The sequence below is a fragment of the Gluconobacter frateurii genome (genome assembly GCF_002723955.1).
GTDB classification, from domain to species: Bacteria; Pseudomonadota; Alphaproteobacteria; order Acetobacterales; family Acetobacteraceae; genus Gluconobacter; species Gluconobacter frateurii.
The window spans coordinates 230,686-344,546 of record NZ_BEWN01000001.1 but is presented as its reverse complement, the minus strand read 5'-3'; the positions used below and the strand labels follow the sequence as shown (position 1 = coordinate 344,546).

Sequence of the window (113,861 nt, the reverse complement as noted above, 5' to 3'; positions counted from 1 at the left end):
GACGCGTCGATGCCGCATGGGGCCGCTGGGTTCGACCGTGGGCGGTAGCAGCCTGGTGCTTCCTCACCTGCGGCATCGCTCTGGGCTCCTGGTGGTCCTACTATGTGCTGGGTTGGGGCGGTTACTGGTTCTGGGACCCGGTGGAAAACGCGTCTCTTATCCCATGGCTGACGGGTACGGCACTCGTGCACTCCGCCATCGTCGTGGAGAAGCGAGAAGGCCTCAAGATCTGGACCGTTCTCCTGGCGATTGCGACCTTCTCATTCTCGCTGTCCGGCACATTTCTTGTCCGTTCCGGTATTCTGAACTCGGTACATGCGTTTGCGAATGATCCAGCCCGGGGCGTGTTCATTCTGGCCCTCCTCGCACTGGTCATCGGCGGTTCGCTAGCGCTGTTCGCATGGCGCGCGCCGTCCCTGACATCCGGCGGACTGTTTTCGCCCGTGTCCCGCGAAGGCTCATTGGTGCTGAACAACATCCTGCTCTGCTCCATTTGCGCCGTTGTCGTGACTGGTACGATGTACCCGCCCTTCATGCAGCTTCTGGCAGGGCGCACCATTTCAGTCGGCAAACCGTTCTTTGATGCCGCAACTATTCCCCTGACGATCCCGCTGCTTCTGGCCATGGGCGTCGGCACAGCTCTGCCGTGGAAGCGCGCACAACTCGCGCGTACATTCTCGCATCTGTTCGTGGCGGCCATCATTGCTGCTGTCGGGTTGGTGCTGTGCTTCTGGAAATTCTCCGGTGCACTGCCAATTGCCTGTGGCGCACTCGCCATCTGGGTCATAGCTGCCTCGGTTACGGACATCCTGCGCCGCGTGGGGCTGGGCCATTCCAGCATGAGCGACATGGTTGCCCGCGCCCGGAACCTGCCACGGTCCAGTTGGGGCGCTGCTCTGGCTCATATTGGGGCGGGCATCACGGTTCTGGGCCTGTGCGGCATGTCCGGCGCCCAGCATGCGATTGTAGAAATCCATGTTGGCGAGACCCGCAGTCTTGCGGGCGATGACTGGACGCTTCTCAATGTGCACGATTATGCAGGCCCGAATTATCGCGCCATGCAGGCCGATATTGCCATCCGCCACAACGGCAAACTGATCACGACGCTGCATCCGGAAAAGCGTGATTTCACCACGCAGAACCAGACAACGACGGAAGTGGCCATTCATACAAACTTCATTACGGATCTGTATGGTGTGGTTGGTGACAGACACGGAACGGGCGCAAATGCGACCTATGTGCTACGTCTGCACCGCAACCCGCTGGCTCCGTGGATGTGGCTTGGCGGACTGGTCATGGCGATTGGCGGAGCCTTCTCGCTTTCGGACCGTCGCCTGCGGGTAGGAGCCCCGAAGCGGGCCGCCGCACGGAACATGGCCCAGGCCTGAGGAGAGACACGCATGAATTCAACACGACGTGGCCTGCTGACGGCCCTTCCGATTGTTGGTGCCGGCGTTCTGGGCGTCGGGTTCTGGAAAATGCTTCAGGGCATGGAAAGTGGTGGGTTTGATCCACGCGCGGTGAAAAATCCGAATGTTGGACGCCCCATTCCGCAGTTCGCCATGCCCGGCCTTCCGGGCCTGGGAGATGGCTTTACAGACAAGGAACTCAGGGCGGAGACACGCCCGGTTCTGGTCAATTTCTTTGCCTCCTGGTGCATTCCCTGTGTTCAGGAAATGCCCGGCCTGCGTTCCATTTCCCGGAATATGCCCATCTGGGGCATTGCCTATGAAGACAAGCCGGAAAATGCGAGCGCTTTCGTTCAGCGCGACGGAACGCCTTATGCCCGTGTAGCCGCTGACCGGCATGGGCGCGTTGCCATCGACTGGGGTGTGACAGGTGTTCCGGAGAGTTTTCTCGTCGCGCCGGGAGGACGAATTCTCTGGCACGGCAGTGCGGCTCTGGACCCGCAGATTTATGATGCGGAAATCCGCCCAAGACTGGCAGGCCTGTGATGAAACGTCTTTCTGCGCTCTTGCTGGCCACAACGCTGGTTGGGGGCGGAATTGCTTTTGCCGTCGATGATCCGACGGAAATGCTTCCCAATCCTGTACAGGAAAAGCGGGCCGAAGCGATCGGTGCCCATCTCCGCTGTCTTGTCTGCCAGAACGAGAGCATTGAAGACAGCAGCGCGCCGCTTGCCCGTGATTTGCGGAAAGTCGTGCGGGAACAGGTCGCAGCCGGGAAGTCCGATCAGCAGATCATGGACTGGATGTCGGAACGCTACGGCGAATTCATTCGGCTGGCCCCTCAGTTTTCATGGTCAACCGCCCTGCTCTGGCTGATGCCGGCACTGGCGCTGGTGGCCGGTCTTGTTATTGCCTGGCGTGCGACGAAACGCCGCGTTGTCACGCCTGCGCCGCTCACGGATGAAGAGCGCGCGCGTCTGGATGCCCTGTCGGGCCGGGAGTAAGTCTTGTTCTGGTTGGGAATCCTGATTGTTGCAGGCATCGCCCTGCTGCCGGCCCTCTATGGCCTACGCCGTCTCCGCCGCCGTGTGGATGCGCGTGATTCTGCCCTCACCCTTTATCGTGGCCAGCTTGCGGAACTGGACCGGGACCGGGATCTCGGCCTTGTCAGTGGCGATGAATATGGCGCCGCACGAATCGAAATCCAGCGCAGGCTGCTCGCCGCCGATGAGTCATCTGCCGCCCCGGACCTGAATGATGGAGCATCCCGCTCCAAGCGGTTCCTGCCTGTATTGGCTGTTGGTTTCGGGATCCCACTCGCTGCGTTCTGCCTTTATATCGTGAACGGACATCCGTCTCTTCCGCCCCAGCCTTTGAGTGAGCGTCAGGTCAAGCCGGATGCAAAGGCCATGGCGATGATCCAGAAGCTCCAGGCGCAGGTGGCCACAATTCCGAAGGATAGTCCGACCTACGAGACCGGCCATGTTCTACTCGGCCAGATTGAAGCCCGGGCTGGCCTGACGTCAGAAGCGATTGCAGACTGGAAGGCCGCGCTGGATATTCATTTCACGCCAGAGCTTGCAATCCAGCTCGCGGAACTCCAGACCCAGAAGGACGGGCACATTTCTACGAACAGCCTTGATCTGTATCGCCGTGCCCTGGCGGCCGCCCCGGCTGATGCGCAGTGGCGTATCGCAGTGGAAGCGCGGATCGCCGTGGGTGAACATGAGGAGAATCACGGCCAATGATGGAACCGCTATCCAGCGCCGTTACGATCTGTCCGGTCTGTCGGCAGAAAATCCGCTCGACAGCGGAACAGTGCCCGAACTGCGGAGCGGAGCGCCATTTCGGTCCGCGCCTGATTGAATCTGGCATCTGCGCTTTTGCAGGGATGGTGATTCTGGCTGCCATTTCTAGGCTGCTGATGCCCATGTCATTGTGGACAATCATTTTCGCGGTCGTCGGTCTCTGCGCGGGCTTCCTGTTTTCTCACAACCGCTTTGGCGGTGATCGCTGGCTGGGTCGATAAGAGATTGCCCTGCGCGTTTCAGACGTACAGGTCATGACTTTTCACAATAGCCGCATCTGAATATTCCGGGTTCGATCTGAGCAGGTTTTGCCGCTTCTTCTCTTGAGGTAGGGTTCGCGCACGCATGAACCCCCGTTTTGCAGGAAAGCGCCAGACCGCATGAGCCGTATTGAAACCGATGGCATGGGCCAGATCGAGGTTGCTGATGATGTTCTCTGGGGGGCACAGACGCAGCGCTCCCTGAAGTATTTCAGCATCGGACGCGAACTGATGCCGCGCGAAATGATCGAAGCCTATGCGATCATGAAGCACGCCAGCGCCACAGCCAATGCTGCTAGTGGTCGGCTTTCGCAAAAGCGGGCAGCCCTGATCCATACGGTCTGCGACGAAATTACGAGCGGCCAGCATGACCGCATGTTCCCGCTCCATGTCTGGATGACGGGCTCCGGCACGCAGTTCAACATGAACGTCAATGAAGTCATTGCGAACCGCGCCAGCCAGCTCACTGGAAACGCCCTCGGCAGCAAAATGCCGCTGCATCCGAACGATCATGTCAACATGGCGCAGTCCACCAACTGCAACTTCCCGACCGCCATGCATGTTGCGGCAGCTCTCGGCGTTGATCGCCGCCTGATCCCTGCCCTGACGAAACTGCGGGATGCCATCGCAGCCAAGGCAGAAGAATGGAAAGATCTGGTCAAGGTGGGCCGGACCCATCTTCAGGACGCTGTTCCCATCACGCTCGGTCAGGAATGGCATGGCTACGCCGGGATGCTGACGGACAATATTGCACGGCTTGAGACTGCCCGGGACGGTCTTTTCCCGCTGGCTCTGGGTGGCACGGCACTGGGCACCGGCGTTAATACGGACCCCGGATTCGACACCTGCGCCTGCAACGAAATCGCACGCCTGACCGGCCTTGGTTTTACGGCTGGTGACAACAAGTTCGCTTTGCAGGGCGCTCACGATGCGCTGGTGCATCTGTCCGGCTGTCTGCGGACAACGGCTGGCAGCCTGTTCAAGATCGCCAATGACATCCGCCTTCTCGCCTGTGGCCCGCGCGCGGGCTTCGGGGAACTGCTCCTGCCAGAAAACGAGCCTGGCTCCTCCATCATGCCGGGCAAGATCAACCCGACACAGGCGGAGGCCCTGTCGATGCTGGCGCTTCAGGTCATGAGCAACGATGTTGCTGTTGGGCTGGGTGGAGCATCCGGCATGATCGACATGAACGTGTACAAGCCACTGATGATTCACAACATCATGCAGGGCATTACGCTTCTTCATGACGGCTCGGAGAATTTCCGCCAGCATCTGGTGGAAGGCATTCGTGCCAATGAAGCGCGCCTGAAGCAGGCTCTGGATCAGTCCCTTGTGCTGGTCACGGCTCTTTCTCCCGCTATTGGCTATGACAAGGCTGCTCAAGTTGCCCATCATGCCATGGAGAAGGATCTCAGCCCCAAGGAAGCTGCGCTGGAACTCGGTTTTATGACAGCGGAAGACTATGACCGTGTGGCTGATCCGCGCCTCATGCTTTCGCCCAACATCAAGCCAGCGCGCTCCTGACGCCTAATCTGATCCTGCATGACGAAAACTTCATGCAGGATCGGTAGCGGGGGACGAGCGGGACTGGTAGCGACAGTCTGATCCTGTAATCCTTCTTCCGGAGATGACAGACAGATGATGTCCCGTCGTGCGCTGCTGCTCGCCCTGTCCCTGCTTTCGCCAGTTTCTGCCCTGCCCGCCATGGCGGACGATGCCCCGAAGGCCCCTGCGGATAAGACAGACACAGCCAAGTCCACTGACAGCTTTACCGGTGAAGCCGCGCTGCTGCCGACCGATTCCGTTACGAAGCATCATCTGAATGGCCTTGCCTATACTGCCCATGCTGGCACGCTGACGCTTCGCGGCCCGGACGGCAAACCGACCGCCCGCATGTTTTATGTGGCGTACACGAAAGACGGTGCACCAGACGCCAAGCGTCCGGTGTCCTATTTCTTCAACGGTGGCCCGGGTGCAGCGACGGCTTATCTGAACCTGGGGGCTGCTGGCCCGATGGCCCTGACCATGCCTGCCAAAGATGCGACAGACGGTACCCATGCAACGCTGGATGACAATCCGGATAGCTGGCTTCCGTTCACGGATATGGTCTTTTTTGACGCAGTGGGCACCGGCTATTCCCGCCCGCTCGATACAGCCAAAGCTGGCGATCAGTTCTATGGTGTGAAGCAGGACGCCAGCACTTTCGCGAAAGCCATTCAGCTCTGGACGGCCAAGAACAATCGTCAGGCCGCTCCGCATTATCTGGTGGGCGAGAGCTATGGCGGGATCCGGTCCATTCAGGTCGCCAATGCGCTTCAGATGGAACAGGGCATCTTGCTGAACGGTGTCGTCATGCTGTCCCCAGCCATCGAGATGCCTCTGCTGGACACGGACGAAAATCCGCTCTCGGCAGCGCTGATGATCCCGAGCCTGATCGCTGCGCATGAAAGCCCAAACGTTACCCCGCAATCTGCGGATGCAGCATATGAATGGGCCATGGGAACCTATCTGAGCAAGGTTGCCGGCAAGCTGCCAAGCGGTGATGAGGGTAAGGCTTTCTATGCTGAAATCTCCCGCCGAACCGGCCTTCCGGAAGATGTCGTAGCACGCCAGCACGGTGTTCCGGCGATCGGATCCCATGACGTCATGTCCCGCGATGGCAAGCTGCATGGCCTTTACGACTACACGCAGACCATTGCTGATCCATCCGCTGATGGGCTGGATGAAAGCCCGGATCCCACGCTGTTTGGTTTCGGTCGCGCTTATGGCAATGCCTTCTCCGGCTATGCCGCCAATGACCTCGGATTCCAGACGCCGCTGACCTATGATCTGCTATCCTTCAAGGTGAATTCCAGCTGGAAGTGGAGCAATGGCGGCCCGGCTCCGATCCACCAGATCCCGGTTCTGAACCGTCTGCTGGCACTTGATCCCGGTCTGCGGATTTTTGTCGCCAACGGTTACTATGACCTCGCCTGCCCATTCGGGACGGCCCGCTGGATGAAGGACCATCTGACGGTTGGCGCGGATCGCGTGTCCCTGCATCTGTATCAGGGTGGTCACATGCTTTACACGCGCCCGGCCAGCCGCCACGCGCTGTCTCTGGATGTCGCGTCGTGGATGCAGCAGGACGCAATCCAGCACTGAGTCAAATTGACAACCGGTCGGAGAAAACCCTAAGGTTCACGGTATATTCCTTCCAGTTTCCTCAGCCTGGAAGCCGGATCGTGTCCTTTGCCTTCTCCTGCCGATCATCACGGGTGGGCTGCCCATCGGGGCGATTGTTGCATCTCCGCTGAGAGGGCTGTTCAGACTTTGACTTCGTCTTCGAAAAATTCTCAGCTGGGGCAGCCTCTTTCGGAAGCTTTGCTGACTGCCTGCGACCGCGAACCAATTCATCGTCCGGACGCCATTCAGCCTTACGGGCTTCTTCTTATTGCAGATGCCAATACCTTGAGGGTTCTCGGCGGCGCAGGTGATCTTGAAACCCGTCTGGCAACGGAGTGGCTAGGCCGTGCCCTGCCTGACCTGATGGGTCTGCCTGCTGAACGCTTCCATGATTTTACGCCCGCCTCTTTCAGCGATGCCCGGATCTCCGGACTACAGGGCGAGACCTTTAGCATTCTGGTGCACTCGTCAGACGGGAAGCTCCTGGTCGAGCTTGAGCCGATCCAGGAAGCGCGCCTTCTGACATGGGAAATCTTTGGCAGGATTGACGCGACGGCAGACCGTTTCGAGCGATGCCCGGATGTGGCGGAAGTCTGTCGCCACGGTGCGAAAGTTTTCAGCAGACTGACCGGCTTTGACCGGGTGATGGTGTACCGTTTTCAGGAAGATGGTGCTGGATGCGTTGTCGGGGAGCATCGTAACGAGGTCTTCCCCTCTCTCATGAACCATCATTTCCCGGCGAGCGACATTCCCCGTCAGGCCCGGGCTCTCTATCTGCGCAACCGTATCCGCGTCATTCCGACCATTCATTATGAAGCCGCCGTCATCCGACCGACTGAAGCCGGTCTCTCGGGTATCGATCTGAGCGATGTGCAGCTTCGGAGCATTTCGCCCGTTCATCTGCAATACATGGCCAATATGGGCGTGGCTGCCTCGGCGTCCATTTCACTGGTTGTAGATGGCGTATTGTGGGGCATGATTACCTGCCATAATGCAACGCCCCGCATTCTTTCCGAAGACATCCGTGCGGCCTGCCGGACGTTGGCGGGCGTCATGTCCAGGCAGTTACGGAACAAGGAAGAACTGATCACGTATCAGGAACGCCTGCGCCTCCGGAACGCCACTGAGTTCGCAACATCTCACTTTGATGCTGCAGCGTCGGTCGAGACCAATCTGCGCAATTTTGCCTCTGAACTCCGGAGCCTGTTCCCCTGCGATGGGTTTGCGGTCATCGGTACGCAGGATGTAACCGCGTGTGGGCTAACACCCGCCACGTCTGACCTGATTGCCATCCGGGACTGGCTCAGACTGGGTAGCAATGGTGGTATTTTCTGTAGCTCTTCTCTGGGAAAAGACTATCCTCCGGCAGAGAACTGGCCAGAACTCTCTGCTGGTATCATTGCCATCACGCTACCCTTCCGCTCTCCGCTGACATTGATCTGGAGCCGGGTGGAAATCGTGCAGGTCATCGAATGGGCAGGCAATCCTCATAAGGGCATTCCTGATCAGGATGGCATCCTGCATCCCCGCAAATCCTTTGCATCCTGGCAACAGACTGTCCGCGGTCATTCTCATCGCTGGAATGCCGAGCAAAAACAGGCTGCCCGTCGTCTGCGCCGGATCCTGATTGCCGATTATCAGACCCATCAACTTCGGGAACTGAATGCCACATTGACGGCGACGGTTCAGGAGCGCGAAAGCCTTCTGCAACAGAAGGATTTCCTGATCCGTGAAGTAAATCACCGCGTTCAGAACTCCCTTCAGATGGTCGCTTCCTTTCTGAAGCTACAAGCCCGCACTTCGACAAACGAGGAAACCACTCAGGCGCTTTCCGAGGCGCAGCACCGGATCGCAGCTATCGGTCTGGTTCACAGAAGACTGTATCGGGGCGACCATGTGGGTGTGGTTGATCTCAGCCGTTATCTTGAAGAACTGATGAAGGAGCTTTGCTCATCCCTGGGTGAAGCATGGGAACAGCAGCTCCGCATGTTCCTGGTTCCCGTTACGCTGTCTGCTGATCGCGCCATCAACGTAGGCCTTGTACTGACCGAACTGGTAATCAATGCCAGTAAATATGCCTATCACGGGGCAGCAGGGCCGCTACACATCACACTGTCAGAAACCGGAGACCGACTGACCCTGACAGTCTCAGACCAAGGACGCCACGACATCGACCTGAATGGCAGCGGCTTCGGCACACGCATGATGAAGGCCGTTGTCAGCAGTCTTTCAGGAACCTTGACCTACACCCCACTCCATCCAGGTCTGGAAGCAGTGATGTCTGTACCGCTTGATACTCATCCATCGGGGAACCACGATCAGGCCCCGGACGGATTATACTCGTGAGGCGCCCGTTCCCGTGAGGATGAAGACAGAACATGCGGCCTGAACGGATGCCGCTCTCCGTATCATGAGAGCCGACCCTACAACGCTGCTCGGATACAGTACGGTTCTGTTTCTCATCTTTGGTCTCTATTTCACCATTTCCGAGATTACTCACGGCAAGCACAGGAAAGCACTCTGGTATTCCGGCCCTTTTCTGGCAGCCTCAGTCTCCGGTTTTTTCTTTACCAACCCTGTCATCATTCCTGGCCTGTGGGGTCTGCGCATCGGCGCAGTGTTCATGACTCTGGCCTATGGTCTTGGCTGGCAGGCCGTACGCATCATGCTTGGTCGCCGGACCTGCCTGACAGCAGTCCTGGTTCTTTGTCTGCTATCGTTAGCAGTTTCCGCCAGTGCCACGTCAACGGGAACACGGCACATCGCCAGTTCTGTTTTACGCATGCTCATCATCACGGGATTCCATTTTCAGGCTGCACGGGATCTCTTTTGCTCTGATGAAAAACAGACTTCGGCTGAGCAGCTTTTACGCAGAATCATCGTTGCCTATACGAGCATCTATGGGGCTCTGGCGCTTTTGACGGACACCCTTCCCGAGCCTCTTGGTAGTAATCCAGCGACAGTCTGGGCCATTATCCTGTATAACTTTCTGGTCATCATTGAAGGCATCTTCATCGCCCTCGCAATGATCGCCATTCCGCGTGAACAGCTGGCCGCGAAGCATCATCTCCTGACACTTCAGGACCCGCTGACACATGCGGGCAACCGGCGGGCCATGGATGTCTGGATGGAGCAGAATGCAGCATCTCCAATCCCTTACGTAATGCTCCTTCTGGATATCGATCACTTCAAAGCCATCAATGATGGTCATGGTCATGCGACCGGGGATCAGGTCATTATTACCGCAGCGCGATCCAGTCAGAAGGTTCTTCCTCACAACGCCAGCTTCTTCAGAATTGGTGGAGAAGAGTTCGCCGTCCTTCTTCCCTTCCTCAATATCTGTCAGGCCCTGAATATTGCGCACAGTTTGAGAGCGGCCTTTGCACAGGATGTCAGGCAGATTGGCGATGGAACTCTTGCCGCCACTCTCAGCATCGGCGCAGACGTCCGGCATTCGCCTGACACTTCCTGGCATGATGTCTGGGAAAAAGCAGATGCTGCACTTTACGTCGCGAAAGGCACAGGGCGAGACGCGGTTGTCATGGGAGCCGAGGATAACACTGCGTGAAGGCTCTCAAAAAAGCCAGAAACGAAAAAAGCGCCACCCTACAAAGGGTAGGCGCTTTTTTTTGTGTGTAGCAGCAAAGAGGGCCGATCAGGACACCAGATTGCCTTCCTTGTCCACCAGTGTGATTGGATAGTCCCCTGTGAAACAGGCATCGCAATAGCGCCCAGCCCCATCTGCCCGGCTTTCATGCCCTAACGCACGGTACAACCCGTCAAAAGTAATGAAGGCCAGGCTGTCCACACCAATCGCCGCAGCCATTTCTTCCATTGTGTGGGTTGCTGCCATGAGCTTGCTCTCTTCGGGCGTATCAATGCCGTAGAAGCAGGCATGACGCGTCGGCGGAGACGTAATGCGCATATGCACTTCCGTCGCACCAGCCGCGCGAACCATATCCACAATCTTGCGGGACGTGGTGCCACGGACGATCGAATCATCCACCAGAATAACGCGACGGCCTGCCAGAACGGGTCGATTGGCGGAGTGCTTCATCTTCACACCGAGGTTCCGGATCTGATCCGTCGGTTCGATGAAAGTCCGGCCTACATAGTGGTTTCGAATGATGCCCAGCTCAAACGGAATACCACTCTCGGCGGCATAACCAATGGCAGACGGAACGCCAGAGTCCGGCACCGGAACGACAACATCTGCCTCAACAGCCGTCTCACGCGCCAGCTCAGCACCAATGCGCTTGCGGGCTTCGTAAACCGGCTGACCTTCCAGAACAGAATCCGGGCGGGCAAAGTAGATGTATTCAAAGACACAGAAGCGGCCACCCTGATCCCCGAAAGGCCTCAGAGACCGAAGACCATCCGAGTTGATGACCACGATTTCGCCTGGCTCAATATCCCGGACGTAATCTGCTCCGATAATATCGAGAGCACAGGTCTCACTGGACAGCACCCAGCCGCCGTTTCCACCCTCATGACCGGGAATGCGCCCCAGTACCAGTGGGCGCACACCCAACGGGTCACGCATGCCGATCAGACCGTCGTCCGGCGTCAGGGTAATGAGGGAATAAGCCCCCTTCACCTGCTTGACGGCATCGATGAAGCGGTCGAGCACGGTGGAATACAGAGAGATGGCAATCAGGTGGATGAAGACTTCCGTATCCGTCAGGGAATGAAAGATACATCCGCGTTTAACGAGCGCCTGCTTGAGCGTCGCGGAGTTCGTGAGATTGCCGTTATGGGCGACCGCCAGACCACCGAACTCGTAATCCGCATAAAGTGGCTGCACATTCCGCACATGCGTTCCACCCGTCGTGGCGTAACGGTTGTGCCCAATTGCAACGCTTCCCGGGAGAGTCGCCATGACGCGGCTGTCACCAAACACATCCCCAACAAGACCAAGGCCTTTATGCTGGTGGAACCGTTCGCTATCGAAACTGACGATACCGGCAGCTTCCTGCCCACGGTGCTGAAGAGCGTGGAGGCCAAGTGCCGTCAGGGCAGACGCATCAGGAACGCCCCAGACGCCGAAAACGCCACATTCCTCGTAAGGACGGTTAAGTGTATCGGAGGCGGTCATGGCGTTCGGCCTTTCCGGACTGGGTTCACAACGACGCGTCATGGCCGCTTGTGAGCGGCGATGCAAGATGTGGTTGCAAGGAATGTGGCAGATAACCTGCCATCCGTGCGGCTCCGGCCACAATATAAGGTCCGGTGACGCTTCCCTGCATCAGATAAGACGTCCAGGAACCAAAAAAAGACCCCGCCAGCAGATAAAGTGCGATGAGCATTACATATCCGCGGAGAATGCCGAAAATAGCGCCCAGTATGCGATCTATGCCCCCAAAAAGAGTGCCCCTTACCGCTGCTCCCACTCGCCCGGCCACTGTCGTCAGGACCAAAAGGATGACGATAAACAGAACGGCCGCGCTCACGCTTTCTGCCAGCCAGCTCTCATGCAGATAGATGGAAATCCAGGGCACCAGAGCGGCATGGAAACGATATGTGAGAATGACGGCTGAGGCCCAGGCAATGAGACCTGAAAGTTCTGTCGTAAAGCCGCGCGTCAGCCCCCAGAGCGCCGACAGACCAATAATGATCAGCACTCCGATGTCCAGCCGACTCAAATCGTCCGGAGAAATATGAGACAGATCTGGAAGGGAAGGCATAACTCAGGGCAGTTTGGTGGAACGGTATTGGCCGCCTTTACGGGGCCGAATGCCATTAGCACGAAGTTCATCCGCAAGGCGGATTCTTTCGCTCAATTCTGCCCAGACCTGATCGCTGTCCAAACCCCGCACTTTCCAGAGCTTTTCAAGTTGAACAAGAAATACGGCACTTTCCCGCACCAGCCCCGCACGGTCGTTGACCATGACATGCAAAACACAGTTTGCTGCCGAATTACCCAGCCTCGTTGCCAGCTTCGTGACTTTGCGGGTTTTCCGGAATGGGGCAAGGTCTTCCTTGGACGGCATCAGAACATGATGAGGGGGATGACCTGCAGACGCAAGGCCATCCCCCCGAATCATTTCGAAGTTCCTGTTATTCCGAAATCGTTTCTACTTCTTTTTGCGGCAGATAAAGCTTTCCGCCGTGCTCATGAAATGTCTCACTCATCTGCGCCATACCGTCCTGGCGTTCCGCCTCACGGCGGATATCATGGCTGATCTTCATGGAGCAGAATTTCGGACCGCACATGGAACAGAAATGTGCCGTCTTGTGCGCTTCCTTGGGCAACGTCTCATCATGGAAACTCCGGGCCGTGTCCGGATCAAGCGCCAGATTGAACTGGTCTTCCCACCGGAACTCGAACCGCGCCCGTGACAGGGCATCGTCCCGCAATTGCGCGGCTGGATGCCCCTTGGCCAGATCGGCAGCGTGCGCGGCAATACGGTACGTAATCACACCCGTTTTGACGTCAGAACGGTCTGGCAGACCCAGATGCTCTTTGGGCGTAACGTAGCAGAGCATCGCCGTGCCAAACCAACCAATCATCGCCGCGCCAATACCGGACGTGATGTGATCGTAGCCCGGCGCAATATCGGTTGTTAGCGGGCCAAGCGTATAAAACGGCGCTTCTCCACATTCCCGAAGCTGCTTGGTCATGTTGACCTTGATCTTGTGCATCGGCACATGACCCGGCCCTTCAATCATGACCTGACAGCCCTTTGCCCAGGCGATCTTCGTCAATTCCCCCAGCGTTTCCAGCTCGGCAAACTGCGCTGCATCGTTGGCGTCGGCTATTGACCCAGGACGCAGACCATCCCCCAGCGAGAAGGTGATGTCATAGCGGCGCATGATGTCGCAGATGTCTTCGAAATGCTCATACAGAAAGCTCTCGCGATGATGCGCCAGACACCAGGACGCCATGATGGAGCCACCACGCGAGACAATGCCTGTCGTACGTTTTGCGGTCAGCGGAATATGCTGAAGGCGGACACCGGCATGGATCGTGAAATAATCCACGCCCTGCTCGGCCTGCTCGATCAGCGTGTCCCGGAAAATCTCCCAGGTCAGCTTCTCGGGAACGCCATTCACCTTCTCCAGCGCCTGATAAAGCGGCACCGTCCCGATCGGGACCGGAGAATTGCGCATGATCCAGTCACGGATGTTGTGGATGTTCCGGCCCGTAGAAAGGTCCATCACTGTGTCTGCACCCCAGCGAATGGACCAGACCAGCTTCTCGACTTCTTCCGCGGCGGACGACGTCACAGCCGAATTGCCGATATTGGCGTTCACCTTCACGAGGAAGTTGCGGCCAATGATGACAGGCTCAAGCTCCGGGTGATTGATGTTCGCAGGGATCACGGCCCGTCCACGCGCAACTTCCTCACGCACGAATTCCGGCGTGATGAACGCTGGAATATCTGCCCCGAAATCCTCGCCATCCGCACGGCGCTCTTCGGCTCCGGCAGCCATTTCAGCACGGCAGACGTTTTCGCGATGGGCAATGTAAATCATCTCTTCCGTGATGATCCCCGCCTTTGCATATTCATACTGCGTGACGTGCTTTGCACCCTCACCAGAATAGACGTCATGAGGTGCAGGACAGGCCGGAACTGCCTGTGCCTCGCTGGCAAAACCGTTGTCTTCCGGCTTGACGATACGAGCGTCGACTTTCTGAAACCCCCGCTGTGCCAGCCATGCTGCACGCGGCGTCGAAAGACCTTTTTCCACATCGATGCTGACGGACGTATCCGTGTAAGGGCCAGACGTATCATAGACACGCACAGGCTCTTCATTCGCTGAAGGATGCAGGGCAATTTCGCGATACGGCACAAGAATGTCCGGGCGTCCCGGCGCTTCGGACCACTTCTTGCAAGAACCCTGGATCGGACCTGTCGTCACATGACCAACAGCCGGACCTTTATTCAGATTGTTTGGAATATCACCCATGGTCGCCCCCTTTTTCGCAGCGGGGGCAAAAGCATGGCATACCGGCAGCGCCGGTTGTGCTGTGTTTCATCACCATTCCCTCCGCCGGTTCTAACCGGATCAGGTTTCCCGAGCGCAGGATGCGCCCGGCAGGGTCGTCACACCGCAGACTTCTCAGTCCTTCAGTGACCTCTCAGCTTCTTGTGGCGAAGCTCCCCCTGGTGAGGGCAACACTCATCGCATTGGCGTCATGCTGTCAATGCGTTTCCCCGTGAGCATCACTTTTCGCGATCCGCAGAAGTGTGCCGTTGTGATCTTCAGACACCAGAAGACTGCCATCTGCCATTTCCGCAACGGAGACCGGAGCCCCCGCCGGAGAAAGCGGAGTACGCCCTTCCCAGCCCCAGACCAGCGGTTCGGGCACACCAATCGGCTCTCCACCGGCGCTGATTTTCAGGGTCATGATCCGATGACCGGTCTTCCGATAGCCATGATATGGCAGCACAAGTTGTCCTTGCAGGTCTGAAAGCGCGTCTCCTTGATAAGCCAGCAACCCAAGCGGCGCGGCATGAGCCGGAAGCAGCAAAGCAGGCTTTCCCATGCCTGCACAGGCATAATGCGGGTATTCCGGACTGGGCAGATTGTCATCAAAGCAGTAAGGCCAGCCATAGTTCGTGCCCGGACGGATCACGTCATAAGTGTCGTGAGGCAATGCCGTATCAGATAGATTGGGATCGGCCTTATTGATGGCGTCCCGTGCGTTAACAGCCGCAACCAGCGTTCCATTCGGCAGCACTGCCAGTCCCATGCTGTTGCGCAGACCCGTCGCGACCAGTTTCGCATCTTTCCAGACAATGGGCTTTGAGCCGGGATGGACGCTCACAATGCTGGCCCGTGGCGGATTTTGTGCCGTTTCAGGGCAGGCTTTTTGCGCGTTGGGCGCATCGTCGTCAGGCGTCTCGCAATGATCGGTGGCCGATCCGATATTGATGTAAAGCTGACCATCCGGTGCAAAGGCCAGCGCCGTCAGAGGATGCCTCCCCGTCTCGGGCAACCCTGTAACGACATCCCGCATTTCGGGTTTCGCCCCGGACAGATCCACGCGCACGATCCGTCCGGCCACGCCCATATAGAGTGCACCATCTGCTCCGGCGACCAGCGCACTGGGTTTATCGAGTCCTGACAGCAGGACTTCCGCAGGGGCGTGGCCATCCTGCTTTAGTCGCAGCAGCCTGCCCTGGCCTTTTCGCCAGCCTCCCATATCCAGCACGAACACATCATGCCCGATGGTCGCCACCCCGCGAGCAAATCCCAGATGACTGGCCATCAGCCCCACACACAGGCCGGCCCGCGTCTTCAAAAAGACTTTCGGGAAGCCGTCACAACTGTCCTGCGTTTGATAATCCCGCGCAGACGCAGTTCCCAAAGGAACAAGGACAGCAAGAAGGGCGGCAACTCTAAGCACGGACACCATGGGAAAGATCCTTTTCAAAGCTCTGACCGACTGACTTCATCTCTACGGCACAAAGCTGATATGACGTTTTGGAACCAAGGAGACACTCTTTTGAAGCTGTATGTGTTCTATCTGGGCGGAAACGCCCCCGGTGCGAATATCGAAGTTCATGACGTTCAGTTCGCCGTCGCTGAAAAACCGGAAGACGCATATCCATCCCTTGGAGAGCGCTGGTTTGGCATCCGGAACTCCCTGCATGTCGACGCTTATGGTGAAGTATCCTGGGCAGACGGCTATGCCGTAACACTCAGCACAACCAAGCCTACCTCAGACAAAACCCTCTATTTCATCAATATGGGCGGTTATGCGCCGGATGAACTGAAGGAAGAACACGCCTTCACATTTCTGGTTGCCAGTTCCGAAGCGGAAGCAAAGGCCAAAGCCAAGACCTGCCTACTGGTTGGATACGATCATCAGCATCGGGACAATTTCATGGAAGTCGATGACTGCCTCCCGCTGCAACAACTTGATGGCCTCTACATCACCCTGACTCCACAGGAAAACGGCCAGCCCGTCACGGCACTCTGGCAGGGCTACAAGCGCATCTGATCCCTGATGACTGGAACCTCATCATGACTGAACCCGCCTCTGTTCTCCTGTTCTCCTACGGCACACTTCAGCAGGACGAGGTGCAGCTTTCCTCATTCGGCCGCCTGCTGGACGGAGAAGTGGACGCCATGACCGGCCATATAACCTCCATGGTAGAAATCACGGACCCTAACGTCCTGCGTGCAAGTGGAAAGCGTTTTCACCCTGTGGTCATTCCCAGCAAGAACCCATCGGATGAGGTTCCCGGAAAAGTCTTCCGCATTACAGAAGCAGAACTACGGGCCGCGGATGCCTATGAAGTGTCAGACTACAAACGGGTCGAAGTCACATTGCGCTCTGGCCGGACAGCCTGGGTTTACGTTCAGGCCTGACCCCGACACCACGCACAAAAAAAGGCAGCCGATTTGGCTGCCTTTTTCCTTTTCGGCTGAACCGCCCGCTTACGCAGCGACAGAGCGCTTAAGCTGACGCTCACGCCACAGCGTGGAGACGGCTTCGACCAGTTCATCAATGGCTTCATTGGTGTGAAGCGGCGTCGGCGTCAGGCGCAGACGCTCTGTTCCGCGCGGAACAGTCGGGAAGTTGATGGGCTGAATGTAGTGACCAAACCGGTTCAGCAGCTCATCAGACAGATCGCGGCAAAGCTCAGCCTCGCCCACCATAATCGGCACGATATGGCTCGGATTGCCAACATGCGGGATGCCAGCCTTGTCCAGCGCCGCACGCAGATAGGCAACAGCACGCTGCTGCCCCTCACGCTCGGCACTGCTGCGCTTGAGATAACGCACACTCGCCAGAGCACCCGCCGCAATCATCGGCGGCAGAGCCGTGGAGAAAATGAAGCCTGAACCGAAGGAGCGCACGAAATCGCAAAGTGGCGCGGAGGCTGCAATATAGCCGCCCACAACGCCATACCCTTTGCCAAGCGTCCCTTCGATAACCGTCAGACGATGGGACAGGCCCATCTTCTCAGCCACGCCCGCCCCATGATCGCCATACATGCCAACGGCATGAACCTCATCAAGATAGGTCATGGCGCCGTACTTGTCGGCCAGATCACAGAAGGCTTCGATCGGAGCGATGTCGCCATCCATGGAATAGACGGACTCGAACGCGATGATCTTCGGAACATCCGCCGGGAGTTCTTTCAGGCGACGTTCCAGATCTTCAACGTCATTGTGACGGAAAATCTGCTTTTCAGCGCGGGAATGACGGATGCCTTCAATCATGGAGGCATGGTTCAGTTCATCCGACAGAACCACACAGTTCCGCAGACGGCCTGCAATCGTTCCCAGCGTGACCCAGTTGGACAGGTAGCCCGAGTTGAACAGCAGCGCGCTTTCCTTGCCGTGCAGGGACGCCAGCTCTTTTTCTAGCTCCACATGATAGTGGTTGGTGCCGGAAATATTGCGCGTTCCGCCGGCGCCTGCACCCGTCTCATCCAGGGCATCATGCATCGCCTTGAGAACTTCCGGGTGCTGTCCCATGCCGAGATAATCGTTGGAACACCACACTGTGACGTCACGACCGAGCCCATGATGATAGGCTTTCGGAAAATTGCCGGACCGGCGCTCGAGTTCCGCAAAGTAACGGTAGCTGCCATCAGCACGCAGACCGTCCAGGGCGGACTGGAACATCGCATCATAATTCATCGCGTTTTCTCCTGCGCGGCACTGTAATCCTGTGAAATCTTTCCGCCAAGGGCCCGCTCCAGATAGGCCAGCAGAACGCGCAGCCGTGCGGGCATCTGCTGGCGGGTGGCACCGCAGCCAACGACCATGAACCAGACAGACAGAACGTTTCCCTGCCATCCAGGCAGAGCCTCAACCAGGCGGCCTGATTCCAGATCTTTCCGCAGCATGAAATCCGGCAAAAGTGCCAGTCCTGTGCCGTTTCTGAGCGCAGGGAGCAGCATGTCACCACTGTTGACCGTCATTCGCCCATGCAATCGCACAGACGCCTGTTCACCATTCTGGTGCTTAAGCCTCAACAGATCCGGAAGGTCGGCATTCGCATAGAGCAGTCCAGCCTTACCTGACAGATCGTCAGGAGTCTCTGGAGCCCCGAGTCTCGCTTTCAACTCTGGCGAACAGACCAACCTCATCATGGACCGGCACAAAAGATGCGCCCCTCCACTAGAGACCGGAGGCAATTCGCCCGGCGTAATACGCACTGCCGCTTCAAAGCGGCCACCCAACAAATCCACAGTCCGATCATCCAGATCAATATCCATGGAAATTTCCGGATAACGCTCCAAAAATGCGGGGAGAACCGGCCCCAGCATATCCAGACCGAACCCCATAGGCGCCGCAAGCCGGATTGTCCCACGAGGGTTGGCTGCCCCTTCCCGCAGTTCCGCTTCCAGCCATTCCCCGTCTGCCAGCATGCGTCGCGCGCGTTCCAGGCAGGAAATACCGGCTGACGTGAGAGAAAGATGGCGAGCGCTGCGCTGAAAGAGCGTTGCTTTCAACCGGTGTTCCAGTCGGGCAATGACTTTGGACACAGTCGGTGCGGAAAGCCCGAGTGACCGGGCTGCGGAAGCAAACGAACCGCTTTCCGCAACGCGGGCGAAGACGGCCCAGCCTTCGAGATCAGGAAGCATAAGAGCTCTTTTTCATGACGTTTTTGGAAACTTTATATTTCCATCAGTTCCATTTTCTTTACCTTGTCCTAGCCCCATGTTGGAAGTCAGAACCAACCAACAGGAGCACACCATGCTCGACATCAGACCCTTTTCTTCGCTTGGGCACGCCAATCACGGCTGGCTGGACGCCCGGCATCACTTTTCTTTTGCTGGCTACATGGACCGTCACCGCATGCACTGGGGACGCCTACGTGTCTGGAACGATGACAGGATCGAGGGCGGAACCGGTTTCGGCGCGCATCCACACAAGGACATGGAAATCATCACCTATGTGCGCACCGGTGCCATTTCCCATGAGGACAGTCTGGGAAACAAAGGGCGCACAGAAGCTGGCGATGTTCAGGTCATGTCCGCGGGCAGCGGTATCACCCATGCGGAATTCAACAAGGAAACCCAAGACACAACACTGTTCCAGATCTGGATCATTCCCAATGAAACAGGGGGCACGCCTGGCTGGGGAACACGGCCTTTCCCGAAAAACGACCGCAACGGACGCTTTGTAACCCTCGCATCCGGTTTCAAGGGTGACGACGCTTTGCCGATCCGCGCTGAAGCCCGCGTTCTGGGAGTGACTTTAAAAGCTGGTGAAACGGTGACGTTTGAAACACGCCGGGAGAATTTTTCCTACCTCGTGCCGGCAACAGGCAGCCTTGAAATCGAAGGCCAGACCGTCGCAACACGAGACGGAGCAGCCCTGACGGACGTGGAACGCATTGTTATGACTGCGAAAGAAGATGCGGAGATTGTTCTGGTTGAAAGCGGCCCGCTCGACTAATCAAAATGGGGCGAAACATCACGCAAAGGTGTGTTCCGCCCCATGCTACGAAACCGCACTTCATGCGTTGTCAATGCAGGGCCAAGTCCCTCCGGATGCGGCCAGTCCCTCCCTTGTTGAGGAGTACAGGTCATGACAACCACCACCGAAACCAAAGGCCAGAAAGAAACATCCCTGTTCGTCCGTTTTGGCGACTGGCTCAGCAATGCCAGCATGGACAGATCAGGGTTGACTGAAGTCACCATCCGACTGATGCGTGAAGACTGTCATCTGGCAACGCGCGTGAGTGAAATTCGCAACTCTGAATCAGACCCTCTCACGCCAGAGGAAGTTGAGACCCTGATGGGTGAGAAGCATCTCAATTACATTGCCGATCAGACCGGCCAGTCACTTGAGGCCATTGAGAATGCCCTGACGGGGGTTTTGCCCATGCTGGCCAATCTCCTGCGCGTCGATCCTGAACGCCTGTTTCAGTACCAGTGTAAAATCTGATCCGCGCGCATGACAGCAGGCCAAAGTACAGCCTGCTGTCATTCTTCATAGTCCTTCTGCCGTTCGACTCAGCCTGCGGCGGCGCCCCCTGCCCTCCATGCCCACAAAACGCTCGGTAATCTGTGCTGTGGTTTCTGCAGGCGATAACGCCATGCCGGAGGCTTCCACGCATCCGGCTTTCTGCACGAAATCCAACTGAGCCTGCGTATCGACTCCTGTCGCCCGAATATGCAGACCAAGTGCCTTGACCGCATCCAGAGCAGCCCGGAAAAAGGACACCGCTCCTTCGTCCAATTCCGGCACCGTCCCCGTCGACGACCAGGAGAGGCTGGACGCTGACAGAATAGATGCATCAAACTGAACCCCATCCAGCAGACCGCTGATGGCACGTTCGCGTAGAAGCGTGAGACTGGACGTTGCTGCCCCGAAGCCATTCGTAAAGATCTGCACTCCCCGGTCCCGCAGCGAGGCGAGCGTGTAGCAGACTTCCCGTTCGGTCTGGCCAATGCCGCTTTCCTGAAAAACCAGATCCAGACGGGAAACAGGAAAACCCGTCTGTTCCAGAACGTCATTCAGCCGCTTGTTGAAAGCCACATCCGGCGCCTGATCATCTTCCAGAGAGACCATCAGTCGCATGTCGTCTGGCCATGTTGCGGCTTGGGCACATGCTGCCTGAAGGAGTTCAAGGTCAAACTCCCGCTGCTGCTGGTCCAGTGATTTCCGACGGCTTCGACGGACGGTGCGTCTTGGAATGGCCAGCCAGAGCTGGCTCATATCAACCTGCGCCCCAATCAGCTTCTCCATACCGCCGCGGCTTCCCGTCATGCGTGGCAGCCACCTTAAGGGCGGCAGAGCACTTTTCTGGCGGGCACGGCGACTGCGCAGGGTTGTGGCAAACATGCCAGCGCTGGGTGGAGAAACAGGGGCCACAGACCGGCTGCTTTCCAGCCGGTTCTTTTTGGTCTCTCCTGCCATCTCCAGGCCACGAGGCGTTGCCGTCCCGTAACTGACCTCCTGTCCTACATCATCCAATTCGGACATCTCCTGTTCTATCCAGACAGGAAAATGACGCCACACCCCTAATTTTCCCTTAACAGCCCGCGTTTTCTGCTCACTTTACCGTGTGATTCCAGTGAATCCTGCCGGAACTCTCAAGGCTCATTCTTCGTTCGCCCAATCAGGACAAATCTGTTACCGATTTATCCTTGCGGATTTTCCGTGCCACTTCCTTCAAGCGCGCAGGTTCAATCTGCCTGTCAGGACATTGTTGATGACGGATGCTTCTTATCGCTCCGCCCCGAACACGTCTTCCCGCAGTTCTCTCAAGGCTCTCCTCCCCTACTGGCAGGTCACATTTGCCTCTTTTCTGGGATGGTTTCTCGACGCCTTTGATCAGACGTCCCTGATGTTCACGCTGCCAGATATTGCCCATGAATTCGGATGCACCATCGGTGCCCTGGGCATGATTCTGACAGCACAGTCCATTGGCCGTGCCATCGGCAATACAAGCTGGGGCTGGCTAGCAGACCGTTATGGGCGTCGTCTGGCGTTCATGGTGGGAGTTGTCTGGTTCGGCGTATTTTCCGCCATGACGGGTCTGTCTCATGGATTGTTGATGCTTGGCATCGTACAGTTCCTGTTCGGGATCGGCTTTGGCGGCGAATGGACCGCCTCGGCAGCCCTTTTGATGGAAAGCGTTCCCGCCTGGACACGCCCAATGGCGTCTGCCCTCATGATGTCCGGCTATGAGGTCGGTTATTTTGCAGCGGCCGGGGCGCAGGCTCTGATCCTGCCGCATTATGGCTGGCGAATGCTGTTCTTCATCGGGTTGGCTCCGGCACTTCTGGCCATTTTCATCCGGCTCGGCGTGAAAGAGAGTCCGGTCTGGCTCCGCAGTCGCGCGGAGCGTGCGGCAGGACAGGCCCGAACGCCGACACAGCCACTTCCAAAGGTCCGGTTTCGACTGGATGCAGGCGCGATTCAGGCCATCGCCTTCATGGGCTTTCTGGAATTCCAGAAAGCGGCCATTTACACGTTTTACCCCACGATCCTCCGCGGCTCCCATCACCTGACGCCGCAGGATGTTTTCATTCCAATTACGCTTTACTGCATCGGGTCTTTCAGCGGGAAAATCCTTTGTGGCTGGCTGGCAGAACGCTTCGGTGATCTGAAAGTCATGCTGGGCGCGATCGCCATCGTCGTGCTGACGATCTGGCCGTTCCTGAGTGCTCCATCATGGAACATGCTGCTGACGGCCGCTTTCATCATGGGTGCTGCCGCTTCCGGGATTTTCGCACTTGTTCCGCATTATCTGGCCAAGTGCTTCCCGTCCGAAACACGCAGCTTTGGAATGGGATTGGGTTACGCTCTTGGCTCCATCGGGCAGGGTATCGCCGGATGGCTCATTCCGGGCATCGGACGGACACCAATTACCCTGCCTCTGACAGCCGAAGCTTTCGTGGTGGGATCAAGTGCCGTGACGGCGGGTATCGCCCTGCTTCAACCGAAAAACCTTCCGGGCGAGACCATGGAAGGTGATGAAGAAGCAGCGTCTTAAAGAGACGCTGCCAGCCATTCCGCTGTGCGGATGCCATCAATCCCGGCGGACAGGATGCCGCCAGCATAACCCGCACCCTCGCCAGCCGGGAACAGACCACGCAGGGTCGGGCTTTGTCCGTCCCTGTCGCGCTGAAGACGGATCGGGGATGATGTGCGCGTTTCAACACCCGTCATCACTGCATCCTCCATCGAGAAGCCCTTCAGCTTACGCTCGAAACGCGGCAGGGCTTCACGAATGGCTTCAGACACAAAGTCCGGCAGACACAGCGTCAGATCGGTCGGAGTGACGCCTGGCTGATAGGACGGGACAACATCGCCCAGGGTCGTGGACGGGCGACCAGCCAGAAAGTCACCAACCCGCTGGGCAGGAGCGCGATAATCGCTGCCTCCCACTACAAATGCCGCCTTTTCCCATTTCCGCTGGAATGCAACGCCCCCCAGAACGTCATCCGGGAAGTCTTTTTCCGGTGTGACTTCCACGACAATGCCGCTGTTCGCATTCCGCTCCGCGCGGGAATACTGGCTCATGCCATTGGTCACGACCTGTCCGATTTCAGACGTTGCTGCCACGACCTGTCCACCCGGACACATGCAGAATGAATAAACCGAACGCCCATTGGAGGCGTGATGCACCAGCTTGTAATCCGCGGCGCCAAGGATTTCATTCCCCGCATCGGAACCGAAACGGGCGGTATCAATGACGGACTGTGGATGCTCGATCCGCACACCGATCGAGAACGGCTTGGCGTCCATGGCAACATCAGACTGACGCAGCATTTCGAACGTATCGCGCGCTGAATGCCCGACGGCGAGAATGACGCGCTCGGCTGGCAGGGTTTCACCTGTTGAAAGATGAAGCCCCCGCAAGCGGCGCTCCGTTCCCTCACCTTCCATTTCGAAACCCTCAACACGGGTTTCGAACCGGTATTCCCCGCCCAGACGTTCGATTTCTTCACGAATGAACATGACCATCGAGACGAGACGAAACGTACCGATATGGGGCTTGGAAACGTATAGGATCTCTTCTGGCGCACCGGCCCGAACGAACTCTTCGATAACGCGTCGCCCAAGGTTTCGCGGATCGGAGACACCAGAGTAGAGCTTGCCGTCCGAGAACGTGCCTGCTCCCCCTTCACCGAACTGCACGTTGCTTTCGGGCGTCAGAACAGATTTGCGCCACAGGGCAAACGTGTCCACCGTCCGGGCACGGACATCCTTGCCGCGTTCGATGATGATCGGCTTGAGACCCGCCTGTGCCAAGGTCAGAGCTGCCATGATTCCGCATGGGCCAGCCCCAACGACAACGGGGCGGGGCATGCCTTCTGGCAACGTCGCCCTGGGAAGATGATAGGTCGTGTCAGGTGTTGGACGAACGTGCTGATCGCCGTCATGGGCCGCCAGAACAGCCGCTTCATCCGCAACGTCACAATCGACGCTGTACACGAGAACAATATGACCACGCTTTCGCGCATCATAGCCGCGACGGGCGATCCTGAAATCTTTAAGAGCGTCAGACGGAATGTTCAGGCGCGTCAGGACTGCCTCCCGGAGCGCACCTTCCGGGTGCTCCAGCGGCAGGCGCAGTTCTGTCAGGCGGATCATGCGTCGTGCTTTTCTTTATTCTGGGCGGTCTCTGGCTGCGGGTCAGCGTGATGCGTATCCGGAGAACCTTCCATGATGCGATCCATGACCGCCATCAGAACACCGGAAACAACAAAGGCCAGATGAATTCCAACGCTCCATTCCAGAGCGCGTGTGGAGGTGTCATCTACACGAATGAAATCAGCCAGAACATGGATGGCAGACATGGCGACAATGGACGCCATAAGCTTGATCTTGATATCCCCGAACGTCACATGACCGATCCAGGCCGGATAATCTTCATGATGACGGATATCGAGGCGGGAGACGAAGTTCTCGTATCCCGAGAACATGACGATCAGCAGCAGGTTCGCCAGCAGGACCAGATCAATCAGATCCAGCACGCCTACAAAAACGTCATCAAAGTCTAGCCCTGTGGCTTTCAAAACAAGGCCCAGAAGCTGCTGGAAGAATTTGAAGGCCACCAGCAGCAGCCCAATGGTCAGGCCGAAATAAAGCGGTGCTGCAATCCAGCGCGTCGCGAAGAAAGCACGTTCCATGGCTTTTTCAGCACGGCCAAAGCTGCCTGAGTGACCAGTGGGGCGCGGGTCCTGCGGAGAAGAAGGAGTCGTCATGCCCCTTCTCTACGATTTTGCACCCCGGTCCGCCAATGCCTCTTTACTGCGACGCCCCGGCTTATCCCACCTTTCGCAACGGAACGGGCTGAACAGCCACAGACCCCGAAGCAGATTGAGGTCGCCGCTCCCGGTCCAGATAGCGCAGGCAACTGACCCGCAGGAAAGACGCCATATTGGGAAGCTCGCCCCGAAGCTCCAGAATTTCATCCGAAAGATTCGTGATGAGCTGGTTGACGGTCATGCCATCGGCTGCGGCAATTTCCGTCAATACATCCCAGAACATGTTCTCCAGCCGGATCGTGGTGACAACACCATGGATCCGCAAAGACCGCGTACGGCTTTCGTAAAAGATCGGGTCGGCACGGACATAGAGTTCACACATGGCGGGTCTTTCCCTGCGGATAAATCAGGCTTCGATCTTCGTGCCCACAACCTTCAGGAACTGGCTGATCCATGCTGGATGTGCCGGCCACGCTGGTGCTGTCACGAGCTTACCGTCCGTCACAGCGCCATCAATCGCGATTGCCTGATAGTCTGCGCCTGCCAGAATCATTTCGGCACGACAGGCGGGATAGGCAGAAACCTTGCGACCGGAAATAACATTCGCAGCGGCGAGAAGCTGCGGGCCATGGCAGACGGCAGCAATCGGCTTGTCAGCCGTCACGAATGCCCGGATCAGATCCAGCACGCTCTCATCGGTGCTGAGCTGTTCAGGCGCACGACCACCCGGAATGACCAGCGCATCGTAATCATCCGCTTTCGTGCCCGCATAGGTGGCGTTGAGCGTGAAATTGTGGCCACGCTTTTCGGTGTAGGTCTGATGGCCTTCGAAATCGTGGATGGCCGTCGCCACCTGCTCGCCAGCCTTCTTGCCCGGAGACACCACATCCACCTTGTGTCCAACCATCAGCAGCATCTGGAATGGCACCATGATTTCGTAATCTTCAACGAAATCACCTGCGAGCATGAGAATACGTTTACCAGCCATGAGATCATCCTGACGATCGAGGTTCAAAAGACGGACTCCTTCTTACCGTATGCAGAAGGACTGTGGGTAATAGGTGGTAACGACACGCAGTCCTGTCACCCACTTGCCGGAGAGGCAAAGCTGCCGCAGAACTGTTGGCGATATTGCCTGTCAGGGACCGCGTTCATCCATGAAGACTGCCGCCGCGATCGAGGTCCGTGACCTCCGCAAGACGTATCAGGTCCGCGATGGCGGAAGCTGGCGTGGAAAGACGCGTGAAATCACGGCGCTGGACGGCATTTCCTTTACTGTTCCGGCTGGTGAAATTGCCGGGTTCATCGGCCCGAACGGAGCGGGAAAATCCACGGCCATCAAGATCCTGTCCGGTATTCTGCGCCCGACATCCGGCACGGTACGCGTTGGGGATCTGGTTCCATGGGAGAACCGGATCGCCCATGTAGCCCGCATTGGCGTGGTGTTCGGTCAGCGGACACAGTTGTGGTGGGATCTGTCCGTTGCGGAAGGGCTGGCACTTCTGCGCGATATTTACAGCGTGGAGCCAGAGCGGTTCAGACGGAACCGGGACCGTCTGGCGGAGGCGTTGGATCTGAACGGCATCATGGACCAGTCCGTCCGGCAGTTATCGCTGGGGCAGCGGATGCGGGCTGAGATCGCAGCGGCCCTGATCCATGATCCGGAGGTGGTCATTCTCGATGAACCAACGATCGGACTGGATGCGCCATCCAAGCTGGCGGTACGGGCTTTCGTGAGGGATCTGCGTCGGGAACGCGGCACGACGGTTCTTCTGACAACCCATGACATGCATGACATTGAAGCTCTGGCAGACCGGGTTATCGTCATCGGACATGGTCGTATTCTGGCAGACAGTCCGTTTGAGGCGCTTCAGGCTACAACACTCTCCGAGCGTATTCTGGAAGCGGATTTCACGGGACCTCCGCCGGCGCTGTTCCTTCCAGACGGCGCCGTGGAAACCGAGCGCGGAACACGCAGCGTGACCATCACGTTCGATCCGCAACGCCTTCCCGCTCCCGCCCTTGTTGCGCACCTGTCCACATTACCGGATCTGGGTGATCTACGGATCGGCCGCCCGGCGATTGAAGAGATCATTACCCGCTTCTACGCGGATCATGCCTCGTGACGATCCGCCCGTATGTGACGTCTTTCGTCCTGCAATGGAAAATTGGTCTGCGGTATCGCCTTGCCGTTCTGGCAGGGTTGGTCGCGCAGATGTGGTTCGGGGCGATCTCGCTGATGGCCTATGCCGCCGTGTATCACCATGCGCCCGACGTGAACGCGCCGATGACGCTGCGTCAGGCCATGACCTACACCTGGATTCAGCAGTCGTTTTTCACGTTGCTCCCGCTTGGCTGCCTCCCCGCGATTGGCGAAGCCGCAAAGAGTGGGGCGATTGTCTATGATTTGCTTCGGCCAGTAGATCTGTGGAACTGGTGGCTCTCCGCCTCCCTCGCCCGTCTCTTGGGTAATGCGGTTCCCCGCGCCCTTCTTCTGGCTCTCGTCGCAGGTCCTCTGGCCGCACTCGTTGGCCTGAACGGGTGGAGCCTCGCACCGCCTGCGTCTTTTGAGGCCGCCCTTCTGGCGCTGGTATCCTTTATTCTGGGGGCCTTCATTTCAGCCAGCATCGTGATGTGGTGGAACATCGTCGCCGCTCGCACACTGTCGCCCCTCGGCACCTATGCCGTGGGGACGCCTCTGGCGGTTCTGCTGTCTGGCATGCTGTTGCCGCTTCCGCTTTATCCGGACTGGGCGCGGGACCTGTTACTCCTCCAGCCCTTTGCGGGCATTTCGGATATTCCGATCCGGCTTTACATGGGGATGCCCATTCCAGGTGGTGTTGTGACAGCTCTGGGAATCCAGTGTTTCTGGCTGCTGGCCCTGACCATGATCGGGCGTTTCTGGATGAATCGTACCATATCGAGGATGGAGCTTCAGGGCGCATGAATGCCTTTACGCTCTATCGTCGGATGGCTGGCGCCTCGATCAAGGCACAGCTTCGCTATCCCGGAACCTTCGCTCTTCAGCTTGTCGGCAATTTCGTCACCACGCTGCTGAGTTTCTTCGGCATCTGGAGCCTGTTCCACAGGTTTGGCAGCATTGCGGGCTGGGATATTGGAGCGGTCGCCGTTCTGTATGGGCTGGTGAACGTCTCTTTTTCAGTAGCTGAAACGCTTGGCCGTGGCTTTGATGTTTTCGGCAGCGAATACGTCAAGACCGGCTCGTTTGACCGGCTCCTGCTGCGTCCCCGCTCAACGCTGGTTCTTCTACTGGGACATGAACTGCGCCTCCGGCCGATCGGTCGTTTTCTTCAGGGCGCATTTGTTTTGGGGGCAGGTTTCTGGCTGTCCCCTCATGTGTCGTGGAATACGGTCTGGCTCCTGCCCTGGGCGGTCACGGGCGGAGCGGTGATGTTTCTCGGCATCCTGATTGGTCAGGCTGCTCTGTGTTTCATCACGGTGGAGGGGCTGGAGGTCGTGAACGTCTTAACTTACGGCGGCGTGGAAGCGGGACAGTACCCGCTGACCATGTTCGCTCGATGGCTGCGGCGTTTCCTGACATGGGCCCTTCCGCTCTCCGCCGTCTGCTACTACCCGGCCCTCGCCATGCTGAACCATCCGGACCCATTGGGGATGCCGCTCTGGTTCGGGCTGCTGTCCCCCGCCATGGGCTTCGTCTTTCTGGCCCTGATGGTGCTGTGGTGGCGACGGGGCGTGGCGGGATATGTGTCCAGCGGGAGTTGAGGGTCCTTATTGACCTGAAAGAGACACAAACGTGTCTTTCGGCGGTCAGCCGGTAGCCTCTCTGCTCTTTGCCAGATCATTGCTTGGGTTGAGGAACGGACATGCAGTATGCTCTCTCCATCAGCCACAGACCTGTCCGGACATGACCTCAGAATCCCATCACGCCTGCACGCATGACCACGCAGACCATTCCCCCGATCACGCACAAGGGCATGACCACGCCCATGACGGGCACGATCACAGCCACGATCATGATCACGATTCCTGTGACGGGCATAGCCATGGTTTCGGGTTCGGTCACCAGCACGTTCATGCGCCTGCCAGCTTCGGTCGGGCGTTCGCTATCGGGATTGTACTGAATACGGCTTATGTCATCGCCGAAGCACTCTGGGGCGTCTGGGCGCATTCGCTGTCCCTGCTGGCAGATGCGGGTCACAATCTTTCGGACATTCTCGGTCTGGGCGCGGCATGGCTGGCGGAAAGCCTGGCCCGGCGCGCGCCAACCACGCGTTTCACCTACGGTCTGCGCCGCTCCACCATTCTGGCAGCCTTCGTGAATGCAACCGTTCTGCTGCTGGTCACGGGTGGCATCATCTGGGAATCCATCGTCCGGCTTTTTGTCCACACACCTGTTGAAGGCATGGCCGTCAGCTGGGTGGCGCTTGTCGGTATTGCGGTCAATGCTGTCACGGCACTCCTCTTCATGAAGGGTGCCTCCAACGACCTCAATATCCGCGGCGCGTTCCTGCACATGGCCTCTGACGCCATGATGTCCTTTGCCGTGGTCATCGCGGGGCTTTTGATCGCATGGACAGGCTTTCAGATCATTGATCCGATTGTCAGCCTCATTGTGTCGGCGTCCATTATCGTGGCGACATGGTCTCTTCTTAAAGGTTCGGTTTCCCTGTCTCTGGATGGTGTTCCGGCAGGAATTGCGCCAGAGGATGTGCAAACGGCACTTCTGGCCGTGCCGGGCGTCGGAGGGCTGCACCATCTGCATATCTGGCCCATGAGCACGACGGAAACTGCACTGACCGTTCACCTTGTGCGTGAAGAAACGTCCCATCAGACGTCTGAACAGATCATTACACAGGCCAGCGTGATTCTGCGGGAGAAGTTTGGTATCTCCCACCCCACGTTCCAGATCGAGAGTACCCCGGCCTCCTGCGATCTTCATCAGGCCTGCTGCTAAGGACCTTCATGCCTTCGACCCGTATCAAGATTGCCCGCGCTTCCATCGGGGTGAGCGTGGTGGTTCTGGTCATCAAATATGCGGCGTTCTGGGTCTCGGGCTCTGACGCGCTGCTGTCGGATGCCATTGAGACGATTCTGAACGTCATTGCTGCTGTCGGAACGCTATGGGCGCTTTCCATCGCAGCATTGCCTGCTGACGATAATCATCCCTACGGCCACGGCAAAGCGGAATACCTGTCTGCGGTCATTGAAGGCGTTCTGGTTGTTCTGACAGCCCTCGGCATTCTGGTCGTCGCTGTGCATGACTGGATCCATCCGATACCGGTTCATGCGCCTTTCCAAGGCGTGGCCCTGAACGCGCTGGCGGGTGTAGTCAATCTCGTCTGGGCCCGTGTCCTGATCGGCTTTGGCCGGAAGAACTCTTCTCAGGCACTGTTGGCTGCGGGCGAGCACGTACAGTCTGATGTCTGGACGACCGTTGCGCTGATCATTGGCGTCTCCCTGATCCCCTTGGTGAAGTGGGATCGTCTGGATGCTGTTCTCTCAGCGCTGGTGGCCCTGAACGTGCTGCGTGCCGGTTTTTCCATGATGAGCATCTCCATGTCCGGCCTGATGGATGAGACGCCGGGTGCTGACACGGTTGAGACCGTCAAAGGCATCATCTCCAGCAGCGGAACGGGAGCGCTGGAAGCGCATGACCTGCGGATGCGCAAGGTTGGCGTCCTGCATTTCGTGGAGTTTCACCTCGTGGTGCCCAGCGAAATGAGTGTGCACGACGCCCACGAAATCTGCGACAGCATCGAGGCCGCGCTGCGCGAGGAACTGGGACGTGCTTCCATTCACATTCACGTCGAGCCTGCCGACAAGGCCAAACATTCAGGCGTTCTGGTTCTTTCCTGACGGCCGGAGCCTTTTGCCATGATCAGTCTTTTCGACCTGTTCCGTATCGGGCTCGGCCCCTCCTCGTCCCATACGGTTGGTCCCATGCGGGCCGGACTGACATTTGTGCAAAACCTGCCAGCAGAAAACCCAATCGGACGCATTCAGGTCACGCTTTATGGGTCCCTCGCCTAGACGCGCAGGGAATGTGATGGACTGCGGGGCTTTAAGGCCGGCTTCCCGATAACATCCGCCGCGTTACACACGCCACGTCATCGAGATGATCCCTTTCAATCCGCCGCCAGATGTAAGGAAACCTCACTGAGTAATCTGGCACTCAGCTTTCCCTGCGGCTGAGGCAGGTTTTCCAGTTATTCCAATGATTTTCTACTTGATCGGTTCAGACTGCTTGACCCGGCGCGACGAAGACTGGCAGGACCGGAACTGTAACGCGCGGGTCTGAACCGGGCGTATCTTCCCTTGCCCGACACTCCTTCCCGGACGTCTTCCATTGGCCGATACTTCGCCCCAGCTTCCTGACTCCGCTCCCAAACCGATTCCCCCCGGGCATCTGTCCTCCAAACACGCATTGCGCCGTAAAGACCGCATCCATCATCTGCGCCGTTCCGCGCGGGCCACAACAACGCAGTGGCGCCGTACAGTCATTTACTGGATCGGCGCTGTTCTTGTTGGCATCATTGCTGTCCTTTTTGCGCGTATGGGCGATGGTGCAGCGGATCTGCGGTCCAGAATTATCGCCTGGCATCCCTGGGCCATGCTGTTCGTGGCGCCAGCCGGTCTGGCCTTCATCACGTGGATGACCCGCACGCTCTTCAAGGGCGCTCAGGGTTCAGGTATTCCGCAAACAATTGCGACCCTCCACATCGACAATTACACGGTGGTGGATCGGGTTCTGTCGCTCAAGATTTCAGTGGGCAAGATCCTGCTGACCTGCCTGGGACTGATCTGCGGCGCGTCCATTGGCCGCGAAGGCCCGAGTGTTCAGGTCGGTGCTTCCGTCATGCATGGTTTTTCCCGCCTGCTCGGACAATCCAATATCGCGGCCAAACGCAGCATGATCCTTGCAGGGGGCGCGGCTGGTATGGCTGCTGCGTTCAATACACCTCTGGCAGGAATCGTCTTCGCGATTGAAGAACTGTCCCACTCCTTCGAGCAGCGCACGTCCGGCCGCACACTCACGGTTGTTGTAGTTTCCGGTGTCACGGCCATCGCCCTGCTGGGCAACTACACCTATTTCGGCCACGCAGACGTTGATATTCCGGTTGGCACGGCATGGATTGCGGTGCTGACCTGCGGCATCCTCGGTGGTCTGGCTGGTGGCACCTTTGCGGCTCTCGTCATCAAAGCGTCGCGGGGCCTTCCTGGCCCGGTCGGACGCTTTGCCGGACAACGGCCAATTGCTTTTGCTGCTGCCTGCGGGCTGGTTCTGGCCATCATCGGCCTGATTTCCAAAGGTACAACTTACGGCACCGGCTACGCACAGGCCCGCGCCATTTTCGCAGGAACAGAGCATTATCCAGCTTCGTTCTTTCTGCTGAAATATCTGGCGATGCTGGTGTCTTACTGCTCAGGCATTCCGGGCGGCATGTTTGCGCCTTCGCTGGCCATTGGTGCGGCCATCGGTGGCTGGATCGAACAGTTCCTGCCGCATACGACGCCGGGCGCTGTCGTGCTTCTCGGGACGGTCGCCTATTTCTGTGGTGTGGCGCAGTCTCCGCTGACAGCGACCATCATCGTCATGGAAATGTGCGACAACCAGCAGGTCACGCTGGCTCTTCTGGCCACGTCTTTCCTGGCGTTCGGCGTCTCGCGCATGGTCTGCCCACGCCCGCTCTATACGTCTCTGGCGGACCGCTTCATGGAAGCCAATGAACGCGCCACCCGACCTAAACCAGTTGCCCCTGAGCCACCCGTCGCTCAGGTCAAGGATGCAGAAAAAGCATCCTGACCTAGTAGTACCCGGTAAAAAGCGCGTACGCCTTCTGCCGGTTTTTTATTTCTCCGAAAGGATGGAGTGCGCGGCGGCATCCGCCTCGATAGCGCATTCAGCGGCATCCGGAGCAGATGTCACGCCCTTCATGGCACGCAGTTCTTCACGGGCCGCAGCGAGATCATCCTGAAGTTCCGGGGCAGCAAGCAGCGTGTCCATTTCAGACATTGCGTTCAGGAATCCGGACTGAACGTCAGACTTCCAGTGCACACCACAAACGATCCGGCTTTCTCCAAAAACACGTCCGCGTTGCAGGATCATGGTGGCATGCTCCGGCATCAGGTGCGCCAGCAGGAGCGCCATGCCGTATCCCGCCGTCGTGTGACCGGACGGATAGGACGAATGAAGACCCAGCCCTTCGGGGGACGTACAGATGGGGAGGTTGGTTCCGACAAACGGGCGCGTCCGATGCCAGTAGTGCTTGGCTTCTGACGTCCGATGAACGATCGGGTTTTCCATCTGCTTCAGCACACTGACCAGATGAGGCGCTTTCGAAAGATCCAGCGTGTATCCGACCGCACAAGAGAAATCCCGGACGAGGTGCGGCACCTCCAGATCGGCATCCCGCTGAGCCAACGCCCAGCGCGGTGTGTCCTTCAAAGCGCGTGTTTCATGAAAAACCTGATCGTCATCTGCCTGTGCCGCGCTGCCTGGAGCCGGTGGCGACGGAAGTACCAGCCTTGCATCCGGAATAGCCGTTTCCGGCAAAACATGAGGGGACGACGCCGTGCAGGCCGCGAGAAGCGTTGTGCACATCAGAAGCGTGGCAGACAGACGAGCGGCAGTAATCATGCGGGAGAGGCTCTCACAGAGTTGAAAAGACAGTCCGCCTTCATAATGTTCCGTGAGGAAGATCGGAAAGTGTTTCTTTGTGAATGTTCCATGGCGCGCCTGTTGGCTGGCAGACGCTGCCCAGTGTGTCATGATGCCCGAAAATACCCATGCTCAGCAGGAGACCGTCATGTCCTCTACAGCACCGCGCGTTTCGATCCGCTACTGCACGCAGTGCAACTGGCTCCTGCGTTCCGGATGGATGGCACAGGAGTTGCTGTCCACTTTCGGACAGGCTCTCGGTGAAGTGGCGCTTATTCCCGATACAGGCGGCCGCTTCGAAATCCATGTTGATGATGTGCTGGTCTGGGAGCGCAAACGCGATGGCGGATTTCCGGGGCCCAAAGAGCTCAAGCAGCGCGTGCGGGACGTGATCGCCCCGGAGCAGGACCTTGGTCACACGGATCGCTGATCATGCGCTCCTGTCATAATGATTCCGCAGAAATACCGTCAGATCATTGGCTGGCCAGCTCTGCGGAATCTGCTTCAGCATGTCGCCGATGAAACCCCGGTGATAGGTCGCATGATTGATGACGTGGAGAATGATTTCCTCCCGGGTCATTATCCCGGTCTGCCCGTCAATAAACGCAAAGGAAATCTGCTCCTTCAGATCATCCACGTTCCAGCTAGCACATGTTTTCATATACCACTGGTGCAGTGCCTGTGTCGCATGCCACCACTCTTCAAGATCCAGTATCTGGTCGGCCTGCCGTGAGCGATAACCATGCTCCGTCCCCTGAAGATGGTGGCGGAACATGTCATCCACGACATGCACATGCCCGAGCGTCTGCAGGATATTACCAAACGTTGTCTGACGAGGCTTCACGATCTCCTCGCGGGGAAGCTTCAGAAGTGCCTCATATGTCAGCCTGTCGGCCCACACCCGGTACTGAAGAAACATGCCAGTTGTTCGCAGATGATCAGGGAGAGACAGCCCAGACATGAAGTTACCTCATGACATTTCTAACCTGACTATGAGATAATTTCGGAAAAGGAACAACACTCCGCCATCTACCGGAGAGGCGGAACACCTCCCGCTACATACCCTCCCTAAATATCAGAACGGATCAACCGTCTTTATGATATATCCGAGAACGCTCCATCCATGAAATGATCTGTCAGCCCCTACTTTTCAGCCTGCGGAGATCCCGTCATGACCGCAACCTGCGCCAGCCTTTCTCCGACATCCGTCGATCTTCCGCGGAAGTGCACATTTGAGCCCGCAGACTGGCAGATCCTTGCCAAATCCTGGTATCCGGTGGCTCTGTCCCGCGATCTGGGAGACAGCCCGATGGGCGTGACGCTGCTGGATGCGCCGCTGGTAGTGTATCGGGCGGATGGGGATATCGTGATCGCGGATGATCTCTGCCCGCATCGCGGTGTTCCCCTGAGCATGGGCAACGGAAACGGTAAGACAATCGCCTGTGCCTATCACGGTTTCCGTTTCGGACAGGATGGCCGTTGCGTGCGGGTCCCAGCTCACCCGGACAGCAAAATTCCGCCGAAACTGCACCTGCGAACCTATCCGGTTGTCGAACGCTTCGGTCTGATCTGGACGTGTCTGCGCCCGACCGGGGAAACCAACCTGCCCCCCATGCCGCACTGGGATGATCCGGCGTTCCAGCAGATCACGTGCCCCTGGATCGACATCAAGGGCTTTGCGGGGCGGCAGGTTGAAGGCTTCATTGACGTTGCACATTTCGCCTTCGTCCATACCGAAACATTTGCCGACCCTGAAAACCCGATCGTTCCGTCCTATTCGCCGAAGCTGACCGAAACGGGTTTCGAGGCCGAATACCGCAGCAATGTCTCCAACTTTCCACACGGACTTCTGGGCGTTGAAGAGTTTGCAGACTTCGAATGGCTGAGGCATTTCCGTGTTTTCCTGCCATTCACCGCAACGCTGGAAATCCATTTTCCGAACGACGGCAGGCTCGTCATCATGAATGCCGCCTCCCCGGTTTCTGCCCGTGTGACGCGGATGTTCGCGCCGATCTGCCGGAACTTTGATACAACTGGATCAGTGGAAGATGTTTACGAGTTCAATCGGCGCGTCTTTGAAGAAGATCGTCAGATTGTGGAAGCGCAGAAGCCGGAAAATCTGCCGCTCGATCCAAATCTTGAAGCCCATGTAATGGCGGATCGCAGCTCTATTGCCTACCGTCGCGGCCTGCGCGGGATGGGCCTGAGCCACTTCTTTACAGCCTGAACAAAAAAAGAGGCGTCCTCCAACCGGGACGCCTCTTCTTACAACCTCGCCCAAAAAACGAGATGGTCAGCTTTTTGCAGACAGGTCCACAACGCCAACTGTTCCATCTTCCGTACCGAAAATGATCGCGCCGCCCTGCGGTGTGAAGCTGATTCCGGTCACCTTGCCACGCGCACTTTTCTGCCCCGAGCAGAGAGGAAGGACACGCTGGTCTCCGCCACCGATTTCGGCGAGCAGAACGGTACCATCTTCATAGCCACCGGCAATGATGTCTTCCTTGGGGTTTGGGCAGACCGCACTGACGAACAGGCCCGGCAGACGCGCCAGTTCGGATGGCGCCTTGCCCATCGGGCCACCGCCAAAGAACGGCCATAGCACGATGGCATCCGCACCCGCCGTCGCCAGCCAGCGACCATTGCGCGTAAATGCCATGGACCGCACCTGCTTCGGATAGCCACTCATGCGCATGTTGTGCCCGTCGGCCAGACGCCAACCATGCAGATCGTTTTCCTGCATGGACGTGACCAGAGCTTCGCCACCCGGATGAATGGCAATCCCGATATGGCTGCCCTTCCATTCGAACGGGCGCACAGTGTCGATCTTCGCCTGCACGAACCAGACCGACGCCCCGTTGTAGTGCGAGGCTGCGATCCTCTTACCCTTGGCGTCGAACACAATGCCCGTCACGGATGACGGATGATCCAGCGTCTTGAGCGTCGTCTTGCCTTCAGCCGCACGGACTTCCAGTTCACGCCCTGTCGAGAAAGCAAGATGCGTAGTGGATGTAGCGATGCACTCAACCCAGCGTCGCCCTTCCCGCAGAACCTCAGTCCGACCATCAGCGTATGTCCGGACCAGTTTGCCATCCTCGCCACCCGTCAGAAACGCATCCGGCAGACAATCCTGCGACAGACAGAGTGCACCGTCATGAACCTGTAGAACGGTCCATGATCCCAGCGTGGTCATCTGATCGCGCGGGATGAGAATGAGCTCGCCATCCGCAGTCGCTGCTGCGAATGTCTTGCCATCCCGTGACGACGTGACACCCACGATCGGGCTTTCGAAACGGCGCTCGGCGCCGCGATCTTCAATGATTTCCCGTGTCATTCCGCGATGCAGCTTTCAAAGCCGCGACGCAGCTGCGGGCGGTTCAGGTTGCGACCGATGAAGACCAGACGGGAATCCCGACTTTCGCCTTCACGAAACGGACCGATGAAATCCCCATCCGCCATCATGTGCACGGCCTGAAAGGCAAAGCGCTGCTCTTCACCCTTGAAGTTCAGAATACCCTTGGAGCGCAGAATATCGCCACCCTGTTCCTGAAGAAGCGCACCTATCCAGGCCTGGAAACGACGCTGGTCAATCTCCTCCTTCACCGAGAGGGAGATGCTGACGATCCCCTCTTCGTGGGAGTGATGATCGTTTTCCAGAAAGTCCGGCATTGTGGAAAGCGCACGCTGAAGATCAAAACCGCCACGATCCAGAATATCTGTCAGGTTCACGCCGCCATGCTGGGCTTCATGGATCTCGGCAACAGCGTTGATCTGACGGATGCGGGCAACGATCTCCTTGCGGCGCTCTTCATCCGCAAGATCGATCTTGTTTAAAACAATCACATCCGCAAACGCGATCTGGCTGACAGCCTCAGGGCTTTCGTCCAGCGTCTGCATGACGTTGAAGGCATCTACAACCGTTACGACTGCATCCAGACGGGCCTTCTCGCGGATGTTTTCATCTACAAAGAATGTCTGTGCGACCGGGGCCGGATCGGCAAGGCCGGTCGTTTCGACGATGATCCCGTCAAAACGGCCACGACGACGCAGCAGACCGCCAAGAATGCGGATCAGATCGCCGCGCACGGTGCAGCAGATGCAGCCGTTGTTCATTTCGAACACTTCCTCGTCGGCATCCACCACGAGGTCATTGTCCACGCCAAGCTCGCCGAACTCATTGACGACCACAGCGTATTTACGGCCGTGTTCGGCAGTCAGAATATGGTTGAGCAGGGTGGTTTTTCCGGCTCCGAGAAAGCCTGTCAGAACGGTAACGGGAACGGTTCCGGTGCGTGCCGGGTCACTGGTGCTGGACATGAAGGGCCTCCGTAATCTGAGTTACGATATAGGCCCCTGCGGGCGGTCTTGAAAGCCGTTGCGGAACGCCAATCCAAGCCCCAGCAACAGGAAGCCCCACCCACCCAAAGGCAGGTTCAGGAAATCAGACGCTGAAGCAATGGGCCATTCCTGAATGACCACCGCCGCAAACAGACCGATGGCAACCGCAGATCCCTGCCGTCCGGGCCAAAGGGCCTTGAGCCAGCAGGCTACCATGAGAATGAATAGGATCAGGCCCGGAACACCCGCATTCACAAGAGCCTGAAGGTAATGATTGTGCGGATGCTGCACGCAGAGATCCGTCCAGCCCCCCGGCGGATGCTCCATGGAAAGCCACGGCACGCCGTGGAAGGTGGATGGGTCCGCACAATGATGACGATAGGCATCATAACCCTGTCCAAGCAGCGGATGAGCTTGCGCCATGACAACAGCGTGGGTGTAAATTTCGCCGTAGGGCGACTGGCTGAAATGCGTCAGTTGCTGGCGGGCCAGCACAACGAGATGCGAAAAGCTCCCCGGTGAGACCACGCTGGCGGCAAAGACCAGAAGCGGCATCATGGCGGCGGCCACGAGTGCGGCTGGGCGCATGGGACGGTAGAGCAGCGCACAGATCCCGATCCCGAACAGGGACAGCGCGAAAGGCATCCGCTGCCCTGCCAGAACCATGATCGTGACAGCCAGAACCGTTGCCGCGCACAGGCCCAGCGTGCGCGACAGGCGCGTCTTCCAACCTTCAATCAGTGTGCAGCCCAGCATCAGCATGGGCAGGATCAGGCGGGAGAGTGGAGCGGCAGCGCGCGGGTGCGTGTAAGGGCCGGTCAGGGTGCCGTCATGGAAGCGCGGGATGCCGAACAGATTGTAGCCAATCGTTGCCTGCAACAGCATCTGGAGGGCAATATAGAGCCCGCACCCACAGGTGACCCAGAGCGTTCGTTGGCGCCAGACCTTGTCACGCAGAACCCAGCATCCCAGAGCAGCCGCGGCCACGGGAAAGCGGATGGCCGCAAGGGATTGCCCCAGAGCGCCATGCCCCGGCGAAACCCAGAGCGTGCAGAGAACCTGCCAGATCCACCAGCAGAAGGTGGCGACAACCCATGGCTCCTTCGCCCAGGACCATTGCCTGTTTCGGGCGGAATGCACCAGCAGGAGAACGGCCAGACAGTCCATATCCGCTTCCGCCAACCCGCGAAGATGTGTGAGAGTCAGCGGCAGAATAATGGCAAGCCACTGGCCGATGCGGGTAAGGGTCAAGGAAGACTGGCGCATAGATATTCTGGATGGCGGGTTTCGACTTTCCATGCAACCTCCCCAGCCTGTATGCGCTGTTTTGAAACAGTCCATTTCCCATGGAGACAGACATGTCCACCGACACCATTCTCATTCCAGGCATTGATACGCCCGTTTCTCGCGTTGCCCTTGGCACCTGGGCTATCGGTGGCTGGATGTGGGGCGGCCCTGACGATGGAAACGGCGTCCGCACCATTCATGCCGCCCTTGATGATGGCATCAATCTGATTGATACCGCTCCGGTTTACGGCTTTGGACATTCCGAAGAAGTTGTGGGTCGCGCACTGGCTGAGAAGCCGCACAAGGCCTTTGTCGCCACAAAGCTGGGCCTGAACTGGACGGATGACAAGCCGGAAGACCGGAAGGTCTTTCGTGACTCCCGCCCCGCCCGTATCCGACAGGAAGTGGAAGACTCCCTGCGCCGCCTGCGCGTTGAGACGATCGACCTTGAGCAGATTCACTGGCCGGATGCCAAGACCCCGATCGACGAAAGCGCGCGCGAGCTTCAGAAGCTGCATCAGGAAGGCAAGATCCGCGCTCTGGGCGTCAGCAACTTCTCGCCCGAACAGATGGATATTTTCCGCGAAGTCGCGCCCCTCGCCACGATCCAGCCGCCGCTGAACCTGTTCGAGCGTACCTGTGAAAAGGACATCCTGCCGTACGCGAAGAAGAACGATGCGGTTGTTCTGGCCTATGGTTCGCTATGTCGCGGTCTGCTGTCCGGCAAAATGAGCAAGGACACGACGTTCCCGAAGGATGATCTGCGTTCGGGTGATCCGAAATTCCAGAAGCCGAAGTTCGAGAGCTATCTGGCCGCTGTCGAGGACTTCAAGAAGCTGGCTGCCAAGCGGAACAAGTCCGTTCTCGCCTTTGCTGTCCGCTGGGTACTGGATCAGGGACCGGTCATTGCTCTCTGGGGCGCTCGCAAGCCGGAGCAGGTCTCAGGCGTACGAGACGTTTTCGGCTGGTCTCTGACGGATGAAGAAAAGAAGGCCGTAGACGAAATTCTGGCGCATCATGTGCCGGAGGCCATCGACCCGACCTTTATGGGGCCGCCGAACCGCGACTAAACCTGACAGCCTGTTGGCGCAGCTCCAGAAGCTGCGCCCTTGCCTGCTCCAGACCGAACCGAGCCGCTCTTTCGCGGCCTTTCTGCGCCAGCTCGGATCGTAAAGCGGCCTGATCCATCAGGCGGCATAAAGCCTCCTCCAAAGCCCCCGGTTCATCGGGAGCGGCCAGAAGGGCAGTGTCTCCTACCACGTCGGGCAACGCCCCAACAGGAGAGACAATCACGGCCGCTCCACATGCCATGGCTTCCAGAGCCGTCATGCCAAAAGGTTCCGGCCATCGACTGGGAACAACAACAATAGCCGCCTCAGCCATTGCATCCAGAATGCAGGTATGTGGTTGATAGCCTGTCATTAATACGCCCGCCTGATGTGCTCTGGGGCGCAGCTGGGCAAGAAAGGGCGTTTCAGGAGAGTCTGGACCAAACCTGTCTGCTCCCATGATGGTTGCTGTCCATCCGGGGTAACGGGAACTGATCGCTCCCCAGGCACTGACGAAAGCATCCACGCCTTTATCGGCGACTACACGACCGGCAAAGAGAACGTTCTGCTGCCGGAGGCGCTCTTCGGGAACTTCCTCCAGATCCATACAATTTGGTTGAATAGCGACAGATACGGACCCGCACCCTTCCGAAAACCGCTGCGCCACCCAGTGTGAGACCCCACAGACCAGCACCCTGTCCGCCAGACGCTGCCGCTGTGCGGGTGTTTTCGCGCCGCGCATGGAACACGGGTCGTTATGCAGGATCAGACGCACCGGCGCGAAGCGGGACAGAAACAGTGCAAGATCCGGGCGATTATGAACTTCTATGAGATCGGGCTTGAAGTCCCGCGCAGCAGCCAGACAGGCAATGCCGTACTTCAGACGTTGAGGAAGTGGCCAGCTGGAAATTTCAAGGGGAACGAAATGTCCCCCGGGCAGAGGACGCCCTGTTATCGCCTTCCCGGTGATACGGTCTTCCGATTGAGCCAGCCGGCTGACGAGCAGGGCAATCGCGCCGGCGTGCCCATCGGCGTATGCTTCACGCGGCGGCAAAACCGTCAGTACACGCAATGACACTGCTTCACGCCTTTTCCCCGCACACCATCAACCATCAGGCCGAAACCGGGAAAAGGATTAACAGGGTCAGCAGGATAAACGAAAATCTTTGGCTCAGGACGAGCTCTGGCGATTCTGTTCTTCCTCAATCCGCTGACGACGCACGACTTTACGCGTCTCACGCAGAAGGCGATATTTTTCCAGTGCAGACATCCCGCTCCGGTCAGATCTCCGGGAAACAGGTGGACGAGCAGCGGCAGAGCTGGAAACTGTTTTTCCGGCGTTCATGAGAGAGGCCATTATCTTTCCCTAGCGTCTTAGAAAGAGAATCCAGACATAATATGTAATACAATGCGAACTACTGGTATCCGAAGAATATCAACAGGACAACCACCAAACGCAAGATACGTACCGGGGGTTTCTGCCCTTGAGTTCAGCGCATGTATCGCGCACATGCGGTAAACACCTTATTTCTGTTCCGTGCCCTGCCTGCCGGAGCCCTCCCAGGAGCATCCCATGAAGATCAACGGCACCTCTTATCGCAGTCTCTGGCGTCCTTCCGACGACGCCAGAAGCATCCGCATTTTCGATCAGACGCGTTTTCCCTGGGAAGTGGAAATTCTCGAACTTCGGGATATGGGCGCAGTCGCTCATGCGATCCGCAGCATGCAGGTTCGGGGAGCTCCGCTGATTGGCGCTGTTGCCGCTTATGGTCTCGTTTTCGCTCTTCAGGATGACGCCTCGGATACCGCTCTGGAAAAGGCTGCGGCTGACCTGATTGAGACACGCCCGACAGCCATCAATCTCCGCTGGGCCATCGAGCGTATGGTGACGCATCTTCGCACTCTCCCGCCAGAACGCCGCGTTGAGGCCGGGTATGTGGAAGCCGATGCGATCTGCGACGAAGACGTGCAGGTCAATGAAGCCATTGGACGTCATGGTCTCGAGCTGATCCGCGAAATCTGGGAACGCAAGGGGCGTCAGGGCCGCGTGAACCTGTTGACGCACTGCAACGCAGGCTGGATTGCGACCGTGGACTGGGGCACGGCTCTGGCCCCCATCTACATGGCTCATGACGAGGGAATCCCGGTGCATGTCTGGGTGGACGAAACCCGTCCCCGCAATCAGGGGAGCCTACTTACGGCCTGGGAACTGGGCAGCCATGGCGTGGCACATACGGTCATCGCTGATAATGCTGGCGGGCATTACATGCAGGCTGGCGACGTGGACATGGTCATCGTCGGCACGGACCGCGTGACGGCGCAGGGGGACGTCGCCAACAAGATCGGCACCTATCTCAAGGCGCTGGCCGCCAAGGACAACAACGTCCCGTTTTGGGTGGCACTCCCATCCTCGACGATCGACTGGCGCGTGCGCGACGGCGTGAAGGAAATCCCGATCGAAGAACGCAGCCAGAACGAGGTTCTGTTTATGACGGGCCTCACGGAGAGCGGTGATCCGGGACGTGTTCGCATCGCACCAGAAAACAGCCCAGCGGCCAATCCGGCTTTTGACGTAACGCCAGCACGTCTCGTCACGGGACTGATTACCGAGCGTGGCCGGTGTGACGCTTCTGAAGAAGGGCTGAAGGGTCTCTTTCCACAAAACTGATACCAGGACATTGTAACCATTCAAATCATTTGAATGGTTACTTTAACTCCCTGCTTTCATAGCCCGCCAAAGCCATGTGCTTATTTGGCCCCTTGGGTCGCTGGAGCCATGATTTCCGGCTGAGACTCATCGCGTACGCTGGTGTGAGTGCATGATTTCTCAGAATAGTTGCTGGCATTGCTGCTGGAGCCGAGAGAGGCCTGGAGGACGCAAATTGTAGTGCAGGGGCTTTTCCTGACATGGCGTGTCTTAACCTCTGTCTGCCTCGCTCCATTCATTTCAGGTGTTGCTCTCATTTTCTTCTTCTGTCCTTTTTGGCCAAACCAGATCAGGCCAGAAAATACCTGAGACGACTGTTCTTCTTCTATTTTTCGCGCCTCCGATCCTGTTTGTAGGCGCGGTGTGCTTCTTCCATTTTCTGGAATAACTGCGCGTCTTCCGTCGCTTAAGATGCCCGGCACTTGACGCTCCATCGCACTTGCCGTTCAAGATGATGCTTCATCGAGCCCGCATGAGGATGATTGTGTCAGACTCGCATATCTTCTGGCGAACAGCCGCTACGGCCGCACTGTTCGCACTGACTGGCTGCGCCAGCCAGAACAGTGTCCGCCCGTATCCGGCCCAGACGCCTAACGCGCAGTATGCGAACGGCACAACCGGAACCCTTGGTTACAACACTCATGTTCCGGACTTTGCCAGCCGGAATTTCGAGCCCTTCAATCGTCAGGATGTTGCAGCCATTGCCCTGCGGGAATGGCGGATGTTCGGTTCGCCGGTTTCGGATGACGATCCGGAAGATCGCCCGGAACCAACAGATCCTGCGCTCAAGCCGGAACGTATTCCCGGCCTCTGGCAGCGCATCGGCGAATACTGGTGGATCGGCCAGGACCCATACGAAACGGAAGTCGCCTGGACTGGCAAGACCGATGCCAACGGCACGCGCTTCGACGCGGCTCATGATGGCCATTATGCCTGGTCAGCCGCCTTCATTTCCTACGTGATGCGTGTTGCAGGTGCGAATGACCGCTTCCCGTATTCTCCCAATCACGCCACCTACATCAACGCGGCAGCCAGCGGGCAGTCCAGCGGTGTCAGCGCACATGATCCGGGAAGCTATACGCCGAAGATGGGCGATTTGATCTGCGTTGGGCGTGGACGAAGCAAGTCCGTGACGTTCTCGATGCTGCCGACATCCTACGGCTTCCCGGCACATTGCGGCATCGTTGCCGCAGTCAACCAGAATGCCCCGCCCTTCGGACATGAGCTGAGCATCGTAGGCGGCAATGTGGATGATGCCGTTTCCCTTACCCACGTTCCGACCGATGCAAACGGCCGGATCGCGGATGGGTCAGGCCACAGCTATGACAGCCGCTACCCGTGGTGTGCGGTTCTTGAAGTCCACTACGATGCGGATCAGGAACCTGACAGCGGCCTGTGAGTGAACGGCAGTCCCCCGGCGCGCCAGCCCGTGCCGGGGCCATGCTTGTCCTCAAAACCATCCACGATATTCGTCACATCTGCATAACCGGCATGTTCTGCCAGAAGCGCTGCATTGTGAGAGCGCATCCCTGAACGACACAGGAACAGCACGCGGCTGTTCTGATCCGGAACCGCATCCAGCAAACCTTCCAGAAAAATTTGCTCCAGACCAGGCTGCCAGGTCAGGCACACGACGGGGAGTGGCAAAGCCGCAGAGTCGGGCAGACCAACCTCCGCCCATTCCACCGGCGTCCGCACATCCACGAGGACGCTACCGGCCTCATTTGCAAGCACGTCCCATGCCTGCTTTGCTGTCAGTACCTTCATGGCCTTCCTCATCCTTATAAAACGCGGTCTAATTCCGTCAGCACAGGAGAAAACGTATGACTGACATCACCGACGCACACCAGTCCGTTTCAAAAGGCTGGCAGGCTCCGTCTGCTGGCATGACGGCCGCCATCGGTGGCACGCCGTTGATCCGCCTGAAACGTGCCTCGGAAGAAACCGGCTGCGAGATTTATGGCAAAGCCGAGTTCATGAATCCCGGCGGATCGGTGAAAGATCGTGCTGCCCTCGCCATCATTCAGGACGCATTCCGCACCGGTGCCCTCAAGCCTGGCGGGACAGTCGTCGAAGGAACGGCGGGTAATACAGGCATCGGGCTGACGCTGGTGGCGCAGGCCATGGGTTGCAAGGCCATCATCGTCGTGCCGGAAACGCAGAGCCGTGAAAAACTCGATTTTCTGCGTATGATTGGTGCTGATCTGCGCCTCGTTCCGGCCAAGCCATTCCGTGATCCGGGCAATTACGTCCATGTCTCGCGTCGACTGGCTGAGGAAACCGGTGGCTTCTGGGCCAACCAGTTTGACAATACCGCTAACCGCGAGGGCCACCGTACAACAACCGCCGTCGAAATCTGGAACCAGACAGGCGGAAAGATTGACGCCTTTACCTGCGCCTGCGGAACCGGCGGCACACTGGCTGGTATCGGGATTGGTCTGCGCGAACAGGCGGCTGCGGCTGGTAAGGTCGCACCAAAAATTGTGCTGGCTGACCCCGAAGGTTCCGCGCTCTATGGCTGGGTGAAATCCAACGATCTGACCATCAGCGGTGGCTCCATCACAGAAGGCATCGGTCAGGGCCGCGTAACTGCCAATCTTGAAGGTTGCGCACCAGATGACGCCGAGCGGATTGCAGACCCCGAGGCACTGGAACAAATCTTTGCTTTAACGGCGGAAGAAGGCCTGTCTGTAGGGGGATCTTCGGGCATCAATGTTGCTGCTGCCATCCGAACCGCAAGGAAGCTTGGCCCCGGACATACGATTGTTACAATTCTGTGCGACGGTGGCGCCAGGTACCAGTCAAAGCTGTTCAACCCTGAGTTCCTTCGTGCGAAGAACCTACCGGTTCCATCCTGGCTGGCCTGAGCACGACAGTGACGCGGCGGAACAGAGTCGCGTCACAAGCGCAAGGAAGGTAACACCATTATGGGTACGGAAAACCTGCCCCATCTTCTGGTCGTTGATGACGACCGTGAAATCCGGGAACTACTCACCAAGTTCCTTGAACGCAATCATTTCCGCGTCACAGCAGCCCGGGATGGCCGTGAAGCGCGCAAGGCGTGGTCAAACGGACATTACCAGCTCGTTGTGCTGGATCTGATGCTTCCAGGCGAGAGCGGTCTTGAAGTCGCGCGCTGGCTACGGTCTCAGGATAATGTTCCTATTATCATGCTTACGGCCATGAGCGATGAAACGGATCGTATCATCGGGCTGGAATTTGGTGCAGACGATTACGTCGCCAAGCCGTTCAATCCGCGTGAACTTCTGGCCCGTATCCGTGCCGTCCTGCGCCGCACGGTTGATGCGTCTGAAAAGCGTCAGGCTACAGATACCCGGAAGATCATGTTTGCCGGCTGGTGCCTCGATCCCGTGCGCCGCCGTCTGCTCAACCCCGACGGTGCCGAAATTTCCCTCACCGGCGGTGAATACGACCTGCTGATGGCGCTTCTCGACCGTGCCAACCGCGTTCTCACCAGAGACATGCTTCTGGAACTGCTCCGGGGCCGTCAGGCCGGTCCGTTTGACCGGGCGATTGACGTCGCGATCAGCCGTCTGCGTCGCAAACTTGAAGACGATGGCCGCAACGCGCAGGTTATCAAGACCGTCCGTGGTGGCGGCTATGTTCTTGCAGCAGAAGTCGAACGCGTCTGATCATGAAGTTCCTGCCCAGTTCCCTTGTTGCCCGAACCAGTCTTCTATTAATTGTCGGACTTGGTGTCGTGGAACTGGCAGGACTGGGCATTCATGCGCTCGACCGGCTCGACATGGCCGAGCGCAGCCAGATGCATGATTACCAGATGCAGGTCTTCTCTATCTACCGCACGATTGCGGAAACAAAGCCGGAAGACCGCCAGAACGTCATTGACGATCTGCATATCCCGTCAAGCACGACAGTCCTGCTTCTGTCCATGCCGGATCAGGAAGTTCACAGCCACAAAACCCCGCCCCCTTTTTTCGCAATGGGTGGACCGGCCTTTCAGGAGCGTTTCCGACCTGGCCCCAATGAAGTAGCCCCGAATGGTGGGCTTTTTGGGCCGCCTAGCCCGATGCAGGGAGGGCCAGACAGCCACCCGCCTGGAGACATGGAGCCTTTCCCCGCTCCGGAACACTCATTCCCCCATCCGGAAGGACCTGAAGGATGGCGTCTGCCGGGAGGAGAAGAACGTCCTAGATTCCAGGACAGTTTTCCCGGCGGCCGATGGGCTTTTCTTCCCACCTCTCTTTATCCACGCGAGATCTGGACAGGCCAGGAACTTCGGACACATTCCACATCCCTGCTTCTGCCGGATGGGCAGTGCTGGGTCGTAGTGCGTTATGTGATGCCGCTACCCAACCCGTTTGAAGCACCTACCTTCATTATCGCCTTTCTGGTGATGTCTCTTTGCGGCGGAACCCTGATCGTCTGGGCTACACGGCGCTTGATCGCCCCCGTTACAACTCTTGCGAATGCCGCCGAAGCACTGGGACGTGACGTCAACAGCTCGACCGTTCTGCCGGAAAACGGACCTTCCGAAATCCGCCGTGCCGCCATAGCCTTCAACACCATGTCCATGCGGATACGGCGCTTTGTGTCTGATCGCACACTAATGCTGACCGCCATCGGACACGATCTGCGGACCCCCATCACGCGCCTGAAACTACGGGCCGAATTCATCGACGATGATGAACTCCGCAACAAGATGCTTGCCGATCTTGATGAAATGGAAGCGATGGTGGCGGCCACTCTGGCCTTCGGTCGTGACAGCGCTTCGGATGAACAGGTGGTGTCTCTAGATCTGCGGGCGCTCCTTCAGACGATCATGGATGAAGCTGCCGAGGGACACCCCGATCACGCTGACAACCTGATCTATGAATCTCCCACGACTCCCGTCAGGATCATGGCGCGATCTGTGGCGCTGAAACGTGCGCTGAACAACCTGATCCTCAATGCTCTGAAATATGGCAACGGCGCACATGTCACGCTAATTCCGCCCTCCCCTAAGAAGGAAAAAGACAGATACGCGCGCATCATTGTGGAGGATAACGGCCCCGGCCTGCCTGAAGACTCACTGGATCGAGTGTTCGAACCGTTCGTCAGGATCGAGACAAGCCGCAACCGGGAAACCGGTGGTACGGGCCTGGGCTTGTCCATCGCCCGGACTATCCTTCGGGCCCAGGGCGGCGATGTGTGCCTTCAAAACCGTGCTGAAGGGGGGCTGCGCGCCATCATTACATTGGCTGCCTGATCTCACGCTTCCATCACAAATCCGAAAACAAGCCCTTTTCGGCCAATCTGCCGGTTACAATCTGCTGCGGTTGTCTTTCTATGTCGGAGACATTTTCCGAAAAGGACAATCGACCATGAGTGAAAAAAGCTTTCGCAGCATCCTCACAGGGTCGTTTTCAACACCCTGTGCGGACAATCCAACCGTGGCCATGATTGAAGCGGGATACCATCACGCTGGCCTCGACGCCCGATATATCAACTGCGACGTCAAGGCGGCTGCCCTCGCTGATGCCGTCAAAGGCGCCAAAGCAATGGAATGGGTGGGCTTCAACTGCTCCCTGCCCCACAAGGTCGCTGTTCTCGATCATCTGGATGACATTGCGGAATCCGCCCGGCTTATCGGTGCCGTCAACTGTGTGGCCATTCGGGAAGGAAAGCTGATCGGCCATAATACCGATGGCAAGGGCTTCCTGACGTCTCTGAAAACCGTGACATCTCCCGCGGACAAAAAGGTCGTGATCCTTGGCGCTGGAGGCGCGGCCCGTGCGATCGCGGTGGAACTGGCACTGGCAGGAGCGGCGCACATCACGATCGTCAACCGTGATGCTTCCAAGGCAGAGGCCATTGCGGCGCTGCTGCGTGAAAAGACCGATGCTATCGGGCAGGCTCAGGCCTGGTCCGGAAAGTTCTCTGTTCCAGCCGGGACGGATATTCTCATCAACGCCACATCCATTGGTCTGGGGGATCCAAAGGCGGCCCCTCCCATTGATATGAGCACCCTGACGAAAGACACCGTTGTTGCGGATGTCATTCCCAACCCGCCGCAGACCCGCTTTCTACAGGAGTCCCAAGCCATCGGCTGCACGACGCTGGATGGCTTGGGAATGCTCGTGAACCAAGGGGTAATCGGCGTGGAAATCTGGCTGGGCCGCACGCTCGACAGCACGGTCATGGCCCAGACGCTGGAAAGCATTTTCGGAACAGAAAACAAGTAAACGGGCCCCCTTACCCACGTTTCAGACGGGGGCGTGGGACCAACTACCTCGCTTTAATTAAATGGGCTCTCCTCGGCGCCGGAGCCAGACAGTCAGAGCAAGGCATCCTACCCCGAGGACGACGCCCCACCACAGCGCAGGGCTTGCGAAAAGAGCCGAAAAATCCAGATGCCCAGATATGAGCTTGTCAGTTGGCGTGTGTTCAACGTTAAACCCATCCATCTGCGTCGCTACAATCTTCATTTGGGCATCTCGGAAGCCTGTTCCCGGGAAATTAAAAAAGCGGTCCCATACGAGAGATGTGATGTGATTCCTACGCAGACCAATGACTTCCACAATATAAAGCCCTGCAAAACTGCCGAATACCCACACCACAGGCACTGTTCTAACACTCGCCGAGACAACAAAGAGGAGTGCATAAACCGGGAACCACCACAAAGTATTCAATACAATGTAGACAACACCGTCTCCCGTGAGATGCCCCCAACTGGCTTGCCTCGCCAAATCCATCACAGAAATACCATAGGCCTGAGCTATTATCGGACCGAGAATAATCATCGCCCCGACGCTAAGAAACAGTGATAAAACGGGGCCGATCAAAAGAACAACACTGGCCTTCGCCACGACACTCAAGCGATCCGAAACAGGCAAAGACTTCCAGAAAAGTACCGTAAGGTCCTTACGTTCATTATAGAACGTACCCAATGAATAAATGCAACCTACCACTAATGCAGAAACATTGGCAACTCCAAAAATAAGTTCCGCTATAATTCTAAGCAAAAAATTTGGAGGTATTTCTTCTTCTGTACCATTTAATACTTTCAAGTGACTCCCATATATTTGTAGACAAAAAAGAAATAGCGGCAGACATACGAAGACCAGCGGGCCAAAAATCAGAAAACGATTTCCCCAGAGTTCCCGCTTCACACTCCAGACATACTGGCGTAGTGACCAGCCCAGCTTTTCACTCATGCCACGGCTCCCTTGTTCAAACGGTTCTGTCCCATCAGCACCAGAAACAGATCGGCCAGCCTTGGCTGACGAATTTCGCCCAATGCAGCCAGCTCACTTTGGGGAACACCGTCAAAAAGCATGATGGATTGTCCCAGAATGAGCCTCTCATTGAGCGGTCTGAAGGCTCGGGCGGCCTCAACAGCGTCTGCCCGTGGCTTCAATTCCACGAAACGCTGAGCCAGATTTTCCATGCTGTCCTGAAGTGTGATGCGACCGTCGCCAATCAGGATCACATCCGTCAGAATATCCTCGATTTCCTCAACCTGATGCGTTGTCACGAGAATGGTGCGATCATGGTCGAAGTAGTCGTTAAGAAGCGTGATATAGAATTCGCGCCGATACAGCAGATCAAGACCAAGCGTTGGTTCATCAAGCACCAGCAGTCTTGCGTCAATCGCCATAACAAGGGCCAGATGCAGCTGTGCCACCATGCCTTTGGACAGGTTCCGCACGCGGGTTTTCTGCTGAATGTCCGTCCGGGACAGGAACTGTTCAGCACGCGTTCGATCAAAGCGCGGATGAACGCCCTCAACGTATTTCAGCACCTGCCAGACCTTCATCCAGCGTGGCAGCAGCGCGACATCTGCAATGAAGCAGACATCCTGCATCATGGCTTCACGCTCGCGCCAGGGATCACGCCCCAGAACTTTCAGGGAACCTTCGTAGGGTACAAGCCCCAGAATGGCGTTCAGGGTGGTGGTCTTACCAGCACCGTTCGGGCCAATCAGCCCGACAATCCGGCCTGATGGAATGCTCAGATCAATGCCCTGAACACCTTTTCCGCCGCGATGAACTTTACGCAGGCCATGCGCTTCAATGCAGGTCATTCGCCGTCTCCGGTTTGCAGAAGATCATTTACGGACAGGCCAAGGCGGCGGATTGTCCGGAGTGTCTCGGGCCATTGTTCCGTCAGAAATTTCTGACGCTCGCTCTGCGCCAGTCGCTCCAGCGCGCCGGATGCCACAAACATTCCCAGTCCACGACGTTTCTCCAGCAACCCTTCGTCGGAAAGCTGCTGATAGGCTTTCATGACGGTCAGGGGATTGATCTGACAGTCCGCCGCAACCTGCCGCACGGACGGGACAGGGTCCCCCTCGCCCACAGCACCATCGAGCATCATGCCGACCACCTTGTCGCGAAGTTGCTGATAGATTGGCTGGCTGTCATTCCACACACCATCCATGCCGGCCCTCCAGGCGCTGTCCCGAAAGCATGTCACGCCCCTTCTCATTGGTTCACTGTTTTACATATGTATATCACCAAACCGGAAGCAAGACATTTTTCTTCGAGTAACCGCTATTTCGAAAAAGAATCTGATCACGCCCGAAGTAGGCATAAAAAAAGCCACCTTCGTAGAGGTGGCAGTTTTCATTAAGCTTTTTCAGAATACAGACGAGATCAGAACATAGCTCTGTCTGGAATCGTATTCCCCTCGGGGGAAATTGTTTCGACTGTCTGCGAATAATGGGTATTGGATGCAAATGTTTCGGGAGATCTATTTGCGGAACATGCTCCCAAAGAGAAAGACATCGCCGCCATCACAAAAGACAGGAGAATAATTTCTTTCCGGATCTTCATCGTTTTCTTCCTTATTCTTATTTTTTCAAACGATAGACCTTAAAAAAATTATTAAAATTAGAAATTTTGGAATAGTCACAAAACTTTCATAAAAATAATTTATGAGAGTTTTGTGACAGATATGACCAGGTTCCCGGGAAGAGTGAGGACCACAAAACCAACTCGAGAGTGCGGCAAGCATTTGAAAAAACTCTCTTCAAGAGAGACCCACTGACTTTCAATGTGGGTAGGAAGACTCCCTAGAACTCTTCTCAAAAGACCGCCGGGCCGGCTCTTCTTACCGGTTTCCGCCACTTCAAATAAAAACGGCAGACATTTCTTCCGGCAGCTGATGCAGGAAATTTTCTCTGCCGGATTGCCCAAATTCAATGCAAGACTGTGGATTGTGTCCGACCTGAAACAAGTTTGCAGACCCGGACATTCTGCAGAAAACGGGCCATGCTAAAGGCGGAGAATGACCAGCATGCCGCACCTTCTTATTGTCGATGATGACCGGGATATCCTGACGCTTCTGACAGGGTTTCTTGAGAAACATCATTACCAAGTCTCGATTGCCGAAGACGGAGACGCGATGTTTTCGCTACTCGAACGCGAAACTGTCGATCTCATCATTCTCGACATCATGCTTCGCAAGGAAGATGGGTTCAGCTTGTGCACGCGCCTGCGATCTTTATCCCAAACTCCCGTCATCATGCTGTCTGCCATGGCAGATCACACGGACCGTGTCGTCGGGCTGGAAATCGGAGCAGACGATTACCTGACCAAGCCGTTTGATCAGCGGGAACTGCTGGCACGTGTGAAAGCCGTTCTGAGACGGACCTCCGAGCGCCTGAGCGCCGCAGAGACGCCAACACGCCCCATGCTCCATTTTGGTGGCTGGCAACTGGACGTGGCACGCAGGGAACTACGTTCTGCCGACAATTCCCTGGTCATGTTGTCTGGAGGTGAGTTCGACCTTCTTCTCTCATTCGTCGAACATCCCCAGCGGGTTCTGACCAGAGACCAGCTCATGGATCTGGCGCGAGGCTCCATGCATGCAGCCTATGATCGCAGCATTGACGTTCAGGTCAGTCGCCTGCGCCACAAGCTGGAAGATGACCCCAAGAACCCGACCTTGATCCGGACAGTCAGGAATGGCGGCTATATTTTCTCCGAGACTGTAAAACGTTCATGAGACGTCCGTCCCTGCTGGAAGATACAATCACACGCCGTCTAGCCATCACGGTTACGCTTGCTGCGGGCGTCACCCTGCTTGTGCTTCAGCTGTTTTTCACATTTGGCGGCCAGTGGGCCAAACCGGATATCCAGGAGACCGGCCTGCTGGGTCTGGTCGGTACGGTAATCCGGATGGTTGAAGTGGCTCCGCCGTCTGACAGGCCGCACCTCATAGAGGCAGCCAATACAAATGAAGTCCATTTCGCATGGTATGATAAAGACAACCACGTCTCTCATCTGCTTGAAACGGGACACTACCGCGAAGCTGAAGTCGGGCAGAGCTGGCATTTTCTACAACCTTACCTGCGCCATTACCCCAGCAAGATCGTGGTCTTCCAGGAAGATAATCCTATCTCTCAGGAATCCGGCCTCCCCTATGATCACCACCGGTTTCGGGACGCCTATTTCGTCGGTGTGCGTTTCGGAGATGGAAGCTGGATCCTTTGCATAGCCCTGGAGCGCGTTTGGGGCCTTTACAGCGTTCAGCGCCTTTCTCTTCAGGGATTGATGCTCGCGCTCTGGGTTATTGCCGTTTCCATGATCGCATCCCGTCAGATGTCTCGCCCGATCGAGCATCTTGCCAAAGGCGTGAAGCAGCTCGGCCTTCAGCCCCGCACGACCCATATTGATGAGAAAGGACCACGAGAGATTTCTCTGGTCGCCCAGACGATCAACGGCATGCAGGCCCAGATCCAACGGTTCATCGAGCACCGCACGACAATGCTCGCTGCCATTTCCCATGATCTGCGCACGCCACTGACCCGAATACGCCTGCGGGGTGAATTCATTCAGTGCTCGCAGCAGCAGGCCGCTCTTTTCCGGGATGTGGACGAAATGCAGGCCATGATTGATGGCGCACTGTCCTTTTTCCGCGACGACGCGTCTGGTGAAGAGAGCATCATGTTCGACCTGCCGGGCCTCCTCCAGACCATCGCTTACGACTACTGCGATCAGGGCCATACGGTCGAATATCAGGGCCCCGGAAAGGCCAGCTATGTTGGTCGTCTCTATGCTCTAAAGCGCGTCTTTACCAATTTGGTCGAGAACGCCATTAAATATGCCACACCGCCGACAATTGATCTCGAAATCCAGCCGAATGGCGATTTTCTGGTCTTTATCCGGGACACTGGGCCCGGCATTCCGGAAGACAGCCTGCCGCGCGTTTTTGATCCCTATTTCCGTCTGGACAAATCCCGCAACAGACAAACGGGGGGTGTGGGACTGGGACTGACCTCCGCCCAGACAATCATCCGCTCCAATGGTGGAGACATCACCATGACCAACAGGCCGGAAGGTGGCCTTGAGGTCTGCGTTCATCTTCCGAGGATCTGAACGGCGGACTCGACAGGCATAAAAAAACCCGCCTGACTGCTCAGGCGGGTTTTTCCGTCAGACCTTGATGAGACGGGCAGCGAAAAACCCGTCCATCCCGCCGCGATCCCACCAGAGGCCCGGATGTGTCCGGAAAAAGCCTTCCGGAGTACGGGCAATAGACATCTCTGCCAGTTCCGCGTCCGTAAAGGGCTCATGCCTCCAACCGCCGCGTTCAAGTGCAGCGCGAATACGATCCGGCCCTTCCTCGTCCTGAAGGGAGCAGACGGCATACATCAGCATCCCACCCGGCTTGAGCATCTCACGTGCGGCATCAATGAACGCATCCTGTCCCTGAGCCAGCGCGGTCACATCACGGGGACGCTTGATCCACAGGACGTCCGGATGGCGGCGGAACGTCCCGGTGGCCGAGCATGGCGCATCCAGCAGAACCGCATCGACAGGAGCCACGGGACGCCAGGTCAGGCCATCGGCCACGATTGTCTCCGCCTCCACACGCATGCGCGCAATGTTCTCGCGCAGCCTTACGGCACGGGCCTCTTCTTTCTCGATGGCAACAACCTGCGCCCCTGCCGTTGCCAACTGGGCTGTTTTGCCCCCCGGCGCCGCACACAGATCAATGACGGTCTTGCCAGAGACATTACCCATCAGCTTCACGGGCATTGCGGCAGCAACGTCCTGGGCCCAGAACTGCCCTTCCTCGAAGCCTTCCATCGTGGCAATGCGTGTTCCGGCCGGATAACGTACCGTCCCGGTCGGCAGAACGTCCCCACCTTCCGGAATGGTTGCACCGGGGCGCATGCTCAGATCCAGCGGAGCCTCACGATGAAGACCACGGGAGATGGAGCGCGCGCGTTGGCCCCACGCCCCCCACATCCAGGGCTGCACATCCAGCCGAGCCTCATCCAGACCTTCCAGCAGTTCCCGCCCCTCACGGGCCACGCGGCGAAGAACCGCATTGGCCAGACCGGCGAACGGAGCCAATCCACGACGACGCAGAAGGTCCACGATCGTACCGACAGCCGCATGAGGCGGCGTTTCCAGATGCAGAAGCTGTGCAACACCTAACAGCAGCGCACAACGCACAGGCTCAGGCGGTTCCCGACGCAGCATAGGCTGCAAAACTTCCGTCATGCTGCCAAGATAGCGGAGCGTCGTCGCTGCCAGACGATGCGCGGATGCACGATCCCGCAGGTCCATGGGCCCCGCGCGATCCAGCGTCGTTTCCAGCATCCGGCGATGCTCGACCACACCGCAGACGATATCAAAGGCAAGGTCGCGCGTCGGGTCGGGTGCAGGACGGCGTTCCTGTCCCTGTTTCGGACGGCGTCCTCCCTGACGGGAAGCAGACGGGTTCTTCGGACGGCCGGAGCCGCGGGGGGGCGTATTCTGTGTCATTCTCAGGCGTCGATCTCTCGCATGCTGCCGAAATCGCATCTTGCGGCTTCGGACGCAATGGAGTCTTCTGCCGACATGTCCGATCAGATTGCAGAAAATCTCTCCCTTATCCGCAGTCGCATCATTCATGCGTGCGAAATTTCGGGGCGTTCAGCCTCGGATGTTGGCCTCGTCGCCGTCAGTAAATTCCATCCGAAAGAGGCCGTTGAAACCGCTCTGAAAGCCGGTCAGCGCGTTTTCGGGGAGAACCGCGTTCAGGAAGCAGCCTCCAAGTTTCCCGATCTCCGTCACGCATGGCCGGACCTGCGCCTTCACATTATTGGTGGCCTCCAGACCAACAAGACAGTCGAGGCCTGCCGTATTGCGGACGTGATCGAGACTCTGGATCGTCCTGCTCTGGCGGATGCGCTGGACAAGGCTGCGAACAAGGTTGGTCGGCTACCGGAGCTTCTCGTTCAGGTTAACACTGGCAACGAACCCCAGAAGTCGGGCGTCTCTCGTGACGACGCCGATGCCTTCATCAAGACCTGCATGACAAGGTTCGGTGCCAAAGTGCGTGGTCTCATGTGCATTCCGCCGGAAGACGAAGAGCCGGCAACTCATTTCCGTTTCCTGACAGAGTTGGCGAAGCGCCACGGGCTGCCGGTGATTTCCATGGGCATGTCTGCTGATTTCGAGACGGCTATTGCCGAGGGAGCCACGCTTGTCCGGGTTGGAAGCGCCATTTTTGGCTCCCGTCCCATGACAGGCTCCTAACGCACAGCTTGCATCCCTGTAAGAAATCCTGTCTTGAGGGGAAAGACCGCGCTCCGACACGTCCGTGTGAGGTGTTGGGAGTGTTGGTTTCCTGCGATGCCCGTAAATGGAACCACCGATGCCAGAACACGACGGCGATAACGCTACCCCCCCTCATCCCGGCGCCGGGGTTCCAGTGGATAGCGGCGAAGTCCTTCAAACCATCGATCAGGCACGCAAGGACGGCAATACGTCCGAACTCGGGGGCACCGAGAGCAGCAGTCACAAGAAACCAGCCGGCTTTGGCGCGCTTCTGGCAGTTCTGGGTGTGGTCTATGGCGATATCGGAACCAGTCCACTCTACGCCCTTCAGTCCTCCGTTGGCATCGTAGGGTCCGCAAAGCACCCTGCAGCTGCCTGGGAAGTCATGGGGCTGGCCAGCCTCACCTTCTGGGCACTCATGCTGATCGTGACGTTCAAATACGTCCTGCTCATCATGCGGGCGGATCATGACGGCGAAGGCGGCATCATCGCCCTGATGTCCCTCGCCCAGCGCGTCTGCAAATCCCAGAGGTTCCGGTGGCTGTTCGGCCTTGTGGGTATTGCGGGAACCTGCCTGTTTTTTGGCGACAGCATCATTACTCCCGCCGTCTCGGTTCTTTCTGCCGTGGAAGGCCTCGAGATTGCGGTCCCCTCAGCCAGCCACGTGATCATCCCGATCGCGATGGTCGTACTTGTGGCGCTCTTTACGGCGCAGGCCATGGGCACGGGCAAGATTGGCCGCGCTTTCGGACCGATCATGGTGGTTTGGTTTGCGGTGCTGGCCCTTCTCGGTGTGCGGGGCATCATGCTTTATCCGCATATCCTGCTGGCGCTCTCCCCAACATTCGCGCTCGAATTCATTGTTCTCCACGGCTACCTGTCCTTCATCGCACTCGGTTCGGTCGTTCTGTCCGTCACGGGTGCCGAGGCACTTTATGCCGATATGGGGCATTTCGGCCGCGCGCCGATCCGCAAGGCTTGGCTGTTTTTCGTGCTGCCGTCCCTGACGCTGAACTATTTCGGTCAGGCTGCGCTGCTGATCCATGATCCGGCCACACTGGCCAACCCGTTCTATCATCTCGGCCCACACTGGGCGCAGATCCCGCTGCTGATCCTGGCGACTTTCGCGACCGTTATTGCATCCCAAGCTGGTATTTCGGGCAGCTTCTCGCTCTGCCGCCAGCTCATCCAGCTCGGTTATCTGCCGCGCACGCGTATCGTTCATACGAATGCGGATGAGGAAGCGCAGATCTATCTGCCGTCCCTGAACTGGATCCTTGCCTTCGGGGCGCTGGTTCTGGTGCTGTCCTTCCGCTCCTCTGCTGCACTGGCGGCCGCTTACGGTATCGCCGTGACCGGAACCTTCCTCTGCACCTGCGTTCTGGCCATGGTTGTGTTCCGCCGCACCTTCAAATGGAGCGCTGCCGCCGTTGGTGCTGTGTTCGGCCTCTTCTTCGTGGTGGATGCGGTCTTCTTCTCCGCCAACGTCCTGAAGATACCGGATGGTGGGTGGGTCCCACTCGCTATCGGCATCATCAGCACCATCGTCATGACAACATGGAAGCGCGGCCGCAGCCTGATTGCTGCCAAGCAGCAGGCAGATTCCATGCCGATGGCTTCGTTTCTGGCGCGCCTGCCGCAGTCCCGCACCATCCGCGTGCCGGGCCTCGCTGTCTTCCTCACGGCCAACCCGGACGTCGTGCCGAACTCGCTGCTGCATAATCTGAAGCACAACAAGGTTTTGCATGAGCACGTCATGTTCGTGACCGTGCAGAACCTTGATCAGCCGGAAGCCGAGCGCGGACACCGCACAATCGTTCAGGAACTGGCCCCGAACATCAATCGCGTGATCGTCCGGTATGGCTTCATGGAAATGCCAAACCTGCCGCGTGCCCTGATGGAACTGAAAGCGCTTGGTGTGGCGTTTGATGCCATCCAGGCTTCCTATTTTACATCCCATGAGCTTGTGGTTCGCTCTCGCGTTCCCAAAATGCAGCTCTGGCGGATGTGGCTGTTCCTGCTCCTCCTGCGTAATGCTGCCTCGACCACGGAATTCTTCCGCATCCCGCCTGATCGCGTGGTGGAGTTCGGCGTCCGGATTGCAATTTGACCGAACCTCTTTCCCTCTACATTCACTGGCCGTTCTGTCTGGCGAAGTGCCCCTACTGCGACTTCAACTCCCATGTTCGGGATGAAATTCCGCAGAAGCGCTTCGCCGCGGCACTTCGTCAGGAACTGACACATGACGCGGCCCGTCTTGGCCGTCGGCCCCTCCGCTCCATTTTCTTCGGCGGTGGCACACCTTCCCTGATGGCCCCGGAAACGGTCGCGGCCCTCATCGAAGACGCACACACGCTCTTCGATGCCGAGCCCGATCTGGAAATTACATTGGAAGCCAACCCCACCAGTGTAGAGGCCGGAAAATTCTCCGCCTTTCGTGAGGCCGGCGTGAACCGTGTGTCTCTCGGGGTGCAAAGCCTACGGGACGACGCGCTCAAAATGCTGGGCCGCGAACATTCAGCCGGACAGGCCATTCAAGCGCTTGAAACCGCCCGTTCCCTGTTTCCGCGCATTTCTTTCGATCTGATTTACGCCCGACCGGGCCAAAGCGATGCGGACTGGGAGAACGAACTCTCCACCGCACTCGATCTCGTGGCCGATCATCTGTCGCTCTATCAGCTCACAATCGAGCCCGGCACAAAGTTCGAAGCCCTGCATCGCAGAGGCGAACTCACCCTGCCGGCTGCCGACGACGCTGCACGCCTCTATGACCTCACAGGTGAGACCGCAGCCCGACACGGCCTCATGCCCTATGAAGTCTCCAACTATTCAAAGCCCGGCGCCGAGAGCCGCCATAATCTGACTTACTGGCGTTATGCGGATTACATCGGCATTGGCCCCGGAGCACATGGTCGCCTGACCCTGAATGATGATCTGTACGCCACCCGCCGCCACCGTGCGCCGGAACCATGGGCCGAGCGCGTTGAAAAAACCGGCTCAGGAAGCACGGACGAAACGCTCCTTTCGCCTGAAGAACGTGGCCGGGAAGCGCTTCTGATGGGGCTGCGTCTTTCTGAAGGTGTGGATGAAGCCCGTTTCGCCCAACGCACCGGCCGGCCGCTGGAAGACTGCATGGACCGCTTCATGCTGGAAGCCTGTCTGGAAGAGAATTATCTCATTCGGGAGGGGGGTATTCTGAAAGCAACGGCCGAAGGCAGACTTCGTCTTGAAGCATTGCTGGCAAGATTGGTCACTTGAGGGCATGATCGGGCGTTAATTAACAGGACGAGACCATGCGCCGATCCATTCTCTCTGCCCTCTTTGCTGCCTGCGCCCTGACCGGCATTGCTTCCGCTGCCCCTGCGGCTCCGGGATACTACATTCAGGATAACGACTATCTCGGCCCAGGCGGATCAGACATCCAGTCCGTCATTCCGCTGCTGAACCGCGACAACGTCAATCTTCTGGCCCTGACCGTTACGGTCGGCGATGACTGGGAAAACGCTGAATCGGCCCATCTGCGTCGTTTCCTCGAAATCGCCAAGCAGACCCAGATCCCCGTTGCTGATGGCGCAACGCTGCCGCTCGTCAACACGGTGGCCGCAACGCGACTGCGTGAAAAGCAGTACGGCACCATTCCCTGGAAGGGTGCCTGGGGCGGCCTCGGCTCTATCGACAAGACGCCCGCGACCCAGCCTGCTCTCGGCAAAATGCCGGATGGGACGGCGCACATGGCCGTCGATCCGCTTCCCGCCGCCATGGTTCTGATCAAGGCCGTTCACGACCATCCCCATCAGGTCACGATCATTGCTGCAGGTCCGCTGACAAACCTCGCACTTGCCATCCGCCTGGACCCGACCTTCGCAGCGACAGCCAAGCAGCTTGTGTTCATGGGAGGTCTGCTGGATTCCAGCATGATGTCCGTCACGGGCAATGCTGACTTCGCGTCCGACTTCAACATGATTGCCGATCCGGAAGCTGCGCACATCGCACTGACAGCTCCCTGGGCGTCCATCACCTGTGTCGGCAATGTCTCGAACGACATCATGATGACGCATGAACTGATGAACCGCATCGCAGAGAAGAAGACGCCCGTTACGGAATATCTTCAGAAGTTCTACGCTCCCCTGCCGCTGTGGGATGAGCTGACGTCCGCCATCGCAGTCGAGCCAGATCTGGTTACGAAGTCGGTCGATGCCTATATGGACATCAACACTGCCCCGGGCATGGATTATGGCCACGCCCATGTCTGGCCTGAAGCAACAGCACCTAAGGGTATGGGCCTGCAGAAGGTGAAGCTCGTTCAGTCTGTGGACACGAAGCGCTTCATCAATGAGTTCGTCGCTCAGGCACAGAACGCCATGGGTACCCACTAAGACCTGAAGAAAGGCAACCGACATGCTGAACATCATCAAGCTGGCCGTCGGTTGCCCGACCATTGAGGTTCTCCGGGAACGGATGAAGCACCCGCGCGTGAATGGTCATGGTGCCGTCCCGACCCGGACCATGCCCAAACGGGCCGCCGAGGTTCTGGACGGCGGCTCCCTGTATCGCGTCATGGACGGCATGATCCTCTGCCGTCAGCCTATCATTGGGTTGGAGGCCTGCCGCCGACCGGATGGCACCGAAGGTACGCTTATTGTTGTTTCGGATGACATCATTCCCGTACAGCCGCGTACGATGCGCCCCTTCCAAGGCTGGCGCTATCTGGACCCGAAGGATGCTCCTCCGGATCTCGGACAATCTGCTGACGGCGACGGCATCGCTGATCTCCCACCACACCTGCGCCGGGAACTGGCAGAACTCGCCCTGATCTGATCCAGCCGTTCAAAAGGGCCGATCTGGAACAACCCAACGGGACGTGCGTTAGATGTTCACGTCATGCCTGCTTCGCAGGCACCCTCCTGTCGTGCAAGGAGACATCCGTTGTCGCTGTTTCGTACTCATGCCCGCAAAAGCCGGCGATCCCTGGCCCTCCTTCTGGGGACGGCCCTCTCTTTTGTCGTCGCCCCCCAACTTCATGCGGCCGACGTATCAACACCGGCAACCAATGCTCCTGCAAAAGAGCAAATCCTGCCCGGCAAGATCGTCTATGCACAGCTGACCACCCCGGACCTCGACAAGGCCAAAACATTCTACGGCTCCCTGTTGGGCTGGACGTTCAAAGACGTCACAGTCTCGAAAGGCCAATACACACAGGCTATCGTCAATGGACGTCCCGTTGCAGGCTTGGTCGAACGCCCGAATATGGTCGCTCATGGTGACCCACTCTGGCTGCCATTCATTTCCGTGCAGGACGTGAAAGCCGCAGCCAGTGCAGCGAAAGTCTGGGGTGGCCATATCCTGTTCAAACCGCAGAACGTGATAGGCCGGGGAGATGAGAGCGTTATTTCAGACCCACAGGGCGGTCTGTTTGCAGCTCTGCGCTCCGCCACAGGCGATATACCCGATGACACGACACCACCGCAGCAGGGAGAATGGGTCTGGAATGCACTGCTGACCAGCAAACCCTACGAAGCTGCTGGTTTTTACCAAAAACTGTTCGGCTATCAGGTTGAAGCAGCACCGGACGCAAAGCGGGGAAGCGCCTACCTTCTGGAATCCCAGTCCATTACCCGCGCCACCATTAACCCTCTCCCGCCGCGCCTGCCGGATGGGGCACATGCGCGCTGGATGAACTTCGTTCAGGTCGACAATGTTGGAGCTACAGCCCAGAAAGCTGTTGAACTCGGCGGGAAGGTGCTGGTTCAGCCTCATCCTGATCGGCAGGACACCATCATTGCTGTTCTTGCAGACCCTACCGGAGCTGCTTTCGGCGTGATGGAATGGCATGATTCCACCGGCACAGGAGATGCGAAATGATCATTCGTCTTTCACGCACTCTGGCGCTGATCGGTGCATTTTCCTTCGTCCCCTTCCTTTCAGGCTGCGTCGGATATGACGGCTACGGCGGATATGGAGGCGGCTACGGCGGCAGCTACTATAATACCGGCTGGGGTGGTGGTGGCTGGGGCGGCTGGGGCCCCGGCTACGCCGTCGGTCCTTATCCGGGCCGAGGAGGGCGCTGGCAGGGCGGTCGCATAGATCGTGGCGGCCCTGGCGGTGGCGGCCATATGGGTGGCCGCCCTGGAGGGGGGCCTGGTGGCGGGTTCCCAGGTGGCGGTCGGCCGAGCGGCGGACCTGGTCGCGGCGGAGGCGGCGGCGGACATGGAGCTGGCGGCGGAGGCGGCCATGGCGGTCCCGGCGGGCGGCACTAAGCCACTCGTCCGGAACCAAGCCTCTATGGCTTCAGGTGGGTTTCGGATTAAGCGGGCAATGTTCGATCCACTCGCTCAAGAGCCGCAATCTCCGATCTGATCTTTCCGCTTTCGAGGTCCTCCGCAATCTCTGCGAGTGGCTCTCCGGCGGAAAGAGCGTCAGCCTTGGCCTGCCAGAAGATCGCAGCCTCAGGGTCGGGAAGACAAAGACCAGCTGCCATATCAAAGCGCAGAAGCGTCACCTCGCCGCTCAGGCGCCGCAACGACCGCAATAACTTGTGAGTATGTTCACTTTCCTGCCCGACGCTCGATAATCCACCCAGAATTGGTAGAGAACCTCGCGCAAATTCCGCCCGGGTCGTGTCCACCCCCGCCTGACGCTGGGTCCTGTCTGTAGCAAGCGTATCATCACCGTTCAGCACAGCCGCAAGATATCGCAGATTACCAACAATAGCGGCCCGGAGCAGCCCATTCATGTCCTGCGTCAGCCCTTGTGGACAGACCGCAAAGGCACAGCCAAGGCCAATAAGGCTTCCCAGCGTATTATCGAGAATACGCAGCCACGCAATGCCGTGAGAGGGCATCGTCATTTCTGTGACAATGATGAAATGCGCGCTCAGGAACATAACCAGCAGCGTATAGTTCACGGCCCGCATCGCAATGGCACCGATCACGAATACGGCCAAGGCCACTGCCATTTCCGACAGCCCCGGCAGAAACGGTGAGACAATCAGAACCAGAACGCCACCGCCAATCGTTCCGAGCACACGCTCCAGAGCCCGTACAAGCGTTGTCTGGCCGGAAGGCTGGATAACAAGAAGAAACGCGACGAGCGCCCAGAATCCATAGCTGAGACCAAGCCATTCAGTCGCCAGATATGTTCCCAAAAGGCCGACAACCATCCGCAGTGTATGACGCCAGATCACGGGGGTCAGACGGGCCACATGTCGGGGAGCTTCTGCATCGAAGGGCAATCGGGCTTTTTCTGCCAGTCCTTCCGCAAGATTTCCCAAAGTGCGCGCACTGGTCGCGACAAGTTCGCTGATCGTGCCGGAACGGACGCGGATATTACCTGCGAGCGTCAGAGCCTCCTGAGACAGCGCTTCAAGATTGGGAACAGGCGCAAGAGCGGCCTCACTCGCATGCTGGCAGAGCGCTGAAAACGCCGCCAGCGTTCCCCGTGCCTCGAAATCCAGCCCGCGCGTTTCTACAAGATGCTCGACAGCCAGCATCGCGGTAAACAGACGCTCCGCTCCGGCCAATGACGCAATAAGCCGTCCACGCATGCTGTAACTCGCATGACCCGCGTCAATCTGAAGGGCAACGCCCCTCGCGCGCTCAATGGCCGTTCGGATCGTCTGCCGGTGAACGGTTTCCTGCAGGCGCCCCGCAGCCAGCTCCCCAGCCATGACGGACAGCAGACGATAACATCCCCCCACCGCACGGCGTGCAGGGGCATAAGGATGCTGGGGCCAAATAATGAGGCAAAGAAGAATGGCCCACAGACCACCACCGCCAAACGCGTAGCTGATCGTCAACGCGTCCTGAAGCGTGGACGCCGGGAAACCAATCCCCGCAAGCATCACACATCCCAGCAAGGCACAGAGCAAAGCCATACTGGGGACCAGCGCGCGCGCCAGCCCCACGAACAGGCCTGTCACGATCAGCCAGGGTAGGACACCCCAGAAAGGCGACATGGCAATCAGGGACGCCACCCCACCCAGCACCGCACCCGCAGCTGTGAAAATACCCAGAATACGGAACTGCTCTCGGGCTGTGCCTCCCGGCTCGATCAGGCAGCACCAGAACGCTGCAAAGGCAGCCCAGGCGAAAACCGCCTGATGGAAATAAAGAGCAGGAAGAAGGGCAACAACGGTTGCCAAGGCCGCACGGACACCCTCAGCCGGAGCGAGCTGCTCGGGGCTGAGGGGCACCGAATGACGGGCCAAAAACTGGGACAGGAAAGTCAGGTGACGGGTGCGGTTCAGTGAAGCCTGTCGCGGCAGTGGATCACGCACCGTCATCTTATCGTCCTGTTAGAATACGCTCCACGAGCTGGCCCACTGTAGGAACAAATCCATTCGCGTAAAAGGGATCGGTTCCGAAACGCCAGGCGTTCGTGCCACCAAACATCAGGTTGTGGTCAACCACATCGTCCGCATGTTCATCATTCGGGGCATGGGCAATGGTCTGAAGCGTTTTCTGAATGCAGAAAGAGCGCGGGTCAGCCTTCTGTCCGTTGGTATAAGGCTCGCGCTGCATCCAGTTGGAGAACTTACAGGCAGACAGACAGCCCATGCAGTTCGTCTGATCCGCAAGGATCTCACGGGCACTGTCCGGCGTGACGAAAACCAGCGTATCATCCGGTGTGCGAAGCGCTTCCGTGAAGCCCTGCGCTTCCCAGCCAGCGATATGCTGACGGTCTGTCGAAGAGACAAACACTTCGCGCTTGCGCGCGCCCACGCCGTAAGACGCATCCAGCTCTGCTGTCGCTTCCGGGCTATAAGCGACCTGTCGCTCAGAGCGCCCCCGAAGATCCTGCATGAAGCTGTTGTTCACGGCGGAAGAATAGAAACCCGTCGGAGAGAAGCGGTTAAGATACACATCGCCCTTCTTCAGCGTCAGAAGACGGCGCTTCCACGCATCCGGGATCGGGCTTTCCTTGGTGAGCAGTGGCCGAGTACCGAACTGAAACGCGATCGGCCCAAGATCCGGGTTCCCGATCCAGTCCTGCCACTCTTCCAGCGCCCAGACACCGCCCGCCATGATGATCGGCGTCTCGTCCAGACCATACTGACGCAGGACCCGACGCAGTTCGAGTACACGCGGAAACGGATCTTCCGGGTTCAGAGGATTTTCCGTGTTGGAGAGACCGTTATGGCCACCGGCCCTCCACGGATCTTCATAAACCACGCCACCAAGCAGTTCCGGAGCCTTGCTGTAAGCACGACGCCAGAGCGCGTTGAACGCACGCCCGGAGGAGACGATAGGATAATACGGAATGCCGTGTTTGACCGCGATCTCAGACAGACGATACGGCATGCCTGCACCACAGGTCAGACCATTGATCAGGCCCGGTACCGCCTCAAGGATACCCTCGATGATCTCTTCTGCCCCGCCCATTTCCCAAAGGATATTGGCGTGGAGACGACCTTTGCCGCCCGCAATTTCGTGCGCGATCTTGGCCTGCGCGACACCACCATCAATCGCATAGCGGATCAGCTCGCGCTGACGCTCGCGGCGGGTGCGACCATGATAGATCTGGGGAACAGGACGCCCCTGTTCGTCATAGCTGTCAGCGTTGACGGCGGAAATGGTTCCAATTCCGCCGGCAGCAGCCCAATGACCTGCCGAAATACCGGTGGAGACAGAAACACCTTTGCCTCCCTCAACCAGAGGCAGAACATCCTGACCACCAAAACGAAGGGTGTCGATCAACTTCATGGGGACTCGATGTCTCCGATACTCACACAAAAAAGGCGGGGCCTTGGGAGCCCCGCCCGAGGACTCACTCGGCGTCGCGGCGGGGCGGACGGCCAGGCTTGGCCCCCACACTCTCCGTAATATCGGCACCGGTTTCCTGATCGACAACCCGCATGGACAGCTTGACCTTGCCGCGATCATCGAAACCAATGACCTTGACCTTTACAGCATCGCCCTGCTGGACGACGTCGGACGTCTTGGCAACGCGGCCCTGTGTCAGCTCGGAGATGTGCACCAGACCATCACGCGGGCCAAGGAAGTTCACGAACGCACCAAAGTCCGCCGTCTTGACGACTTTACCGTCGTAGATGCGTCCGATTTCCGGCTCCGCGACGATACCTTCGATGCGGGCGATGGCCTTCTGGGCCTGCTCGTCATTGGAGGCAGCGATCGTGATTGTGCCGTCATCCCCGATGTCCACCTTGGCACCGGAATACTCGACGATCTCGCGGATCACCTTGCCGCCGGACCCGATCACATCACGGATCTTTTCCTTCGGCACAGAAATCGTCGTGATCTTCGGCGCATTGCCGGACACATCTTCACGACCTTCCGTCAGAGCCTTGGACATTTCGCCGAGGATGTGGATACGGCCACCGCGAGCCTGCTCCAGAGCGATCTGCATGATTTCCGGCGTGATGGACGTGATCTTGATGTCCATCTGAAGGGCTGTAATGCCCTGCTCCGTACCCGCAACCTTGAAGTCCATGTCGCCCAGATGATCTTCATCACCCAGAATATCGGACAGGACTGCAAATCCACGGTCTTCCTTGATCAGACCCATGGCGATGCCTGCAACCGGGCGCGGCAGCGGAACACCAGCGTCCATCAGCGCCAGGGACGAACCGCAGACGGTTGCCATGGAGGAGGAACCATTGCTCTCCGTGATCTCGGAGACCACGCGCATCGTGTACGGGAACTGCTCCTTGGACGGCAGCAGCGGATGCAGCGCACGCCATGCCAGCTTGCCGTGACCGATTTCACGACGGCCGGGGGAACCCATACGACCACACTCACCGACCGAATACGGAGGGAAGTTGTAGTGCAGCAGGAAGTTGGAACGGTATTCGCCTTCGAGCGCATCAATGATCTGCTCGTCCTGGCCCGTGCCAAGCGTTGCCACGACCAGAGCCTGCGTTTCACCACGGGTGAAGAGCGACGAGCCATGCGCACGCGGCAGAATGCCAACTTCCGCAAGGATCGGACGAACCGTCTTCAGATCGCGGCCATCGATACGGATGCCAGTCTTGAGGATGGAACCGCGAACGACCTGGGCTTCCAGTTCCTTGAGCATCGGCTTGGCCAGCTCGACGTCAAAACCTTCTTCCGCCAGGATCTCGTTAATACGGTCCTTGGCTTCGCCGACCTTCTTGTAGCGGGCCTGCTTGACGCGCTCCTTGTAGGCTTCGGCCATCAGCTTGTTGCCGATCTTCTCGACGCGCTTGCGAAGGGCAATTTCTTCCTTCGTGAGCGACGGAAGATCCCACGGAGCTTTCGCTGCGTGTTCGGCCAAAGCGATGATGGCTTCGATCACAGGCTGAAAAGAGGTGTGACCCAAGGTCACGGCTTCCAGCATGGTTTCTTCCGAAAGCTCGCTGGCTTCGGATTCAACCATCAGCACGCCTTCAGACGTACCGGCAACGACGAGATCCAGCGTGCTGTCCTTAACTTCGGACAGCGTCGGGTTCACGACGAACTTGCCATCAATGCGGCCGATACGGGCAGCACCGACCGGACCGAAGAACGGGATACCGGAAAGCGTCAGGGCAGCAGAGCAACCGATAAGGGAGACGATCGCCGGATCGTTTTCCATATCATGGCTCAGAACCGTTGCCGTAACCTGAACTTCGTTACGGAAGTTCTCCGGGAACAGCGGACGGAGCGGACGGTCAATCAGACGTGCATTCAGCACTTCTGCTTCAGACGGACGGCCTTCGCGCTTGAAGAACCCACCCGGGATCTTACCAGCCGCATAAGCCTTTTCCTGATAATTGACCGTCATCGGGAAGAAGTCCTGTCCCGGCTTGACGCTCTTGGCACCAACAGCCGTACACAGAACAACCGTGTCACCATAAGTGACCATGACAGCACCGTCAGCCTGACGGGCAATCTTGCCGGTTTCGAGAATTAGCGGGCGTCCGGCCCACTCGATTTCCTTACGGAAATAATCGAACATATCGTTCTCCTAAATTAGGAACGAGCCATCATCTGGACATCCGGCAGGTGACGGAGCAGCGTTTCGGACGGCATGGCGGTGGTAACGAGAGAATACCCGCAACGACACCATGTGGCCTGAAACGCCGGTCGCGCACCCCACCTGCGGACAGGTCCGATGGCAGGGATGTCCGGGGGCAAGCCCCCGGACGACGTATCAGCGACGCAGGCCGAGACGCTCGATCACGCTCTGGTAACGAGCCTGATCCTTGCGCTTCAGATAGTCCAGCATGCTGCGACGCTGACCGACCATCATCAGAAGACCACGACGGGAGTGGAAGTCCTTCTTGTGGGTCTTCAGGTGCTCGGTCAGATTGACAATGCGCTCGGTCAGGATCGCAACCTGAACTTCCGGCGAGCCCGTGTCGGTCTCGTTCTGGCGGTACTCAGCGATCAGAGCCGTGCGGCGTTCTGCAGTAATCGACATCGTGTTCTCCAAAAAACTCGTGGTTTTCCAGCATCCGTACTGCCCTGAGCCGTCCATCGCGGATCTGACACAGGCCAATCACGTGCTCTCCGATCATCGCACGCCACAGTTGGTCTCCCTCCCGTGACACGGCCGGCAGAGGATACGTGAGATCAGCAGGGTCAAGAGACTGCCCCCAGATCAGTATCCTTCCCTCCGCTTCGGTAACGGCCAGCGCCGGGATGTCGACCAGCGCGGTCGCTACATCCAGCAGAGGAGCCGGAAGAGCATCGGCCTTGTCCACAGTTTGAGCTGATTTGTCCAGTGCTATCTGATCTATCGTGATGGCATGGGACAGATCGAAAGGTCCGCATTTCGTCCTGCGGAGGACGGAAATATGCCCGACCGTTCCACAGGCCAGAGCGATGTCGCGGGCCAAAGAGCGCATATAAACACCCTTGCCAGACTGCACTTCAAAGATGGCCGTGTCCGCATTCGGACGCGAAACCAGAGTTATCGAATCGATGCGTGCAGGACGTGGAGGAAGCTCAGGCGGACGGCCGGAACGCGCCAGATCATAGGCCCGCTGCCCCCCTACCCGCAAAGCCGAAAAGACAGGAGGAACCTGCATGACCTCGCCAGTCAGCGCCGGTAGGGAAGCCCGGAGTTCTTCATCCGTCGGCCGGTACGAGGAGGTTGCCAGAACCTCACCCTCGAGATCATCCGTCGTGCGGCTTTCCCCCATCGTCAGCGTAAACTGGTAATGCTTTGTCGCATCCATGATGTAGGGAATGGTCCGTGTCGCCTTACCGAAAGCGATCGGCAGGATGCCCGAAGCCAGCGGGTCGAGCGTACCAGCGTGTCCAGCTTTTTGTGCGTCAAAGGCCCAACGCAACTTGTTGACCATATCGGTTGAGGTGGGACCAAGTGGCTTGTCGAGAATCAGCCAACCGTCAATCTCGCGTCCACGTTTTCTCGCCACTGTCCCAGCACCCTTTGTCCATGATCGGGCGCTGATAGACCAGTCAGACGGGTAAATGCAAAAAACTCCTCCTGACAAACATCAGAAGGAGCTTTTCAAATCAGTCTTCCAGATCGCGTTTAACTTCCGGAGACCGGAAGAGCTGATCCAGTTCCATCGCATTATCCAGCGCCGTATCTGGCTGGAAATGGATTTCAGGAACAGTCCTGAGCCGAAGCATCTTGGACAGCCCGTTTCGCAGGAAAGGGGCAACCCGCTTCAGAGCGGGAAGAACCTCTTCCACATCACTCCGGCCCAGACGCGTTACAAAAGCCGTTGCATGACGAAAATCCGGAGAAATCCGAACTTCCGTCACAGTCACACGAACGTCCAGCAGTTCAGGGTCACGGAATTCCGTGCGGGCAAAGATTTCCGCCAGGGCACGGCGAACCTCTTCTGCCACCCGAAGCTGACGGGTGCTTGGTCCGTGGGCCGAGACGCCCGCCGGACCCTTCAGGTCATTTCTGGAACGTGAGCTCAAGCCGGGATCACTTCCATCTCGTAGCATTCGACGACATCGCCTTCGCGCAGATCATTGTAACCTGCGAAGGAGAGACCGCACTCATAACCACGAGCCACTTCCTTGACGTCGTCCTTGAAGCGCTTGAGCTGGCTGAGTTCACCCTGATGGATGACCACGTTCTCACGCAGCAGACGCACGCCACAGCCACGCTTGACGAGGCCTTCGGTGACATAGCAACCGGCAACCTTGCCAGTCTTCGTGATGTTGAAGACCTGACGGATTTCCGCATAGCCCAGGAACTTCTCGCGATGTTTGGGCGCAACCTTGCCCTTCACGAGTTGCTCTACGTCATCCGCCACCTGGTAGATGATGGAGTAGTAGCGGATGTCCACACCTTCACGCTGCGCCAATTCACGAGCCTGCGTTGTCGCACGAACGTTGAACGCCACGATGATGGCATCGGAAGCCTTGGCCAGCTGAATGTCGCTTTCCGTGATTTGACCCACAGAGGCGTTCAGAACCCGAATTGCAACTTCTTCGTGGGCAAGCTTCTGGACCGTCGTCGCAATTGCTTCAGCGGAACCCTGCACGTCAGCCTTGATGAGAAGGGCAACTTCCTTCTGATCACCAGCCTGAATACGCGCCAGCATCTGATCAAGCGTTCCGCGAGCGGCAACCTGCGTTGCAGCCTGCTTGTCCTTGATCACGCGCTGACGGAACTCACTGATCTCACGGGCACGGGCGTCGTTTTCAACAACAACGAACGGCTCGCCTGCACCAGGAACACCCGTCACACCGAGGATTTCCACCGGCATAGATGGGCCAGCATCCTTGAGCTGACGTCCACGGTCATCAAGAACCGCACGGACACGTCCCCATTCCGCACCGGCGACAACGATGTCACCCCGGCGAAGGGTGCCCTTCTGAACCAGAACAGAAGCAACAGGGCCACGTCCACGATCCAGACGGCTCTCGATAACCGTACCTTCAGCCACGCGATCCGGGTTGGCCTTCAGGTCAAGCATTTCAGCCTGAAGAAGAATAGCTTCTTCCAGCTTGTCCAGACCGGTCCGCTTGAGAGCAGACACTTCGATGTCCTGCGTATCGCCGCCCATGGCTTCCACGACGATTTCGTGGCTGAGCAGTTCCTGACGGACACGATCCGGATTTGCACCCGGCTTGTCGATCTTGTTGATCGCCACAATGATCGGAGCATTCGCAGCCTTGGCATGCTTGATGGCTTCGATCGTCTGCGGCATGACGCCGTCATCCGCTGCAACTACCAGCACAACCACGTCCGTCACGGATGCACCGCGAGCACGCATGGAGGTAAATGCCTCATGGCCCGGCGTATCAATGAAGGTGATCTTCTTACCAGAAGGGGCCGTGACCTGATACGCACCGATGTGCTGCGTAATGCCACCAGCTTCGCCACCAGCCACATCTGCAGCCCGCAGAGCGTCCAGCAGGGACGTCTTACCATGGTCGACATGGCCCATCACGGTAACGACCGGAGCACGGGGCTTCAGGTCTTCCGGACGATCCTCGACACCCTCGATGCCAATTTCAACGTCGCTCTCGGCGACACGCTTCACGCGGTGGCCGAATTCTTCGACAACCAGTTCCGCCGTATCACCATCAATGCTCTGCGTTGCAGTGGCCATCACACCCATCTTCATGAGGGACTTGATGACTTCACCCTGGCGGGATGCCATACGGTTCGCCAGCTCGGCAACCGTGATGGTCTCCGGAACGATCACGTCACGAACGACGCGAACCTGATCAGAACGCAGACGCTCCAGCTCGGCCTGACGGCGCTCACGGTCACGCTGACGACGGACCGAAGCCAGTGAACGGGTCTTGCCGTCATCACCTTCAATTGCTGCACGAACGTCAATACGTCCGCTACGCCGGTCGCTACCGCCGCCAGCGCCCTTGCGGGGAGAAGGCTGTGCAGAACGACGCTGCGCTGGCCCACTCGGAGCACCGCCACCACCACGCCGTGCTGGTGCACGACGCTCGTCTTCACCGCCTGCGTTTGCAGCGGGGGAACGCAGATGCAGGGTCTCACCACCACGCGGCTGAGCAGGAGCGGCAGCGGGACGAGCCGTCTGGATGGGACGCTCCGGCATGATGGCACGCTCGGCCAACGGACGAAGACGCTGAACCGGAGCAGCCAGCTGAACGCCGCCCGTCGAATGATTACGAGGATCCAGAGGAGCGGCGCGGGCAGCTTCTTCGGCTTCCCGCTCGGCCTGACGTGCAGCCCGCTGAGCTTCTTCCTCAGCGTGGATACGGGCTTCTTCGGCTGTACGGACAGCGTGAAGATCGCGCTCCTTGCGGGCAGCCTCCTCAGCAGCCTCGGCTTCCGCAGCCAGACGCTGTTCTTCCTCGGCACGACGCGCTGCTTCAGCAGCGGACATGATCTGGATCTTTTCCGCTTCGCGACGCTCTGCCTCTTCAGCCGCAGCCTTACGCTGCGCCTCGAGGACGCGCTGACGCGTTGCAAGTTCCGCAGCCGTCAGGGCACGACCACCAGCACCGGCACCGCGACCGCCACGTGCACCGCCTCCTGCCGGGCCACCCGGACCAGAGGCTGCACGCTTTGGCTTGCGAACCTCAACCTGCACGACCTTGGACCGGCCATGGCTGAAGCTCTGCCGCACGGAGCCGGCATCCACTGTACGACCAACATCCTTGCGGCCTGCGGGGCGTAGGGACAGGCGGCCGCTCTTGGTCTGTTCGCCGCCCTGTGATGGGGTCTGTGTTCCGTCCTGGTTGCGCTCGTTGCCGTCGCTCATAGTTCCGCCTGTTCCTTACTGACCCCTGTGGGGTCTGGGAGTGGACGTCCTGCCACTCCCGAAAATCTCTCATGTTCGGCGATCAGGCGCTGTGCCAGCGCACCCGGCGCCATCACCGCATAGACCGCCCGGTCCCGGCCGAACGCCGAAGCCAGGACTCGATCGGGAACTGTCACCACCGGCAGAGAACGCCGGCCCGACACCAGTCTGGAGAACTCGTCCGGACTTGCACTTTCCGAACGGATCACCACCCCTGCCCTACCGGAAGTGAGCCACTCCCGGCATTTCTGAAACCCGCAGACAATCTGTCCCGCTCTTCGGGACAAACTGACAGCGTCCAACATCCTCTGCACCAGCCCGGCTTCAACGAGATCCGCGAGACAGTCCGGTACAGACACCTGGGCTTTCGCAGCACGTGCAAAAGCCTGACGGGTGCGGGGGCTATCTAACACATCCCGGCTAGCACTCAACCACATTCCCCGACCGGGCAGCTTTGCTGCCAGATCCGGCACAACCCGGTTATCCGGGCTGACCACGAAACGGATCATGCTTTCAGGCGGCCCCTGCTCTCGACTTACAAGGCAGCGCCGCTCTGAACTGCGGCGCCCTAGAGCACCGCGAATGGGACCATTATCAGTATCAGAAATATCAGACGTCGGTCGACTCCCCGTCCTGCTTGTCGGCTTCAGCCGATTCGTCACCTTCAAACCAGTGAGCACGGGCCGCCATAATGACTTCATTTGCGGCGTCCTCATCCATGGCATCTGCGCCAAGGATGTCCACAAGTTCGTCACCTGCCAGATCAGCCAGATCATCGAGCGTCTTCACGCCCTTCTCACCCAGCGTCACCAGCATCTGGTTTGTGAAGACTCCGAGGTCAACAACATCGTCCGTCACGCCAAGCGCCTTGCGCTTGTCGTCCAGCTCCTGTTCCTTGCCAGCCAGATACTCGTTTGCACGCAGCATCAGCTCTTCGGCAACGCTCTCGTCGAAACCTTCGATATCATGCAGTTCGCCCGGATCCGTATAGGCCAGCTCTTCGATGGAATGGAAGCCTTCCGTGACGAGCAGGCTGGCAATCACATCATCCACATCGAGGGAATCAACAAAGAGACCCGTGCGCTTACGGAATTCTTCCTGACGGCGCTCCGATTCCTCGGCTTCCGTCAGAATATCAATATCCCAGCGCGTCAGCTGGCTGGCCAGACGGACGTTCTGACCGCGGCGACCAATGGCGAGCGAAAGCTGCTCATCCGGCACCACGACTTCAACACGCCCGGCTTCTTCATCCATCACCACCTTGCTGACTTCAGCAGGAGCAAGAGCATTCACTACGAAAGTAGCAGCCTGCGGGCTCCAGGGGATGATATCGATCTTCTCGCCCTGCAGTTCGGCCACAACAGCCTGAACGCGGGAACCGCGCATACCAACGCAGGCGCCGACTGGATCGATCGCAGCATCACGGGAAATCACGGCCATCTTGGCGCGGGATCCCGGATCACGGGCAACGGCCTTGATCTCAATGATACCGTCGTAAATTTCCGGCACTTCCTGGGCAAACAGCTTTGCAAGGAAAGCCGGATGCGTACGGGACAGGAAGATCTGAGGGCCGCGTGGCTCGTCACGCACATCATAGATGTAGGCGCGAACACGGTCAGAGTTGCGGAAGGACTCGCGGGGGATCAGTTCGTCACGACGCAAAAGGCCCTCGGCATTGCCGATTTCGACCATCATGTTGCCGTACTCGGTCCGCTTAACGGTACCGTTGACGATCTCGCCTACGCGATCCTTGAATTCGTTGTACTGGCGCTTGCGCTCATATTCGCGAACGCGCTGAACGATGACCTGCTTGGCCGTCTGTGCAGCGATACGTCCGAAATCAATCGGTGGAAGCGGATCGACAAGATGCTCGCCAATCTGGATTTCCGGCTGGAACTTGCGGGCAATATGAATGGGGATCTGGGTATCCTCATTCTCTACCTGCTCAACGGCTTCCGTCCAGCGGCTGAGGCGGACTTCGCCCGTCTTGCGGTCGATGGTCGCGCGAATATCCTTCTCGTGACCATACTTTGCGCGGCCGGCCTTCTGAATGGCCTGCTCCATCGCTTCCAGCACTTCCTCGCGGTCGATGTTCTTCTCGCGCGAGACTGCGTCTGCGACCAGCAGCAGTTCAGGGCGGATAACAGATGTGTCCATCAGATCGGACCTCCAGCCAGCATGAGACGGGTCATTAGTTCTTCTTCCCCGGCTTCTTCGGATTCAGTTTCGGAACGCGAGGCGCTTCGCCATCACTTTCCTCGTCGGACGAAACGCCTGACAGGGCAGCACTTGCCTCGATCAGGGCATCCGTCAGCACCAGACGAGCCTTGCGGACTTCCGTCAGCGGCAGCTCTGCCTCGGTACCGTCATCCAGACGGATAACACCTTTGCCATCCCGCGCGCCCATCACCGTTCCGGAGAAGCGACGACGGCCATTTAACGGAACGTCAAGTTCTGCCTTGGCCAGATGACCAGCGAATCGGTCCCAGTCCTTGGCGCGGGTCAGCGGACGGTCGATCCCGGCGGACGACACTTCCAGCATCCATGCGCCTGGAATTGGATCATCAACGTCAAGGATCGCGCCCACTGCGTGACTGATCTGCTCGCAGTCATCCACGGAGATCAGAGAACCGTTCGCACGGTCAGCCATGATCTGGATGGTCGGGGTATCCCGCCCGAGAACGGAAAGGCGGACGAGCTCATAGCCCAGATCCGCCAGAGTCGGCGCGATCCGCTCCGCAATACGGGCTTCAAGACCCGTCAGGTGGGGCAGTTCGATACCGGAAGATGTGTTCTGTTGAGGCAAGACAAAAAAGGCGGCCCGTCAGGGCCACCCCCCGAAAAGAGCGGAAGATGAATGGAATGGCATCTATTTAAGCCTTCACTCCCCTCAATGCAAGTAGAAGCACAGGGAAGCTGCCATGCAGGGGATTCGAAAGATTTGTTTACATTTATCCGGGCGCAGAATGCTTGCTTTGGAAGGCCCGTCGGGGTGAGATGACTATCCAATGACAGCCCAGCCCGAGCCTAAACCACAACTTCTCCCCCAGCAGGAAACGCCTCGCAGTCGTTCACTCTGGGCGGGAGGAACCCTTCTGGCCGTTGCATCCATCGGGGCGGGAGCTTTTTTCTTTACGCACTCTACTTCAACGCCAGCGGCGGCAACACTTGCTTCCCCATCTGGCAATCAGACAGCCAGCGCTGCTTCAACCTTCCAGGCAGATGCCCAGCTTTCCATGATTGCTCCTGGGGACGCTCCTAAAGCATTGGCAGGCACCAGTTTCACGGAACAACAGAAAAGCAGCATCCTGGCTGCCGTCAGACGGGGCGACATGCGGCTTGTGGAGATGCCTGTTCTTGATGGCGCAGGCGTTACAGGGCAAACCGTTGATGTTACAGTGTCGGGGTTCACGCAGCGCATTGTGCTGACAGGGCAATTCCAGCACCTCGTACTCCCGATTGCGGAAGCAGCGCAGGTCACGATTGATCCCGTCACCATGCCTCATGCCCCCGCCCTCACCATCGGCGCCCTGACCGCTCTTGGCCCCGAAGCCCTGCCAAGCCTGACTGCGCTGACCCAGCGTATCGTGCTTGACGTGATTGTTCAGTAAAGGCCTCCCGGTGCTTAAGTCGATCGTCCCCATGCTCAACCGGGCCATGCCACTCATGATGGCGGCCTTCCTGATTCTGGCGGTTATTCAGGTGGCCGTCATGCTACATCTGTCCTTGGACGGACTTTGGCGAGCCATAGACTGGATGCGCCCTGCTTACCTGCCCCTCGCCGGGACAGGCGCAGCACTCACTGCTCTAGGCCTCGCCTATGAAACTTCTGCTGAAAAACTGGCGCGCCGTGGGCTGCGTCGGAGGAAAGGTTTGATCATGGATGTTCTCAGCCGGCTGACCAATCGCGGCGCCCTCGAAGAACTCATGGCCCGCGAACAGCGCGAAACCGTCATTGATGCGGAAGAACTCGCCGCGTCCCTCCGCGCCCGTGTCATTGGACAGGATCGCGTCTGCGAAGATATTGCCCAACAGCTTCGGCGGCGCCTGGCCCTTCAGGTTCGTGGCAAGCCTGTCGGAATTTTTCTGCTGGCTGGCCCCCCTGGAACAGGCAAGACCTATCTGGCCAAACAGATCGCAAAGCAGATGGAACGGCCCCTCCTGCATTTCGACATGACGCAGATGTCGAGCCCTCATGCAGCAACCCAGCTTTTTGGTTCTCCGAAAGGCTATGTGGGCTCTGACACGTTCGGCAAGCTGACGGGCGGTCTCAAGGATCAACCAGATGCGGTCGTTCTGCTGGACGAAATCGAAAAGGCCCACCCAGATGTCTTCAAAAAGTTTCTGACCGCCTGGAATGACGGCCATGTTACGGAAGCCTCCACCGGCGAGCAGGTTTCTACCACACGCGCCATCTTCATGCTGACGTCCAACATCGCAACCGACGCCCTGACGGAAATTGCAGACCGGCTTGAAAATGAGCCGGACAAGATGCGCGCCGAATCTGTGGAGGCCCTCAAACGGGCTGGCTTTGCTCCGGAAGTTCTGAACCGCCTCGACCGGATCTTTGTTTTCCGTGCCCTGAGAGGCCTGGATCTGGCACGCGTTGCGGCTCTGGAAATCGAAGCCATGATTGAAAGTTACGGCCTCCATGTGGAGACAGGCGGCATTGATGCCGCCCTGCTGTTCCAGGTCATGGTCAAGCAGAAGAATCTTGGAAGCGGGGCCAGCGCTCGCGATCTGGTGCGCTCCATTGAGGATATGGTCAGCGAAAGCCTGATTGTCGCACGACAGCAGGGTGCAAAGATGGTCCGGCTTTCTGCCGGAGACGATGGCGTCAGAGCTGAAATCTCAAAGGATGCCGATGTACAGCTCGGTCGCCTGAGCCACTGATCCATGACAGCATTTGGTCGACTTTGGCGCCGTGCGCCGCTCTGGCGCACAAGCCTTTTCGTTATGGTCGGGGGAATGGGAATGGCAGCATTCTTTCCTACCCCCACACTAAAGAAGCATCTTCCATGGCTTCCGGGAAAAGCCCCGGGAACCAGTTCTGCCCCTGTACAATCCGCACAGGGGAATGGCGGCGGCGCGCCGAACAATAGCCCTGATAGTGTGACGGCCCCGGATCCCGCCATTACCCAACAGGGGGGACTACGTCTGGCTGGCCGTATCATTCCCCTTCCAGCCGGAGACTGGCACCCTATTCTGGCCGCCCGCACCGGACCACACGGCGAGATCTCTCAACAGGTTCTGGCCAGAACCTCGCTTGGTGTCGTTTCGGGCGTCATAGTCGTGGAAGCCAGCCAGCAGCCCCTCCCGCCCCAGGCTGTGGATGATCTGGAACGCCCCTGCCATGATGACCGGAACTACGCATCCCAGATTGTAGAAAAACAAGGGATGGTGGAAGAATGTGCCTATATCGGCAATGCGTTCATCATGCCCGGGTCTCCCAACGGCAGCCCTTTTGTGAGTGCAGCTTTCGATCGGATGAACACGCTGGGCTTTCCCATCCCACCGCTCATGATCACGCTCGGATGGTATCACGCCGCGGCGCAAGGCACTCAGGGCGTCCAGATTGAAGCTGTGGAAACTCTGATTGCCCCAATCGAGCCCGGCTCACGCCAACTTCTGGCGCCTCCGCCCGTCTGGACCAAGGATGGCATCAAGGCCAACCCTGCCGCACAGAAATTCATTTCCGACGTCAAAGCCTGGATGCCAGGATGGACGGATCTGGTCCGCAAGGGGTTCGATGGCAAGCTGGATGCAAATGCAATCCCCATTGCCCCCACCAGAGATCCGTCCGCTCCCAAAACGCCTTGAAAGGCATGGGCCACTTCCAGAGTGGCCCAGCACGAACTTCGGCCGTTTAATGATGCCCTATATTGCCGCCCATGCTGCGTCCCATACGGCGTTCTGCCATGCGGGCCAGACGCACAAAGGGCAGGCCCAGCAACAGATAGGCAGCCCCCACCATCAGGCCAGTTCCGAAATAATCATAATAGGTGGATGACAGGCGCACATAGGTCTGGCTGAGTTCTGTCAGGGTAATGACGGAAACGAGCGAACTGTCCTTGAGCAGGGAAATGAAGTCGTTGGTCATGACAGGCACCACCGTGCGGAACGCCTGCGGCACAACAACCAGACGCAGGGCCTGCCAGTGCGTCATGTTCAGAGCAATCGCCGCTTCCATCTGGCCCCGCGGAACGGACAGCAGACCCGCACGATAGTTCTCGGCTTCATAGGCGGCGTAGTTCAGTCCAAGGGATAGAACGCCCGCCATGAACGGTGACAGACGGATACCGAACGCTGGTAGGCCATAGAAAATGAACAGCACCTGAATCAACAGCGGCGTGCCACGTACGATTTCTACGTAGAAACCCGCCGTCAAACGCAGCACGGCTCCGCCATAATGCCGGGCCAGCGCAAGCAGCAAGCCCAGCGCTACCGCAAGGACCATGGCCAACGCGGAAACGGCCAGCGTCATGAGAGCGGCCTGACCGATCAAGGGCAGGAAACCAACATAACGGTGAACCAGAACTTTCCAGTTGTTTCCCGTCGTGCTGGCCATGGCGGCCCGATAACGGTCCCATTCCGCCGGAGCGATATCCGGATGAGTATGGTCGCCGGTGTAGTTCTCCATAAGAGGAGTCCAGAGGTTCCAGCGAGCCAGAATCCGATGGAGTGTCCCGTCCTGAATCAGTTCACCAAGGGCCGCATCAACCTGATCACGCAGGGCCCGGCTTCCGGGCGCGAAGGCAATGCCATATTCCATGCTACCGATAGGCTCACCCACCAGCTTCATGTCGTCGGAAATGCTCCCATAGTACATCGCGATTGGGGCATCCAGCAGGATCGCATCCAGCCGTCCGTTCCGCAGATCGGAAAAGGCGTTCGTTTCTTCTTCATAAGAGCGAATGGTTGAACCACCCTGCCGACGAAGCATACGCTCAGCCGTCGTGTCCTTGATGGTCCCGATCTTGTGCCCTTTGAGAGCCTCCATCGTGTCGAGGCCGGTCTCGTCCTTGCGCAGGATGATCCGCTCGCTCGTCACATAATAGGGACGCGAGAACAGGACGGCCGCCTTGTGCTCCGGCGTCATTTCGATGCCGTCTACGACCATGCTGTAAAGATCGCGGGACAGACCGGGGATCAGGCCATCCCAGTCATTCTGAATGAAACGCCCCTTGCGGTGCATTTTCTCAGCAATGGCATTGACCAGATCGTACTCGAAGCCGGTCATGCGGGACTCATGTTCCGGATCATGGAACACGTAAGGCACATTGGCCTCACCGTCCGAGGCCCAGGGCAGGTCCGTACTGTCCTTGGCTCCCGGAACGACCAGCGGTGTGGCCGCCTGCTCGTCAGCGGCTACGGCATGAACGAATGGCACAAGCGTGAGCGCCAGCGCAAAAAGACACGCGAAGAACTTGTTCATGACAGCAGCGTCCGCAGGAAGCGCCGTGTGCGCCCCTCTTTCGGGTTGGCGAACATCAGGTCCGGGTCACCGCTCTCCACGATTTCCCCGCCTTCTACATAAAGCACCCGGTCTGAGGCGGCTCGGGCAAATCGCATGTCATGCGTCACGATAAGCTGGGTCATGCCGTCATCGTCCAGATCCCGCATGACCGACAGAACCTCTTCGGAGAGTTCCGGATCAAGCGCGGAAGTCGGCTCGTCGTACAACATAACGGAAGGCTTCATGGCGAGCGCACGGGCAATGGCAGCACGCTGTTTCTGACCGCCTGACAGACTGTCTGGATAACGGTTCTTGACGCCAGACAGACCAACTTTCTCCAGCAGGCCACAGGCGGTGGCCTGTGCCTCATCCCGCGAGATGCCCTTCACGTGCATGGGCGCCATCATGACGTTATCGATGACGGTTCTGTGCGGGAAAAGATTGAAGGCCTGAAACACCATGCCGACATGCGCACGCAGCCGATGGGCCTGTGCTTCGTTGGCACGCGTCCAGTGCTTTCCGGTGCAAGTCAGGGTGACGTCTTCAATACGGACGGTCCCTGCATCAGGATGCTCCAGAAAATTGAGACACCGCAGGAATGTGGACTTGCCACAGCCTGAAGGCCCGATGATCGAGATCAGCTCGCCACGTTCAACATCAAGTGACAGACCACGAAGAATTTCGTTGCCATCAAAAGACTTGGCGATTGCGCTCGCCTGTAACACCAGATCAGTCAGTTCCGGATATCCCTTCAGAAGACGCACGACCGTTCCGTCGTCCAGCCCTCATAACGAACCTCGCTACAGCTATCGAGACCTTTCCTTCACCTGACTGCGAGAATTCACCATATTGCAGCTTTTCGGACGCCCCTTGCAGTTCTTCCCTTCAGGGTCTCTAAGTCTGGGAGGACTGTGAACGAGACAGAATACAACACATGACACCCCAGCCTCCGCCTTCCGCGCTTCCTCCGCCCCTTCTGGACGTCCGGGATGTCACGGTGTTCCGCGGAGACCGACTGGTGCTTGATGGTGTCTCTCTCTCACTATTTTCTGGGGATGCGATGATCCTGACCGGCCCGAACGGTGCCGGAAAATCCACACTTCTCAGAACCATCTCCGGACTACGCAAACCGGACGGCGGAACGGTCGAACGCCAGACGGAGCTCGCCTGGCTGGGCCATCAGGATGCACTGAAGCCCGGACTGACGCTGACCCAGAATCTTGCCCTCGCTGCAAAATTAGGGACAGGACACATGCATGAAGTCTTGGAGACGCTGGACCTGACATTTCTGGCGGACCTGCCTGCGCGCCTGCTCTCTTCGGGACAAAAACGTCGTGCTGCCTTTGCCCGCGTCATGCTGTCCGGTGCCCCTCTCTGGCTTCTGGACGAACCCACTGTCGGGCTGGACGTGGCGAGTATCGAACGGCTTGGCGCAATCATGGCAGAGCATCGCGCCAAAGGGGGTGCCATGATCGTCACCACGCATGTTCCCTTGCCCCTTGAAAACACCCGTTCGCATGAGCTGCCGTCTCTCGCGAATGCTGAACCGCTCTGGCTGTCATGACTGCTTTTCTTGCCCTGATCGACCGTGACCTCCGTATGGCCTACCGGTTCGGTGCCGATACGCTCGCATCCCTACTCTTCTTTATATTGTGTGGCAGCCTGTTCCCGCTGGCACTTGGTCCTTCCCCGGACCTGTTACGCCATATGGGACCAGGCATTGTCTGGGTCTGCGCTCTTCTTGCCTCCCTGCTTCCACTGGACCGTCTGTTCGGCTCAGAACTGGAAGACGGCTCCCTTGATCTGCTCATGCTGACTGGCCTGCCCGCCTATACCGTAGCGTTTGCCAAGATGATCGCTCACTGGCTGACAACAGGCTTGCCTCTGTTGATCGCCGCTGTTCCGCTTGGGATCATGCTGGGCGTCAAAAGCGGCGAACTTCCCCTGCTTCTTCTCGGATTGATGCTCGGCACGATGTGTCTGTCTCTACTGGGCGGCATGGCAGCGTCTGTGGTGCTTGGCGCCCGGCGTGGAGGCGTTCTCCTGCCGTTACTGGTCCTGCCGCTTGCGACACCTGTTCTGATTTTCGGTGCCGCATCGTCTTATGCAGGTCAGCTCGGAGCCTCTCCCGCAGCCGGATTCGACCTTCTGGGCGCCTGCCTTCTGGCCATGCTGCCGCTTTGTCCGCTTGCCGCCGGGCAAGGACTCAAGGCTGCTGTCGGATAAATTCCGACGCTCTAATCTTCTCATTTATTTGGACTTTTATGGCTGCTCCCTTTTCAGGAAGCTAGCAACCGCGTCGTGTGCCCTAGCTTACCCATTCATGAAATGTTTGTATTTTTTCAAAATGCAATTGACTGTTAGTTTTGTTCGAACGTAATAATGCGCACCTTCTGGCCGTCAGTTCGGTTGTCCGCCACGGCCATACCCAGACATATTATTGATTGGAACAAACACGTGACGAACACCGTAGACTGGTCTTCAATTCCTCAAGCCGGTGGCGACCTCGGAACTGACGGGCAGGAAACCATTGTTACGGGCAGCCCCGCCACTGCCGTAAACAGTCTCACCATTCACGGAACGGTAGATCTCAACAACAACAAGACAGTAGAAGTCCAGCAGCTCACCCTGAGCAGCAACTCCCTGCTTGTTATCAATGCCGGTACGAACTTCAAGCTGAATGCCAGCACGCTTCCGGCAGGCACAATCAAGGTCAATGGCGGTTCCTTCACGGACACCAACGCTTACAGCGCTTCTGGTCCGCTGACTTTTGAATTCGGCTCTCCGGAAGCGGGAAGCTCTGTGAGCGTTAACGCCTACGCAACCAATGTCAGCTTCTCGAATGTTGCACCCGGCGATACCATCACATTCGTGAACTCCTACGGCGCTGTGAAGCTTGTGGATGCAGGCGATGGCGTCATTACCGTTACGGACAGCAGCGGCAAGACGCTCAGCACCATTTATTCTGCCAAGAATCCGCAGGGCACATATTACAAGGCTGCAGATTTCAGCTCTTCCAGCAGCGGCAACAACTCCACACTGACCTGCTTCCTGACGGGCTCAATGATCCTGACACCGGCTGGTGAAGTTGCTGTTGAAAACCTTGAAGCTGGCGACAGCGTTATCGTGAATGTTGCCGGCAGCGAGGAAGTCCGCCCGGTCGTATGGGCCGGTCGCCGCAGCATGACGGTTCGCGCCGATCTTCCGGCTGATGAAGCCGGCTATCCGGTTCGTATCCTTGCAGATGCCATCGCAGCAGGCGTTCCCCATCAGGATCTGCTGGTCACTCCTGAGCATTGCCTGTTCCTGGATGGCAAGTTCATCCCTGCCCGTATGCTGGTGAACGGTCGTTCCATCCACTACGATCTGTCCATCACATCCTACGAGTACTTCCACATCGAGACGGCAGAACACTCTGTCATCACGGCAAATGGTCTGCTGACCGAGAGCTACCTGAACACCGGCAACCGGAGCTCCTTCCAGCAGGATGGTGCAGTGGTCAGCATCGGTGGAACCGTTAAGAACTGGGCAGAAGATGCCGCCGCTCCACTGACAACAGCTCGTGCATCGGTTGAGCCGGTATTCCACGCCATTGCGGCACGCGCCAAGGCAGCTGGCGTGCGTGACAATTCTCAGTCCGTCACACTGACAGAAGATGCAGACCTGCACCTCGTTACAGAAGATGGAACGATCCTGCGCAAGATGCGTGAGACCAATGGCTACGCCATGTTCATGCTTCCGCAGAACGTCCATAGCGTGCGTCTGATGTCTCGGACGAGCCGTCCTTCAGACGTTATCGGAGCGTTTGTGGACGATCGCCGCCAGCTCGGCGTGCTCGTTGGCAGCGTTGTTCTTTATGACGCAGGCAGCACGACCAGCCTTTCCACTCACCTGAAGGAAGAGACGCTTTCCGGCTGGAGCGCCCTGGAAAACCAGACCGCACGGTGGACGACTGGCAATGCCGAGATCCAGATTACGGACCGGGCTGCACACAGCATCGCCATGCTGGGCGTGCAGATCCTCTCGAACAGCCAGTACATCTCTTCTGAAGCAAAGATAGCTGCAGCCCTGACGGCCTGATTTAGCCTTCTTTTGTAAGTAGAAAACGCCAGCCTTTCGAGGCTGGCGTTTTTGTTTTAGGCGCCTGAAATAAAGACTGCCATCTCGACGTCGATATGAAACCGCCGCATCATCGGGGCAAATTTCATATCAGAAGTCTTGCTCACCATGCGGTTTTCCCTTCGACGCTCCCTTCTTTCATGCGCAGCCCTGTTGGGATGCAGCTACGGCCTGACAGCCCAGGCAGAAACCGGATATTTCAGGGAACCGTCCCTCACAGGCCAGACAGTTCTGTTCAATGCGGAACAGTCTGTGTGGAGCGTTCCTCTTGGAGGCGGCACCGCCCAGCGCCTGACCAGTGCACCCCATGGGGCCAATGCTGTTGACCCGCATCCCGTTCTTTCCCCGGATGGGGCCGAAATCGCATTCTTGGCCAATTACGATGGCCCGACAGAAATCTATGTCATGCCAAGCTCAGGTGGCACACCAAGGCGCGTAACATTTGAGAACGCTCCCAAACTGCTTCTGACTGGTTGGGATGCCCATGCAGGTATTCTGTACGCCATGCCGGATGCGACCGGCCCCTACTACAGTTACAACGTTGCGTCCCTTGATCCGAAAACAGGCATCAAGCATGTCTATCCCTTGGCTTACGCCAATGACGCCGCCCTCAGCCCTGACGGAAAATGGCTCTATGCCGTCCGCTTCGGGCTTGCTGTCACGGGCGATCACATGCGGGCCTATCGTGGGGGCAGCCTCTCCCAACTCTGGCGCTTTGATCTGCAGTCCGGGAAAGAAGCCGAACGGATCGGGTCACGCACGGCCAATCTCATTCACCCCATGCCCTGGCGTGACCGGCTGATCGTGATTTCTGACGAGAACGGCCGCTACAATCTCTGGAGCCTCGCAACGGACGGAACGGATGCGAAGCAACTCACCCACTTCACGGATTACAGTGTGCTGGAGGCCTCCCTCTCTGGAGACAGTGTTGTCTTCCGGAAGGGGGCAGACCTTTTCGCTCTGGACCTGACATCCGGGCAGAGCAAACAGATCCCCATCACCTTGGTCTCGGACAATGCGCCGCGTGCGCCTTACTGGCTGGACCGCCCGACACGCTTCAAGACGTCTGAAGCCATCTCCCCCAAGGGCGATGCGACAGTTTTCACCATGCGTGGACACACAATTGTCGCCGCAGCCTCGCCTAGACGCCTGATCGTTATTCCGACCGCCGATAATGTGCGCCTGAGACTGGCCCATGTCACACCGGACGGAAAATCCGTCATCGCGTTCAGCGATGCTGGCGGAGAATCCGCACTCTGGCGTTTTGCAGCCGATGGCAGCGGCAAGGGCGAGGCATTGAGCCAACCTTCCTCAACCGAACCCGTCGCGCTGGCTATCTCCCCAGATGGAAAATACGTAGCCCACACGGACCTCCTCGGTCGTCTGTGGCTCTTCAACCTCTCCAACAAGTCCGAGAAGCTCGTGGATGATGCCACTTCGGACGGAACGAATGTTTTCGACGCACTTTCATGGTCAGCAGACGGAAAGATTCTCTCCTTCGTCAGAACCCGTGGCGCGGGACTGCGTCGGCAGATTGCCCTTTATGCACCGGAGACTGGCCGAACAGGCTGGGTCACCGGAGACCGCTACGACTCTTATAGCCCAACGTTTTCTCCAGACGGAAAATGGCTCTGGTTCCTGTCTGACCGGACCTTCTCCCTAGCCAATGATTCGCCGTGGGGAGATCGTAATCTTGGTCCGGCGTTTCCTCATCGCACGGGAATCTATGCCTTGGCGCTTCAGGCTAACGATCACTTTCCGTTCCAGCCTCCGACCGAGCTGGATCACGATGACCGCAAGACCAAGCCTGAACCCGAGGATGGGGAGAAGGCCAACAAAAAGACTCCGAAAAAGCCCTTGCCCGCTCTTGAGTGGAACGGACTGGCAGACCGCCTCTTTCAGGTTCCGGTTCCCGCAGCGGACTATCATGGGCTGGGAGCTTCAGGCGATTTCCTCTTCACCATGGATGGCACCGGGGAAGACACGAACCCTCTGAAGTCCATTCATATCGATAATAACGAGCACAAGGTCGAAACCTTTGCTCCGAAGGTTGAAGACTTCGACATCTCGGCAGATGGCAAAACCATCATGACCGTCACGCCCCGCCCGAAGCAGACACCGGAGGTGATGCTGCTCCCTGTCGGCGCGAAAAAGCCTGACGATGTTGCAGGCAAGACCGTCAGTCTTGATGGACTTCGTCTGAGGATTGACCCGGCACAGGAATGGAGCGACGAATTCGTTGATGCTTGGCGCCTTCATCGTGATCATTACTATGACCGCGATCTGCATGGCGTGGACTGGAAAGCCGTCAGAGCCCACTTCGCACCGTTTGTGGACCGCCTGGGAGATCGTGCCGATCTGGATGACCTGCTCGGCCAGATGGTGGCAGAGATTGGTGCCATGCACTCCCAGCTCCGCCCGGCACAAAGCCTTGAAGAGCCCGCCACAAACCTGATCGCGGGGTTGGGCGCGCAACTGACTCGTGAAGCCCAAGGCTTCCGCATCACACATATCTATAGAGGAGATCGGGATCTGCCGGATCAGCAGTCTCCGCTTGCAGCACCCGGCGTAGATGCTCAGGATGGAGACCTGATTGTGGCCGTTAACGGTCAGCTAACTGTTGGCGAACCGGATCTCTCCACCCTGCTTGCCAATCAGGCTGGAAAGCAGGTTCTTCTCACGCTCTCCCGTAAGGGCAAAGAGCACAAAGCCGTAGTGACAGCCGTCAGTTTTGCCAAGCAGAAATCCCTTCGTGCACGCGATTGGGAAGTCAGCCGCGCGGACGTCGTGGATCGCGCGAGCCATGGTCGTATCGGCTACCTGCACCTGCAAGCCATGGTCGGAGACGACATGGAAGCTTTTGCCCGGGAGTTCTACGCCAATATCGACAAGGACGGCCTGATTGTTGATGTCCGCGGTAACAACGGCGGCAACATTGACAGCTGGGTTCTGACCCAACTTATGCGTCGGCCATGGATGTTCTGGAGCCGCTACGGCAACGCCCCGGCCATCGATATGCAGCAGGCTTTCCAGGGACATCTCATCGTCCTCGCAGACGAGAGAACCTATTCAGACGGCGAGACCTTCTCGCAGGGAATCAAGTCTCTTCATATCGCGCCGGTTCTGGGCGAGCGCACGGCGGGCGCGGGTGTCTGGCTTTCCGACGGGGATCGCCTGATTGATAACGGAAACGCCCGGACGGCCGAAAATCCGTATTTCGATATGAACGGGCATTGGCTGGTCGAAAACAAGGGCGTTTCGCCGGACATCGAAGTCGAAAACATGCCGGTTGCGACTTTCAACCGGCAGGATCAGCAGCTTGATGCGGCGATTGCCTACCTGAACAAGCAGATGACCGAACATCCTCGACCCGCGCTCAAGGCAGAAGCTTTCCCGCCAGAACAGCCTGCGCCGCCGAAGTAAAGCGCAAACGATCCAGGCCTCTGCTTTCGGCAGAGGCCTTCTTTTTTAGAGCATCATCTCCATGACCTGATCGCGCTTGGAAAAACGGTGCAGCAGCGCCGCCACAATATGCCCGGCAATCAGAACACCCAGTATCCAGGCGGAAAACTGATGCAGCACTCCCAGGGTCGGAGCCAGCAGAGGCGTTTTCTGGATAAGAGCTGGCAGATGAACGATCCAGAGCATCTGGACTGGCGCTCCATGAGCCGAAGTCATGAGCCAGCCTGTCAGAGGCGTACTCAGCATCAGAAGATAGAGGCATCCCTGCAGAACGCGAGCAGCAATCCGCTGCTCCTCAGGAACGCTGTCCGGCAGAGCGGGCGGTCGATGCGTTGCCCGCCACGCCATTCTCAACACCACAAGAATAATGACCGTTGAGGCAATTTCCTTGTGAATGGACAGCAGTTCCCCTTTGAGCGGGGACGGTCCACGCGGCAGAAGTCGACCGGCCGAGAAACCGATCATCCAGACAGGAATGATGATGGCCGCCATGCCCCAATGAAACAGGCGGGCCGTAAGAGAATAACGCTGGGGCACAGAAAATCCGTTTGGTGACGAAAGAGTATTTCTACTTTCCATATCCCGGATGAAACACCAACGGATTTCCATTCAGCGCCTGGGAGGATAGGAAGTCCTGACGTTTCTCCGCAGGACCAGACCGTGATCAACTCTCTCTACCGCCGCATTACCGACCTTGCCGCCTCTCCCAAAGCTGTATGGTGGCTGATCGTCATCGCCATGGCGGAAGCCTGTGTCTTTCCCATCCCGGTGGACCTCATGCTAATCCCCATGATCCTGACCCGGCAGGACCGCGCATGGTTCCTGGCCTCTGTCTGCACGGCGGCAAGCGTGGTTGGGGGCGTTATTGGGTGGATTCTTGGGGCTTTCCTGATGAAACACATCGGTATGCCTATCGCCCATTTCTACCATGCGGATGGTCGGATTTTGGCCCTGGAGGAGATGTTCCGTCGCTATGGTGTCTGGATCATTCTCGGGAAGGGTCTGACCCCCTTACCATATAAATTTGTCACACTGGCCGCCGGGGCTGCGCACTATCCCCTCCTGCCTTTTATCGCAGCAAGCATCGTTACCCGTGGCGCACGTTTCTTTCTGGAAGCATATCTTCTCAAGGCATTCGGGGAGCCTGTCCGGGAATTTATCGAGAAACGCCTGACCATAATTTTGCTGATCCTGCTGATCGTGATCATTGCTGGTGTGGCACTCGTCGAACTCTTCTGAGCCTATAGTCACACTCAAGCACCTATTTTTCATACAAAATAACATAAATATGCTTTGAATATAACAATATCATGTTATCCTTCCGACGATCGTAAACCTCATACGGTCATCGGTTACGGCTTTCCGGCAGTTATAACTGCTCCCCACTCCTTGCCGTCCCCTCCGCCTCGCCTCCAGCGACGCCGAGAGGATCGCAGGAGCTGGATTGCCAGTCTCCGCACGACAACCCGAACACCCATTCCCGCTGTCACAGGAGCTTGCAATGTTCAGAAGAGAGACCAGCTTTAGCGCTAAACGTTTTCAGATCCTGCCGACTGCCACGCGTGCGACAAGCGTGTTCAGCGGACTCGAAGCACAGTTTCTTGGAATGGCTTCCCCCGGAATCGTCACACTCCGGGACGCTGTGGATGCCGGGGATTCTCGACCGATGACGCCGTTTGAGGACAACTTCCCTTCACGGAGGCATGACCATCCATGAGTGCCACAGAGATTTCTCCGCCCCACCGACCACTCATCACCAAGTCCCGCGTGCTCTGGGGCATGCCGGTGATGTTGTTGTGGGGCTATATTGCCGTTGCCCTGTACATGACGGGTGACGGCATTGAAGTCGCCTTTCTTGCAAAATACGTCACGCAAATTGGCTTCACGCCGAAACAGGCCGGGATGCTCTTCACCATTTATGGTGCAACAGCAGCCATTTCGAGCTGGCTGTCCGGCGTACTGGCCGAAGTTTATGGTGCGCGTCGCATCATGGCGATCGGCACGATCTGGTGGGCGCTGTGCCATGTGGCCTTCCTCGGCCTTGGTCTAGGCCAGCATTCCTTCCCGATGATGATGCTGTTCTATGGTCTGCGCGGCTTTGCATACCCGCTGTTCTTTTATGCTTTCTTCTTCTGGATCGTTCAGAAGACACCCGATCATCGTCTGGCATCCGCCATTGGCTGGGTGTGGTCCATGTTCACGCTGGGTTACGGCATCATTGCCTCGTTCCTCCCAAGCTGGACCATTCCGGCCTTCGGCTTCATGCCGACACTGTGGATGTCCCTGGCCTGGGTTCTTGCTGGCGGTGCCCTCGCCTGCCTGACCATCCGTGAAGAGCCTTCCGAAGCAGCGCCTTTGGCCGCCAAGGTTCCGCTGAAGGATCAGCTGATCGAAATCAGCCGTAGCCTCACACTAATTGTGGAAAATCGCGACATCGCACTGGCGCTCATCACGCGCGTTATCTGCAACCTGTCCCTGTTCGGTTTCCCGGTCATCATGCCCCTGTTCTACACGTCCCCGGAAGTTGGCTTTACCATGCCGGAATGGCTGCGGATCTATGGCGCATTCTTCCTGGTGCAGCCTGTGACGAACGTGGTGTGGGGCCTGATCGGAGACCGGATCGGCTGGCTGCGGCAGATGCGCTGGTTCGGCTTTGTCGGATGCGCCATGGCCAGCCTCGCCTTCTACTTCATTCCGCATCTGATGCCAGGCAACATGTTTACTGCCATCATCGGCGCTCTGTTTTTAGCTTTAACGCTCAACGCCTTTGTTCCCATGGGCGCGATCTTCCCGGCTATTGCTCCTGACCACAAAGGCGCAGCCGTGTCGGTGCAGAACCTTGGTGGTGGGCTGAGCAACTTCCTCGGCCCGGCGCTGGCAACGCTGTTCGTGACCAGCTACGGCACACAGGGCGTTGTCTATATCTACGCTGCCCTGTACCTGCTGGCCGCCGTGATCACCTGCTTCATTCGCCTGAACCAGCCGAAAGGCGCCAATGCAATGGAAGTGTTCTCTGCTGCAAAAGCTGCTGCAGTTCATGAGGAAATGAACGATCTGGGTCTTCAGACACAGAAAAGCTGAGGCTCGGAAAACAAAACAGCCCGGCGTATTACCGCCGGGCTGCCCGATAACAGAAACGCCGCCCTATACTTTTAGGGGCGGCGTTTTTTGTAGGGTTCAGTTCAGGGCCAGTCGCTCATGCGCAAGCGCCATTTCGGCCCCAAAGGACGGCCACTCAGCGTGGGTCAGAGCCTTGAGAGACGGAGAAGAGAGTCCCATCCGCTTGGCGTAAAGCCATGTATAGGTGAGCGCACGGTGTACATAATCGCGCGTTTCGGTATTCGGCAACGTTTCCATGAAAAACAGGGGATCATGCAGATCTGCCGTTTGGGCGCTCTCCCACCGCGCAATCGCACCTGGCCCCGCATTGTACGATGCCAGGACGCGCACGAGATCCCCGCCCTCAGGCTGGGCTGCCTGTGCCGTATGGCTGGACTGGTTAGCAAGATACAGGACGTAAAGCTGACCGATCTCAAGGTTGGAGGCCGGATTGTGCAAACGACTCACCATATCGGGCGGCACCGGAATCACAGCCATACCATGAGCATCATAGGTTTGGTGATGAAGCGTGATGAAGCTCGCCGTGACAGGGCGGATCTGCATCAGACCATGCGCCCCGGCTCCCGACGTCGCAGCCGGATCAAAGTTGGATTCTACCCGGGTCAGCGCATAGACGAGCGCCGGATTCATGCGGAAGCCATGATTGGGACGAAGACGAGGCATTGGAAGCGCCGTAGCAGATGTATCCGGATGGCTTTCGCCGTCCATGATGAGAGACGCCAACTGTTCAGACAAATCCTCGAAACCAGCGGCCTGTGCGACAAGCTGAAGTGAACGCGCACGCGCGCTGTCAGCAGCAATATCAGGCCAGATACGCCGCATCAGGGCTTCGGCACGCGCACGCTCTCCGATCTGCAGAAGGGCGAAGAGCTGCCGTCCCTGTGGAAGAGCGCCAATAGCCTCGACATCGATTTCACCGAGAACGGGCACTGGGTCACGCAGGGTGATTTCGATAGGGCTGTCCGGCAAACGGGCATGGCCCTTACGTCCCAGGTCGAGCGTCTGGGCGGCCAACATCCCATAGAACGTCTCGTGATGGTTGGCTGCACGATGCAACCACGACACATACGCCGACATTGCATGACGGCGCGCCTCCGCACGCGCAGCCCAGAAAGCGGCGGCGGCATGAAGCTCCTGCGAAGTCACCGGAGCATTGGCCGCAGATTCGAACAGCTCATACGCTGCATCGATATGGCCTTCCCGCCAGGCAGCCAAACCCGCCACATAAGCTGGCAGCCCGACCTGATGGTCCCCGCGCTCAAAACCCGCGCATCCATGACGCAATGCGCTTTGGGCTTCGCCTTGAGACAGCAAACTTAGGGATATTTCCCCGTAGAGCTGCGCAGCGTAAGCCGGTGTCATACCTGGGGTGATATCCACAAGATGCAACGCACTGGTCGCGCCCTTGAGGCCCTGTATGGCCCGTTCCTGCACTGTGCGGTCCAGGAGAGGATTCCGGGTGAACGCCCGTGCCAGCGGATCTGGAGGGGAGTTCGGGGACATATGCACCGTCTCAGGCCGGTCATCGGGTGCGAGAGAATGCACAAAGGACTGTGCCTGCACGGAGCCCGCTGATGCTGTTCGGAGTAAAAGACCCTGAATAGCCGGGGCATCTGGCTGCGTTGAGTAAGTTTTCAGCCAGTCCCGGAGTTGATCAACTGCCGGATGCGCGCCTGGCGCCAGATAGCGATCTGCCAGAACGTCTGCGAGCAGAACACGATCTGTCAGAAGACGCGTCAGATCGTTCGCCGTTTGCAGATCGCCACGGCGTTGGGCCTGAAGAATCAGGCGATATCGGTTGGCCACAGTGGCCGTAAGAGGGTGAGGCAGCGAGACGGTACCGTCTCCACCAAGGGAGGGGCGAGCTTCCGCAAACGCTGTTTCGTCACCTGCATGATCTGGTTGGGGCGGTTGCAACCGCACGCCTTCAGCACGCGCCGGGGAGAATGTTCCACCGGCCAGAATCAGCACACTGACGAGCAACGCTCGCGCCGTGCTACCTGAGATGAAAGGGGTAATCCTTCGCATAGCAGCGGGGTGCTACCCGGTTTCAGCTGCAATGGCAAGGTTTCGTTAACCCGAACAGACATTCGGACTAAGCGATGATACAGTCACACACTGGAACAATCCAGTGGCAAACACCTGTTTTCGAGTAGTTTTTTACGTTTTCACGAAGTTTTTTCAGCCGCCAAATTAAGACTGGTTTTGTACCCTATTATCAGCGGCCAATCTCTCCATTAAAACGAGCAAATCCTGCCAGGCATTTCTCCGTGCAGCCGGGCTGGCAGCCAACTGAAGAGGGTGCCGCATGGGAAGTAAAGGTACTGGATTCGGCAGGCCGGGAATCGTCACGGCAGTCCATTTCCCCCTCAGACGGTTCAACATCGCCTGATCGCCCAACAACATCCGCAGTGGTGTTACGCCCACCGTGACAATCAAAGGCGGCCGACAAAGCGCAATTGTCTTGAGCAGGAGCGGCTGACAAGACCGCATCTCCTGATCCGTTACCCCGCGCCCGCCTGGTGGGCGCCAGGGAATGGCCGGCGCCATGGAGAGAGCCTCCCGCTTCATCCCCACCGAGGCCAGCATCCGTTCCAGCAGCCCCCCTGCCCGGCCAGCAAAAAGAGTTCCCGAGCGGTCTTCGTCCGCATCAGGCGTTTCACCAATCAACATGAAAGGTGCATGTTCGACATGGATCGGCCGAAGCCTGTGCGTTGCCGTTCGAGCCAGGAACAGATCATCCAGAGCTTCGCTGGCGGCAATGAGGGAGGGAAGATCCTTCGCCTGCTCCAGAGCAGACCCACCTGCGCTTCGTATCGGCCCAGTTGGAATTTGCGAGCGTAACGGCGCACTGATCCGCGTAGGAAGAACGCGGGCAGCCTCCGAAAGACGATCAATCGTTTCCTCCGAGAGGGCTTCGTCCACTCCCCATTCGTATTGCAGCTGCAGGGCAGCAAGCAGCTCGGCCCGGCTCGGAACTGGCTGGGGCGTCATGAAGCATCCGTTCAGGTTGGCGTCAGACCACAGGCGGTCTAGGATTGTCTCCATTATGCAGATCACGCGCGGCTGGCCCAGATCAATTCCGGTTTTTTCCTACTCGCTTCGCGCGGGTTTTTCAGCAATCGGGCTGGTAGGAGCGCTGTCTCAGGCCGCTTCCGCCGCGCCCGTGCCGGAAGTTCTGCCAGCGATCAGCCCAGAAAAATCCCTGACCGGCTGGCTTCTGGCGTCCAGCGTCATGATGCAGCGGGGAGATATTGACGCCGCTTACGACGCACTGTCGCATGTTCTCACCCTATCATCACAGAATCTGAAGCTTCAGGAAGATGGCCTGCGCTATGCCGCAATGACTGGCCATGAAAACGAAGCCGTAGCTCTGGCGAAAACCCTTCCGGCCAGTGATATTGCGACACTTGTTCTTGCGCAGAATGCTGTGTCCAGAAAAGCCTGGACGGAAATGCGCCAAACCCTAAGCCGTAGCAGTCACCACGGGCCGCTCGTTTCCGTAGCTGCCCCCGTGCTGCTCGCTTGGACACAGGCAGAAGAGGGTCACATCGATCAGGCTCTCAGCACACTCAATACCGCGGCGGCCTTTGCCCCCACGCGACGATTGTATCAACTGCATGCGGCCCTGATTGCAGAACGGCTCCCGTCCCGGCAGCAGGCACAGTCTTTCTATCAGAAAGCTGGCAGCAGTCCGGATGACCCTCTCACCCTTCAAATTCTCTACGCGCAGCTTTATGGCGCCTGGCTGGAGGGGCAAGGACAACACCCTGCTGCACGTGACGTTATCGCTGCACTCGGCGTCAGTTCGCCGCTTGCTTCGATGATTATTGGGCCCCTTCAGCACAACCTTCAAAAACGGGCCCCTCTCTCCGCCGCACAAGGTGCAGCGATTCTGAACCTGCAACTTGGTCTGATGATCACAGACGTCATCCAGCAGGAGGGCATCCCCCGCGATCCGGCAATCATTACCCTTCAGCAGGCGCTTTATCTTGACCCCAACCTGACAGTGGCCCGCATTTTCCTGGCGGATACCTTTCGAGAAGGGAACCAGATCCCGAAAGGACTGGACGTTCTCGAACACGTTTCCAGCTCGGATCCACTGGCTGCGTTAGCCGCTCAGGAACGTGTTAATCTGGCCAGCCGCTCCCATGACCTTCCCATGCAGGCAGACGCACTTCATCGCGCCCTAACCCTTTTGCCGGACAATCCTGAGTTTCTGGTCCAGCTCGCAGAAGTTCAGGACCAGATGGGACACCATGCAGAAGCGATTGATCTCTACACAAAAGCGCTAAAGGCCTCTCCCCCGCGTAAAGAAATCGCATGGCCTATTCTCCTCGGTCGGGCAATGGCGGCTCAGGAAAGTGGAAACTGGGCTATGATGCAGGAAGACATGCGCCACGCTCTTGAACTGGCTCCCGATCAACCAGAAGTTCTCAACTTCGTAGGGTATGCCAGTATCGAGCATGATCTCGACCAGGATCACGCGCTACAACTTCTCAAACGTGCCCTGGAACTTCAGCCTAATGACCCTTCCATTCAGGATAGCTACGCCTGGGCACTCCTGAAACATAAAGGAGACCTGAAAACAGCTCTCCCTATTCTCATTCAGGCGGCCGAACATGCATCCAGCGATGCTGAGATTGGCTACCATCTGGGTGTTGCCTACTGGTACCTGGGTCGTCACACAGAGGCACAGGATCAATGGAACCAGTCTCTGGACGACAATCCACAACCTCAGGATCGTACACTCATTCTCAATGCCCTCCAGCAGGGCGGTCCACACCTCAAGGCTTTTGAACAGAACAGATGATTTTTCTTCAAGACACCGCTCATGCCAAGATCAATCTCTACCTGCATGTGACCGGACGCCGCCCTGATGGATATCATCTTCTCGACAGCCTTGCGGTTTTTGCAGGTGCCGCCGATGAAGTGCGTATTGCAGAAAAGTCAGATCGCTTTTCTCTCTCTATTGAAGGACGCTTTGGAGCGGGCCTCGAAGCTGACGACAGCAACCTCGTCCTTCGGGCCGCACGCGCTCTTCAGGCTCATGCCGGAAAAAACGCCCCGCACCACCTGACGCTGGAAAAAAATCTGCCCGTTGCCTCCGGTATTGGCGGCGGCTCGGCTGATGCGGCATGTACCTTGAGATTACTGGGCCAACTCTGGAATATCGACGAAGCAGAACTGATCGCTATTGCCGAACCTCTGGGAGCCGATGTCCCAGTGTGCGTTCAGCAAAAACCAACCCGAATGGAGGGAATTGGAGAAATTTTGACGCAGGCTCCCGCCATGCCGAATGGTGGTATCCTGCTTATCAATCCCGGCGTTGCAGTCTCCACACCCGATATTTTCCGAAGCTTCGCCAATATGGGCGGTATTATAGAGCGGCCTGCTCCAATATTCTCTTCTGAGTGGACATCCATGCGTGACCTTGTGGAGATGCTGTCTTACACAGCCAACGATCTGCAGGCCCCCGCAATCCGCCACGCTCCAATTATCGGGACAGTATTGAGTTCATTGGAGGCTCAGGAAGATTGCCTGATGGTTCGTATGAGCGGTTCAGGCGCGACCTGCTTTGGCCTCTTTCCAACTCCAGAAGCCGCACGCAAAGCTGAAATTGAACTTTCCAAAGAGGCTGCCCATCGGGAATGGTGGACATGGGCAGGCCCCTTCCTTCAGAATTAGTGCGCTTTTACGCTTTAAAGAGAGTCTCAGGAACATGACAACCGGACCACGCATGCAGGTTACGCGCTCCGAGGACGGACAGAAGATTGTTCTTTCTTTCCTGGAAAGCAGCGGACTCAATGGCGATATTACACTCGATGAAGCCCAACTGACCCAACTGATCACCAGCCTGGGCCTGGCACGAACCGCCCTGGTAGAAAAAAAGCCCTCAGCACCGATTGAAGGCGCTCGGTTTTCTCCTGTGTACAAAACCAACTGGGCACTTCAGATCGATACCCTGACAGAAGGGTCTCTTCTGGCATTCCAGCATCCGGCTTATGGCCCGGTCGGGCTTGTTTTCACTCCCACCGATGCGGAACAACTCATTCGGGGCCTTCAGCGCCACCGTGCGATGGTTCATTCCAACCCGGCAGATGCGAACAAACCCAGCTAAAAGAGTTCGATATCACCCGCATACTGTGAAGAAGACTTACTGCTTCCCGCCAACCCCTCACGCAGAACTGCAAGCGTCATCTGCGCCACTGCATCGGCGCTGATTGTCATGGCTTGAACATCTTCCTGTTCTGCCAGCCTTTGAAACAGGAGCCGGAACTGGTCCAGCGTCTGCGTCAGGGAATCAAAAAACTGCAACGCCGTGGTTTCTTCGCGAGCAACGTGCGAAAGGGCGAGACGTTCGAGCGTCTGGCATTCTTCGAGGGCTCGGGACATCTGAACGGCAGCCCCTTGGAACAAAGTCGCAAGCGCAAGAAACTCCATCTTCTCAGGCTCCGCAAATCGGACCAAAAACAGCCTCGATGCGAGCTTTCAAAGAACTGGTCGTGAAGGGTTTAGCGAGAAAATTGTTTACTCCCGCAGAAATGGCTTGCTGCACCAGCTCTTTACTCGCCTGGCCTGTCAACATGATGAAGCCTGTTTTTGCACTCTGCGAAGATGCCCTCACCGCCTTGAGCAATTCAAGACCATCCATATCCGGCATATTGAAGTCAGAAATAATCAGATGGGTCGGAGTTACTTTCAGGTGTTCCAGGGCTTCGACGCCGTTACGCACGCCAGCGACATGCACAAATCCAAGCTGAACGAGACTATTTCGCAGAAGTGACCGAATGGATGTCTGATCATCCACAAGAAGAACAGACATGGAGGAGGCGGAAATCATTAATGACTCTCCTGAGTACGATGTTCAGCAAGACGAAGGATGGATGGTCCGATTTCGGACAGCGGTAACTGTGTTTCTACAGCCCCGCATTCAAAAGCAGCTTTTGGCATGCCGTAGATGACAGAAGTATTGCGATCCTGCCCGATAGTTCGTGCCCCAGCCTCTCTCATAGCCAGCAAACCCCGAGCCCCATCAGTCTCCATGCCGGTCAGAATGACACCTACCGCATGACGTCCTGCCACCTGGGCGACTGAGAAAAACAAAGCATCCACAGAAGGACGATGGCCATTGAGAGAAGGGCCAGACACGAGATGACAGCTATAGGGAGACATACGTCCCGTACGGGTCACTTCAGTATGCGCCTCGCCCCCTGGAGCGATGAACACTTTTCCTCGGACAAGCTTGCATCCATCTGTCACAAGACAAACGTCCGGGCGTGAAATCGCATTAAGCCGTCGAGCAAAATTTTTAGAAAATTGCTGCGGCATATGCTGCACAATCACGGTCGGAGGGCAATCTTCCGGAAAGCTCCCAAGAACCTCCCCTAACGCCTCAACCCCACCTGTTGAAGCGCCAATCGCGACTATCGGGTCAGAGCCCCCCGAAAGCCCGGTCGACATACCTCGAGGAGCACTTCCATGCTGAGAAGCCGCACGCACAACCGCGTCCGCCAACCCGGCAAAAATAGCCTCACCGTGCTCACCAGACGACTTGGAAAAACATTCTACGGCTCCTAACCGACAGGCCATTTCAGTCATTTCGCTGCGAGGCGCCATGAGGCTGGATACCATGACGACAGGCATAGGCCGTAAGCGCATAATTTTTTCTAGAAATTGCAGCCCGTTCATTCCGGGCATTTCAACGTCTAGCGTCAACACGTCCGGCTTAAGCTTCAAGATCAGATCTTTGGCTTCCAGTGGTGTCCCGGCTGTTCCCACAACTTTGATTTTAGGGTTCCGCTTAAGCGCAAGCGCTATAAGGGCACGACTTGTCAAAGAATCGTCTACAACCAGTACAGAGATAATGTCAGAATAAGTCCTATGCCCACTGATCACTATTTTACTCTCTTGTATGAATTCAATCCGACAGGCCGCAAACCAAGAAGTTCCGGATTTGAAATTCTTTCTGAATGGCCAATATATATTTCTCCACCGACATGCAGTCTCTGAGCCAGCCGAAACCACAATTTCTCTCTTGTCAGCTTATCAAAATAAATTGCTACATTCCGGCAAAATATTGCGTGAAATTTTGATTCAAATGGCCACCCGGCAATGAGATTAAGGGGATTAAATCTGACTAATTCCAATATCTCCCTTTTAAAGGTGAACGCACCTTCTTTTTCTAAACAAAATTTATTAAATTTTTCTAAAGGAATAGATTTTTTTTCTTCTAAATCGTAAAGTGCAATTTTTGATTTCTTAAGCATATTTGTATCAATATCAGTCCCAAGAATTTTTATTTTTGCCGAAGGTGAACCCATCAAAACTTCAGAAACAGTCATTGCAGCCGAATAAACCTCTTCCCCGCTCGAGCAGGCAGCAGACCATATTCTTAATTCTTCACCATCTTGTATTCTTCTAATAAATTTTTCTTCCACCAATCTGGATAAATAATTGAAATGATGAACCTCTCTATAGAAGGCAGTAACGTTTGTCGTTAACGCAGCAATCATCTGCGAACGCTCAGTAGCGTTCGACTGAATGAGATCGCAGTATTCTTCGAAATTTGATAATTTGTTTTCCCGCAATCTTTTGTTTAGACGCGAAATTACAAGATCGGCTTTCTTGTCGCTTAAAAAAATACCCGACACATCATAGGCGATCTGAGAGATAATCCCCAAAGAACGATGCGATATTTTTTCGTTTTTATTGTTCAATGGAAACATTCTTCAATCAAGCCGGAAACATTCAAAATAAATATCACACGATTATCAATGGAAAGTATCCCATCCACAAAATTTGAGATATCACTATTAGAAACATCAGGAAGATTTTTTCTGACTCCTTCATCATAGTCTATAATATCGGAAACATTGTGAACGGAAAATGAAACGGTTTTTTCTCCTTTTTCTATAATAATCATAGCTTTTTTTTCGATTCCATCTTTCAATGATTTTATTTTCTTACAAAAATCAATAAGAGGAATTACCGTTCCGCGAATATTAATAATCCCCTCCATAAAAGAAGGAGATGAAGGAATTGGGGTAGCCTGAACCCAGTTCCGAATTTCGCGTACAGCCTCAATATCAATGGCGTATTCTTGATCGTATGCTGTAAAAACAAGTACTTTTGGCATTGTGTTTTTCCTTATTCAGCTGATCTTACAAATTTTTTTCCGGAAACACTTTCTATAAGAAAATCCACATCGACAATTAAAGCCACACCACCATCCCCTAAAATGGTAGCCGACGAAAATCCAGGTATCTTTCTATAGTTTTTTTCTATTGATTTAACTACGAATCTAGATTGATCAATAATATCATCAACAATTATTGCTAGTTTTTCTTTTTTTTCATTTTCTATAACTAAACACGAATTACTAATTACGTCTTTTTTTTCTTTTTTAGTTAACTTTTTACTGTGCATAATAGGAATATATTCGTCTCGGTACGGGTAGCCCCATATATCTTCTGAAATTTGAATTTTTTTGCTTTCCTGAAACAGAAATGCCTCTACCACGCCGGAAACTGGAACAATGAAATTCTGTTCCTGTGTTCTAAAAATCAGTCCTTCGACAACAGCCAGTGTCAATGGAAGAGAAATCGAAAATAAAGTTCCTTTATTTTCTTCCGTTAAGATAGAAATCCTTCCCCCTATTTCAGAAATGGATTTTCTAACGACATCCATGCCTACCCCTCGTCCCGAAAGATCAGACACATTTTCTACGGTAGAAAAGCCGGGTTCAAAAATAAGATTTTGTATTTCTTCTTTTTCCATAGAGTAACTACTATTAATAATCCCTTTCGAAATGGCTTTTTTATAAATTTTATCGCAATTCAATCCGGAACCATCGTCCTCGACTTCAATGATGATCCGGCCAGACCGATGGAAGGCACGTAAAGATACTTTACCTTCGGCTGGTTTTCCTGCTGCAACACGAATATCTTCACTCTCAAGTCCATGATCTATAGCATTCCGCACCATATGCGTCAGAGGATCAGACAATTTTTCCAGGATAGACCGATCGACCTCTGTATCTTCACCTTCAAGGTGTAGCGTTACGTCTTTTCCAGAAATTCGGCTTGTCTCGCGTACAATGCGACCCATCCGTTGGAAAACGGTCTTAATAGGATGCGCCCGCATTGCCATCACGTTTTCTTGCAGTTCGTGTGTTAATTGATCCAATTCAGAAATGACAATATCCAACGCAGAACCTGGGCGAATATCATTGGCTTTCATCTGAGAGCGAATAGCTCCTTGATTAATTACAAGCTCGCTCAGAAGATCTACCAGTTTGTCAACTCGCTTTGTATCAACCCGAATGGTCGGATTTTCTTTGCGCAAATTTTTAGGTGAATTTTCTATTTTCAGAAATTCATTGTTTATTTCTTCTTTTTTATTTGAGTTAATTTTCTCTAATTTATTTTCATTTATTTTTTTATCTATGAATTTTACTTCAATATTACTACCGGACCATTCAAAAACCTCTTCTAAGGAATTTTTATCTTCGCAGGAATTTATTTGCACATTCCATACGGAATATGTGTCATTTATATTAAATTCTTCAAGAGCAGGAACATTATTACAGTACAGTTCAACTTCTATTCTCCCTTTTTTCTCTAAAAAAGAAAGAATATTACGGATATCATCTCCACTTTTATAAAGTCCAATTTTAGGTGTGATTTCCAAGTGGAGTTTTTGTTCTTCCGGAAAATCTATTTTTACGGGCGTGAAAGAGAATCCGTCTATATCTTCGGGGAGAGGATCCACTACATCTGTATTTTCTAATACAATCTGGGGGGCATTGAGATAGCGATCCAGCTCTTCAACCACATCGTCTTGAACGGTTAAATCTCTACCATCTCGATAAAATCCTACGATATCTGCAAGTACGTCAGCTGCTTTTAAAAACGTTGCTACGGACGCATGGTCAATTGTGCATTCGCCGGAACGAAATTTTTCTAGGACTGCTTCAAAAAGATGGGAAAACCGGACAAGTTTTTCCATACCGAAAGCCCCAGCTCCCCCTTTTATGGAGTGAACCGCTCGAAAGATAGTATTGATCTTCTCTCCTGGGCCCGTCTCTGCATTCAGAGAAGAAAGCTCATCTTCAAGGAGACTCAACTGCTCTCCGCACTCTTCAAAAAATATTAGCCGGATAGATTCCAGATCATCGGCCTCAACATCATTGTTCATGCTGAAACCCGATCAATCGTGTTTAAAAGCCGAGTTGCATCAAATGGCTTTACAAGCCAGCCTGTCGCACCAGCCTCACGACCTTTTTCTCTTACTTCGGGGCTACCTTCCGTTGTCAGAAACAGAATTGGCAAAAATTTTGTCTTATCTTCCTGTCGCAATTTTTGCACCAATTCGAGACCATTCATACGGGGCATATTGAGGTCGGTAATAATAATATCTGGATCAAATTCACTCAGCTTTTCGAGTGCATCCATCCCATCCTCTGCCTGACAGACAGCATATCCTGCGCCTTCCAAGGTACTCTTCAGAAGATTCCGAATTGTTCGCGAGTCATCAACGATCAGAATATTCACTGTCTCGTGTCCCCATCTAAAAGTCCTTTAGCTCCAAGCAGAACCAAAGATTTTTCCAGTTCAGGAGAAGGGTTTTGGATTATGAAGCGGTTATTGCGCGCTAACGCTGTTTTCCTAGCTGACAGTAAGATCTCGAGGCACCGCCCCCCTAGACGTTTCACGTCTGCCCCATCCAAAAGAATATCTTCCGGTAGCGCTTTCAGCTGTTCCAGCAGGTCAAAAGCAGCGCCTGTCTCAAGCAGCTCCGGCAAACAAAAAACGTCCATTAGCGAAACTCCTCCCAACCTTCGTCAGAAGTCTGGTAGGCTTCCGTAACCAAAGGTAGTTGAGGCACTATGTTCTGATACTGAAAGTCAGGCTGAACTGAAAGAACATCTTCACTACACAGATGAAAATGACGAACAATCTGAACCAGTTCTTCAGCCTCAGCGCTCAAATTATGGCTTGCTGCTGTAGCCTCTTCGACCATCGCAGCATTTTGCTGTGTATTCTGGTCCATCTGACTGACTGCAGTACTAATTTCAGAAAGATTATTAGCTTGATTTTGCGCTCTCGTTGCAATTTCACCAATCAAGAGACTGATTTCACTCACGTTCTCCACGATAGTCTTCATTGCCCCTCCCGTTTCTTGGACGAGAGCTGTACCTTTACTGATCTGTTGAGTACTGGACGTAATAAGGTTTTTGATATCTTTCGCCGCGTCGGCCGAACGTTGGGCCAAGGCTCGTACTTCGGTCGCGACAACAGCAAACCCTCGTCCCGCCTCACCCGCTCGAGCGGCTTCTACTCCTGCATTCAAAGCTAGAAGATTTGTCTGAAACGTAATGTCATCGAGCAGGCCCAGTATCTGGCCGATTTGTTTGGAAGACTTCTGAATATCGAGCATAGCCGTCGTTGCAGCAGCCATTACATCGCCTGAACTTTGAGCTCTCTCAACAGTCTGTCGGGCAACAGTACTGGCATGCGTCGCCGCTTCAGCCGTTTTTTTTACGGTTTCTGTAACTGCCCCGACGGATAATGTCGTCTCTTCGAGCCGACTGACCTGTTGCTCTGTACGACGCGCGAGATCATCCGCAGCGGAGGCGATCTCTGCTGAACCAGACGAAATTGTACTGACACTGTCATTCAGAGACATCAAAATTCTCTGAAGATCTTCAGTAGTAGCGTTGAAATCCAGTCGCAGTTGGTCATACCGGCTTGGAAAATTCTCTTCCAGACGATGATCCAGACATCCTGCACGCAGTTTGTTCAGTGCCCCCCCCAGAATGTCCGTAATCTTTTCAAAAGACTGGGTCTCAGTTCGAACATTCTCTCGAGCACTCTCAACCTCCTCCTGCGCTTGCAGGAGGGCTGTTCGAGCCTCAAATGCGTCTTTGTTACTTTTGAGAAGGTCAGACTGCACGCTCTGCAAGCGCGCTTGTATTGCGAGGAGTTCAGGAAGCGAATTCTCAGAAGGAAGAATGTCCTGAACAGCCAGAACCTGGGCACCTTGTGACAGCGCATAAGCAGGCCTGAATATCCTGAAAAACAGGATAATGGCCGCAAGCAGGCTGACAAAAAGAACCAGCACGTCCGGTGCTACTTCCATAAAAACGGACGCTAAAGATTTGGCTCCCTGCACATTCCGGACATGCCAGAATGCCACTCCTGCGAGGACGAGTACGGGAGAAAGTGCAGTCATCCAGAAGAAAAACCTGGAAGCAACGCTACTTTCAGAACGTACGGTCACATGAGAGGAAAACATTCCAGATTGCCCAGTCATACACAGGTCCCCATATTCCGCAGATCCAAGACCTGCGGATATGACGTCCTGTTTATCGGCAACTGATTGATAGTCTGTTAACAGTCGGCTGAAACGCCTCTTTGAGGTTTTTGATACGTTATTCAGCAGCCTGGTGATCTGGATCGTTAGATGGAATATCGGTGTCATGCTGAGCATAAATCTTGCTTCCACGACCGATCCACAAACGATAATGCCGCATGAAATCACTCCCCAGCAGCGCATCGGTATTGGGAAGATCATCATCCAAAACACTCAGCCGAATATTATGAAAAACAATATCACCTATCTCGAGCGTTGAAAAAAGATGATGATAAATCTTCACAGGATCGCGGGTTAATCCAAAACCTACACTTACAGGATCCTGCTGCAGCATTTCGCGCGTTACACCTGCACGACGCGCCGTGTGCATTGTAACGAGCGTATTCGTAGCCCCAGTATCCAGGGTCGCGTCTGCCACATGGCCGTTGACCTTGATCTCTAATATCGTTTTCAAATTATCGGCCGTGTCGTGACTGACATGAATGGTGTGAACACGCTCTCCCCAACCTGGGGTTGGGCTGGGACAATCCTCCGTCCGCACCAATCGAACGATATGGTCAGGAATATCAACGATCGTATCGTAGTTACCGAGGAAATCGTCACCAAACAGGCCGACAATGGGAAGGCCGTTTATGGACCCTCCGAATTTACCCCCTGCAACAATAGCAAAATCGGAAGCTTTGGAAGGCCCCATTTCCAGGCTGTCAATTTTAACCACCTGAGCAAGCTCTACTCCCCCAACTCCAGTGAGTGTTCCATACGACCCGACCACATCCAGACCCAGAGGGTTAATATGGGATGTTCCTATCAAAGACGTCATTGCACCCGTGTCAACAATAAGGGCCACTGGATGACCATTGATACCAGCCCGCACAATCGGAGAGCCCGAACGGTTGATGATCGGCATCACCCCGCTCGTATAAACTTTGCATTCAAGGGGCCCTGTCGGCGCGCATGCTGCCAACCCCGACACGAGCAGCCCTATGATGACGCCCTGCATCCATGCTCTCATGCCAGCCTTGTCCCACTTTCATTATTGCAAACCATTACACTTGTCCCGCATGATCAATTTTCCCTGCAAGTTACTTTTTTTGTTCAAAAAAGCATTTTTTTCGAAAAAGCCTCTTGCCACCCCCCAAGGAGGTTGGTACATCACCGCCACCGACCGAGAGGACGCCAACACGGCGCTGAACGGACGGTCCAAAGATCGCTGAAAAGCGGTTTGCGGGTGTAGCTCAGTTGGTTAGAGCGCCGGCCTGTCACGCCGGAGGTCGCGGGTTCGAGCCCCGTCACTCGCGCCACTCTTTATACGAGTGGCCTACGAACTCCCCAAAAATAAAAATCTACTGAAGACTAATTAAAATAGGTTTTTCCTTCGGCTCCCTACGTTACAGATCGTTGCACTTCGTTCTAAAGCGACAAGGTTTTGGTAAGGGTACGTTAACGCCTGCCATACGACATTAAGGCCTCCTTCTCTCTTAAAGGATGCATCATGTCTTCCAGCATTTCTTCCCTAGGCTCTTCTGCCATGTCGTCCCTGTACAGCACCGAAAGCAGTCAGAACTCCTCCTCAACCTCTTCCACTCAGGAAACGACGACGACTACAACCAATGCTGATGGTTCTGTTACGACGACTATCACTGATTCGTCGGGCAACATCGTTTCTGAAACGACGACCGGCGGCACGTCTACCAGCTCGAGCAGCAGTGACCATGAACTTGATGTTACTGCCTGAGAAAGGCGCGATCAGGCGCTAAGATAAACGTCCAGCACTTCGTCGGGCGTTCCATCCATCCGGATCCGACCATCTTCCAGCCAGATAACCCGTGTGCACCATTTGCGCATCACATCTGGCTGGTGAGTAGAAATCACCAGAATATCCGCATGCTGGACCATGGCCTCAAGACGCTCCTGCGCCTTGTTCATGAAGGCACCGTCACCTGCCAGAAACCATTCATCCATCAGCAAAATCTGAGGCGTCATGGCGGTCGCCAGACCAAAAGCGAGCCGCACAGTCATGCCCGAACTGTAAGTTTTTACAGGCATGTCCATATACGACCCCAGATCCGCAAAGTCCTGCACGTCCCGATCAACCTGACTGATTTGCGCCTTGGATAACCCGCCATGCAGCCCATACAGACGGATATTTTCCCGCCCTGTAAGTTCCATGTTCATGCCGAGACTGGCATCCAGCAGAGTACCGATCGAGCCTTCCAGCCTCACACGCCCGCCGACTGGCTCATAAATGCCAGCCATCGTGCGTAGGAGTGTTGTTTTCCCTGCTCCGTTCCGGCCAATCAGACCAAGACGTTCGCCAGACTTCAGGTTGAAACTGATATCTCTCAGGACACTAACAACTGTGCGCTCACGCCCATCCTGCATCAAGTGAGCGGCGGGAGACCCAGGCCGCAGGCTGGAAATCGTATTTCCAACATGCTTTTTCAGAGACCGGCTCTGGCCATGATAAAGCGGGAAATCGATCTGGAGCCGATCAATGTCAATACGGGGCATGGGATCAGATCCAGTAAGGGATACGGGCACGCATTCGGCAGAACAGGGCCGCAGCCAGTCCCCATAACAGAACGCCCTGAACAATCGCTGCGATCCACAAAGAGGAACGCACATCATAGCCCATCAGGGGGCCACGCATGATTTCGAGAATTGGGTAGAACGGGTCCAAAAGCAGATACTGGCGTCCTACATAAATCAGATCCGGTTTCCAGATCACAGGCGTAACGAAGAAGAAAATCTGCAGAATCGAGGACATGATTGGCGCAATATCCCGGAAGCGGGCACCGAGCATGCCAATCAGAAGAATGATTGCAAAGCTGTCCAGAAACCAGATTGGCAGACTGACAAGCAGGCTCCAGCTCTGCTTTGGCCAGACATGATAAATGCCGAATACGACAGCAATCACCACAACGTTGTGGAGGAATGTCAGCACATTGCGGACAACGAGCCGGATAACGGGAAGTGTCGCCGGGATGCGTCTCGCATGGAAGAGAGATGTGCTCTGCGTAAAGACCGTCGCCGCATCGTTGATGACGCCGCTGATATATCCCCATAAAACGATGGAGAGGGACAGAAACGGCAGGTAATGCGGCAAATCCATATGAAAGAGGTAGCCATAAACCACTCCCATAGCCGCAACCATGATGGCCGTTGAAAGCGTCAACCAGAATGGCCCAAGGATCGAGCCACGATACCGTAGCTTGATATCCAGCCAACCCAACGCAAGCGCCAGCGGCAAAAGACGCAGTCCGGCCTTCAGATCGTCCAAAGCGGCCCGTACACGGCCGAATCCCCTCTGTGGCGAGAGATCAAGTATGGGAGTACGGGAGTTGCTGTCTTCCATGAGCCTCTCCCTACCATGAAAGACGTTTCTGCCCACCCCTGCGTGGCTCTGGAAACACATAGCGACCCATAAAAGAATGTTTTCCCTTGCATCCGGCGCGATCCTCGCCGACATGCTGCGGTCATGTCTTATGCTGTGAAGGAAATGTTCGTGACCCTCCAGGGAGAGGGTGCGCAGACGGGTCGTGCGTCCGTGTTCTGCCGGTTTGCCGGGTGCAACCTGTGGTCAGGTCGAGAACAGGACCGCGAGACGGCGGCATGCCGCTTCTGCGATACGGACTTTATTGGAGTGGACGGAGAAGGCGGCGGCCGCTTCAAGACCGCTGCCGAACTGGCCGAAACCATCGAGCAGTGCTGGAAAAGTGCCGCGGACGAAAGTGGCCGACGATACGTCGTCTTCACGGGGGGCGAGCCTCTCCTGCAACTGGATGCGGAACTAATTGCTGCCGTTAAGGCCAATGGGTTCGAAATTGCCGTCGAGACGAACGGCACCATTGCTGCGCCTGATGGGATCGACTGGGTCTGCGTCAGTCCAAAGCCGGGTGGTCCTCTTGTCCAGACCAGCGGTGCGGAACTGAAGCTTGTCTATCCGCAGACAGAGCTTCCACCTGAGATGTTCGAGGGCCTGTCGTTCCAGCATTTCTGGCTTCAGCCCATGGATGGTCCTGCACGGCTGGAAAACACACAGGCTGCCGTGGCTTACTGCCTCGCGCACCCACGCTGGCGCCTGTCCCTGCAAACCCACAAACTGATCGGAATCCCATGAGCAACGCCGCACTCGTTCTTTTTTCCGGCGGTCAGGATTCCGCAACGTGTCTGGCCTGGGCGCTGTCACGCTTCGACCGGGTCGAAACTGTCGGATATGCATACGGCCAGCGCCACCTCGTGGAACTGGAGTGCCGTGACACCCTCCGCGCTCGAATGGCCGAGCACTCCCCGGAATGGAAAACGCGCCTTGGCGAAGATCACACGATTGATCTCGCCTCCCTCGGCGCTTTGTCCGAAACAGCGCTGACACGAGAAGCTGAGATCGGTTTCAGCGAAAGCGGCCTCCCGAATACGTTCGTACCAGGCCGCAACCTGATCTTTCTGACTTTCGCGGCAGCCCTCGCCTATCGCCGGAACATTAAGCACATCGTCACCGGTGTGTGCGAGACCGACTATTCGGGCTATCCGGACTGCCGGGATGACACGATCAAAGCTCTTCAGGTCGCGCTCAATCTCGGCATGGACCAGCGTTTCGTCCTTCACACGCCTCTGATGTGGATCGACAAGGCACAGACCTGGGATCTGACAGAAGAACTTGGCGGCAAGACGCTCGTTGATCTGATCAACCATGAAAGCCACTCGTGCTACATGGGAGACCGGACCCATCATCACGCCTGGGGCTATGGCTGCGGTACCTGCCCGGCCTGTGAACTTCGCGCGGATGGCTGGCGCCGATACTGCGAGAGCAAGGCATGACGGCAGAACTCATCTTCACCCGCCGTTTCTGCATGGGCCATCGGCTGATCACCGGCAGCAGCGAGAAATGTGCCATTCCGCATGGGCACAATGAATATGTGAAGGTGACACTCAGGCCCGTAGAAGAGACACGCCTGGACGGTCATCAGAACATGATCCTACCGTTTGCAGAGGCCAAAACGCGCTGGCATGATTTTGTAGACAACAGCCTCGATCATGCTCTTCAGCTTTCGGAGCATGATCCGCTTCTGGCATGGTTCCGGGATCATGAACCTGAGCGTGCCCGCAGGATCGTTGTCACGCCCGGCGACCCGACAACCGAAGTCATGGCCGCTCTCCTACTCGCCAAACTAACAGCTATTTTAGCTGATCAGGGCTCTATCTTGCACGTCCATGCGCTGGAGCTGGAAGAAACACCCACCAACACCGTGCGCCTGACGGGTGATCCGACGTTTTATCTACCGCAGGTCAACCGGGCTCCACAGGAGTGCTGGTGGAACCGGGCTGATATGAGTATTTCAGACTTCTGATTGTTTTCAGCCGCGCAGAAGGGACAGGATTTCCATCCGTGCGGCGTGATCGTGCTTCCATGTTCCACGAGCCACGGTTGTCACGGTCGTAGACCCGGGTGAGCGGACGCCACGCATACTCATGCACATATGTTCGGCCTCGATCACAACCAGAACGGCTTCCGGCGCCAGAACATCTTCCATGGCCTGAGCAACCTGATCGGTCATACGCTCCTGAAGCTGTGGGCGACGGGCAAAACCTTCCACAACACGCGCCAGCTTGCTCAGACCCGTCAGACGCCCACCTGCCGGCAGATAGGCCACATGCGCCTTGCCATGCACTGGGAGCAAATGATGCTCGCACATGGAGTGAAAGCGGATATCCTTCACGATCACCGCACCATGATGCTGATCGGCAGAAAACTGCGTCTTCAGATGCTCGCGCGGGTCTTCATACAAGCCCCCGAAAACTTCCAGATACATCTTGGCCACGCGTTGCGGCGTATCCTGCAAGCCTTCACGCTCCGGATTTTCGCCCACGGCTTCAAGAATGGTCCGGACAGCATTGGCAAGCCGCTCTTCCGCATCCGCAGGCCGTGATAGGGCGCCCAGCGGTCGCTGATCGTCCTTGCAGGCAGTCATGGCAGTAGCGTTCAGATCGGTCATGGCGGGTTTCAGGCTCCTTCGTTCCCCGACGCGGTGCAATCCGGGTCACGCCGGGTCACATCTTCGCTGGTGCGAGGCAGGACTGCTAGCGCGTCCGCCACCCGACGTCCACCGATGACACGGTCCGCCGCTATTTCAGCAAGCGGCTCCAGCACAAAAGCCCTGTCAAACAGATGCCTGTGAGGCACCGTCAGGATACGATCCGACAGGCTGCGGTCATCATAATACAGGAGATCAATATCTACTGTCCGGGCGCCCCATCGCAGGCCCGGAACCCGCCCGAGCTCTCCCTCGATGGTCTTGCAGAGCCTGAGTAGAGCATGCGGTGCGAGGGTCGTACGGCCTATAGCGCACAGATTGACGAAGGAAGGCTGATCGACCCCGCCCCAAGGAGCACTGTCATAAAAGGAAGATACATCCGTGATCTCCAGCCCTTCTTCCATAGACAAGCGATCCAGCGCTGCATGCAGGGTAACTTCGCGCTTTCCCAGATTGGCCCCCAGAGAGAACGCCACGTCATGAACCCTGTGACGCGTCACAATCGTCGCTGTTTCGGATACCGGATAAGGCACTGGTGCAGAGGGCTTGTGAACGGTCACAAGCACAACTTCTACGCGATCCAGACGCCCCAGGATTTCATCAGCAATACGTCCTGCCAGAGCTTCTATGAGCCCCATCGGCTTTCCGGTGACAATCTGCGCCGCAATATCGCAAAGCGTCCCGTAACAGACGGCCTGCATGTAATCATCGTCTGCGATTGCACCTGACAGATCAGCCCGGATCTCAATATCAATGATGAACCGCTGCCCGACACGGTTCTCTTCCGGCAGAACCCCATGATAGCCAAACAGGCACAGATCCCGCACAAAAACAGATGTCAGGGGAGCCGAAATCATGCGTTCTCCTTAAGAATACGGCGGATCGAGAGCGCGTCAGCATGCTCACGAATGTCATGAACTCGCAGAATATCCGCGCCCAGATCCGCTCCGACGAGATTAGCGGCCAGAGTGCCGGCCAGACGATCGTCTATCGGTCGCCCTAGGAGATGTCCAAACAGGGATTTCCGGGAAAGCCCCAGCAGGACCGGAAGTCCATACTCGCGCTTTAGTGTCCCAAGAGCAGCAATAGCCTGAACATTCTGGTCCTGGGTTTTTCCAAACCCAACGCCGGGATCCAGAATAAGACGATTTCTGTGGATGCCTGCTTTCTCGGCATACTCCAGAGAATGATCGAAAAAGCGCCGCCAGTCTGCCAGCACGTCAAGCTGATCATCCACTTCATGCCGGTTATGCATTACAACCGCGTGAGCTTCGCTGTCTGCAATAACAAAGGGCATGTCCGGATCGGCATGGAAGCCCCACACATCGTTGATAAGCCGCACGCCACTTTGCAAAGCCTTGCGGGCAACAACGGCTTTCGTTGTATCGACCGAGAGAGCCAGTCCTTCTGGAGCGAGCCTATTGATGACGGGTTCGAGCCGGGCCCATTCTTCATCGGCGGGTACTAATCGAAACCCCGGCCTGGTGGATTCCGCACCGATATCCACAATATCTGCGCCGTCCGCCAACATTTCCCGGGCATGGGCGAGCGCTGTCTCCGGCGACTGGAAACGACCTCCATCCGAAAATGAATCCGGGGTGACATTCAAGATACCCATCAAAGCCGGACGGCCCGCTGCATGGTGCCTAGACAGCCAGACAGAACCCCCGTCAGACGCAGACAGAAAAAGCTGTTTCATCATACCTTACATAAACGCATGAGACCTTGCCCGTCAGGCCTTTCAAGACGCTGACGTCAAACCTGTGCGAAAGAGGACAGTGGAAGCGGATCCCAGACAAGATCTTCAGCGGGACATGGACGGCCAAGGAAATAACCCTGCACCTCATTGCATCCCTGTGTCTGCAGAAAGCGGTAATGCTCCAGGGACGATACCCCTTCTGCCGTCACAGCGATACCCAGATCCACAGCAAGTTCTATAGCGTTCCGTACAATGGCCGCGCTCCGGGAGTCCTGAAACAGATCCTGCACGAAAATGGTATCAAGCTTGATCTTGGAGAAAGGAAACAGGCGCAGATAGCTCAGTGCTGCAAAGCCTGTCCCAAAATCATCCAGCACCAGCCTGACGCCTTGTCGGTCCAGCAACTGAAACGCATGATAAACGACAGGTTCAGGCTGCAGATCCAGAGTTTCCGTCACTTCGATCTGCAAGCGTCTGGGGTCTAGGCCAGCACGTGACAAAGTGGTCAAAATTCGTTCTGCTACGTTGGGCTGAGAAAACTGGGATGCCATCATGTTGACTGCCACCCAAAGATGGGATGGCCATTTCCCTGCGGCCTCACAGGCGGTTTCCAGAACCCAGAAATCGAACTCGTTTCCCCGCCCGGAGACCTCGATCAAACTGATGACCCGTTCAATGGAGAGAGGCCCGTGGCGGGAACCACTCCAGCGTGACAGCGCCTCAAACCCGCTGATAGCCCCTGTCTGGGCGTCAACAATCGGTTGGTACACAAGAGAAAAAGCCCGCTCCTGGACAGCCCGTCTTACATCCTGAAGCAGATAACGCTGGCGCTCTTCATCTTCCAGTGTAAGGCGTTCGTAAAACGAATAGCGGTCCTGGATTTTTTCTCTCGCGTCATGAAGGGCCATATCGACCGCTTCCAGCAGGGTCTCAAGACTTTGCCCCTTGCAGGATGCCGGAGCGATCCCAACAGAAGCCCGGGCGGAAAGAACCACTCCGTCATGCAGAACGGTAGGTTTTTCAAGCAACGTCATCAGTTCAAGAGCAAGCGCTTTCGCATCTTCCACCCCTGAAGAGAGCGGATCCTGCA

At 56.8% G+C, this 113,861-nt stretch carries 109 protein-coding genes, 1 tRNA gene and 1 pseudogene (2 of these 111 only partly in view); 56 read left to right on the top strand and 55 right to left on the bottom strand.

Features of this window, described 5'->3' with window-relative positions; translation table 11 throughout:
- From GFR01_RS01515 to GFR01_RS01475, 9 genes are all read left to right on the top strand, one after another.
- Window positions 1-1,388, top strand: partial view of a heme lyase CcmF/NrfE family subunit gene (locus GFR01_RS01515; protein WP_099181009.1) — the 3' portion only. Its footprint begins 592 nt before the window's first position; 1,388 of the gene's 1,980 nt are visible here — the last part of the coding sequence; its start codon lies off the left edge, out of view; its stop codon occupies window positions 1,386-1,388.
- Window positions 1,389-1,400: 12 nt separating this feature from the next.
- On the top strand, window positions 1,401-1,955 hold the full coding sequence (locus GFR01_RS01510; RefSeq protein ID WP_063904331.1) for a DsbE family thiol:disulfide interchange protein: 555 nt from the start codon (window positions 1,401-1,403) through the stop codon (window positions 1,953-1,955).
- The gene (locus GFR01_RS01505; protein WP_099181008.1) at window positions 1,955-2,413 is read left to right on the top strand and encodes a cytochrome c-type biogenesis protein; all 459 of its coding nucleotides are present in this window, start codon (window positions 1,955-1,957) and stop codon (window positions 2,411-2,413) included. Before GFR01_RS01510 ends, GFR01_RS01505 begins: the two co-directional genes overlap by 1 nt.
- Window positions 2,414-2,416: 3 nt before the next feature.
- Window positions 2,417-3,157, top strand: coding sequence for a c-type cytochrome biogenesis protein CcmI (ccmI, locus tag GFR01_RS01500; protein WP_099181007.1), 741 nt, complete (start codon window positions 2,417-2,419; stop codon window positions 3,155-3,157).
- Window positions 3,154-3,438 carry a hypothetical protein gene (locus GFR01_RS01495; RefSeq protein WP_063904334.1) on the top strand — a complete coding sequence of 95 codons (285 nt, stop codon included), beginning with the start codon at window positions 3,154-3,156 and terminating at the stop codon, window positions 3,436-3,438. The genes ccmI and GFR01_RS01495 overlap by 4 nt, the downstream gene beginning before the upstream one ends.
- A 159-nt stretch (window positions 3,439-3,597) precedes the next feature.
- Window positions 3,598-5,001, top strand: a complete 1,404-nt coding sequence (locus tag GFR01_RS01490; RefSeq protein WP_099181006.1) for a class II fumarate hydratase — start codon at window positions 3,598-3,600, stop codon at window positions 4,999-5,001.
- A 114-nt stretch (window positions 5,002-5,115) separates the two neighbouring features.
- Complete coding sequence (locus GFR01_RS01485) at window positions 5,116-6,621, top strand: S10 family peptidase (protein WP_099181005.1); 1,506 nt, start codon at window positions 5,116-5,118, stop codon at window positions 6,619-6,621.
- A gap of 219 nt (window positions 6,622-6,840) precedes the next feature.
- Window positions 6,841-8,988, top strand: coding sequence for a histidine kinase dimerization/phosphoacceptor domain -containing protein (locus GFR01_RS01480; protein WP_244902104.1), 2,148 nt, complete (start codon window positions 6,841-6,843; stop codon window positions 8,986-8,988).
- Window positions 8,989-9,052: 64 nt separating this feature from the next.
- The gene (locus GFR01_RS01475; protein WP_099181003.1) at window positions 9,053-10,210 is read left to right on the top strand and encodes a GGDEF domain-containing protein; all 1,158 of its coding nucleotides are present in this window, start codon (window positions 9,053-9,055) and stop codon (window positions 10,208-10,210) included.
- Window positions 10,211-10,297: 87 nt separating this feature from the next.
- Here GFR01_RS01475 and purF read toward each other — a convergent pair whose 3' ends face one another.
- From purF to GFR01_RS01450, 5 genes are all read right to left on the bottom strand, one after another.
- Window positions 10,298-11,737, bottom strand: a complete 1,440-nt coding sequence (gene purF, locus GFR01_RS01470; protein ID WP_099181002.1) for an amidophosphoribosyltransferase — start codon at window positions 11,735-11,737, stop codon at window positions 10,298-10,300.
- A gap of 25 nt (window positions 11,738-11,762) precedes the next feature.
- The gene (locus GFR01_RS01465) at window positions 11,763-12,326 is read right to left on the bottom strand and encodes a CvpA family protein (protein ID WP_063904339.1); all 564 of its coding nucleotides are present in this window, start codon (window positions 12,324-12,326) and stop codon (window positions 11,763-11,765) included.
- 3 nt (window positions 12,327-12,329) lie between these two features.
- Entirely contained in the window at window positions 12,330-12,686 is a 357-nt protein-coding gene (locus tag GFR01_RS01460) for a hypothetical protein (protein WP_063904340.1), read from the bottom strand.
- Window positions 12,687-12,699: 13 nt separating this feature from the next.
- On the bottom strand, window positions 12,700-14,553 hold the full coding sequence (thiC, locus tag GFR01_RS01455; protein WP_099181001.1) for a phosphomethylpyrimidine synthase ThiC: 1,854 nt from the start codon (window positions 14,551-14,553) through the stop codon (window positions 12,700-12,702).
- Between the two features lie 235 nt (window positions 14,554-14,788).
- Window positions 14,789-16,006 carry a PQQ-dependent sugar dehydrogenase gene (locus GFR01_RS01450; protein ID WP_099181000.1) on the bottom strand — a complete coding sequence of 406 codons (1,218 nt, stop codon included), beginning with the start codon at window positions 16,004-16,006 and terminating at the stop codon, window positions 14,789-14,791.
- 60 nt (window positions 16,007-16,066) lie between these two features.
- Here GFR01_RS01450 and GFR01_RS01445 point away from each other — a divergent pair, with 60 nt between their 5' ends.
- Together GFR01_RS01445 and GFR01_RS01440 are read left to right on the top strand one after the other, a co-directional pair.
- Complete coding sequence (locus GFR01_RS01445; protein ID WP_099180999.1) at window positions 16,067-16,594, top strand: DUF1543 domain-containing protein; 528 nt, start codon at window positions 16,067-16,069, stop codon at window positions 16,592-16,594.
- 23 nt (window positions 16,595-16,617) lie between these two features.
- Window positions 16,618-16,965 (top strand): gamma-glutamylcyclotransferase family protein, encoded by a 348-nt coding sequence (locus tag GFR01_RS01440; protein ID WP_099180998.1) that lies wholly within the window; start codon window positions 16,618-16,620, stop codon window positions 16,963-16,965.
- A 69-nt stretch (window positions 16,966-17,034) separates the two neighbouring features.
- Here GFR01_RS01440 and hemA read toward each other — a convergent pair whose 3' ends face one another.
- Window positions 17,035-18,246, bottom strand: coding sequence for a 5-aminolevulinate synthase (gene hemA / locus GFR01_RS01435; protein WP_099180997.1), 1,212 nt, complete (start codon window positions 18,244-18,246; stop codon window positions 17,035-17,037).
- The gene (locus GFR01_RS01430) at window positions 18,243-19,196 is read right to left on the bottom strand and encodes a LysR family transcriptional regulator (RefSeq protein ID WP_099180996.1); all 954 of its coding nucleotides are present in this window, start codon (window positions 19,194-19,196) and stop codon (window positions 18,243-18,245) included. The genes hemA and GFR01_RS01430 overlap by 4 nt, the downstream gene beginning before the upstream one ends.
- A gap of 112 nt (window positions 19,197-19,308) precedes the next feature.
- Here GFR01_RS01430 and GFR01_RS01425 point away from each other — a divergent pair, with 112 nt between their 5' ends.
- Both GFR01_RS01425 and GFR01_RS01420 read left to right on the top strand, forming a co-directional pair.
- Complete coding sequence (locus GFR01_RS01425) at window positions 19,309-20,013, top strand: pirin family protein (protein WP_099180995.1); 705 nt, start codon at window positions 19,309-19,311, stop codon at window positions 20,011-20,013.
- A gap of 132 nt (window positions 20,014-20,145) precedes the next feature.
- Window positions 20,146-20,505 (top strand): YidB family protein, encoded by a 360-nt coding sequence (locus GFR01_RS01420; RefSeq protein ID WP_099180994.1) that lies wholly within the window; start codon window positions 20,146-20,148, stop codon window positions 20,503-20,505.
- 45 nt (window positions 20,506-20,550) lie between these two features.
- Here GFR01_RS01420 and GFR01_RS01415 read toward each other — a convergent pair whose 3' ends face one another.
- Window positions 20,551-21,546, bottom strand: coding sequence for an EAL domain-containing protein (locus tag GFR01_RS01415; RefSeq protein ID WP_099181582.1), 996 nt, complete (start codon window positions 21,544-21,546; stop codon window positions 20,551-20,553).
- 229 nt (window positions 21,547-21,775) lie between these two features.
- Here GFR01_RS01415 and GFR01_RS01410 point away from each other — a divergent pair, with 229 nt between their 5' ends.
- Window positions 21,776-23,062 carry an MFS transporter gene (locus tag GFR01_RS01410; RefSeq protein WP_099180993.1) on the top strand — a complete coding sequence of 429 codons (1,287 nt, stop codon included), beginning with the start codon at window positions 21,776-21,778 and terminating at the stop codon, window positions 23,060-23,062.
- Here GFR01_RS01410 and GFR01_RS01405 read toward each other — a convergent pair.
- The 4 genes from GFR01_RS01405 to GFR01_RS01390 all read right to left on the bottom strand — a co-directional run bounded on the left by GFR01_RS01405 (window position 23,059) and on the right by GFR01_RS01390 (window position 26,271).
- Window positions 23,059-24,666 carry an NAD(P)/FAD-dependent oxidoreductase gene (locus GFR01_RS01405; protein ID WP_099180992.1) on the bottom strand — a complete coding sequence of 536 codons (1,608 nt, stop codon included), beginning with the start codon at window positions 24,664-24,666 and terminating at the stop codon, window positions 23,059-23,061. The two genes, GFR01_RS01410 and GFR01_RS01405, sit on opposite strands and share 4 nt — an antisense overlap.
- A complete protein-coding gene (locus tag GFR01_RS01400) occupies window positions 24,663-25,280 on the bottom strand; it encodes a TIGR00645 family protein (protein ID WP_099180991.1) in 618 nt (205 codons plus the stop codon). The genes GFR01_RS01405 and GFR01_RS01400 overlap by 4 nt, the downstream gene beginning before the upstream one ends.
- 61 nt (window positions 25,281-25,341) lie before the next feature.
- The gene (locus tag GFR01_RS01395; RefSeq protein ID WP_099180990.1) at window positions 25,342-25,665 is read right to left on the bottom strand and encodes a ribbon-helix-helix domain-containing protein; all 324 of its coding nucleotides are present in this window, start codon (window positions 25,663-25,665) and stop codon (window positions 25,342-25,344) included.
- A 24-nt stretch (window positions 25,666-25,689) separates the two neighbouring features.
- On the bottom strand, window positions 25,690-26,271 hold the full coding sequence (locus tag GFR01_RS01390) for a DJ-1/PfpI family protein (RefSeq protein WP_099181581.1): 582 nt from the start codon (window positions 26,269-26,271) through the stop codon (window positions 25,690-25,692).
- A gap of 169 nt (window positions 26,272-26,440) precedes the next feature.
- On the opposite strand from GFR01_RS01390, the gene GFR01_RS01385 reads away from it, so the two are divergent.
- The 7 genes and pseudogenes from GFR01_RS01385 (at window position 26,441) to GFR01_RS01355 (ending at window position 33,069) form a co-directional block, all read left to right on the top strand.
- Window positions 26,441-27,409 (top strand): ABC transporter ATP-binding protein, encoded by a 969-nt coding sequence (locus tag GFR01_RS01385; protein ID WP_099180989.1) that lies wholly within the window; start codon window positions 26,441-26,443, stop codon window positions 27,407-27,409.
- A complete protein-coding gene (locus GFR01_RS01380; RefSeq protein WP_099180988.1) occupies window positions 27,406-28,230 on the top strand; it encodes an ABC transporter permease in 825 nt (274 codons plus the stop codon). Before GFR01_RS01385 ends, GFR01_RS01380 begins: the two co-directional genes overlap by 4 nt.
- Window positions 28,227-29,027 (top strand): ABC transporter permease, encoded by an 801-nt coding sequence (locus tag GFR01_RS01375; protein ID WP_099180987.1) that lies wholly within the window; start codon window positions 28,227-28,229, stop codon window positions 29,025-29,027. Before GFR01_RS01380 ends, GFR01_RS01375 begins: the two co-directional genes overlap by 4 nt.
- Window positions 29,028-29,169: 142 nt before the next feature.
- A complete protein-coding gene (locus GFR01_RS01370; protein ID WP_099180986.1) occupies window positions 29,170-30,219 on the top strand; it encodes a cation diffusion facilitator family transporter in 1,050 nt (349 codons plus the stop codon).
- Window positions 30,220-30,227: 8 nt separating this feature from the next.
- The gene (locus GFR01_RS01365) at window positions 30,228-31,121 is read left to right on the top strand and encodes a cation diffusion facilitator family transporter (protein WP_099180985.1); all 894 of its coding nucleotides are present in this window, start codon (window positions 30,228-30,230) and stop codon (window positions 31,119-31,121) included.
- An 18-nt stretch (window positions 31,122-31,139) separates the two neighbouring features.
- Window positions 31,140-31,292 (top strand): annotated as a pseudogene (locus GFR01_RS01360) (serine dehydratase beta chain); the annotation flags it as partial.
- Between the two features lie 319 nt (window positions 31,293-31,611).
- Window positions 31,612-33,069 (top strand): chloride channel protein, encoded by a 1,458-nt coding sequence (locus GFR01_RS01355; RefSeq protein WP_099180984.1) that lies wholly within the window; start codon window positions 31,612-31,614, stop codon window positions 33,067-33,069.
- A 45-nt stretch (window positions 33,070-33,114) separates the two neighbouring features.
- Here GFR01_RS01355 and GFR01_RS01350 read toward each other — a convergent pair whose 3' ends face one another.
- Window positions 33,115-33,903: an acid phosphatase gene (locus GFR01_RS01350; protein WP_099181580.1), complete on the bottom strand. Its 789-nt coding sequence runs from the start codon at window positions 33,901-33,903 to the stop codon at window positions 33,115-33,117.
- A 169-nt stretch (window positions 33,904-34,072) separates the two neighbouring features.
- Between GFR01_RS01350 and GFR01_RS01345 the strand changes: the two genes are divergently transcribed.
- Window positions 34,073-34,354, top strand: coding sequence for a SelT/SelW/SelH family protein (locus GFR01_RS01345; protein ID WP_063904605.1), 282 nt, complete (start codon window positions 34,073-34,075; stop codon window positions 34,352-34,354).
- Here GFR01_RS01345 and GFR01_RS01340 read toward each other — a convergent pair whose 3' ends face one another.
- Window positions 34,355-34,885 carry a DinB family protein gene (locus GFR01_RS01340; RefSeq protein WP_099180983.1) on the bottom strand — a complete coding sequence of 177 codons (531 nt, stop codon included), beginning with the start codon at window positions 34,883-34,885 and terminating at the stop codon, window positions 34,355-34,357. It abuts the gene before it with no gap.
- A 210-nt stretch (window positions 34,886-35,095) separates the two neighbouring features.
- On the opposite strand from GFR01_RS01340, the gene GFR01_RS01335 reads away from it, so the two are divergent.
- Entirely contained in the window at window positions 35,096-36,151 is a 1,056-nt protein-coding gene (locus GFR01_RS01335) for an aromatic ring-hydroxylating oxygenase subunit alpha (RefSeq protein WP_099180982.1), read from the top strand.
- Between the two features lie 66 nt (window positions 36,152-36,217).
- On the opposite strand, the gene GFR01_RS01330 is transcribed toward GFR01_RS01335, so the two are convergent.
- Genes GFR01_RS01330 through GFR01_RS01320 form a run of 3 tightly spaced genes read right to left on the bottom strand, consistent with a single transcriptional unit; the run spans window position 36,218 to window position 39,528 of the window.
- Window positions 36,218-37,258, bottom strand: a complete 1,041-nt coding sequence (locus GFR01_RS01330; protein WP_099180981.1) for a WD40 repeat domain-containing protein — start codon at window positions 37,256-37,258, stop codon at window positions 36,218-36,220.
- On the bottom strand, window positions 37,255-38,241 hold the full coding sequence (locus GFR01_RS01325) for a CobW family GTP-binding protein (protein WP_099180980.1): 987 nt from the start codon (window positions 38,239-38,241) through the stop codon (window positions 37,255-37,257). Before GFR01_RS01325 ends, GFR01_RS01330 begins: the two co-directional genes overlap by 4 nt.
- Window positions 38,242-38,262: 21 nt before the next feature.
- The gene (locus GFR01_RS01320) at window positions 38,263-39,528 is read right to left on the bottom strand and encodes an O-antigen ligase family protein (protein WP_099180979.1); all 1,266 of its coding nucleotides are present in this window, start codon (window positions 39,526-39,528) and stop codon (window positions 38,263-38,265) included.
- A 92-nt stretch (window positions 39,529-39,620) separates the two neighbouring features.
- Here GFR01_RS01320 and GFR01_RS01315 point away from each other — a divergent pair, with 92 nt between their 5' ends.
- On the top strand, window positions 39,621-40,619 hold the full coding sequence (locus GFR01_RS01315) for an aldo/keto reductase (RefSeq protein WP_099180978.1): 999 nt from the start codon (window positions 39,621-39,623) through the stop codon (window positions 40,617-40,619).
- Here the strand turns inward: GFR01_RS01315 and GFR01_RS01310 are convergent.
- Both GFR01_RS01310 and GFR01_RS01305 read right to left on the bottom strand, forming a co-directional pair.
- Complete coding sequence (locus GFR01_RS01310; protein ID WP_099180977.1) at window positions 40,594-41,670, bottom strand: glycosyltransferase family 4 protein; 1,077 nt, start codon at window positions 41,668-41,670, stop codon at window positions 40,594-40,596. The genes GFR01_RS01315 and GFR01_RS01310 overlap by 26 nt on opposite strands.
- A gap of 99 nt (window positions 41,671-41,769) precedes the next feature.
- Window positions 41,770-41,955: a hypothetical protein gene (locus GFR01_RS01305; protein WP_099180976.1), complete on the bottom strand. Its 186-nt coding sequence runs from the start codon at window positions 41,953-41,955 to the stop codon at window positions 41,770-41,772.
- 216 nt (window positions 41,956-42,171) lie between these two features.
- Between GFR01_RS01305 and mtnA the strand changes: the two genes are divergently transcribed.
- Window positions 42,172-43,266 carry an S-methyl-5-thioribose-1-phosphate isomerase gene (gene mtnA, locus GFR01_RS01300; RefSeq protein ID WP_099180975.1) on the top strand — a complete coding sequence of 365 codons (1,095 nt, stop codon included), beginning with the start codon at window positions 42,172-42,174 and terminating at the stop codon, window positions 43,264-43,266.
- A 517-nt stretch (window positions 43,267-43,783) separates the two neighbouring features.
- A complete protein-coding gene (locus GFR01_RS01295) occupies window positions 43,784-44,704 on the top strand; it encodes a DUF2272 domain-containing protein (RefSeq protein WP_063904366.1) in 921 nt (306 codons plus the stop codon).
- Here GFR01_RS01295 and GFR01_RS01290 read toward each other — a convergent pair.
- Window positions 44,680-45,072, bottom strand: a complete 393-nt coding sequence (locus tag GFR01_RS01290) for a rhodanese-like domain-containing protein (protein ID WP_174694638.1) — start codon at window positions 45,070-45,072, stop codon at window positions 44,680-44,682. The genes GFR01_RS01295 and GFR01_RS01290 overlap by 25 nt on opposite strands.
- A 56-nt stretch (window positions 45,073-45,128) precedes the next feature.
- Between GFR01_RS01290 and GFR01_RS01285 the strand changes: the two genes are divergently transcribed.
- From GFR01_RS01285 to aroE, 4 genes are all read left to right on the top strand, one after another.
- Window positions 45,129-46,172 (top strand): cysteine synthase A, encoded by a 1,044-nt coding sequence (locus GFR01_RS01285; protein ID WP_063904368.1) that lies wholly within the window; start codon window positions 45,129-45,131, stop codon window positions 46,170-46,172.
- Between the two features lie 60 nt (window positions 46,173-46,232).
- On the top strand, window positions 46,233-46,958 hold the full coding sequence (locus GFR01_RS01280) for a response regulator (protein ID WP_063904369.1): 726 nt from the start codon (window positions 46,233-46,235) through the stop codon (window positions 46,956-46,958).
- Window positions 46,959-46,960: 2 nt separating this feature from the next.
- Window positions 46,961-48,532, top strand: coding sequence for an ATP-binding protein (locus GFR01_RS01275; protein WP_099180973.1), 1,572 nt, complete (start codon window positions 46,961-46,963; stop codon window positions 48,530-48,532).
- Window positions 48,533-48,647: 115 nt separating this feature from the next.
- On the top strand, window positions 48,648-49,508 hold the full coding sequence (gene aroE, locus GFR01_RS01270; RefSeq protein ID WP_099180972.1) for a shikimate dehydrogenase: 861 nt from the start codon (window positions 48,648-48,650) through the stop codon (window positions 49,506-49,508).
- 57 nt (window positions 49,509-49,565) lie between these two features.
- Here aroE and GFR01_RS01265 read toward each other — a convergent pair whose 3' ends face one another.
- The 3 genes from GFR01_RS01265 to GFR01_RS01255 are packed head-to-tail and all read right to left on the bottom strand — an operon-like array spanning window position 49,566 to window position 51,741.
- Window positions 49,566-50,480 (bottom strand): ABC transporter permease, encoded by a 915-nt coding sequence (locus tag GFR01_RS01265; RefSeq protein ID WP_099180971.1) that lies wholly within the window; start codon window positions 50,478-50,480, stop codon window positions 49,566-49,568.
- Window positions 50,477-51,349: an ABC transporter ATP-binding protein gene (locus tag GFR01_RS01260; protein WP_099180970.1), complete on the bottom strand. Its 873-nt coding sequence runs from the start codon at window positions 51,347-51,349 to the stop codon at window positions 50,477-50,479. The genes GFR01_RS01265 and GFR01_RS01260 overlap by 4 nt, the downstream gene beginning before the upstream one ends.
- Window positions 51,346-51,741 (bottom strand): GntR family transcriptional regulator, encoded by a 396-nt coding sequence (locus tag GFR01_RS01255; protein ID WP_244902101.1) that lies wholly within the window; start codon window positions 51,739-51,741, stop codon window positions 51,346-51,348. Before GFR01_RS01255 ends, GFR01_RS01260 begins: the two co-directional genes overlap by 4 nt.
- A gap of 822 nt (window positions 51,742-52,563) precedes the next feature.
- Here GFR01_RS01255 and GFR01_RS01240 point away from each other — a divergent pair.
- Together GFR01_RS01240 and GFR01_RS01235 are read left to right on the top strand one after the other, a co-directional pair.
- On the top strand, window positions 52,564-53,274 hold the full coding sequence (locus GFR01_RS01240) for a response regulator (RefSeq protein ID WP_174694637.1): 711 nt from the start codon (window positions 52,564-52,566) through the stop codon (window positions 53,272-53,274).
- The gene (locus GFR01_RS01235; protein ID WP_099180966.1) at window positions 53,271-54,647 is read left to right on the top strand and encodes a sensor histidine kinase; all 1,377 of its coding nucleotides are present in this window, start codon (window positions 53,271-53,273) and stop codon (window positions 54,645-54,647) included. The genes GFR01_RS01240 and GFR01_RS01235 overlap by 4 nt, the downstream gene beginning before the upstream one ends.
- 57 nt (window positions 54,648-54,704) lie before the next feature.
- Here GFR01_RS01235 and GFR01_RS01230 read toward each other — a convergent pair whose 3' ends face one another.
- A complete protein-coding gene (locus tag GFR01_RS01230) occupies window positions 54,705-56,045 on the bottom strand; it encodes an RsmB/NOP family class I SAM-dependent RNA methyltransferase (RefSeq protein ID WP_099180965.1) in 1,341 nt (446 codons plus the stop codon).
- Window positions 56,046-56,066: 21 nt separating this feature from the next.
- On the opposite strand from GFR01_RS01230, the gene GFR01_RS01225 reads away from it, so the two are divergent.
- The 7 genes from GFR01_RS01225 to GFR01_RS15650 all read left to right on the top strand — a co-directional run bounded on the left by GFR01_RS01225 (window position 56,067) and on the right by GFR01_RS15650 (window position 63,079).
- Complete coding sequence (locus GFR01_RS01225) at window positions 56,067-56,801, top strand: YggS family pyridoxal phosphate-dependent enzyme (protein ID WP_099180964.1); 735 nt, start codon at window positions 56,067-56,069, stop codon at window positions 56,799-56,801.
- A 106-nt stretch (window positions 56,802-56,907) separates the two neighbouring features.
- Complete coding sequence (locus tag GFR01_RS01220) at window positions 56,908-58,932, top strand: potassium transporter Kup (protein WP_099180963.1); 2,025 nt, start codon at window positions 56,908-56,910, stop codon at window positions 58,930-58,932.
- A complete protein-coding gene (gene hemW / locus GFR01_RS01215; RefSeq protein WP_099180962.1) occupies window positions 58,929-60,080 on the top strand; it encodes a radical SAM family heme chaperone HemW in 1,152 nt (383 codons plus the stop codon). The genes GFR01_RS01220 and hemW overlap by 4 nt, the downstream gene beginning before the upstream one ends.
- A 35-nt stretch (window positions 60,081-60,115) precedes the next feature.
- The gene (locus tag GFR01_RS01210) at window positions 60,116-61,198 is read left to right on the top strand and encodes a nucleoside hydrolase (RefSeq protein ID WP_063904380.1); all 1,083 of its coding nucleotides are present in this window, start codon (window positions 60,116-60,118) and stop codon (window positions 61,196-61,198) included.
- 22 nt (window positions 61,199-61,220) lie between these two features.
- Entirely contained in the window at window positions 61,221-61,640 is a 420-nt protein-coding gene (locus tag GFR01_RS01205; protein WP_063904381.1) for a DUF1489 family protein, read from the top strand.
- Window positions 61,641-61,748: 108 nt separating this feature from the next.
- Entirely contained in the window at window positions 61,749-62,684 is a 936-nt protein-coding gene (locus tag GFR01_RS01200) for a VOC family protein (RefSeq protein WP_244902100.1), read from the top strand.
- Window positions 62,681-63,079, top strand: a complete 399-nt coding sequence (locus GFR01_RS15650) for a hypothetical protein (protein WP_167384183.1) — start codon at window positions 62,681-62,683, stop codon at window positions 63,077-63,079. Before GFR01_RS01200 ends, GFR01_RS15650 begins: the two co-directional genes overlap by 4 nt.
- 47 nt (window positions 63,080-63,126) lie before the next feature.
- Here GFR01_RS15650 and GFR01_RS01190 read toward each other — a convergent pair whose 3' ends face one another.
- The 10 genes from GFR01_RS01190 to rimP all read right to left on the bottom strand — a co-directional run bounded on the left by GFR01_RS01190 (window position 63,127) and on the right by rimP (window position 76,312).
- Complete coding sequence (locus GFR01_RS01190) at window positions 63,127-65,103, bottom strand: FUSC family protein (protein WP_099180961.1); 1,977 nt, start codon at window positions 65,101-65,103, stop codon at window positions 63,127-63,129.
- A 1-nt stretch (window position 65,104) separates the two neighbouring features.
- A complete protein-coding gene (locus GFR01_RS01185) occupies window positions 65,105-66,523 on the bottom strand; it encodes an NAD(P)H-dependent flavin oxidoreductase (protein ID WP_099180960.1) in 1,419 nt (472 codons plus the stop codon).
- Between the two features lie 64 nt (window positions 66,524-66,587).
- The gene (pnp, locus tag GFR01_RS01180; RefSeq protein WP_099180959.1) at window positions 66,588-68,738 is read right to left on the bottom strand and encodes a polyribonucleotide nucleotidyltransferase; all 2,151 of its coding nucleotides are present in this window, start codon (window positions 68,736-68,738) and stop codon (window positions 66,588-66,590) included.
- A 195-nt stretch (window positions 68,739-68,933) separates the two neighbouring features.
- On the bottom strand, window positions 68,934-69,203 hold the full coding sequence (gene rpsO / locus GFR01_RS01175; protein WP_007283842.1) for a 30S ribosomal protein S15: 270 nt from the start codon (window positions 69,201-69,203) through the stop codon (window positions 68,934-68,936).
- On the bottom strand, window positions 69,163-70,164 hold the full coding sequence (gene truB, locus GFR01_RS01170; RefSeq protein ID WP_099180958.1) for a tRNA pseudouridine(55) synthase TruB: 1,002 nt from the start codon (window positions 70,162-70,164) through the stop codon (window positions 69,163-69,165). The genes rpsO and truB overlap by 41 nt, the downstream gene beginning before the upstream one ends.
- A 100-nt stretch (window positions 70,165-70,264) precedes the next feature.
- Window positions 70,265-70,684, bottom strand: a complete 420-nt coding sequence (rbfA, locus tag GFR01_RS01165) for a 30S ribosome-binding factor RbfA (protein ID WP_016737639.1) — start codon at window positions 70,682-70,684, stop codon at window positions 70,265-70,267.
- A complete protein-coding gene (gene infB / locus GFR01_RS01160; protein ID WP_099180957.1) occupies window positions 70,681-73,467 on the bottom strand; it encodes a translation initiation factor IF-2 in 2,787 nt (928 codons plus the stop codon). The genes rbfA and infB overlap by 4 nt, the downstream gene beginning before the upstream one ends.
- Entirely contained in the window at window positions 73,464-74,168 is a 705-nt protein-coding gene (locus GFR01_RS01155; protein ID WP_408870361.1) for an RNA-binding protein, read from the bottom strand. Before GFR01_RS01155 ends, infB begins: the two co-directional genes overlap by 4 nt.
- The gene (nusA, locus tag GFR01_RS01150; RefSeq protein WP_010500891.1) at window positions 74,116-75,663 is read right to left on the bottom strand and encodes a transcription termination factor NusA; all 1,548 of its coding nucleotides are present in this window, start codon (window positions 75,661-75,663) and stop codon (window positions 74,116-74,118) included. The genes GFR01_RS01155 and nusA overlap by 53 nt, the downstream gene beginning before the upstream one ends.
- 34 nt (window positions 75,664-75,697) lie before the next feature.
- Window positions 75,698-76,312, bottom strand: a complete 615-nt coding sequence (gene rimP, locus GFR01_RS01145; protein WP_099180956.1) for a ribosome maturation factor RimP — start codon at window positions 76,310-76,312, stop codon at window positions 75,698-75,700.
- A 202-nt stretch (window positions 76,313-76,514) separates the two neighbouring features.
- On the opposite strand from rimP, the gene GFR01_RS01140 reads away from it, so the two are divergent.
- Genes GFR01_RS01140 through GFR01_RS01130 form a run of 3 tightly spaced genes read left to right on the top strand, consistent with a single transcriptional unit; the run spans window position 76,515 to window position 79,326 of the window.
- Window positions 76,515-77,117, top strand: a complete 603-nt coding sequence (locus tag GFR01_RS01140; RefSeq protein WP_099180955.1) for a hypothetical protein — start codon at window positions 76,515-76,517, stop codon at window positions 77,115-77,117.
- A 31-nt stretch (window positions 77,118-77,148) separates the two neighbouring features.
- A complete protein-coding gene (locus GFR01_RS01135; RefSeq protein WP_063904390.1) occupies window positions 77,149-78,399 on the top strand; it encodes an AAA family ATPase in 1,251 nt (416 codons plus the stop codon).
- Window positions 78,400-78,402: 3 nt separating this feature from the next.
- Entirely contained in the window at window positions 78,403-79,326 is a 924-nt protein-coding gene (locus GFR01_RS01130) for a hypothetical protein (RefSeq protein ID WP_099180954.1), read from the top strand.
- 46 nt (window positions 79,327-79,372) lie between these two features.
- Here the strand turns inward: GFR01_RS01130 and GFR01_RS01125 are convergent, their stop codons facing one another.
- Both GFR01_RS01125 and GFR01_RS01120 read right to left on the bottom strand, forming a co-directional pair.
- Complete coding sequence (locus tag GFR01_RS01125; RefSeq protein WP_099180953.1) at window positions 79,373-80,941, bottom strand: ABC transporter substrate-binding protein/permease; 1,569 nt, start codon at window positions 80,939-80,941, stop codon at window positions 79,373-79,375.
- Window positions 80,938-81,726: an amino acid ABC transporter ATP-binding protein gene (locus GFR01_RS01120; RefSeq protein ID WP_373317574.1), complete on the bottom strand. Its 789-nt coding sequence runs from the start codon at window positions 81,724-81,726 to the stop codon at window positions 80,938-80,940. The genes GFR01_RS01125 and GFR01_RS01120 overlap by 4 nt, the downstream gene beginning before the upstream one ends.
- A gap of 170 nt (window positions 81,727-81,896) precedes the next feature.
- Between GFR01_RS01120 and ccmA the strand changes: the two genes are divergently transcribed.
- The 4 genes from ccmA to GFR01_RS01100 all read left to right on the top strand — a co-directional run bounded on the left by ccmA (window position 81,897) and on the right by GFR01_RS01100 (window position 88,504).
- Complete coding sequence (gene ccmA, locus GFR01_RS01115) at window positions 81,897-82,526, top strand: heme ABC exporter ATP-binding protein CcmA (RefSeq protein ID WP_099180952.1); 630 nt, start codon at window positions 81,897-81,899, stop codon at window positions 82,524-82,526.
- Entirely contained in the window at window positions 82,523-83,188 is a 666-nt protein-coding gene (gene ccmB, locus GFR01_RS01110; RefSeq protein ID WP_099180951.1) for a heme exporter protein CcmB, read from the top strand. The genes ccmA and ccmB overlap by 4 nt, the downstream gene beginning before the upstream one ends.
- A 231-nt stretch (window positions 83,189-83,419) precedes the next feature.
- Window positions 83,420-85,042: a Hint domain-containing protein gene (locus GFR01_RS01105; protein ID WP_099180950.1), complete on the top strand. Its 1,623-nt coding sequence runs from the start codon at window positions 83,420-83,422 to the stop codon at window positions 85,040-85,042.
- A gap of 147 nt (window positions 85,043-85,189) precedes the next feature.
- Window positions 85,190-88,504 (top strand): S41 family peptidase, encoded by a 3,315-nt coding sequence (locus GFR01_RS01100; RefSeq protein WP_099180949.1) that lies wholly within the window; start codon window positions 85,190-85,192, stop codon window positions 88,502-88,504.
- A gap of 45 nt (window positions 88,505-88,549) precedes the next feature.
- On the opposite strand, the gene GFR01_RS01095 is transcribed toward GFR01_RS01100, so the two are convergent.
- Window positions 88,550-89,080, bottom strand: a complete 531-nt coding sequence (locus GFR01_RS01095) for a cytochrome b (RefSeq protein WP_099181577.1) — start codon at window positions 89,078-89,080, stop codon at window positions 88,550-88,552.
- Between the two features lie 123 nt (window positions 89,081-89,203).
- Here GFR01_RS01095 and GFR01_RS01090 point away from each other — a divergent pair, with 123 nt between their 5' ends.
- Together GFR01_RS01090 and GFR01_RS01080 are read left to right on the top strand one after the other, a co-directional pair.
- Window positions 89,204-89,782, top strand: a complete 579-nt coding sequence (locus tag GFR01_RS01090; protein WP_167384182.1) for a YqaA family protein — start codon at window positions 89,204-89,206, stop codon at window positions 89,780-89,782.
- Between the two features lie 474 nt (window positions 89,783-90,256).
- A complete protein-coding gene (locus GFR01_RS01080) occupies window positions 90,257-91,624 on the top strand; it encodes an MFS transporter (RefSeq protein WP_218016645.1) in 1,368 nt (455 codons plus the stop codon).
- Window positions 91,625-91,720: 96 nt separating this feature from the next.
- On the opposite strand, the gene GFR01_RS01075 is transcribed toward GFR01_RS01080, so the two are convergent.
- A complete protein-coding gene (locus GFR01_RS01075) occupies window positions 91,721-93,691 on the bottom strand; it encodes a transglycosylase SLT domain-containing protein (protein ID WP_244902099.1) in 1,971 nt (656 codons plus the stop codon).
- A gap of 165 nt (window positions 93,692-93,856) precedes the next feature.
- Window positions 93,857-94,711 carry a uracil-DNA glycosylase gene (locus GFR01_RS01070; RefSeq protein WP_099180945.1) on the bottom strand — a complete coding sequence of 285 codons (855 nt, stop codon included), beginning with the start codon at window positions 94,709-94,711 and terminating at the stop codon, window positions 93,857-93,859.
- A gap of 1 nt (window position 94,712) precedes the next feature.
- Here GFR01_RS01070 and GFR01_RS01065 point away from each other — a divergent pair, with 1 nt between their 5' ends.
- From GFR01_RS01065 to GFR01_RS01055, 3 genes are read left to right on the top strand one after another with little or no spacing between them, the layout of a single operon-like run.
- A complete protein-coding gene (locus tag GFR01_RS01065) occupies window positions 94,713-96,476 on the top strand; it encodes a tetratricopeptide repeat protein (RefSeq protein ID WP_099180944.1) in 1,764 nt (587 codons plus the stop codon).
- The gene (locus GFR01_RS01060) at window positions 96,473-97,351 is read left to right on the top strand and encodes a 4-(cytidine 5'-diphospho)-2-C-methyl-D-erythritol kinase (RefSeq protein WP_099180943.1); all 879 of its coding nucleotides are present in this window, start codon (window positions 96,473-96,475) and stop codon (window positions 97,349-97,351) included. Before GFR01_RS01065 ends, GFR01_RS01060 begins: the two co-directional genes overlap by 4 nt.
- Window positions 97,352-97,385: 34 nt before the next feature.
- Window positions 97,386-97,784 carry a hypothetical protein gene (locus GFR01_RS01055; protein WP_240283199.1) on the top strand — a complete coding sequence of 133 codons (399 nt, stop codon included), beginning with the start codon at window positions 97,386-97,388 and terminating at the stop codon, window positions 97,782-97,784.
- Here the strand turns inward: GFR01_RS01055 and GFR01_RS01050 are convergent.
- From GFR01_RS01050 to GFR01_RS01005, 10 genes are read right to left on the bottom strand one after another with little or no spacing between them, the layout of a single operon-like run.
- Window positions 97,781-98,107: a hypothetical protein gene (locus GFR01_RS01050; RefSeq protein ID WP_099180942.1), complete on the bottom strand. Its 327-nt coding sequence runs from the start codon at window positions 98,105-98,107 to the stop codon at window positions 97,781-97,783. The two genes, GFR01_RS01055 and GFR01_RS01050, sit on opposite strands and share 4 nt — an antisense overlap.
- 4 nt (window positions 98,108-98,111) lie before the next feature.
- Window positions 98,112-98,507, bottom strand: coding sequence for a response regulator (locus GFR01_RS01045; protein ID WP_063904405.1), 396 nt, complete (start codon window positions 98,505-98,507; stop codon window positions 98,112-98,114).
- Complete coding sequence (locus tag GFR01_RS01040; protein ID WP_373317576.1) at window positions 98,507-99,559, bottom strand: protein-glutamate methylesterase/protein-glutamine glutaminase; 1,053 nt, start codon at window positions 99,557-99,559, stop codon at window positions 98,507-98,509. Before GFR01_RS01040 ends, GFR01_RS01045 begins: the two co-directional genes overlap by 1 nt.
- A gap of 2 nt (window positions 99,560-99,561) precedes the next feature.
- Window positions 99,562-100,392: a CheR family methyltransferase gene (locus tag GFR01_RS01035; RefSeq protein WP_099180940.1), complete on the bottom strand. Its 831-nt coding sequence runs from the start codon at window positions 100,390-100,392 to the stop codon at window positions 99,562-99,564.
- Window positions 100,380-100,802 (bottom strand): chemotaxis protein CheW, encoded by a 423-nt coding sequence (locus GFR01_RS01030; RefSeq protein ID WP_063904407.1) that lies wholly within the window; start codon window positions 100,800-100,802, stop codon window positions 100,380-100,382. Before GFR01_RS01030 ends, GFR01_RS01035 begins: the two co-directional genes overlap by 13 nt.
- 11 nt (window positions 100,803-100,813) lie before the next feature.
- The gene (locus GFR01_RS01025) at window positions 100,814-102,862 is read right to left on the bottom strand and encodes a chemotaxis protein CheA (protein ID WP_099180939.1); all 2,049 of its coding nucleotides are present in this window, start codon (window positions 102,860-102,862) and stop codon (window positions 100,814-100,816) included.
- Window positions 102,859-103,218, bottom strand: coding sequence for a response regulator (locus tag GFR01_RS01020; protein ID WP_063904409.1), 360 nt, complete (start codon window positions 103,216-103,218; stop codon window positions 102,859-102,861). The genes GFR01_RS01025 and GFR01_RS01020 overlap by 4 nt, the downstream gene beginning before the upstream one ends.
- Entirely contained in the window at window positions 103,215-103,484 is a 270-nt protein-coding gene (locus tag GFR01_RS01015; RefSeq protein WP_063904410.1) for an STAS domain-containing protein, read from the bottom strand. The genes GFR01_RS01020 and GFR01_RS01015 overlap by 4 nt, the downstream gene beginning before the upstream one ends.
- Complete coding sequence (locus GFR01_RS01010) at window positions 103,484-105,157, bottom strand: methyl-accepting chemotaxis protein (protein ID WP_244902097.1); 1,674 nt, start codon at window positions 105,155-105,157, stop codon at window positions 103,484-103,486. The genes GFR01_RS01015 and GFR01_RS01010 overlap by 1 nt, the downstream gene beginning before the upstream one ends.
- Window positions 105,099-106,040, bottom strand: a complete 942-nt coding sequence (locus tag GFR01_RS01005) for a retroviral-like aspartic protease family protein (protein ID WP_244902096.1) — start codon at window positions 106,038-106,040, stop codon at window positions 105,099-105,101. The genes GFR01_RS01010 and GFR01_RS01005 overlap by 59 nt, the downstream gene beginning before the upstream one ends.
- 224 nt (window positions 106,041-106,264) lie before the next feature.
- Between GFR01_RS01005 and GFR01_RS01000 the strand changes: the two genes are divergently transcribed.
- A tRNA-Asp gene (locus GFR01_RS01000) sits at window positions 106,265-106,341 on the top strand.
- Between the two features lie 191 nt (window positions 106,342-106,532).
- Window positions 106,533-106,775, top strand: coding sequence for a hypothetical protein (locus GFR01_RS00995; protein ID WP_099180937.1), 243 nt, complete (start codon window positions 106,533-106,535; stop codon window positions 106,773-106,775).
- Window positions 106,776-106,786: 11 nt separating this feature from the next.
- Here GFR01_RS00995 and GFR01_RS00990 read toward each other — a convergent pair whose 3' ends face one another.
- Together GFR01_RS00990 and GFR01_RS00985 are read right to left on the bottom strand one after the other, a co-directional pair.
- On the bottom strand, window positions 106,787-107,551 hold the full coding sequence (locus tag GFR01_RS00990) for an ABC transporter ATP-binding protein (protein WP_099180936.1): 765 nt from the start codon (window positions 107,549-107,551) through the stop codon (window positions 106,787-106,789).
- Between the two features lie 4 nt (window positions 107,552-107,555).
- Window positions 107,556-108,395, bottom strand: a complete 840-nt coding sequence (locus tag GFR01_RS00985) for an ABC transporter permease (RefSeq protein WP_063904414.1) — start codon at window positions 108,393-108,395, stop codon at window positions 107,556-107,558.
- A gap of 123 nt (window positions 108,396-108,518) precedes the next feature.
- Here GFR01_RS00985 and queE point away from each other — a divergent pair, with 123 nt between their 5' ends.
- From queE to GFR01_RS00970, 3 genes are read left to right on the top strand one after another with little or no spacing between them, the layout of a single operon-like run.
- The gene (queE, locus tag GFR01_RS00980) at window positions 108,519-109,160 is read left to right on the top strand and encodes a 7-carboxy-7-deazaguanine synthase (protein ID WP_099180935.1); all 642 of its coding nucleotides are present in this window, start codon (window positions 108,519-108,521) and stop codon (window positions 109,158-109,160) included.
- Window positions 109,157-109,858 (top strand): 7-cyano-7-deazaguanine synthase QueC, encoded by a 702-nt coding sequence (gene queC / locus GFR01_RS00975; protein ID WP_099180934.1) that lies wholly within the window; start codon window positions 109,157-109,159, stop codon window positions 109,856-109,858. The genes queE and queC overlap by 4 nt, the downstream gene beginning before the upstream one ends.
- Entirely contained in the window at window positions 109,855-110,388 is a 534-nt protein-coding gene (locus tag GFR01_RS00970) for a 6-carboxytetrahydropterin synthase (protein WP_099180933.1), read from the top strand. Before queC ends, GFR01_RS00970 begins: the two co-directional genes overlap by 4 nt.
- Before the next feature lie 6 nt (window positions 110,389-110,394).
- Here the strand turns inward: GFR01_RS00970 and folE are convergent, their stop codons facing one another.
- The 4 genes in view from folE to GFR01_RS00950 are tightly spaced (at most 56 nt apart) and all read right to left on the bottom strand, a layout consistent with a single transcriptional unit that may run on beyond the window.
- Complete coding sequence (gene folE, locus GFR01_RS00965; RefSeq protein ID WP_082872712.1) at window positions 110,395-111,033, bottom strand: GTP cyclohydrolase I FolE; 639 nt, start codon at window positions 111,031-111,033, stop codon at window positions 110,395-110,397.
- Between the two features lie 8 nt (window positions 111,034-111,041).
- Entirely contained in the window at window positions 111,042-111,929 is an 888-nt protein-coding gene (gene folK / locus GFR01_RS00960; RefSeq protein WP_099180932.1) for a 2-amino-4-hydroxy-6-hydroxymethyldihydropteridine diphosphokinase, read from the bottom strand.
- A complete protein-coding gene (gene folP, locus GFR01_RS00955) occupies window positions 111,926-112,771 on the bottom strand; it encodes a dihydropteroate synthase (RefSeq protein WP_099181574.1) in 846 nt (281 codons plus the stop codon). Before folP ends, folK begins: the two co-directional genes overlap by 4 nt.
- A gap of 56 nt (window positions 112,772-112,827) precedes the next feature.
- A protein-coding gene (locus GFR01_RS00950) for a putative bifunctional diguanylate cyclase/phosphodiesterase (RefSeq protein WP_244902094.1) crosses the window boundary here: on the bottom strand, window positions 112,828-113,861 show its final stretch. 1,219 nt of this gene lie beyond the right edge of the window; 1,034 of the gene's 2,253 nt are visible here — the last part of the coding sequence; its start codon lies off the right edge, out of view; it ends in the stop codon at window positions 112,828-112,830.

What these genes read in the sequence shown, in the direction of transcription:
- GFR01_RS01140 (WP_099180955.1), top strand. Translation starts at nt 76,515, where the DNA reads ATGACAGCCCAGCCCGAGCCTAAACCACAACTTCTCCCCCAGCAGGAA.
- GFR01_RS01370 (WP_099180986.1), top strand. Translation starts at nt 29,170, where the DNA reads ATGACCTCAGAATCCCATCACGCCTGCACGCATGACCACGCAGACCAT.
- folK (WP_099180932.1), bottom strand. Translation starts at nt 111,929, where the DNA reads ATGATTTCGGCTCCCCTGACATCTGTTTTTGTGCGGGATCTGTGCCTG.
- purF (WP_099181002.1), bottom strand. Translation starts at nt 11,737, where the DNA reads ATGACCGCCTCCGATACACTTAACCGTCCTTACGAGGAATGTGGCGTT.
- GFR01_RS01385 (WP_099180989.1), top strand. Translation starts at nt 26,441, where the DNA reads ATGAAGACTGCCGCCGCGATCGAGGTCCGTGACCTCCGCAAGACGTAT.
- GFR01_RS01405 (WP_099180992.1), bottom strand. Translation starts at nt 24,666, where the DNA reads ATGATCCGCCTGACAGAACTGCGCCTGCCGCTGGAGCACCCGGAAGGT.
- GFR01_RS00995 (WP_099180937.1), top strand. Translation starts at nt 106,533, where the DNA reads ATGTCTTCCAGCATTTCTTCCCTAGGCTCTTCTGCCATGTCGTCCCTG.
- ccmB (WP_099180951.1), top strand. Translation starts at nt 82,523, where the DNA reads ATGACTGCTTTTCTTGCCCTGATCGACCGTGACCTCCGTATGGCCTAC.
- pnp (WP_099180959.1), bottom strand. Translation starts at nt 68,738, where the DNA reads ATGTTCGATTATTTCCGTAAGGAAATCGAGTGGGCCGGACGCCCGCTA.
- GFR01_RS01390 (WP_099181581.1), bottom strand. Translation starts at nt 26,271, where the DNA reads ATGGCTGGTAAACGTATTCTCATGCTCGCAGGTGATTTCGTTGAAGAT.
- GFR01_RS01055 (WP_240283199.1), top strand. Translation starts at nt 97,386, where the DNA reads ATGACAACCGGACCACGCATGCAGGTTACGCGCTCCGAGGACGGACAG.
- folP (WP_099181574.1), bottom strand. Translation starts at nt 112,771, where the DNA reads ATGAAACAGCTTTTTCTGTCTGCGTCTGACGGGGGTTCTGTCTGGCTG.
- GFR01_RS01420 (WP_099180994.1), top strand. Translation starts at nt 20,146, where the DNA reads ATGACAACCACCACCGAAACCAAAGGCCAGAAAGAAACATCCCTGTTC.
- GFR01_RS01135 (WP_063904390.1), top strand. Translation starts at nt 77,149, where the DNA reads ATGCTCAACCGGGCCATGCCACTCATGATGGCGGCCTTCCTGATTCTG.
- infB (WP_099180957.1), bottom strand. Translation starts at nt 73,467, where the DNA reads ATGAGCGACGGCAACGAGCGCAACCAGGACGGAACACAGACCCCATCA.
- GFR01_RS01315 (WP_099180978.1), top strand. Translation starts at nt 39,621, where the DNA reads ATGTCCACCGACACCATTCTCATTCCAGGCATTGATACGCCCGTTTCT.
- GFR01_RS01210 (WP_063904380.1), top strand. Translation starts at nt 60,116, where the DNA reads ATGCGCCGATCCATTCTCTCTGCCCTCTTTGCTGCCTGCGCCCTGACC.
- GFR01_RS01005 (WP_244902096.1), bottom strand. Translation starts at nt 106,040, where the DNA reads ATGCAGGGCGTCATCATAGGGCTGCTCGTGTCGGGGTTGGCAGCATGC.
- thiC (WP_099181001.1), bottom strand. Translation starts at nt 14,553, where the DNA reads ATGGGTGATATTCCAAACAATCTGAATAAAGGTCCGGCTGTTGGTCAT.
- GFR01_RS01100 (WP_099180949.1), top strand. Translation starts at nt 85,190, where the DNA reads ATGCGGTTTTCCCTTCGACGCTCCCTTCTTTCATGCGCAGCCCTGTTG.
- GFR01_RS01190 (WP_099180961.1), bottom strand. Translation starts at nt 65,103, where the DNA reads ATGACGGTGCGTGATCCACTGCCGCGACAGGCTTCACTGAACCGCACC.
- GFR01_RS01465 (WP_063904339.1), bottom strand. Translation starts at nt 12,326, where the DNA reads ATGCCTTCCCTTCCAGATCTGTCTCATATTTCTCCGGACGATTTGAGT.
- GFR01_RS01010 (WP_244902097.1), bottom strand. Translation starts at nt 105,157, where the DNA reads ATGCTCAGCATGACACCGATATTCCATCTAACGATCCAGATCACCAGG.
- queC (WP_099180934.1), top strand. Translation starts at nt 109,157, where the DNA reads ATGAGCAACGCCGCACTCGTTCTTTTTTCCGGCGGTCAGGATTCCGCA.
- hemA (WP_099180997.1), bottom strand. Translation starts at nt 18,246, where the DNA reads ATGAATTATGATGCGATGTTCCAGTCCGCCCTGGACGGTCTGCGTGCT.
- GFR01_RS01025 (WP_099180939.1), bottom strand. Translation starts at nt 102,862, where the DNA reads ATGAACAATGATGTTGAGGCCGATGATCTGGAATCTATCCGGCTAATA.
- GFR01_RS01350 (WP_099181580.1), bottom strand. Translation starts at nt 33,903, where the DNA reads ATGATTACTGCCGCTCGTCTGTCTGCCACGCTTCTGATGTGCACAACG.
- GFR01_RS01285 (WP_063904368.1), top strand. Translation starts at nt 45,129, where the DNA reads ATGACTGACATCACCGACGCACACCAGTCCGTTTCAAAAGGCTGGCAG.
- GFR01_RS01345 (WP_063904605.1), top strand. Translation starts at nt 34,073, where the DNA reads ATGTCCTCTACAGCACCGCGCGTTTCGATCCGCTACTGCACGCAGTGC.
- GFR01_RS01425 (WP_099180995.1), top strand. Translation starts at nt 19,309, where the DNA reads ATGCTCGACATCAGACCCTTTTCTTCGCTTGGGCACGCCAATCACGGC.
- GFR01_RS01225 (WP_099180964.1), top strand. Translation starts at nt 56,067, where the DNA reads ATGCTGCCGAAATCGCATCTTGCGGCTTCGGACGCAATGGAGTCTTCT.
- GFR01_RS00985 (WP_063904414.1), bottom strand. Translation starts at nt 108,395, where the DNA reads ATGGAAGACAGCAACTCCCGTACTCCCATACTTGATCTCTCGCCACAG.
- GFR01_RS01320 (WP_099180979.1), bottom strand. Translation starts at nt 39,528, where the DNA reads ATGCGCCAGTCTTCCTTGACCCTTACCCGCATCGGCCAGTGGCTTGCC.
- GFR01_RS01295 (WP_063904366.1), top strand. Translation starts at nt 43,784, where the DNA reads ATGATTGTGTCAGACTCGCATATCTTCTGGCGAACAGCCGCTACGGCC.
- GFR01_RS00990 (WP_099180936.1), bottom strand. Translation starts at nt 107,551, where the DNA reads ATGCCCCGTATTGACATTGATCGGCTCCAGATCGATTTCCCGCTTTAT.
- nusA (WP_010500891.1), bottom strand. Translation starts at nt 75,663, where the DNA reads ATGGACACATCTGTTATCCGCCCTGAACTGCTGCTGGTCGCAGACGCA.
- GFR01_RS01045 (WP_063904405.1), bottom strand. Translation starts at nt 98,507, where the DNA reads ATGATTTCCGCCTCCTCCATGTCTGTTCTTCTTGTGGATGATCAGACA.
- GFR01_RS01460 (WP_063904340.1), bottom strand. Translation starts at nt 12,686, where the DNA reads ATGATTCGGGGGGATGGCCTTGCGTCTGCAGGTCATCCCCCTCATCAT.
- GFR01_RS01415 (WP_099181582.1), bottom strand. Translation starts at nt 21,546, where the DNA reads ATGTCCGAATTGGATGATGTAGGACAGGAGGTCAGTTACGGGACGGCA.
- GFR01_RS01080 (WP_218016645.1), top strand. Translation starts at nt 90,257, where the DNA reads ATGAGTGCCACAGAGATTTCTCCGCCCCACCGACCACTCATCACCAAG.
- GFR01_RS01075 (WP_244902099.1), bottom strand. Translation starts at nt 93,691, where the DNA reads ATGCGAAGGATTACCCCTTTCATCTCAGGTAGCACGGCGCGAGCGTTG.
- GFR01_RS01505 (WP_099181008.1), top strand. Translation starts at nt 1,955, where the DNA reads ATGAAACGTCTTTCTGCGCTCTTGCTGGCCACAACGCTGGTTGGGGGC.
- GFR01_RS01125 (WP_099180953.1), bottom strand. Translation starts at nt 80,941, where the DNA reads ATGAACAAGTTCTTCGCGTGTCTTTTTGCGCTGGCGCTCACGCTTGTG.
- GFR01_RS01485 (WP_099181005.1), top strand. Translation starts at nt 5,116, where the DNA reads ATGATGTCCCGTCGTGCGCTGCTGCTCGCCCTGTCCCTGCTTTCGCCA.
- GFR01_RS01240 (WP_174694637.1), top strand. Translation starts at nt 52,564, where the DNA reads ATGCCGCACCTTCTTATTGTCGATGATGACCGGGATATCCTGACGCTT.
- rpsO (WP_007283842.1), bottom strand. Translation starts at nt 69,203, where the DNA reads ATGTCGATTACTGCAGAACGCCGCACGGCTCTGATCGCTGAGTACCGC.
- queE (WP_099180935.1), top strand. Translation starts at nt 108,519, where the DNA reads ATGTCTTATGCTGTGAAGGAAATGTTCGTGACCCTCCAGGGAGAGGGT.
- GFR01_RS01220 (WP_099180963.1), top strand. Translation starts at nt 56,908, where the DNA reads ATGGAACCACCGATGCCAGAACACGACGGCGATAACGCTACCCCCCCT.
- GFR01_RS01290 (WP_174694638.1), bottom strand. Translation starts at nt 45,072, where the DNA reads ATGAAGGTACTGACAGCAAAGCAGGCATGGGACGTGCTTGCAAATGAG.
- GFR01_RS01035 (WP_099180940.1), bottom strand. Translation starts at nt 100,392, where the DNA reads ATGTTTCCATTGAACAATAAAAACGAAAAAATATCGCATCGTTCTTTG.
- GFR01_RS01330 (WP_099180981.1), bottom strand. Translation starts at nt 37,258, where the DNA reads ATGACACGGGAAATCATTGAAGATCGCGGCGCCGAGCGCCGTTTCGAA.
- GFR01_RS01365 (WP_099180985.1), top strand. Translation starts at nt 30,228, where the DNA reads ATGCCTTCGACCCGTATCAAGATTGCCCGCGCTTCCATCGGGGTGAGC.
- GFR01_RS01130 (WP_099180954.1), top strand. Translation starts at nt 78,403, where the DNA reads ATGACAGCATTTGGTCGACTTTGGCGCCGTGCGCCGCTCTGGCGCACA.
- GFR01_RS01400 (WP_099180991.1), bottom strand. Translation starts at nt 25,280, where the DNA reads ATGACGACTCCTTCTTCTCCGCAGGACCCGCGCCCCACTGGTCACTCA.
- GFR01_RS01185 (WP_099180960.1), bottom strand. Translation starts at nt 66,523, where the DNA reads ATGAAGTTGATCGACACCCTTCGTTTTGGTGGTCAGGATGTTCTGCCT.
- GFR01_RS01335 (WP_099180982.1), top strand. Translation starts at nt 35,096, where the DNA reads ATGACCGCAACCTGCGCCAGCCTTTCTCCGACATCCGTCGATCTTCCG.
- GFR01_RS01440 (WP_099180998.1), top strand. Translation starts at nt 16,618, where the DNA reads ATGACTGAACCCGCCTCTGTTCTCCTGTTCTCCTACGGCACACTTCAG.
- mtnA (WP_099180975.1), top strand. Translation starts at nt 42,172, where the DNA reads ATGAAGATCAACGGCACCTCTTATCGCAGTCTCTGGCGTCCTTCCGAC.
- GFR01_RS01260 (WP_099180970.1), bottom strand. Translation starts at nt 51,349, where the DNA reads ATGACCTGCATTGAAGCGCATGGCCTGCGTAAAGTTCATCGCGGCGGA.
- GFR01_RS01060 (WP_099180943.1), top strand. Translation starts at nt 96,473, where the DNA reads ATGATTTTTCTTCAAGACACCGCTCATGCCAAGATCAATCTCTACCTG.
- ccmA (WP_099180952.1), top strand. Translation starts at nt 81,897, where the DNA reads ATGACACCCCAGCCTCCGCCTTCCGCGCTTCCTCCGCCCCTTCTGGAC.
- GFR01_RS01495 (WP_063904334.1), top strand. Translation starts at nt 3,154, where the DNA reads ATGATGGAACCGCTATCCAGCGCCGTTACGATCTGTCCGGTCTGTCGG.
- GFR01_RS01065 (WP_099180944.1), top strand. Translation starts at nt 94,713, where the DNA reads ATGCAGATCACGCGCGGCTGGCCCAGATCAATTCCGGTTTTTTCCTAC.
- GFR01_RS01475 (WP_099181003.1), top strand. Translation starts at nt 9,053, where the DNA reads ATGAGAGCCGACCCTACAACGCTGCTCGGATACAGTACGGTTCTGTTT.
- GFR01_RS01410 (WP_099180993.1), top strand. Translation starts at nt 21,776, where the DNA reads ATGACGGATGCTTCTTATCGCTCCGCCCCGAACACGTCTTCCCGCAGT.
- GFR01_RS01265 (WP_099180971.1), bottom strand. Translation starts at nt 50,480, where the DNA reads ATGAGTGAAAAGCTGGGCTGGTCACTACGCCAGTATGTCTGGAGTGTG.
- GFR01_RS01490 (WP_099181006.1), top strand. Translation starts at nt 3,598, where the DNA reads ATGAGCCGTATTGAAACCGATGGCATGGGCCAGATCGAGGTTGCTGAT.
- GFR01_RS01510 (WP_063904331.1), top strand. Translation starts at nt 1,401, where the DNA reads ATGAATTCAACACGACGTGGCCTGCTGACGGCCCTTCCGATTGTTGGT.
- GFR01_RS01450 (WP_099181000.1), bottom strand. Translation starts at nt 16,006, where the DNA reads ATGGTGTCCGTGCTTAGAGTTGCCGCCCTTCTTGCTGTCCTTGTTCCT.
- GFR01_RS01395 (WP_099180990.1), bottom strand. Translation starts at nt 25,665, where the DNA reads ATGTGTGAACTCTATGTCCGTGCCGACCCGATCTTTTACGAAAGCCGT.
- GFR01_RS15650 (WP_167384183.1), top strand. Translation starts at nt 62,681, where the DNA reads ATGATCATTCGTCTTTCACGCACTCTGGCGCTGATCGGTGCATTTTCC.
- GFR01_RS01070 (WP_099180945.1), bottom strand. Translation starts at nt 94,711, where the DNA reads ATGGAGACAATCCTAGACCGCCTGTGGTCTGACGCCAACCTGAACGGA.
- GFR01_RS01030 (WP_063904407.1), bottom strand. Translation starts at nt 100,802, where the DNA reads ATGCCAAAAGTACTTGTTTTTACAGCATACGATCAAGAATACGCCATT.
- GFR01_RS01430 (WP_099180996.1), bottom strand. Translation starts at nt 19,196, where the DNA reads ATGCTTCCTGATCTCGAAGGCTGGGCCGTCTTCGCCCGCGTTGCGGAA.
- GFR01_RS01375 (WP_099180987.1), top strand. Translation starts at nt 28,227, where the DNA reads ATGAATGCCTTTACGCTCTATCGTCGGATGGCTGGCGCCTCGATCAAG.
- GFR01_RS01445 (WP_099180999.1), top strand. Translation starts at nt 16,067, where the DNA reads ATGACGTTTTGGAACCAAGGAGACACTCTTTTGAAGCTGTATGTGTTC.
- GFR01_RS01340 (WP_099180983.1), bottom strand. Translation starts at nt 34,885, where the DNA reads ATGTCTGGGCTGTCTCTCCCTGATCATCTGCGAACAACTGGCATGTTT.
- GFR01_RS01325 (WP_099180980.1), bottom strand. Translation starts at nt 38,241, where the DNA reads ATGTCCAGCACCAGTGACCCGGCACGCACCGGAACCGTTCCCGTTACC.
- GFR01_RS01050 (WP_099180942.1), bottom strand. Translation starts at nt 98,107, where the DNA reads ATGGAGTTTCTTGCGCTTGCGACTTTGTTCCAAGGGGCTGCCGTTCAG.
- GFR01_RS01015 (WP_063904410.1), bottom strand. Translation starts at nt 103,484, where the DNA reads ATGGACGTTTTTTGTTTGCCGGAGCTGCTTGAGACAGGCGCTGCTTTT.
- GFR01_RS01280 (WP_063904369.1), top strand. Translation starts at nt 46,233, where the DNA reads ATGGGTACGGAAAACCTGCCCCATCTTCTGGTCGTTGATGACGACCGT.
- aroE (WP_099180972.1), top strand. Translation starts at nt 48,648, where the DNA reads ATGAGTGAAAAAAGCTTTCGCAGCATCCTCACAGGGTCGTTTTCAACA.
- GFR01_RS01275 (WP_099180973.1), top strand. Translation starts at nt 46,961, where the DNA reads ATGAAGTTCCTGCCCAGTTCCCTTGTTGCCCGAACCAGTCTTCTATTA.
- folE (WP_082872712.1), bottom strand. Translation starts at nt 111,033, where the DNA reads ATGACCGATCTGAACGCTACTGCCATGACTGCCTGCAAGGACGATCAG.
- GFR01_RS01230 (WP_099180965.1), bottom strand. Translation starts at nt 56,045, where the DNA reads ATGACACAGAATACGCCCCCCCGCGGCTCCGGCCGTCCGAAGAACCCG.
- GFR01_RS01305 (WP_099180976.1), bottom strand. Translation starts at nt 41,955, where the DNA reads ATGGCCTCTCTCATGAACGCCGGAAAAACAGTTTCCAGCTCTGCCGCT.
- GFR01_RS01205 (WP_063904381.1), top strand. Translation starts at nt 61,221, where the DNA reads ATGCTGAACATCATCAAGCTGGCCGTCGGTTGCCCGACCATTGAGGTT.
- GFR01_RS00970 (WP_099180933.1), top strand. Translation starts at nt 109,855, where the DNA reads ATGACGGCAGAACTCATCTTCACCCGCCGTTTCTGCATGGGCCATCGG.
- GFR01_RS01235 (WP_099180966.1), top strand. Translation starts at nt 53,271, where the DNA reads ATGAGACGTCCGTCCCTGCTGGAAGATACAATCACACGCCGTCTAGCC.